The organism is Clostridium sp. AM34-9AC, from assembly GCF_003480225.1.
GTDB classification, from domain to species: domain Bacteria; phylum Bacillota; class Clostridia; order Lachnospirales; family Lachnospiraceae; genus Acetatifactor; species Acetatifactor acetigignens.
Genome location: NZ_QUIU01000003.1, coordinates 57,672 through 145,770, shown reverse-complemented (window position 1 = coordinate 145,770; position 88,099 = coordinate 57,672). Strand labels below are relative to the sequence as shown.

The 88,099-nt window shown below is 47.1% G+C and carries 74 protein-coding genes and 1 pseudogene (1 of these 75 running past the window's edge); 21 read left to right on the top strand and 54 right to left on the bottom strand.

Going from position 1 to position 88,099, the window contains the following annotated elements; translation table 11 throughout:
- Positions 1–274: 274 nt before the first annotated feature.
- Complete coding sequence (locus DW835_RS02875; protein ID WP_118730653.1) at positions 275–1,210, top strand: hypothetical protein; 936 nt, start codon at positions 275–277, stop codon at positions 1,208–1,210.
- A gap of 48 nt (positions 1,211–1,258) precedes the next feature.
- Here DW835_RS02875 and DW835_RS02870 read toward each other — a convergent pair.
- Positions 1,259–1,375 (bottom strand): annotated as a pseudogene (locus DW835_RS02870) (Na+-dependent transporter of the SNF family protein); the annotation flags it as partial.
- 293 nt (positions 1,376–1,668) lie between these two features.
- Here DW835_RS02870 and DW835_RS02865 point away from each other — a divergent pair.
- Complete coding sequence (locus DW835_RS02865; protein WP_117466400.1) at positions 1,669–2,538, top strand: LysR family transcriptional regulator; 870 nt, start codon at positions 1,669–1,671, stop codon at positions 2,536–2,538.
- A gap of 23 nt (positions 2,539–2,561) precedes the next feature.
- Here the strand turns inward: DW835_RS02865 and DW835_RS02860 are convergent, their stop codons facing one another.
- From DW835_RS02860 to DW835_RS02850, 3 genes are all read right to left on the bottom strand, one after another.
- Positions 2,562–3,176: a hypothetical protein gene (locus tag DW835_RS02860; RefSeq protein ID WP_243037017.1), complete on the bottom strand. Its 615-nt coding sequence runs from the start codon at positions 3,174–3,176 to the stop codon at positions 2,562–2,564.
- Positions 3,177–3,253: 77 nt separating this feature from the next.
- Positions 3,254–4,642 (bottom strand): MATE family efflux transporter, encoded by a 1,389-nt coding sequence (locus DW835_RS02855; protein ID WP_117466401.1) that lies wholly within the window; start codon positions 4,640–4,642, stop codon positions 3,254–3,256.
- 76 nt (positions 4,643–4,718) lie between these two features.
- The gene (locus DW835_RS02850; protein ID WP_118730652.1) at positions 4,719–6,098 is read right to left on the bottom strand and encodes an MATE family efflux transporter; all 1,380 of its coding nucleotides are present in this window, start codon (positions 6,096–6,098) and stop codon (positions 4,719–4,721) included.
- Positions 6,099–6,331: 233 nt separating this feature from the next.
- Here DW835_RS02850 and DW835_RS02845 point away from each other — a divergent pair, with 233 nt between their 5' ends.
- The 3 genes from DW835_RS02845 to DW835_RS02835 all read left to right on the top strand — a co-directional run bounded on the left by DW835_RS02845 (position 6,332) and on the right by DW835_RS02835 (position 9,435).
- Positions 6,332–7,702 carry an FAD-dependent protein gene (locus DW835_RS02845; protein ID WP_118730651.1) on the top strand — a complete coding sequence of 457 codons (1,371 nt, stop codon included), beginning with the start codon at positions 6,332–6,334 and terminating at the stop codon, positions 7,700–7,702.
- A gap of 27 nt (positions 7,703–7,729) precedes the next feature.
- Positions 7,730–8,587: a DegV family protein gene (locus tag DW835_RS02840; RefSeq protein WP_118730650.1), complete on the top strand. Its 858-nt coding sequence runs from the start codon at positions 7,730–7,732 to the stop codon at positions 8,585–8,587.
- 113 nt (positions 8,588–8,700) lie between these two features.
- The gene (locus DW835_RS02835) at positions 8,701–9,435 is read left to right on the top strand and encodes a lysophospholipid acyltransferase family protein (RefSeq protein ID WP_117466447.1); all 735 of its coding nucleotides are present in this window, start codon (positions 8,701–8,703) and stop codon (positions 9,433–9,435) included.
- A gap of 5 nt (positions 9,436–9,440) precedes the next feature.
- Here DW835_RS02835 and DW835_RS17790 read toward each other — a convergent pair whose 3' ends face one another.
- The 6 genes from DW835_RS17790 to DW835_RS02800 form a co-directional block, all read right to left on the bottom strand.
- Positions 9,441–10,712, bottom strand: coding sequence for a cellulase N-terminal Ig-like domain-containing protein (locus tag DW835_RS17790; protein WP_172594693.1), 1,272 nt, complete (start codon positions 10,710–10,712; stop codon positions 9,441–9,443).
- A gap of 13 nt (positions 10,713–10,725) precedes the next feature.
- Positions 10,726–11,904 carry an amidohydrolase gene (locus DW835_RS02820; RefSeq protein ID WP_347559349.1) on the bottom strand — a complete coding sequence of 393 codons (1,179 nt, stop codon included), beginning with the start codon at positions 11,902–11,904 and terminating at the stop codon, positions 10,726–10,728.
- Positions 11,901–12,800: a M23 family metallopeptidase gene (locus tag DW835_RS02815; protein ID WP_118730649.1), complete on the bottom strand. Its 900-nt coding sequence runs from the start codon at positions 12,798–12,800 to the stop codon at positions 11,901–11,903. Before DW835_RS02815 ends, DW835_RS02820 begins: the two co-directional genes overlap by 4 nt.
- 241 nt (positions 12,801–13,041) lie before the next feature.
- Positions 13,042–14,256: a hypothetical protein gene (locus tag DW835_RS02810; protein ID WP_118538548.1), complete on the bottom strand. Its 1,215-nt coding sequence runs from the start codon at positions 14,254–14,256 to the stop codon at positions 13,042–13,044.
- A gap of 404 nt (positions 14,257–14,660) precedes the next feature.
- On the bottom strand, positions 14,661–15,185 hold the full coding sequence (locus tag DW835_RS02805; protein WP_118668467.1) for an SseB family protein: 525 nt from the start codon (positions 15,183–15,185) through the stop codon (positions 14,661–14,663).
- An 86-nt stretch (positions 15,186–15,271) separates the two neighbouring features.
- On the bottom strand, positions 15,272–17,563 hold the full coding sequence (locus DW835_RS02800) for a hydratase (RefSeq protein ID WP_118730648.1): 2,292 nt from the start codon (positions 17,561–17,563) through the stop codon (positions 15,272–15,274).
- Positions 17,564–17,829: 266 nt separating this feature from the next.
- Here DW835_RS02800 and DW835_RS02795 point away from each other — a divergent pair, with 266 nt between their 5' ends.
- Entirely contained in the window at positions 17,830–18,981 is a 1,152-nt protein-coding gene (locus DW835_RS02795) for a glycerate kinase (protein WP_118501913.1), read from the top strand.
- A gap of 709 nt (positions 18,982–19,690) precedes the next feature.
- Here the strand turns inward: DW835_RS02795 and galE are convergent.
- Positions 19,691–20,707: a UDP-glucose 4-epimerase GalE gene (gene galE / locus DW835_RS02790; protein WP_022153306.1), complete on the bottom strand. Its 1,017-nt coding sequence runs from the start codon at positions 20,705–20,707 to the stop codon at positions 19,691–19,693.
- Between the two features lie 175 nt (positions 20,708–20,882).
- The gene (locus DW835_RS02785; protein WP_347559347.1) at positions 20,883–22,115 is read right to left on the bottom strand and encodes a UDPGP type 1 family protein; all 1,233 of its coding nucleotides are present in this window, start codon (positions 22,113–22,115) and stop codon (positions 20,883–20,885) included.
- Positions 22,116–22,418: 303 nt separating this feature from the next.
- On the opposite strand from DW835_RS02785, the gene DW835_RS17890 reads away from it, so the two are divergent.
- Positions 22,419–22,562, top strand: coding sequence for a hypothetical protein (locus tag DW835_RS17890; protein WP_182430213.1), 144 nt, complete (start codon positions 22,419–22,421; stop codon positions 22,560–22,562).
- 84 nt (positions 22,563–22,646) lie between these two features.
- On the opposite strand, the gene DW835_RS02780 is transcribed toward DW835_RS17890, so the two are convergent.
- Both DW835_RS02780 and spoIIID read right to left on the bottom strand, forming a co-directional pair.
- Entirely contained in the window at positions 22,647–24,416 is a 1,770-nt protein-coding gene (locus DW835_RS02780) for a prepilin peptidase (RefSeq protein ID WP_118730647.1), read from the bottom strand.
- A 167-nt stretch (positions 24,417–24,583) separates the two neighbouring features.
- A complete protein-coding gene (gene spoIIID / locus DW835_RS02775; RefSeq protein WP_118501909.1) occupies positions 24,584–24,835 on the bottom strand; it encodes a sporulation transcriptional regulator SpoIIID in 252 nt (83 codons plus the stop codon).
- 155 nt (positions 24,836–24,990) lie between these two features.
- Here spoIIID and DW835_RS02770 point away from each other — a divergent pair, with 155 nt between their 5' ends.
- The gene (locus tag DW835_RS02770) at positions 24,991–26,634 is read left to right on the top strand and encodes a sulfatase-like hydrolase/transferase (protein ID WP_118730646.1); all 1,644 of its coding nucleotides are present in this window, start codon (positions 24,991–24,993) and stop codon (positions 26,632–26,634) included.
- Positions 26,635–26,744: 110 nt separating this feature from the next.
- Positions 26,745–26,987 carry a hypothetical protein gene (locus DW835_RS02765; RefSeq protein ID WP_022312681.1) on the top strand — a complete coding sequence of 81 codons (243 nt, stop codon included), beginning with the start codon at positions 26,745–26,747 and terminating at the stop codon, positions 26,985–26,987.
- 82 nt (positions 26,988–27,069) lie between these two features.
- On the opposite strand, the gene DW835_RS02760 is transcribed toward DW835_RS02765, so the two are convergent.
- The 14 genes from DW835_RS02760 to DW835_RS02695 form a co-directional block, all read right to left on the bottom strand.
- Positions 27,070–28,068: a DUF5688 family protein gene (locus tag DW835_RS02760; protein WP_118538564.1), complete on the bottom strand. Its 999-nt coding sequence runs from the start codon at positions 28,066–28,068 to the stop codon at positions 27,070–27,072.
- A 317-nt stretch (positions 28,069–28,385) separates the two neighbouring features.
- A complete protein-coding gene (locus tag DW835_RS02755) occupies positions 28,386–29,639 on the bottom strand; it encodes a C40 family peptidase (RefSeq protein WP_118538566.1) in 1,254 nt (417 codons plus the stop codon).
- 21 nt (positions 29,640–29,660) lie between these two features.
- Positions 29,661–31,052, bottom strand: a complete 1,392-nt coding sequence (asnS, locus tag DW835_RS02750; RefSeq protein WP_117466426.1) for an asparagine--tRNA ligase — start codon at positions 31,050–31,052, stop codon at positions 29,661–29,663.
- An 83-nt stretch (positions 31,053–31,135) separates the two neighbouring features.
- Positions 31,136–32,239, bottom strand: a complete 1,104-nt coding sequence (gene tig / locus DW835_RS02745) for a trigger factor (protein WP_181968714.1) — start codon at positions 32,237–32,239, stop codon at positions 31,136–31,138.
- 82 nt (positions 32,240–32,321) lie between these two features.
- Positions 32,322–33,794: a cardiolipin synthase gene (cls, locus tag DW835_RS02740; RefSeq protein WP_022312686.1), complete on the bottom strand. Its 1,473-nt coding sequence runs from the start codon at positions 33,792–33,794 to the stop codon at positions 32,322–32,324.
- 158 nt (positions 33,795–33,952) lie between these two features.
- A complete protein-coding gene (locus DW835_RS02735; RefSeq protein WP_117466428.1) occupies positions 33,953–35,665 on the bottom strand; it encodes a glycosidase in 1,713 nt (570 codons plus the stop codon).
- A 14-nt stretch (positions 35,666–35,679) separates the two neighbouring features.
- Positions 35,680–36,567, bottom strand: a complete 888-nt coding sequence (locus DW835_RS02730; protein WP_119623388.1) for an ATP-binding protein — start codon at positions 36,565–36,567, stop codon at positions 35,680–35,682.
- Between the two features lie 45 nt (positions 36,568–36,612).
- On the bottom strand, positions 36,613–37,593 hold the full coding sequence (locus DW835_RS02725) for a LacI family DNA-binding transcriptional regulator (protein WP_118505356.1): 981 nt from the start codon (positions 37,591–37,593) through the stop codon (positions 36,613–36,615).
- Positions 37,594–37,623: 30 nt separating this feature from the next.
- Positions 37,624–38,457 (bottom strand): MBL fold metallo-hydrolase, encoded by an 834-nt coding sequence (locus tag DW835_RS02720; RefSeq protein WP_022312690.1) that lies wholly within the window; start codon positions 38,455–38,457, stop codon positions 37,624–37,626.
- Positions 38,458–38,461: 4 nt separating this feature from the next.
- A complete protein-coding gene (locus tag DW835_RS02715; protein WP_117466431.1) occupies positions 38,462–39,316 on the bottom strand; it encodes a carbohydrate ABC transporter permease in 855 nt (284 codons plus the stop codon).
- Between the two features lie 3 nt (positions 39,317–39,319).
- The gene (locus DW835_RS02710) at positions 39,320–40,222 is read right to left on the bottom strand and encodes a sugar ABC transporter permease (RefSeq protein ID WP_022312692.1); all 903 of its coding nucleotides are present in this window, start codon (positions 40,220–40,222) and stop codon (positions 39,320–39,322) included.
- Positions 40,223–40,291: 69 nt separating this feature from the next.
- Positions 40,292–41,650, bottom strand: coding sequence for an extracellular solute-binding protein (locus DW835_RS02705; RefSeq protein ID WP_117466432.1), 1,359 nt, complete (start codon positions 41,648–41,650; stop codon positions 40,292–40,294).
- Positions 41,651–41,762: 112 nt separating this feature from the next.
- Positions 41,763–42,428 (bottom strand): tyrosine-protein phosphatase, encoded by a 666-nt coding sequence (locus DW835_RS02700; protein WP_237963422.1) that lies wholly within the window; start codon positions 42,426–42,428, stop codon positions 41,763–41,765.
- A gap of 73 nt (positions 42,429–42,501) precedes the next feature.
- Complete coding sequence (locus tag DW835_RS02695; protein WP_117466434.1) at positions 42,502–43,251, bottom strand: metallophosphoesterase family protein; 750 nt, start codon at positions 43,249–43,251, stop codon at positions 42,502–42,504.
- 237 nt (positions 43,252–43,488) lie between these two features.
- Here DW835_RS02695 and DW835_RS02690 point away from each other — a divergent pair, with 237 nt between their 5' ends.
- On the top strand, positions 43,489–43,965 hold the full coding sequence (locus tag DW835_RS02690; RefSeq protein WP_117466435.1) for a hypothetical protein: 477 nt from the start codon (positions 43,489–43,491) through the stop codon (positions 43,963–43,965).
- A gap of 111 nt (positions 43,966–44,076) precedes the next feature.
- Here DW835_RS02690 and DW835_RS02685 read toward each other — a convergent pair whose 3' ends face one another.
- From DW835_RS02685 to ispE, 5 genes are all read right to left on the bottom strand, one after another.
- Positions 44,077–44,502 (bottom strand): DUF1934 domain-containing protein, encoded by a 426-nt coding sequence (locus DW835_RS02685; RefSeq protein WP_118505358.1) that lies wholly within the window; start codon positions 44,500–44,502, stop codon positions 44,077–44,079.
- Between the two features lie 14 nt (positions 44,503–44,516).
- Positions 44,517–45,359: a glutamate racemase gene (gene murI, locus DW835_RS02680; RefSeq protein ID WP_022312698.1), complete on the bottom strand. Its 843-nt coding sequence runs from the start codon at positions 45,357–45,359 to the stop codon at positions 44,517–44,519.
- Positions 45,360–45,372: 13 nt separating this feature from the next.
- Positions 45,373–45,702 (bottom strand): hypothetical protein, encoded by a 330-nt coding sequence (locus tag DW835_RS02675; protein ID WP_145985582.1) that lies wholly within the window; start codon positions 45,700–45,702, stop codon positions 45,373–45,375.
- Between the two features lie 81 nt (positions 45,703–45,783).
- Positions 45,784–46,470, bottom strand: a complete 687-nt coding sequence (locus DW835_RS02670) for a GntR family transcriptional regulator (protein ID WP_022312700.1) — start codon at positions 46,468–46,470, stop codon at positions 45,784–45,786.
- Positions 46,471–46,485: 15 nt separating this feature from the next.
- Complete coding sequence (ispE, locus tag DW835_RS02665) at positions 46,486–47,346, bottom strand: 4-(cytidine 5'-diphospho)-2-C-methyl-D-erythritol kinase (RefSeq protein WP_117466438.1); 861 nt, start codon at positions 47,344–47,346, stop codon at positions 46,486–46,488.
- 293 nt (positions 47,347–47,639) lie between these two features.
- On the opposite strand from ispE, the gene DW835_RS02660 reads away from it, so the two are divergent.
- Positions 47,640–48,257 (top strand): hypothetical protein, encoded by a 618-nt coding sequence (locus tag DW835_RS02660; RefSeq protein WP_118540012.1) that lies wholly within the window; start codon positions 47,640–47,642, stop codon positions 48,255–48,257.
- 98 nt (positions 48,258–48,355) lie between these two features.
- Here DW835_RS02660 and DW835_RS02655 read toward each other — a convergent pair whose 3' ends face one another.
- The 4 genes from DW835_RS02655 to DW835_RS02640 all read right to left on the bottom strand — a co-directional run bounded on the left by DW835_RS02655 (position 48,356) and on the right by DW835_RS02640 (position 53,033).
- On the bottom strand, positions 48,356–49,936 hold the full coding sequence (locus DW835_RS02655; protein ID WP_118540013.1) for an SPOCS domain-containing protein: 1,581 nt from the start codon (positions 49,934–49,936) through the stop codon (positions 48,356–48,358).
- Between the two features lie 82 nt (positions 49,937–50,018).
- Entirely contained in the window at positions 50,019–50,924 is a 906-nt protein-coding gene (locus DW835_RS02650) for a dihydroorotate dehydrogenase (RefSeq protein WP_022312704.1), read from the bottom strand.
- Positions 50,924–51,700, bottom strand: coding sequence for a dihydroorotate dehydrogenase electron transfer subunit (locus tag DW835_RS02645; RefSeq protein ID WP_118668457.1), 777 nt, complete (start codon positions 51,698–51,700; stop codon positions 50,924–50,926). The genes DW835_RS02650 and DW835_RS02645 overlap by 1 nt, the downstream gene beginning before the upstream one ends.
- Before the next feature lie 67 nt (positions 51,701–51,767).
- On the bottom strand, positions 51,768–53,033 hold the full coding sequence (locus tag DW835_RS02640) for a dihydroorotase (protein ID WP_182430212.1): 1,266 nt from the start codon (positions 53,031–53,033) through the stop codon (positions 51,768–51,770).
- 118 nt (positions 53,034–53,151) lie between these two features.
- Here DW835_RS02640 and DW835_RS02635 point away from each other — a divergent pair, with 118 nt between their 5' ends.
- Entirely contained in the window at positions 53,152–53,778 is a 627-nt protein-coding gene (locus DW835_RS02635) for a methylated-DNA--[protein]-cysteine S-methyltransferase (protein WP_118730645.1), read from the top strand.
- A gap of 286 nt (positions 53,779–54,064) precedes the next feature.
- Here DW835_RS02635 and DW835_RS02630 read toward each other — a convergent pair whose 3' ends face one another.
- From DW835_RS02630 to pyrB, 3 genes are read right to left on the bottom strand one after another with little or no spacing between them, the layout of a single operon-like run.
- Positions 54,065–54,856: a YoaK family protein gene (locus DW835_RS02630; RefSeq protein WP_118505366.1), complete on the bottom strand. Its 792-nt coding sequence runs from the start codon at positions 54,854–54,856 to the stop codon at positions 54,065–54,067.
- A 53-nt stretch (positions 54,857–54,909) separates the two neighbouring features.
- Positions 54,910–55,335, bottom strand: coding sequence for an aspartate carbamoyltransferase regulatory subunit (locus DW835_RS02625; RefSeq protein ID WP_118730644.1), 426 nt, complete (start codon positions 55,333–55,335; stop codon positions 54,910–54,912).
- Positions 55,329–56,276, bottom strand: a complete 948-nt coding sequence (gene pyrB, locus DW835_RS02620) for an aspartate carbamoyltransferase (RefSeq protein ID WP_118668456.1) — start codon at positions 56,274–56,276, stop codon at positions 55,329–55,331. Before pyrB ends, DW835_RS02625 begins: the two co-directional genes overlap by 7 nt.
- 101 nt (positions 56,277–56,377) lie before the next feature.
- Here pyrB and DW835_RS02615 point away from each other — a divergent pair, with 101 nt between their 5' ends.
- A complete protein-coding gene (locus DW835_RS02615) occupies positions 56,378–57,319 on the top strand; it encodes a LysR family transcriptional regulator (RefSeq protein WP_118730643.1) in 942 nt (313 codons plus the stop codon).
- Positions 57,320–57,343: 24 nt separating this feature from the next.
- Entirely contained in the window at positions 57,344–57,514 is a 171-nt protein-coding gene (locus tag DW835_RS02610; RefSeq protein WP_022312711.1) for a hypothetical protein, read from the top strand.
- Between the two features lie 11 nt (positions 57,515–57,525).
- On the opposite strand, the gene DW835_RS02605 is transcribed toward DW835_RS02610, so the two are convergent.
- A complete protein-coding gene (locus DW835_RS02605) occupies positions 57,526–57,951 on the bottom strand; it encodes a protease complex subunit PrcB family protein (RefSeq protein WP_118540018.1) in 426 nt (141 codons plus the stop codon).
- 174 nt (positions 57,952–58,125) lie between these two features.
- Here DW835_RS02605 and DW835_RS02600 point away from each other — a divergent pair, with 174 nt between their 5' ends.
- The 3 genes from DW835_RS02600 to DW835_RS02590 all read left to right on the top strand — a co-directional run bounded on the left by DW835_RS02600 (position 58,126) and on the right by DW835_RS02590 (position 61,641).
- Entirely contained in the window at positions 58,126–58,899 is a 774-nt protein-coding gene (locus DW835_RS02600; RefSeq protein WP_118730642.1) for an AzlC family ABC transporter permease, read from the top strand.
- On the top strand, positions 58,892–59,191 hold the full coding sequence (locus tag DW835_RS02595; protein WP_022153690.1) for an AzlD domain-containing protein: 300 nt from the start codon (positions 58,892–58,894) through the stop codon (positions 59,189–59,191). The genes DW835_RS02600 and DW835_RS02595 overlap by 8 nt, the downstream gene beginning before the upstream one ends.
- Positions 59,192–59,592: 401 nt before the next feature.
- On the top strand, positions 59,593–61,641 hold the full coding sequence (locus tag DW835_RS02590; RefSeq protein ID WP_118730641.1) for a glycosyl hydrolase 53 family protein: 2,049 nt from the start codon (positions 59,593–59,595) through the stop codon (positions 61,639–61,641).
- A gap of 465 nt (positions 61,642–62,106) precedes the next feature.
- Here the strand turns inward: DW835_RS02590 and DW835_RS02585 are convergent, their stop codons facing one another.
- Together DW835_RS02585 and ileS are read right to left on the bottom strand one after the other, a co-directional pair.
- Positions 62,107–64,611, bottom strand: a complete 2,505-nt coding sequence (locus tag DW835_RS02585) for a glycogen/starch/alpha-glucan phosphorylase (RefSeq protein WP_118730640.1) — start codon at positions 64,609–64,611, stop codon at positions 62,107–62,109.
- A gap of 255 nt (positions 64,612–64,866) precedes the next feature.
- The gene (ileS, locus tag DW835_RS02580; protein ID WP_118730639.1) at positions 64,867–68,019 is read right to left on the bottom strand and encodes an isoleucine--tRNA ligase; all 3,153 of its coding nucleotides are present in this window, start codon (positions 68,017–68,019) and stop codon (positions 64,867–64,869) included.
- A 502-nt stretch (positions 68,020–68,521) separates the two neighbouring features.
- Between ileS and DW835_RS02575 the strand changes: the two genes are divergently transcribed.
- The gene (locus tag DW835_RS02575; protein WP_118730638.1) at positions 68,522–69,817 is read left to right on the top strand and encodes a diguanylate cyclase; all 1,296 of its coding nucleotides are present in this window, start codon (positions 68,522–68,524) and stop codon (positions 69,815–69,817) included.
- 43 nt (positions 69,818–69,860) lie between these two features.
- Here DW835_RS02575 and DW835_RS02570 read toward each other — a convergent pair whose 3' ends face one another.
- Positions 69,861–71,156: an ATP-binding protein gene (locus DW835_RS02570; RefSeq protein WP_118730637.1), complete on the bottom strand. Its 1,296-nt coding sequence runs from the start codon at positions 71,154–71,156 to the stop codon at positions 69,861–69,863.
- 106 nt (positions 71,157–71,262) lie between these two features.
- On the bottom strand, positions 71,263–71,808 hold the full coding sequence (spoVT, locus tag DW835_RS02565) for a stage V sporulation protein T (RefSeq protein WP_118503700.1): 546 nt from the start codon (positions 71,806–71,808) through the stop codon (positions 71,263–71,265).
- A 339-nt stretch (positions 71,809–72,147) separates the two neighbouring features.
- Between spoVT and DW835_RS02560 the strand changes: the two genes are divergently transcribed.
- Positions 72,148–73,521 carry a sodium-dependent transporter gene (locus DW835_RS02560; RefSeq protein ID WP_118538410.1) on the top strand — a complete coding sequence of 458 codons (1,374 nt, stop codon included), beginning with the start codon at positions 72,148–72,150 and terminating at the stop codon, positions 73,519–73,521.
- 60 nt (positions 73,522–73,581) lie between these two features.
- On the opposite strand, the gene DW835_RS02555 is transcribed toward DW835_RS02560, so the two are convergent.
- From DW835_RS02555 to DW835_RS02515, 9 genes are all read right to left on the bottom strand, one after another.
- Positions 73,582–75,264 (bottom strand): ABC transporter ATP-binding protein, encoded by a 1,683-nt coding sequence (locus DW835_RS02555; protein ID WP_243037015.1) that lies wholly within the window; start codon positions 75,262–75,264, stop codon positions 73,582–73,584.
- Complete coding sequence (locus tag DW835_RS02550; RefSeq protein ID WP_118730636.1) at positions 75,251–77,026, bottom strand: ABC transporter ATP-binding protein; 1,776 nt, start codon at positions 77,024–77,026, stop codon at positions 75,251–75,253. The genes DW835_RS02555 and DW835_RS02550 overlap by 14 nt, the downstream gene beginning before the upstream one ends.
- Positions 77,010–77,495, bottom strand: coding sequence for a MarR family transcriptional regulator (locus tag DW835_RS02545; RefSeq protein WP_118730635.1), 486 nt, complete (start codon positions 77,493–77,495; stop codon positions 77,010–77,012). Before DW835_RS02545 ends, DW835_RS02550 begins: the two co-directional genes overlap by 17 nt.
- Before the next feature lie 698 nt (positions 77,496–78,193).
- The gene (cas12a, locus tag DW835_RS02540; RefSeq protein WP_118730634.1) at positions 78,194–81,973 is read right to left on the bottom strand and encodes a type V CRISPR-associated protein Cas12a/Cpf1; all 3,780 of its coding nucleotides are present in this window, start codon (positions 81,971–81,973) and stop codon (positions 78,194–78,196) included.
- 204 nt (positions 81,974–82,177) lie between these two features.
- A complete protein-coding gene (metF, locus tag DW835_RS02535) occupies positions 82,178–83,047 on the bottom strand; it encodes a methylenetetrahydrofolate reductase [NAD(P)H] (protein ID WP_118730633.1) in 870 nt (289 codons plus the stop codon).
- A 48-nt stretch (positions 83,048–83,095) separates the two neighbouring features.
- Positions 83,096–83,833, bottom strand: a complete 738-nt coding sequence (locus tag DW835_RS02530; protein WP_118538422.1) for a GTP pyrophosphokinase family protein — start codon at positions 83,831–83,833, stop codon at positions 83,096–83,098.
- Positions 83,834–84,372: 539 nt separating this feature from the next.
- Positions 84,373–84,504 carry a hypothetical protein gene (locus tag DW835_RS18175; RefSeq protein WP_337631275.1) on the bottom strand — a complete coding sequence of 44 codons (132 nt, stop codon included), beginning with the start codon at positions 84,502–84,504 and terminating at the stop codon, positions 84,373–84,375.
- A 28-nt stretch (positions 84,505–84,532) separates the two neighbouring features.
- On the bottom strand, positions 84,533–85,852 hold the full coding sequence (locus DW835_RS02520; RefSeq protein WP_118730632.1) for a GHKL domain-containing protein: 1,320 nt from the start codon (positions 85,850–85,852) through the stop codon (positions 84,533–84,535).
- A gap of 1 nt (position 85,853) precedes the next feature.
- Positions 85,854–86,570 (bottom strand): LytTR family DNA-binding domain-containing protein, encoded by a 717-nt coding sequence (locus DW835_RS02515; protein WP_118730631.1) that lies wholly within the window; start codon positions 86,568–86,570, stop codon positions 85,854–85,856.
- A gap of 201 nt (positions 86,571–86,771) precedes the next feature.
- On the opposite strand from DW835_RS02515, the gene DW835_RS02510 reads away from it, so the two are divergent.
- Both DW835_RS02510 and DW835_RS02505 read left to right on the top strand, forming a co-directional pair.
- A complete protein-coding gene (locus DW835_RS02510) occupies positions 86,772–87,179 on the top strand; it encodes a response regulator (protein ID WP_243037013.1) in 408 nt (135 codons plus the stop codon).
- Positions 87,179–88,099: the 5' portion of a hypothetical protein gene (locus DW835_RS02505; RefSeq protein ID WP_118730629.1), read on the top strand. The gene runs 1,143 nt beyond the window's last position; only the first 921 of its 2,064 coding nucleotides appear in the window; its start codon is at positions 87,179–87,181; its stop codon lies beyond the right edge, outside the window. Before DW835_RS02510 ends, DW835_RS02505 begins: the two co-directional genes overlap by 1 nt.

Sequence of the window (88,099 nt, the reverse complement as noted above, 5' to 3'; positions counted from 1 at the left end):
TGAGGGCGTTCTGTTTGTATTCAAAACGCCAATTTCTAAGAAAAAAATACAAAAACATAAGATTTTGCTATGTAAAAAGTCTCTATTTTCGCTACACAAGCAAAATAAAGAAATTCCGTACAAAAAATCCTGATTTCGGAACTTTTTTGTACGGAATTCGTTGTTTTGGGGCTTTTTACACCAAACTTTCTATTTACCGAAACTTCCCCGCCCAATATTCGTCTTATTATAATGTGATCACCATAACACTTCACGATTTTGGGAGGGTATCTTTATGAAGAAGACTATTTTACTATCAACACTGACAACGATTCTTACGCTTTCCTTGGCAGGATGTGGTTCTACCGGGGGCCTGGAGGATTCTGTAGGGGTGCAAAATTCCACGGCCCCCACCGGGCCAATCGCCCCGGTCATCGCGGAAAGCCTCGTTCCTACAGAATGCCCGGAAAACGGGCCTGCCGACGATCTGGCGATATCCATGGGGAATGAAGCTATCTGTGATCTGGGACCGGTGCAGTTCTCCCTGTCCCTTCCGGAGACCTGGGACTATGAGATCCGCAATTTAACTTTCGCAGGTACCACCACGACCGATGCTATCATCTTCTGGAACATCGCGTACCCGGAGGATACCTTTACGCTTATCTATGCTCCCGTCCCGGGAATCTGCGGCACCGGCGTCACCAGCGAGGAGATCACTCTGCCCAACAGCAACTTAAACGGCTGGAAAAATACCGAGATCTACCAGACAGAACAAAAATACTGGATTTACATTACATTATCCAATCCCGATGTCCCTTTACAGGGAAATACCCTACAGCTGGAAGCCACTATTCCGTTAACAGACTGGTACACTCTGGAAACAGATTTCAACCGCATCCTCGAAACCATCCAGCTTCAATATACAAGTTTCGAAGCTCCTGTGACGCAGGATATTCTGATCTTGCCGGAAGAAACGCAGTCAACGACTCCAGACATTCTGCCCTTGCCAGAAGAAACGCAGTTCGCTCCCCAAGACAAGTTGCCCTTGTTGGAAGAAAGACAGTCCAACTGTATCGAGCTGGATACGGATTTCGGTGCACCTGTGACTCAGGATATTCTGATCCTGCCAGAACAAACTCAACCTGCAACTCAGGAGAAACTGCCCCTGTTGGAACAAAGGCAGTCCAACTGTATTGAGCTGGATGCAGATTTCAGAGCCCCCGCATCGTAGGATACTCTAATCTTACCGAAAGAATCACATCCTTGTCTCACGACAGCCGCCATCCTTGGCCGCCAGATAAGGGAATCTCCACAGATTGCCCACACCCACCGCGTTTCCGGCCGCCGCCAGCACGAAACCGATCTGCCCGGAGAAATTACTTGCTTTCTTTTCCATATGATTCACGCTCCTTAAAACACTTGTGACATGAGGATAGCATATGCTATACTATCAGTAAAACGAATGTTTTTATTGGTATACATAAGTTTTTGTAATGTGATAAGTCTCAAGAGAAAATAAGTGGCTGCAAAGCAGACATTTGTTTTTTGGACTCATCAGCTCACGAATATCCTGCGAAGCAGGATGTAAAAATTCGTGAGCTTATACTATAATGAGTACAAGAAAGCCAATCTGCTCGCATAATTGGTGAACGATGAATTTGAAATTCATAAATTTACAGGGTGAAGATCATGAAAGAACAAAAAGACCGTTACGAGATATTTTTAAAAGTATGTGAAACGGGAAGCTTCTCCAAGGCGGCGGAAGCACTGAATTATACCCAGTCCGGCATCAGCCAGATGATGGCGGGACTGGAGGAAGAACTGGGTGTGCAGCTTTTTGCCCGGGTTAAACGGGGTGTCAGCCTCACCGACAACGGTGCCCGCCTCATCCCTTACATTCAGGAAATGGTCAACCAGAAAGACAAGCTGCGCCAGGCCGCCTTCAATATCAACAATAAGATTGAGGGAAAACTACGGGTCGGTAGTTTTTCCAGCATCACCGCTCTGTGGATGCCGGATGTGGTTCATTTTTTCCGGGAAAATTATCCGAAAGTGGATGTAGAAATTTTTGACGGCAATTATGATGAGATCCGGGACTGGATCATTCACGGGCAGGTGGATTGTGGATTTTTATCCTCCATCGTGGCGGATGATCTGACCTTTTATCCACTGTTGAATGATCCGCTGTGCGCTGTTTTCCCCGAGGGACATCCGCTGGCTGCCAAAAACAGCGTCACCCTGCCGGAACTGTTCGAATATCCTCTGATCATCGAGACCCCCGGCTGTGACAACGACATCCAGCATCTGCTGACCAAATGCCCTGTCCGCCCAAAGATCTCTTACAGCTTCCGGGACGATACCCTGATCATGTCCTTCGTCCGGAACGGTCTCGGTGTCACCATCTCTCAGGAACTGGTATTAAAAGCTTTCGCACGGGGTGTGGTCTCCAGACCCTTATCTCCCAGTTGTCACCGTACGCTGGGACTGGCTTTCTCCAAGACCGCCAACTCCGTGGTGTCACAGACGATGCTGCGGTATTTGCAGGAAACGATCCACTGATCCACCCCAGCTCAACTATTCTGCTATTCTACATTATGATAGCTTCCGCAATACGGGCAGCGTCCGGTATATCCTGCTGCCGCCTGATAGGAAGCACCGCAGTTCGGACACTGCACGGCGGTCATGCGAAGCTTGGAAGGATCCACGGGCTTATCGTCCATCAGTTCCTGCTCTCCCGGCAGAATCTCATCCCGGACGGAATCCGGATCCCAGCCGTATTTTCCCTGATATTCGTAGATATCCATGGTCATACCGATGGGATAGGTCGAAGCGCCCTTTTCAAACGCGGTGGGAATCACTGCCTCCCGCTCGATCTGATTCTTGTCAAAATAATGCACGATCACATTCACCGGGAATCTGCCGTTTACCATATACGCCGTATTCTCCACGTAACCGTAGATCTTGGCGGCATATCTGATTCCGTTTTTTACGATGAGTGACTTTTTATGCTGCCCGAATAATACTGCTGCGATAAAACAAATGCCCAGTATCAGGAAAAACAGCGGCAATGCCAGAAATGCCCTCATGGGCCGGAACACCATGCCGATGCCTCCGAATATCATTGTCAGCACTGCGCCGATCCCCGCAAATGCGCCTCCTATGATCAGTAAAACTTTCTGAGCCATGTTCATTTTCATGTCAGTTTCCCGCCCTTCTCCTATTTTTCATGCCAATCTCCATTCAGCAGCCTTCGGCTGGCGGCACAAATAGTAATTTATACCATCTGGACCACCCAGACATTACTCTTCACCATGAGGTAACCAATGATCACCTTGATCAGTTCCGTGCCCTGCACCAGAAAATAGATGCTCACGATCCCCAGGCCGGTGAAATGCGCCAGCAGATATGCCGCCGGCACCACGATCACCCAGGTAAATACGGAATCAAACAGGAAAGTCACCACCGTCTTACCACCGGAACGCAGGGTAAAATACGACGCATGGCTGAAGGCGCAGAAGGGCATGATGATGGCCGATACCGCAATAAAACTGGTAGCCAGTTCCCTGATCTCCTCCGTGGTATTGTAAATACCCGGGAAAAATCCTCCTACCACGAACATCAATGCCGCCATGATCACACAGCAGAAGACGCTGAATACGATCATCTTGTTGTCTGCATCCTTGGCATCCTCCAATTTACCTGCACCCAGATACTGTCCCACCACAATACTGATACAGGAACCCAGCTGAAGATAGACAATATTGAACAGATTCGTGATGGTGGAGGCAATGTTCAGTCCCGCCACCACGTCCAGACCTCTGACAGAATAGCACTGGGTCACCGTTGTCATGCCCGCTGCCCACAGCACCTCGTTCATCATCAGCGGAAATCCCTTGATCAGGATCGCCTTCAATTCCGCAAGCGGAATACCAAAGCCGGTGTAAGCTCCCTCCAGATAGCGGTTTTTTCCCCGATGGATGTGTGCCCAGATCACCACGATCAGTGCCTCAATGTAACGGGCAATAACGGTAGCCAGCGCCGCCCCCTGCACTCCCAGCTCCGGGAAAGGACCGATGCCGAAGATCATCAGATAGTCCAGAATCGCATTAGTACCCACCGCCACAAAGCTGGCCAGCATCGGGATAAAGGTCTGCCCGGTCTCTTTTATATTTGTCGCGTAGGACTGGTTCACCGCAAAAGGGATCAGTCCCACCATCATGATGGCCAGATATTCCAGTCCGTACTGCAGTGCCAAGTCCGTGGCCCCGTTCCCCACCGTATCCGTCAGATACAGGGAGATCAGTGCGGAACCTTTCGTCAGGAACAGAAGGATCGCTCCGCCTGTCACCAACAGCGTGGCATACAGCTTAAACCGAAAGGAATACATATGTCCCTTATGATTGCCCTTTCCGAAATACTGGGCACCGAAGATGCTGGCAGCTGACACAGCTCCGAAAATTGCCAGATTGTATACAAAGATCAGCTGATTCACAATGGCAACGCCGGACATCTGCTCCGTTCCCAGCTGTCCCACCATGATGTTATCCAGAAAGCTTACCAGATTGGTAATGGCATTCTGCAGGATCATGGGAATAGCCAGTAAAAGATACTTCTGGTAAAAATCCCAGTCTCCAATATATTTTTTCTTAAATTTTGCTAACATAATTTCCCTCAATTTTCTAAATAATCCCTACCTACGCTCGATCATCCCGGGACTTTCACTCCCGAAAACCGACCGCTTATAACGGTTCTTCCTGCGGCATGGTGCTGTGTACTTTCTTTCTGACAAAATAGAAACATACCGCCTGCAGCAGGATCGTTGCCAGCCAGGAGGCCGGATAAGATAAAAACAGTACCATCAACGACCGGTGCATTGGGAATACTCCGTAGATCCAGAAGATTCTCGTTCCCACCGTACCGATAATGGACAATATCATAGGTACCGCCGAATGTCCCATGCCCCGCAAGGCTCCCGGAATCAGATCCATGATGCCGCATAAAAAGTAAGTCAACGTCGTATACAGCAGAATCTCCGTTCCACAGGCAATAACGTCCGCATCCGTTGTGTAAATGTGAAGCAGCTGCGGACCGAAGAGATTGGCGCTTCCGCCCAGCGTTACCGCTACGATCACCGACAGGATCATACAATCGATCAGTACCCTGTCCATACGTTTTTTCTTCCCGGCACCGTAGTTCTGACTGGTGAAGCTCATACACGCCTGGGTAATGGAATTCACCGACACGAACAGGAATCCAAAGATATTATTGGCCGCCGTATAGCCTGCCATGGCGATGGAGCCAAAGGAATTCACCGAGGACTGCAGCAGAACATTGGAGAAATTGATGACTACGCTCTGGATCCCCGCCGGAACCCCCACCTGAAAGATCTGCAGCAGGTACTCCCCTTTTATTCCCAGCTTTGAAATCTGCAGCCGGTAACAGCTGTCCGTAGTAAACAGGCACCATAATACCAGCACACAGGAGATCACCTGAGAGATCACTGTAGCAATGGCTCCCCCCGCCACACCCATGGAAAAAGCAATGACCAGAAACAGGTTCAATACCGCATTGATGGCTCCGGATATGATCAGGAACAACAGCGGACGCTTCGTGTCTCCCACTGCCCGCAGAACTGCAGCTCCGTAATTGTACAGCATGAAAAAGGGCATGCTGCAGAAATAAATTTTCATATATAATGCCGCCTGATCAATAACATCCGCCGGGGTATCCATCAATTCCAACGCCCCCCGGGTGCAGAACAGCCCTACGAATACCATGACAATACCGCTGATCAATGCAAAGGTCATAGCTGTATGTACTGTCTCGCTCATCTCCCGCTCTTTCCCGGCAGCATAGAATCTGGCGGACAATACATTGGCTCCCAGAGAAACGCCGATAAACAGATTGACGAACATATTGATCAATGCCGTGGTGGAACCTACAGCCGCCAGCGCCTGACTTCCGGTGAACCGTCCCACCACAATGATATCCACTGCATTGAACAGCAGCTGCAAAATGCTGGACACCATCAGGGGCAGTGCAAAGGAGATCAGCTTGTCCATAATCGTGCCGTTGCACATATCTATTTCATATTTGTTTTTCTTCTGTGTTGCTTCCATAATTTCATTTCCTGCAATTCTCTTCCAAATCCCGTTATTTTCCCGCACCGCTCATCCGCATCTGCAGAAGAACCGCTATAACTTATGATTTTATCACATATTTTGCTATATTTCTATTCCCCATTTTAGCTGAAAATATGATATACTATATTTTGAATGTTTTTGGGGGTTCAAAATGAGTATACATCCCACAAATCCTTACAAGAGAACAAAGAGAAAGGAAACTTATCCCTATGAAATATGACGTAATCATTATCGGTGCCGGTCCCGGCGGTATCTTCTCCGCTTATGAACTGGTGCAACAGAATCCCGACCTGAAAATTGCCGTTTTCGAATCCGGTCACCCTCTGGAGAAGCGCCACTGTCCTATCGACGGTGACAAGATCAAGAGTTGCATCAACTGTAAGAGCTGTTCCATCATGAGCGGTTTCGGTGGTGCCGGTGCTTTTTCCGATGGAAAATACAATATCACCAACGCTTTCGGTGGCACTCTCTACGAGTATATCGGCAAGAGTCAGGCCATCGACCTGATGAAATATGTGGATGACATCAACATGAAGTTCGGCGGTGAAGGCACGAAGCTGTATTCCACTGCTGGCACCTCTTTCAAAAAAATCTGCATGCAGAACAAGCTGAACCTGTTAGACGCTTCCGTACGTCACCTGGGTACAGATATCAACTTCATCGTGCTGGAAAATCTGTACGCAGAACTGAAGGATAAAGTGACTTTCTATTTCGATACCCCGGTGAAAACGGTGGAGACCGTTGGTGACGGTTACCGTATCTGCTGCGAAAACGCTTCTTACGACTGCGACAAGTGCATTATTTCCGTAGGCCGCAGCGGCAGCAAATGGATGGAGCAGATCTGTAAAGATCTGGACATCAACACCAAGTCCAACCGCGTGGATATCGGCGTCCGGGTGGAACTGCCCGCAGTCATCTTCTCTCATCTGACCGATGAACTCTATGAGAGCAAGATCGTATACCGCACTGAAAAATTCGAGGATTCCGTGCGTACCTTCTGTATGAATCCCCACGGTATCGTCGTAAATGAGAACACCAACGGCATCGTCACCGTAAACGGCCACAGCTACGAAGGAGCCGACAAGCAGACAGAGAACACCAACTTTGCCCTGCTGGTAGCGAAGCATTTCTCCGAGCCCTTCAAGGACAGCAACGGCTACGGTGAAAGTATCGCCCGTCTCTCCAACATGCTGGGCGGCGGTGTTATCGTACAGCGTTTCGGCGATCTGGTGAGAGGACGCCGCAGTAATGCGAAGCGTATTGCCGAGGGCATGGTAGAGCCTACCCTGTCCGCAACTCCCGGTGATTTAAGCCTGGTACTGCCCAAGCGTATCTTAGACGGTATCATCGAAATGATCTACGCACTGGACAAGATCGCACCCGGTACCGCCAATGACGATACCCTGCTCTACGGTGTGGAAGTCAAATTCTATAATATGGAAGTGGAACTGGACGAACATCTGGAAAGCTGTCACAAGGGCCTGTACATCATCGGTGACGGCAGCGGTGTGACTCATTCCCTGTCCCATGCATCCGCCAGCGGTGTCTATGTTGCAAGGCAGATCGCCAAAGGGGAATAATTACTGATAAAAAGGAAGGTAGATTCTATGGCACAGACAGTTAAGATCATCTCTGACAGTACCTGTGATCTGTCAAAGGAATTAGTGGAAAAGTATGACATTACCATCCTGCCTCTGCACATTCTGCTGGGCGAGGATGAATACCGCGATGGCGTGGATATTACGCCGGAAGAAATTTTCCGGTGGTCCGATGAAAACAAGACCACGCCCAAGACCTCTGCTCCTTCTCTGACCGAGGCCATGGAAGTCATGCAGCCTTTTGTGGAAGAAGGCCGGGAGATCATCTGTTTCTCCATCTCCGACAGTATGTCCACCTCCGGCAACGTTATGCGGCTGGCTGCAGAAGAACTGGAAGCTTCCGACAAAGTCACCGTCATCAACTCCGCAAACCTGTCCACCGGCATCGGTCTGCAGGTAATACAGGCTGCCATTCTGGCTTCTGAAGGGAAAACTGCCGCAGAGATCACTACTGCCATCGAAGCCATCCGTCCCAAAGTCCGGGCCAGCTTCGTCGTAGATACCCTGACCTACCTTCACCGCGGTGGCAGATGCAGCGCGGTAGCGGCTCTGGCCGGTGGTATGTTAAAGCTTCATCCCCGGATCGTCGTGGTGGATGGTGCCATGGATGCCTCCAAAAAATACCGTGGAAAACTGGGTTCCGTCATCCTCTCATACACAAAGGATATGGAAGAGGATCTGAAAAATGCAGTTCCCGACAGAGTCTTCATCACCCACTCCGGCTGCGACCGGGAGATTGTGGAAGCGGTTCGTTCCTATCTGGAAAGCCTGGGAATCTTTGACGAGATTCTGGAAACCAGAGCAGGCGGTGTAGTCTCCAGCCATTGTGGTCCCGGCACGTTAGGCGTACTTTTCATTGCTAAATAAAAAATCCGAAGGAGTTTAGTGTGAAAATTAATTTTTCACACGCAAATTTGTGCCTGCACAAGGTGCCAAGGCACCTGAAAGTTTGCAGGTTACTGAAAGGCATTGGTATTATTATGATCCGTTTTATATTCGTCGTATTATTTGTAGTATTATTCCTGATCCTGTCCACGCCGTTAATGCTGGTGGAATGGATCATCGGCAAATTTAACCCCGGTCTTAAGGACCGCAGTTCCCTGGCCATTGTAAACTGGGCCTTCCGCTGGGTCATCCGTCTTTCCGGCACGAAAGTCATTGCCATTGGGGAAGAGAACATTCCCACCGACACTGCTGTGCTGTACGTCGGCAATCATCGCAGCTTTTTCGATGTGGTGCTGACCTATGTCCGTGTTCCCAGACCTACCGGTTATATTGCGAAAAAAGAAATGTTAAAATGGCCCCTGCTTAACATCTGGATGAAAGATCTTCACTGTCTCTTTCTGGATCGCCAGGACATCAAGGCAGGACTGAAAACCATTCTGCAGGCCATTGAGAAAGCCAAAAACGGGATTTCCATCTGCATCTTCCCGGAGGGCACCCGCAACAAGACCCCGGATACCTTCCTTCCCTTCCACGAGGGCAGTTTCAAGATCGCAGAGAAAGCAAATGTTCCCATTATCCCCATGACTATTGTGAATTCCGCTGCGGTATTTGAAGATCATTTTCCGAAAATAAAAAAGGCCACCGTAGTCATTGAATACGGTAAGCCTATTTATCCGAAGGAACTGGACAAGGAGACTCGCAAGAGCATGGGCACCTATGTACAGAATATTATCTCCGAAACTTATTTCAAAAACAAAGAACTGATCTGATCTTTCTAATGTCTATCCGCGAGGGAGACCTGCTGGGCTATCAGTAACAGATAATCCGCAGCGTCTCCCTCTTCGGGATAATAACTCACCGAATCCCGGTTCCGTCCCATCAGGTAATGCAGAAAATCCTCTAAAATCTCCGTGTACTGATAACTGTATAACACATAATTAGCACAGGACAATTCTTCTGCCCGCTTCAGAAGATCCTCGGTTCCATTGTTGACATTCATTACGGCATCGATCATGTTATGGGAACGTTTGGCCAGCTCCTCGCCCCGATTCCGGATGCTTTCCATGAATACAGTGCACAGGTCCACATCCACCGGCTGTCTGGTGGCCAGATACGTCATGGAGCCATACAGATAGGCCGTTTCTTCCAGATAACTGGTATTGTCCTCGAAAAAGTCCTTATACTCCAGGATCTGATTGCGGTAAGTGTATAGTCCCGCCGCCCGGTAAAGCTCCGTCAGCGCCATGAATTTCTCCGCATCTCTGCCGGATGTCGACATCAGCTTGGTGTACACCGACGACGCATGCTGCAGACATTGTGTGGCATATTGCACATCATATTTCTGGTACAGATAACTGAATTTTGCCATCACCGCCACGTAACACATGTTCTCCGGTTCCGGCTTTTCTGTGTCGTTGGCCGTTTTTTCCAGCCAGTCGGCAATAGATTCCAGCAGATCCGGGATATCATTGCCATTATCATCCGCAAGCACCTGCGGATACCACTCACAGGCCTCCAGCAAAGTGATGATCTCATCCTCGGTAATACTGCGATCCTGACATCTGTCATGAACATTCGTGCACAACGCTTCCAACAGTTCCTGATAGTGGTCTTCTTTCAGAGAAAACGTCAGGGATCTTCCCACATTGTCACACTCCAGATAGAACTCACCTTCCCCGGTATAGTCCGTGAAATCCGCTGTTCCGATGTACAGAGACAGCTCCCCGTTGTAATCAGTCTGCTTTACCGTGCCTTCATAGACCGTCTCTCCGGTCTCCCGGTCCACCAGCCGGAAAGTCTCTACCGACTGTCTGCCCTTCACCACTGCCTGTTTTTCACCGACCGCGGCATACCCCTGCTGATCCACCAGCACATTGGGTGTCAGTGTAGGCACTGTATAGTTGATGACCGGTGTGTTTTCCATGCCGGTCATACTTATGCTTACATGCCCTGTCTCTGCCGTTGCCTGCCCGCAGGCGGTCATACCTATACTGTTAAATAGTAATAGCAGGGACAGGATCCCTGCACTTTTCCTGCTGTATCTCAAGATATTCCTCCGGTCATTCCCTGGGGACATTACAGTACACGATCTCCCCGTTGATAATAGTATAAAGGGTTCGTGTGAAAATTTCCATAGGATTTCCGTCGAAAATGGCAATGTCTGCATCTTTCCCCACTTCCAGGCTGCCAATGCGGTCTGCCACGCCACAGATTTTCGCAGGATAAATGGTGATGGCCCGGAAACCTTCCTCCATTGGAAGTCCCGCTTTTACCGCAAGTCCGGCACACAACGGCAGTGTCTGGATCTGTGACACCGGATGATCCGTGGTGATGGCGACCATCACACCGGCCCGGTTCAGCACTCCGGCGGTCTTAAAAGACATGTTCTGCACCTCGATCTTGTTCCGGCTGGTAAGATCCGGTCCCACAATGGCCGGAAATCCTTCCTTCGCCAGTTCTTCCGCCACCAGATGACCTTCCGAGCAATGATCCATCGTCATTTTTATACCGAATTCTTTTGCAATGCGGATTGCTGTGAAAATATCGTCCACCCGGTGGACATGGGCTTTTAACGGGATGTCTCCCCGCAGTACCGGAAGATAGCACTCTTTTTCAAAATCCGGTGCAAAATACTCTCCCTTCTCCGCCGCTTCCTGCTTTTGCCGCAGATATTCTCTGCTCTCCCAGAGTTCCCTGCGCAGCATGGCGGCGATGGCCATACGGGTGACAGGACTTTTGTTCTGCCCGGAATAATTGACCTTGGGGTTCTCTCCAAAAGCCACCTTCATGGCCGCCGGTGATTTCAGGATCAGGTCGTCGATCCGGCGTCCCTTAGTCTTTACCATGGCAAACTGGCCGCCCACCACATTAGAGCTTCCGGGTCCGATCATGGCTGCAGTAATTCCGGCCCGCACCGCATCGTCAAAGGCTGCATCCATAGGATTAATACCATCGATAGCCCGCAGAGCCGGTGTCAGGGGATCCACTGTCTCATTACAGTCATCCCCTTCCGTGCTCTTTTTTTCTTCCATGATACCCATATGGCAGTGTGCCTCAATGATGCCCGGCATGATCAGCGCATTTTTTGCGATCACTACCTGCTCTCCTTCTTCCGGCTGTAACTTCACCTCACCTCTGGCACCTACCTGTGCAATTTTCCCGTTTCTTATCTGCAGGATTCCTTCGGGGATCTCTCTGCCCGCCATGGTCAGGATCCTGCCTCCTACAATATACATCAGCGGAACAATGCCTCCCCGTTCACCGGTTCCCCGTTGTGGGTCAGAGCAAAGTATACGTTGCTTCCTTCGGTGCTGTAGTATTTCGTGGGCGCTGCCACACTGCCGATGGCGTCGCCGGGATTCACATAGGAATTCTCTTTCACTGTGATCTCCGTCAGCTGTCCATAAGTGGCCTCATAGCCGTCACCCAGATCCAGGGTCACCGCCTTGCCGATCTCCTCATTTTCGAAGATAGAAGTCACTTTTCCCTGTGCACAGGCGGTCACTGCCGTACCTTCTTCCGCGGAAAAAATGGTGGCGGGATTGTATTTATACTGATCCAGTGTAGCAAAATAAGTGCTCTTGTCCATAGAGTAATGCATCAGAATATCACTCTGCACCGGTTGCTGTAATCCGTCGCTTTCTGCAAAGTGCAGTGTCTTCTCAACGACCACATCCCCGCCTGCTGTCTGCTTTCCCCCGGTCTCTTCCTTTTGTCGGTCGGCATCGGAATTCTGCTGCTCTTTCTGTGCGGCCTCCAGCAGCGTCTCCTGATCCGTCAGCCCCGGAATCTCTACGTTGCCGGAGCCTACCTCCTGGGGCATATAATCCAGATCATCCTCGGTGACAGGAGCTCCCGCGATCTCATTTCCCGCTGTATTATTTGCCGTCAGTCCGGGGATGTTCTCGTCCTCCTTCAGAAGATGTTCGTCGTTATTCTCCGTGATCTCCTGTAATTTGTCATCCGCATTGTTGGGAAGCGCAGTGAAGTCCAAGGTATAACCATCATCCCTGGACTCCACATTCTGCCCCTTCATATAGACCCCTGTCATGGTCAATGCTGCCAGAACAAAGGCTGAAGAGGCTAACATTATAATACGCTCTTTGTTAATACCGCTCTTTTTATTTCTTCTCATATCTTATCCGCATCCTTCCTGTTCCCTGAGTCAACTGCCTGCTATACAATCGTTTCAACCACTTTCCCTGGTTTATCCTATAGTCTTGCCCGATTCATGGGTTTTATTCAGAATGTCTTCGATATGAAATTTGCATTTATTTGAAACTATTCAGAGCCATGTAAATAGCGTCGAATGTTTGCATTCGTAAGAACATTTGATGCTATTTATAGGGCGAAGTAACTGAATAGTTATATTTATTCTATGCCTGTGCGGCATAGGCAGCCATATCCACGTGCTGTACCGTACCCACATTTCCGTTTTCGTATAAGAAAATACCGGTCTTGCGGACCACAGCATTGGTCGCATTGGCATTGGTAGTGCCGTCCTGAGCCTTACGGTCTCCCTGCAGGGTAAAATCCGTAGAAGCGTTTTGCAGACAGATAGCACCGACACCCTTGTCAGAAAGTTTGTACAGTACGTCGTTGCCGTTTTCATCCTTGCACCAGATTTTTAATTTTGACCAGATGGAATCGTTCTCATCGATCCAGCCATTGCCATCCTCATCATACTGCGCCAGATCTGCAAAGCCATCCCCATTCCGGGTGCCGAACAGCTCACTGCCGTCGTTGATAGTGCCGTCACCGTTCTTGTCCAGTGCCAGATAGCCGCTGCCATTCAGCACGGAGATCTCTTCTTCCTTGCCATCGGCATCCAGATCAAAATAAAAGGTCTGATCCGACACTTCTGCCACATCAGTATCCAGGTTGATCACCAGCGGATCATGGAGCGTGAATTCTGCTACATTGAGTTGCTCTTTGTAGTATTCCTCGCATCTGCGGCTCATATTTACATTTACATTAAAATTGATCTCTCTGCCATCCTTGGTCCGTACGCTTCCCACGGTGGAAAAACTGGTATCCTCCTGTTCTATGTTCCAGGTCTCGCTCACATAGTTCAATATTTTCACACGGGACGTGACCAGATTGAACACGTCTGATGCAGGTGTTGCGGTTCCCTGTGTGCTGCCGGAATTCGTCTGGGTATTATTTACGCTATTCCCTGTATTCCAGCTGTTTCCGGTCTGATTACCGCTGCTCCATCCGTTTTCCTGCATCCAGTCCCGCAAAGTGCTGTTCCTGGACGGGAATAATAAATCAAAAATATAACGCACCGTATATTCCCGGATGGTAGACAATGTCTGTTCACTGGCACTGCTTCGCATATCCCATCTGGCAGAAGATACCAGCAAACGACTCTGCCAGTCTTTGGCTGTCATCGTGGTGTTCTCTGCAGTGTTCTCCTGTTCCTCCGTGTTCTGTGTGGTATCCTCACCATTCGGTGTCTTCTGTCCCTTAGTGGATACATCTGTCAGACCTGCCTGATAATCCGTTATCTCAAATCGTCTGACGCTTGTCTTAGAAGCGTGATAGCTTCTGGCGGAATCCATTCCTATGCTTGCGGAATCAATTCTCAAATCTGTAATTTTCTCCTTTCCCCGACCTCACCACGAACCAACAGGGCGCGCTTCCTGTAACGCTTAACAGTTCACCGCCGCATGTATTCATAAAAGCGCCTGCTCCGCAGTCGACGCCGCTAAGCGGCTCATCTTTTATTTCATACATGCGGCGCTCCGCTCATGCAATATCATATGTTCTGCTTTGTGTGCCAGCACCCACGCAGAACATATGATATTGCATGGCTGAACTGTTAAACTAAAAAAAGATGGTAAAGAAACAGAATACATATAATATGCCTCTGTCTGATTACCATCCGTGGTGTCATTATCAAACTGTAAAAAATAAGTAGCAGGAAGTGACTGGCCATGTCACCTCTCTGCTACTTATATCGTCCGCTATGGACATTTTATTTAGTGTTAATTTACTGCTGTTGGGGCTGAGTGGGAGCGCCAGGGGTTCCGGGTGCGGGAGGCACCGGTCTGCCGGCTGCTTTCAGCTTTGCTGCGATCATGCTGGCTACCATTTCTCTGGTCACTACGATGTTGCCACCGAAGGGATTGATCACGAATCCCAGCGCCGGACTGATATTGCCCTGTGCATCTTTGCGCAGCAGCATTCCCGCATAATCGTCAAAGTTCATGGCGAAAGTCTGCTGATTCTCCTCATCTCTCCACCTTTTTAGCTCTGTCCAGTCAGTGAACGCCATGAAGAACTTCCGACCGTCCTCGGTGGACAGCATCGGGAACTGTACTTTGGCATCTCTTGCGATGGTCACCCGGCCGTTTTCATCGGGCACAGGCACCGGATCGATCACGACCGGAGACAGGAACTTTGCTTTCTGCAGTTCATCCAGGAACATCTGTCTGTGTTCCGGGGTGTCCTCTGCTTTTAATAATTCAATGGATCCCACCATCATGGGGTTGGATACCGGTTTGTTAAATTCCATATTTTTTCTCCTTACTTCTCATTGTAACTATTCAGCCTCTCTTCGCGAAACGCATCTGCGATGGTTAGTCACATGTCTCTGAATAGTTACACTCGGTTATAGTTGATCAGGCATCCCTTCAGGATGATCTGACGTTCTTCGTCGGTCAGCTCTCCCAGCTTCAGGGTGAATTCCTTCATGCCTTCTCCGGTTGTTACCACATATGCCTTAATTTCCTCGGCCTTGTCTTCCACGGCTTTCTTAATACCAGGAATGAACAGGTAATCCAGATTCTTGAAAGGCAGGTCTCCGGGCTGGATCAGGAAAGGAAGCATGCCCCAGTTGATCAGGTTGGAACGATAACGCTTGGTGGCATACTCGTTGGCAATATTTGCCCAGCCGCCTAATACCTTCTGGCAGGAAGCAGCCTGCTCACGGGCAGAACCGTCTCCGGGCTTCACTGCGAAAATAGTGGAACCGAATCCGGTGTTCTCACGACTTGCATCGGGATACTGTTTCTTTACTTCACCCATAACATCCTTCAGTACTGGAACTGCCTGACAGGGATGTCCGCCGTTCATACGCTCTTTCTCTGCCTTCTGGATCTCCTTGGCACGTCCTACATACTGCGGATCCTTACGGCTTAAAGTGAACTCTGCCAGTCCCAGAGGATTGGAGCGGTAGGAAGAGGTCTCACCGGAGGGAATCAGCTCATCGGTAGTGGTTACGGGATCGTGGATCTCGGATACTACCTGCAGTACCAGATTCTCAGGCAGAGCCCCCATAGCGGGCCAGTCCTTGATATTGGGGCCGAACTGGATCTCTACGCTCTCGTCTGCCACACCGTGGGAATCAAAGACACGGTTCTTGTAAATATTGCTATCGAAATGATATTTGTATTTTCCGAAATCTCCATCGAAGTCCGTTGCGGGAGTCAGCACACCCTTGTTGGCTGCAGTGGCTGCGATGGAACGGGCATCCATCAGAGCTACGGAAGCGATCTGGCCGTTCTGCAGCTTGGAGCCTTCACGGTTCGGGAAATTTCTGGTAGAGTGACGGATACTGAATGCGTTATTGGCAGGCGTATCACCGGCACCGAAGCAGGGACCACAGAACGCAGTCTTCATGACTGCACCGGTCTCTAAGATGGTAGCCGCACAGCCGTTGCGGATCAGCTCCATGTATACGGGCATGGATGCGGGATATACGCTTAAAGTAAACTCATCCGCACCGATGTATCTGCCCTTCAGGATGTCGGCAGCCGCACAGATATTCTCGAATCCGCCGCCGGCACAGCCTGCGATAATACCCTGATCTACAATGAACTTGCCGTTCTTTACTTTATTTTTCAGAGTGAAGTCTACCGCACCGTCCAGACTTACTTTCGCACGCTTTTCCGTCTCATCCAGAATATCCATCAGGTTCGCATTCAGCTCTTCGATGGTGTAAGTATTGCTGGGATGGAACGGCATGGCAATCATAGGACGGATCTTGTCCAGATCCACCTCGATCAATCCATCATAGTATGCCACCTGGCCGGGATTCAGTTCCTTATAGTCTTCGGTACGTCCGTGGATCTCATAGAACTCACGGATCTGGTCATCGGTCTTCCAGATGGAGGACAGACAGGTGGTCTCTGTGGTCATTACGTCAATGCCGATACGGAAATCAGCACTCAGGGAAGCCACGCCGGGACCTACGAATTCCATTACTTTATTTTTTACATAGCCGTTCTTGAATACTGCGCCAATGATAGCCAGTGCCACGTCCTGAGGACCTACACCCTTCACGGGAGCACCCTTTAAGTATACGGCTACCACGCCGGGCATGTTGATATCATAGGTCTGGTTCAACAGCTGTTTTACCAGCTCGGGACCACCCTCGCCCATAGCCATGGTACCCAGTGCACCGTAACGGGTATGGGAATCGGAACCCAGGATCATCTTGCCACCGCCGGCTAACATCTCTCTGGCAAACTGATGGATAACTGCCTGATGAGGGGGTACATAGACTCCGCCGTATTTTTTCGCACAGGTCAGACCAAACATGTGGTCATCCTCGTTGATGGTGCCGCCTACGGCACACAGAGAGTTATGACAGTTAGTCAGTACATAGGGCATGGGGAACTTCTGCAGTCCGGATGCTCTCGCGGTCTGGATAATACCTACAAAGGTAATGTCATGGCTGGTAAGCTTGTCAAAACGGATCTTCAGCTTGTCCATATTGCCGGAGGTATTATGCTCCTGCAGAATACCATATGCCATGGTGTTTTTCGCTGCTTCTTCTTTGGAGATCGTAATGCCGGTCTTCGCCTGTATCTGACTGGCTGCTTCCGGGGTATCCGCTACGATGTCCGTACCGTTTACCAGGTAAGCGCCGCCCTGTGTTAACTGAATCATGCTCGTCCTCCTGTTATTCCACTTCTTATGCGTAATGTGCATCTAAATGTGCACTTCTTTCATTATACTGGATTGTTTTCTCAGATGCAATGATCTTATAGGATGTTTTTGCCACTGTACCACGCTAAATTTTATTTTTCTCCGGGAACCATTCCTCTTTTGTTCCGGTGTTGCTATAATATCCTCAGAAATTATGCCATTTTCCGAAAATCTATACGAAAACGACAGTTGTCGGCCGAATTCCGGCGGCAGCGGAAAGGAACCTTATGAATGTAGTAATAGCTATCGATTCCTTCAAGGGAAGTATGACCTCCATGCAGGCGGGTTTGAGCGCCGCCACGGGGATCAAACGTGTTTATAAAGATGCACATATTACCGTCCGTCCTCTGGCGGACGGCGGGGAGGGCACCGTCGATGCTCTGGTAAACGGCTGTGACGGCCGTATGACACAGGTGCAGGTCACAGGTCCTTCCGGTCACCCCGTTGTCTGTCCTTACGGCATCGTCGACGAGACCCATACCGCAATCATTGAAATGTCCGGTGCCGCCGGGATTACCCAGGTCAGCGGAGAGGAAAAGAATCCTCTGAACACCACCACTTACGGTGTAGGCGAAGTCATCAAAGATGCGATCCAGAATGGCTGCCGGCATTTTATTGTCGGTATCGGTGGCAGTGCCACCAATGACGGCGGTGTCGGAATGCTGCAGGCACTTGGCTTTGGCTTTCTGGATAAAAACGGAAATCAGATCCGCTTCGGAGCCAAAGGACTGGAGGATCTGGAATCCATCACTACGGATCATGTGCTTCCCGAACTCAAGGAATGTACTTTCCGCATAGCCTGCGATGTCTCCAACCCGCTCTGCGGAGAGCAGGGATGTTCCGCCATCTACGGACCGCAAAAGGGCGCTACTTCCACTATGATCCTGCAGATGGACAAATGGCTGGCTTATTATGCCGCTCTGGCCAGAGAACAGTTTCCTCATGCCGATGCCAAATATCCCGGTGCCGGTGCTGCCGGCGGTATGGGATTTGCTTTTCTTACCTTCTGCAATGCCACACTGGAATCCGGTATTAAGATCATTCTGGAAGAAACCCATCTGGAAAAATATATCCGGGATGCAGATGTCGTGATCACCGGGGAAGGCCGCCTTGACGGTCAGACGGTTATGGGAAAAGCTCCCATCGGTGTTGCCAGGATTGCCAAAAAATATGAAAAACCGGTACTTGCTTTTTCAGGCTGCGTGGTCAAAGAGGCCGTTGCCTGCAACGCAGAGGGCATTGATGCCTTTTTCCCGATTCTGCGGAACGTGGTGTCCCTGGATGAGGCTATGCATACCGACAATGCCATGACCAATATGACGGATACAGTAGAGCAGGTGTTCCGTACCATACAGACATTTTCCTCCGTCTGCAAATAATGCACTTTACAGTTTTTCTCTTAATGATAAGCTTATCAACGTAAAAAGTTTCTAAATGTAAAGCGAAGATTTTTCACACTCAAATTTGCTCCTGCACTGTATACTCAAGCATCCCATACCACAGCTTAAAATCTCCGGCTGACATCGTGTCCGCATTGCCCCTGCCTTCTAACACTTTTTAAGAAAATGTCAACAACCAGCTGTAGTATGGGCTGCCACCACTCCGGAAGTTCTGTTTGTATTGAAAATGCCGTTTTTTGCTAAAAAAATACAAAAGCAGGAGATTTTGGCCTTTTATAAGAGCTTATTTTCGCTAAAATGGGAAAAATAATAAAATCAGTACAAAAAATGTTGGATTTAGAAGTTTTTTGTACTGATTTTGATATTTTGATGCGATTTGCACCAAAGCAATAGAAATGCCTATAGTGTACAGATATTATGAGAAAGCACAAAACGCCCACGTCAGATGGAATGTCCTTCCAAGAATGATTGTCGGAAGGTGGTGATTTTTTCTCGAAAAGCATTGAAAGACAGGATGGAATGAACAGGATGTTTGCGGCAGGCTCCCTTGCATGACAGCCCTACGCTACGAACCATGCAGAAATAGAGCGAAACAGCGTCGCTTGTGCGCAAGCTCCCATCGACGCTGTTCCACTCTATTTCTGCATGGCTCGTAGCTATGCTAACTTTCCATTTACTAAACTATAGATTATTCTTCATATCCATTCGGATTGTTCTTCTGCCATCTCCAGGAGTCTTCGCACATCTCTTTGATGCCGTTCTCAGCCTTCCAGCCAAGTTCCTTCTCTGCCAGAGAAGCATCGGAATAGCAGGTGGCGATATCGCCTGCACGGCGGGGTTTGATCACGTAAGGAATCTTCACGCCGGTAGCTGCTTCGAAGTTCTTCACGATGTCCAGAACACTGTAGCCCACACCAGTTCCCAGATTGTAGATCTTCAGTCCTGCATTCTCCTCAATCTTCTTCAGAGCCTTTACGTGGCCCTTTGCCAGATCAACGACATGGATGTAGTCACGTACACCGGTTCCGTCGGGGGTATCGTAATCATCACCGAAGACACCCAGCTCTTTCAGCTTGCCGACTGCTACCTGTGTGATATAAGGCATCAGGTTGTTGGGGATACCGTTGGGATTCTCGCCAATGGTACCGCTCTTGTGAGCTCCGATCGGGTTGAAGTAACGAAGCAGAATCACATTCCATTCGGGATCTGCCTTCTGGATATCCGTCAGGATCTGCTCCAGCATAGATTTCGTCCAGCCGTAAGGGTTGGTGCACTGTCCCTTGGGGCATTCCTCCGTAATGGGAACAAATGCGGGATTACCGTATACGGTAGCGCTGGAAGAGAAGATGATGCTCTTCACACCATGTTTTCTCATGACATCTACCAGAGTCAGGGTACCGGCAATATTGTTCTCATAATATTCCCAGGGCTTCTGTACGGACTCACCGACTGCCTTCAGTCCTGCAAAATGAATGACTGCGTCAATCTGTTCCTTGCTGAAGATCTCTTCCAGAGCTTCACGGTCCAGAATGTCTGCCTTATAGAAAGGAACCTTCTTGCCTGTGATGGCTTCTACTCTGGGGATCACTTTCTCACTTGCATTGCAGAGATTATCCAATACGACTACATCATAGCCTGCCTGCTGTAATTCCACTACGGTATGACTGCCGATGAATCCGGCACCACCTGTTACCAAAATTCTCATACACTCTCTCCTATCCGCCGTGCATAGGACAATACTATTTGTTCACTATGGCGGCTGCACAATCTCTCATCTGTCAGAGCCGGATGAAATTTTTTCTTCGTTTCTTACAGTATCAGATTACTGTAATTCTATCGATTCCTCAATAACCTTATGTTGTGAAAATCTGTCGAAATGTTTACAGCACCACACCATTCTCGGTGAGCAGTTCTCTGGCACTTTCCACAGAGTCCACACCGGTCTTGTTCTTGATCGGCGCAAATTCTTTTCTTCTGACTACCTCGAAGGGCAGGCAGCTGTCCATCTGATGGATCATATCCAGCACCAGACTCTCGAATTTATAACCATTGGGAGTATCCGGCTTTACCAACTCTCCTGCAGCATCCAGATAAGGGATCTTCTTCTCTACGATATGCAGCGGCATCTTCTCTGCCATGATCTTTTCCAGATCCTGTACCTTGAACAGATAATTCAGGATCACACCATAATTATACGCGGGTTCTCCCTTCTCATCCTTAGCATTCATCAGTTCATCAGTCAGCTCGTAGTACTCCACGATGGAAGGTCTGCCGTCCTCCAAGCACATAACTCCTACTTTTTCATCCGGTGCATTCTTACGGACCACCTTGGAGCCTACGACACAGCCTCTCTGGATCGTAGCACCAATAAAGCAGGGATCAGCGATCCGCTGCAGTACATTGTCTACCGCAAACACATTCAGCCACTCAATGCCTTCGTTATGTACGATATCCAGCATGCCGTTATTTTTCATGGAAATGAACCAGCCGCCGTTACCGTTGGGAGAGGTGGACAGCTTGCCCTTCTCCTCCAGATAAATCTTGCCTTCATAATCGGTTGCCGCAGCCATCTCCTGTTTGAAGAAGTGGACATAATCCGCGTTGTATCCGAAGAAATCATGCTCTTTTAAAAATGCGATCGTTGCGTCATTGTTCTTATCGCTGGTCATCACAAACAGGTGGATCCAGCTGTCTGCCTGATGCACGACTTCCATCAGGTTATTGATCAGGCATTCAAAGATGTACAGTTCACGGGTCAGACCCACATTGTACATGCCCTTGGGATTATCGGAACCCAGTCTGGTACCCATGCCTCCGGCAAGAAGAACAGCTGCTACCTTGCCCTGTTTAATTGCGTCAATACCCGTCCTTGTAAAGCTGTCACGATTTGCCTCGATCTCGTCTAACTGCATTGCAGCCAACGGTGTGATCACTCCTTTTTTTGCCAGATCTTCTTTATGCTTGCAAGCTTCCAGAATGCTCATATCCGTAGTTTCGATCTGATTCAGAATCCCCTGCTTCTCTTCCTCGTTGAGCTCCCCGTAATACTTCAGAACATGTTCCTGACCATACTTTGCAAGCTTCTCCTTAGCCTGTTCCAGTGTCATACTCATATTCCTACCTCCGTTTTATTTTCTCCGACTATTCCACCCCGGGTAACAGTCAATTTTCTCTATTATACTTGATATTTCCTGTGATTGCAAACCTTACTCCCGGGATCGTTCCCGCCCGTAAGTCCTGCCGTTAAGATTCTGTAAACGTGTTGCAAAGATTTTGTAAATATCCCGACAAAATGGTGTTAAGGGTCGCTCAAAACTATTCACCCGGGGGTATCTGTTTACTATAATACGGTATGTGAAGTTTTTAAGGACTTCATCGAATGTTGTACAGAATGACAGAAAGTTGAGGAATTCATTATGAATATTGGAATTTTAATCATTGCAATCGTAGGCGGTGTTACCGGACTTTTATCCACAGCATATCTGGCAGTCAGTTTCCCTGCTGTGCTCCTGTGGAAGCTCTATCGCAGAGTAGTTCACAGAATTCCTGTCACCCAATAGTAATCAGTCAGCTACAAACACTTTCCCTCTAAAAAGGACCCGGAAGCTTTTGCCCGGGTCCCTTGTCGTATTCACTATTCTGTTTTACTCCTGCACCGGTTCCCAATTTTCATCCACCAAGGTCGCAGTTACTGTAATTCCCTCCGGTGCATTTTCTGCGCAGATCACAAGATAGAACATTCCTTCTTCCGAATCCACGGCATATTCTGACGGATCCTCCGGCAAAAAGACAGAAAATCCCTCCGGGTACTGCTGCATCTCCAGAAATCCCTTTTCCAGCAGTGCAGTTTTGTAGGCTTCTTTTACTGCATCCCGGTCCCCACAGGAGTACACCTTTATTGAAGTAAAAGTTCCATCTTCGCTGTCTGTCTCCGTACAATCTGAAATCACAGCATCGGGATAGATAATATCCTGCTGCACCGCTTTCAGATATTCCGTTGACATCCGGACACTCTGTAAGATCTCAAAAGTATCTTTTCCATCCTCGGAATGCGCCATGAGTACCAGACTCAAAAGCAAAATGAGCAGATAACTTCCCAGTGCTCCCGCCAGTATTTTCGCAAAAGGATTCTCTGGCTGCCCCAGATTTGTATAAGAAGTGATGATCCAGCCAAAATTTCGGTAGTCCACTGCGGTATTACAGTATTCGCAGACTCCGCCGCCCAAAATGTCCACACTGCCTCCGCAGTTGGGGCATTTGTATTCCCGGAGTGCCCTGCTGTGCTGCGTTACCACATCCTGTCTGCCTTCCAGTTCCAGCCGGATCTCCTCATAACGGTTCCAGATCTTCTTTCCTGTATCCAGTGTCAATCGGGTCCTCACTTCCACGCTGATTCTGTAAGACTCTCCCCGTGTCTCCGCCTCCAGAAAACGCACACCGCAAATGCAACAGTCCACCACATTCTGATACCGTACCACCACCGTATCCAGATCACAGGATGCGAAAAAGCGTACCTGCTCTGCCGTATCCGCCAGATGGATCATTCGCAGCTGGTATTCCAGATTCTGAAGAAAATTACCCGTGGAGAATTCCGGGATTGCGGCCTTTACTTTCGATTCGTCTTGAATTCTCGGCTTTCTGCGAGTCTCCATCACGATCAACATTACAATAAATATAATGAGCATGTAAAACAACGACCGGAAAAATACCGGAGCCAGACCAATTCCCAGCATCATGGCTGCGGCTGCCTTTACCGCATTGTATCCGTTCCTGCCCAACGCCAACAGCAAAAACATAATGCCGCCCGCACAGATGGCCAGTACCGCAAGAGAAATCGCTGTAATTCCCACCACAGCACCGGCTTTCATAAAGTTGGAAATACTTTTCTGTCTTGCGTCCTCCTCCAGAGAAAATCCGGATACCTTTGTTTCAAAATCACTGACGAGAAACTTTGCCCCGCAGGCATCGCAGCCATCGATATAGCTGGTCAGTTTTCCCTCATGTCCACAGTTAGGGCAGATAACCATATCTCCCTGCACATCCGCTTTCAAAAAGCTCGCCACTGCAATCTCCGGTGTCTTTAGGAACGCAATCTTTTTTCCATTGCGGTAATAAGTCCGTCTCATTTTTACCGGCTGGGTACGGCGGCAGCTATAATCATAACCATCCTTCCAGGGACCATCATAGTCCGCCAGTCGTGCCGGCTCCTGCATCTCCATATCCACCGTCAGTTCCCGCTGCTGCAGTCTTTTTCTGCTCAGGCGCAGACTTTGCCAGAAAGGCTGGGTTGTCTGCTCCATCAGGTTCTGTTCCGCTTCCCCGTTGCCCTGATAGAATGCTTTTAATTCCCCGTAGAAGTCTTCTGTCCGTCTCTCGATCTCTTTCCGTGCATCATTCAGAAACTCTGTTGCCATTTCGTTTTTCTCTCCTCATAAGTGATTCTGCCGCGCAAAGGTCCTGATATCTTTTGTATCTTATGTCCCAACTGCTTTGTCCCATATAGCTATGTATCCATTATATAAGTTGGTACTCGGTATTTCAAGACACTTTCCCGTATAGAATGATTTGCCTCATCGAATATCTAGTGCTGGTGCAGATACTTCTCTCTGGTAGCCAGTCCGCCGCGGATATGACGCTCGGATTTATTCACATCCAATACCTTCCGCGCCTGCTTTGCCAACGCCGGATTCACCTGGGCCAGCCGCTCCGTCACATCCTTATGTACCGTGCTTTTGCTGATGCCGAAGGCCTTGGCAGTCTGCCGCACCGTGGCGTTGTGGTCGATGATATAGCCCGCTATCCCTATAGCTCGTTCTTCAATATAGTCTTTCAAAGGAAAACCCCTCAGGATACTTTTTTACAGTGTATGAAAGTATCTGAGGGGTTATGCATCCTGACAATTAAGCCGCTATTTGACAATTATTTTGTTTCAAAATATAATAGTTGTACTTTGCAAGTATCCATTTTGAACATACGGGAGGTTTTTTTGTGAAAGAGTCAAAGCTCCGGCTGCGTTCCGCCGGTTTACTTTCTGTTGCGGCAGGATTTATGTTGTTTCTTTATGCTCCATTGGAAATTTATTTTAATAACAAATATGAATTCTGGTTTGATTTTTATGATCTGATCCCGCTCTGTCTGTTGATGTTTGCGGTATTTACGGGTGTCAGCTTCCTGTTGGCTTTCATCGTTTCGAAGATAAATACCAGGCTATATCATGGATTTCTCACAGTTTATCTGATTGCGTTCCTCTGCACTTATATTCAGGGCAATTTCATGATAGGCAATCTGCCTCATCTGGATGGAAGTACGGTGGATTGGGCACAGTATTCCGGATTGCGTATCGGCTCCGTTGCTCTCTGGGTGGCAGTCACGGTTCTGGTGATACTGACGGTGAAAAAGCTGTCGCTTACAAAGGTGGCAGATGCAGCAGGTGCTGTCAGCGGGCTGATCAGTCTGGTTCTGTTGGTGACTCTTGTAACGCTAGGGTTTACAAAACAGGGCCTGGAACACAAATTTTCTATGCTCAACACCACCTATGGGGAACTGGAAATGTCTACCGATCAAAACCTTGTACTTCTGGTTCTGGACACAGTAGACGGAGACATCATGTCACAGGTGATCGAACACCATCCCGAATATAAGGAAACTCTTTCTGATTTTACTTATTATAATAATACGATGTCGGCCTATCCATTCACCGCATATTCAGTTCCTTACCTCTTCTCCGGCGAATGGTATGAGGATCAGGAAGAATTTATCGAATATGCAAAGAGAGTCTATCGGGAAGCTCCTTTCTTTGATGATCTGGAAGCCAGAGGATACCGCATGGGAATGTATGAGGAGGAAGCTTACCGTCTGGAAGAAAGCATGCTCCGGTTTGAAAATATGATCGACACGACCCCCACGATCTCTTCCATTGCACAATTTATGAAACTGGAAATCAAGCTGGTCGGATTCAAATACATGCCTTTTGATCTCAAGCGCTTCTGCCTCACCATCCCGGCGGAATTCAATTCACTGGAGAAGACCGATGATATCAGTGATTACGAACTCTTTTCTTCCGACAATCAGGCCTTCTATACCTACCTGAAAAAGACACCGGTAACACTGACCGATGACAAATGCTTCAGATTCATCCATCTGGTAGGCGCCCACAGTCCCTGGCATCAGGATGCACAGATGAACGAGATTGAAAACGGCACCTACGAACAAAGCATTGAAGCCAGCATGACAATCGTGGCTACGTATCTGCAAAAACTGAAAGACAGCGGTGTCTATGATAATACGGCCATTATGATCCTGTCGGACCACGGATACAACATTGAGGATGATGACAGTTCCGAGAAACGGCAGCATCCTATTCTGTTCGTAAAGGGTGTCGGTGAGCATTATGATGAACTACAGATTTCCTCTGCTCCCATTTCCCAATCTGATTATCTGGAAGCCTACACACGACTTCTGGATGGCAAACAGGGGGATGCCATCTTTGATTACAAGGAAGGTGATGCCAGAGAACGACGTTTCCTGTTCTATGATTACGATGAGCCCACTCATTTTTATGAGTATATGCAGACCGGATATGCCGGAGATGTAGACACGATGTACTTCACCGGTGTGGAAATCACACCATAATGGTCTCACTCCGAAATAATCACTTGCATTATCTTCTCTAAAAGGTATAATGTTTATAACAGCCTTGTTTTTAACAAATATTGCACGTACATACGAGAAGGAGGGTTCTTATGAAATTATCAAAAATCGAACAGGTAAACGAGTTTCTTGCTATTGTTGACAGTTGTAAAGGGGAGGTTACTTTAAGATCCGTAGACGGTGATATTTTTAATCTGAAGAGCAAACTTTCCCAATATATTGCCATTGCTGCTTTGCTTGGTCAGCATGGTGATGAACTTGAGTTATTCTGCTCAGACAGCTCTGATGAAGGAAAATTCATGCATTTCCTGATGGAAAATCCCAGTGTACAATAGATTCACTTATAAATAATATACTATAATAACAAAGCACTCCCATTAACCGGGAGTGCTTTTGTTATTACTTTAAGATGTAGTTTCACAGCAGCTGCAGCAATCTCCGGTTCTTGTGGTAGCAGAAGATCCGGTCAGACAGCATCTCTCCTTCTCCGTAGACGGCATTGATATGCTGTACGGAGGAACGGATCTCCTGTACACCGGTGCAGTCTACGGGATGCAGGATTGCTTCATGTACGCTTGGAAAGACTACATAGTAGTCCCCGCCCAGTTTCTCCGCCAGGATTGCTTTTACCCCGGGATAGAAAAAGGCCACAGCCCCATGGATTCTGGCAGTAGTGGTGAGAAGATATCCTCTCTGTCCCTCCCTGTGGTTCCAGGGGCTGATCCAGGTCTGACGCCCTTCCTCTTCCGGCAACAGAATGCCTTCCTCATAGGGAAAAAACTTTCTCCTGTCATCTCCCAGAAACAATCTGGGCGGCATCTTGCGGCAGGTGTTCATCATGGCTTCCGTGATCAACTGGTCTTCCGTAAGCTTCCATGGCAGTACCATACCTCGGGACACCTGTATGGTCAGACTGCTTCCGGTCTTCTCACTGGTCAACAGATGCAGCACCAGCGCCACATCTCCAATCTTACGATAGATGGCATTGCCAAGCTCCTGCCTGCACCGTTCATAATTCACCGGACGCACGATCATATGCCTTCTGCAGACAGCATAGCTCAGATTCTCCCCGGAGAGTACGATGTCCTCTTCTTCATCGTCCTCCGTCAGGCCCGCCGAGATCTCCGGTAAAATACTCTGCCATCCTTCCTGTCCGTATCGCTCATACAAAGGCCGTATCAGCCAGTGCTGTATATATTCTCTTTTTCCACGCATCCATAATGCGCAGAGCATATCTTCACGTATCATGATCTGTTCTCTTCCATACATACATCGGTTCATAATATTCATGATATGAACCGCCATCGGATCACCGCATACCATGTGCCGTTCCAGCAGGCGTATGGTCTTGCCCCGTGCCGTTTCCATGTTCTGCACATTCCAACGCAATTCCTTCTTAAATTCTTCGTATGTCATTGATCCCCCATTATTTTCTCCCTGCAAAAGCAGAGAACTGATCCGTAAATTTGCGTACAAAAATAAAAGGTACTATTAAAAAAATCGTTGGAAATCCCGGCCGAACGGCCTATTTAGAATTCTTATTTCAGAGATTTACAGTTTCCGAAACCATCCAGATTTCGGATAACTCCACCCTATCATAGATAGATTGCTTTGTCTATATGCGATTTCACCAAGGATATCTTTTGTCAAATTTCACGAAAAAATAATTTCAAAAAGAAAAAAAGTCCCCGTTTTCCGCAAAAACAGGGACTTTACAAATGTCAAATATGAAATTACACAACGCGTCGTACTGCCAGGATCGGACGGTAATTGGCATTGCTGATCTTGATACCCGTACGCTGTGTGCTGGCATGCACGATCAGCCCGCCGCCAATATACATAGCCACATGACCGTCATAACAGATCAGATCTCCCGGCTGTGCATTGCTGTAGTCCACACCGGTGCCACAACTTCTCTGCTCATAGGACGTACGGGGAATGCTGTAACCGAAATCACTGTAGACGCGGAAGGTAAATCCGGAACAATCCGCACCATTCGTCAGGCTGGTACCGCCCGCCACATACGGATTGCCTATGTACTGACAGGCATATTTTGCAAGACGCTTTCCCATATCACTGCCGGAGGCACTTTCGATGACTGAGGTATAATTGGTCGTTGCATAAGTGCCGGTGGCTGCGGCAGTATTTCCCTGCTGTGCCTTCGCCTGCAGCTGTTTTAACTGTTTTTGTTCCTGCTGCAACAGTGCCTTCGCTACGGAAGCCTCCTGCTTTGCCTTCTTAATCTCCGCATCATAGTTGGCGGATTCCTGCTTTTTCTTGGCCAGCATCACATCCAGTTCCGATTTCTGGTTCTCCAGATCCGCCTTATCGGCTTCCAGCTGATCCTTATCGACCTGCAGCTGGGTCTTCTCTTCTTCCAGCTGGTTCCACAGCGCCAGCACCTGTTCCTTGGTCTCTTCGTATTCCTGCAGTTTCTGGCGGTCATACTCGTAGACGCTCTCCACGAAGTCCATCCGGTTCAGCATACCACTCAGGCCACCGCCCTGTAACAGAAGGTTCACATAATTCTCCGAAGAATCGTTCTCATACATCATCCGCATCCGGGTAATCATATCATTGTGCTGCTTTTCTTCCTTTGCCTTGGCAAGATTGTATTCTTCCTGCGTCTGATCGATCTGCACCTGCTTGTCGGCAAGTTCCGTCTCCTTCGATGCGATCTCATCCTCCTTCATGCCGATACTGGTCATGGTGTTGATGATCTCTGCATTCAGGTCATCGATCTTCTCCTGCACCAGATCCTGCTCATCCTGTAGGGAATTGATCTGGCTGTTGATGTTGTTCAGCTGGTTCTGATGATTGTTGATGCTGTTCTGCAGTTCACTCATGGAAGGTGCCGCCTGCACCGTCTCCGCGGGAGATTCCCAGACAGAGCCGGTGGCTGTCAGTGTCACCGCTGCCAGAAGAAAATAACATAAAAACTTTCTTTTTGCTCTATTTACTTTTCTGCCGGCAGTTTTTTTCTTCATAGGTAAAATGACTCCATATAATTACAGGTCGCAGTTATTTACAGTACGAGGGAAGGGGATAACGTCACGGATATTGCCCATTCCGGTGATATACATTACACAGCGCTCGAAGCCCAGTCCGAAGCCTGCATGACGTGCGGAGCCGTAGCGGCGCAGATCCAGATAGAACTGATAATCTTCCTTATTCAGTCCCAGCTCTTCCATACGCTTCTCCAGAATCTCCAGATTGTCTTCACGCTGGCTGCCGCCAATGATCTCGCCGATACCGGGTACCAGGCAGTCCATAGCAGCCACAGTCTTGCCATCCTCGTTCAACTTCATGTAGAATGCCTTGATCTCCTTCGGATAATCGGTTACGAATACAGGTCTCTTAAATTCCTTCTCGGTCAGGTATCTCTCATGCTCGGTCTGCAGATCGCATCCCCAGAATACCTTGTAATCGAACTCATCGTTGTGCTTCTCCAGGATCTTGATCGCCTCAGTGTAGGTCACATGACCGAAATCCGAGTTGACCACATGCTGCAATCTTTCGATCAGTCCCTTATCCACAAACTGATTGAAGAATGCCATCTCTTCGGGCGCATTTTCCAGCACATAGCGGATCACATATTTTAACATGCTCTCTGCCAGGATCATATCATCCTTCAGATCTGCAAAACAGATCTCCGGCTCGATCATCCAGAACTCTGCCGCATGACGGGTGGTGTTGGAATTCTCGGCACGGAAAGTCGGTCCGAAAGTATATACGTTCTTGAATGCAAAAGCATAAGTCTCTACATCCAGCTGTCCGCTTACGGTCAGGTTTACAGGCTTACCGAAGAAGTCCTGGGTGTAATCCACTTTGCCGTCTTCTGTCTTAGGTACATTGTTCATATCCAGAGTGGTCACCTGGAACATTTCACCGGCACCTTCACAGTCACTGCTGGTGATCAGAGGAGTATGCACATAGACAAATCCTCTCTCCATGAAGAAGGTGTGGATTGCATAAGCGATCAGGGATCTGACACGGAACACTGCCTGGAAAGTATTGGTACGTGCTCTCAGATGAGAGATGGTACGCAGATACTCAAAGGAGTGACGCTTTTTCTGTAAGGGATAATCCGCAGTAGAAGGTCCTTCCACGATCACTTCCGCTGCCTGCATTTCAAATGCCTGCTTTGCCTCGGGGGTAGCCACGATGGTGCCGCGGATCACAACTGCTGCACCTACATTGATCTTGCAGATCTCCTGGAAGTTCGCAAGTCCGTCACCATATACTACCTGTAAAGGCTCAAAAAAGGTTCCGTCGTTGATCACCAGGAAACCGAAGTTCTTGGAGTCACGATTGTTCCTCACCCAGCCGCCTACGGTGATCTCCTTGCCGATATAGACGTCCTTTTCCCGGTGAAGTTCTCTGATGTCTGTTAATTCCATAATTTTTCCTATCCGCACGCTGCGACGTGCTCTATCTGAACCGGCCCGCATCCTATTCGCCGGTCACATACTATTTTTAAAATTTAATTGTTGGTGATCTTTGCGTTCTCTACCAGATAATCTGTCACTTTATCATAGAGGAAATACTCTCTGTAGTCTTCCTTGGAGGTCTCGCCGATATACTCCTCGATGGTGTCATAACCTGCTGCTGTAGCACGATCCAGCAGGATCTGATCCAGTTCTTCATCACTGATGTTCAGGTTTTCTCTGTTGGCCACTGCCTGCAAGGCAATATCCTGCTTTGCTGCCTCCTCAGAATAGGCAGCCAGGAAAGATGCCAGATCCTGTCCGTAATAATACTGCGTGAACGTATCTCCGTCCACACCGTAAGCAGATGCCATGGAGGTAATGCTGCTCTCCGCTGCATCAGAATATTTCTGTACCAGAGCCTCCGGCACGGAAGTAAAGGTGTTATTTGCCATAAACGCATCCATCACTGCCTGCTGTACATTGGTTTCATAATTCTGCTGTGCATTCTCATTCAGATAATCATAAGCGTACTGACGGAGTTCTTCCTCGTTCGTCACACCATCGATACCGAAGTTACTGATGACTTCATCACTGAATTCCCCATCCTGTGCGGGCTGAATATAATTTACCGTTACCGTAAATACCACAGCCTGTCCTGCCAGATCGGATTTTCCGTAATTCTCCGGGAATGTAAGATTCAGATCCACTGTCTCTCCGGGCATCACGCCGATCAGTCCATCCTCGAATCCGGCAATAAAGCTTCCGGAACCGATGGTCAGATCGTATCCCTGTGCGGTACCGCCGTCAAATGCCACGTCATCCTTTTTGCCTTCGTAATCGATGTTTACGGTGTCTCCGGTCTCCACGGCACGATCCATAATCCCGCCGTTCTCTGCGGTAATATTTTCATAATATACATTATTGACCAGACTGTCCCACTCATCCTCATCTACTTCCACGGTGTCTACGGATACTTCCAGCCCCTTGTACTCGCCCAGTGTCACATACTTGTCCACATCCATATCCTTCAATGCAGTACTTTCTGCTCCGGCGCCGGTCGCTGCATCCGTGCCGTCTCCTGTATCCTTTGCTCCGCAGCCCGCCAGCATACACATGCTTAAAACCGCTGCCAGAAATCCTAATGTCTTTTTCTTCATTCTAATACTTCCTATACCTTTCATTTTGTGCCTACCATGCGAAATGCATCATAGCACCGCCCATTATAACACATCCACCGGGCTATAACAAGGGTGACAATAACCGGCAGACCTGCTCTTTTATGCGGATCTTCAGGTTCCTTCCCGTGTAATAATCCCGGGTGATCTGACGGCAGACTTCCAGATCCCTGTGAAATATTTCCACCATTTCCCACGCCTTTTTTTCATCATATATCACAGCATTTACCTCAAAATTCAACGCAAAGCTGCGGATGTCCATGTTCGCTGTTCCGTAACACAGTACTCTGTCATCCACGATCATGCCCTTGCTGTGTAGAAAACCGTTGTTATAGGTATAACAGTTGGCCCCGGCCATGACCATATCGCCAAGATAAGAATAGGTGGCCCAATAGACAAACGGGTGATCCGGCATACATGGGATCATAATGTTCACTTCGATCCCGGACTTCACCGCGATCATCAGGGCATTCAGGATCGCCTCATCCGGGATAAAATACGGAGTCTGGATATAAATGCTTTTCTGTGCCTTGTTGATCAGACGCAGGTAATTATCATGGATCTGCTGAGTCGTCTTATCCGGACCACTGCTGATAATCTGCAGATCACAGAAATCCCTCGTACCGGCTTCGATTCCCCGGAACAGTTCTGGGCGCAAAAACAGGTTCTCTCCTGCCGCATAATTCCAGTCTAAAATAAATCGCACCTGGAGCCCCAGTACCGCACTGCCGCAAATCCGCAGATGGGTATCTCTCCAGTGTCCGAACTTTTCATCCAGATCAATATATTCCTTCCCGACATTAAATCCGCCCACGTAAGCCACTTTATTGTCAACGACCACAATTTTCCTGTGGTTGCGGTAATTGATACGAAGCTGAAGCCTCCGCAGGATCGCCGGGAAAAATTCCGCGGTCTGCACACCCTTTTCATTCAGCCATTTCCAGTAGCTGTGCCGCACGGAACGACAGCCCATGGCATCGAACAGAACCCGGACCTCCACACCCTGTGCCGCCTTCTCGATCAGAATATCCTTGATCTGATTGAATAATACGTCGTTTTTAATAATGTAGTATTGGATATGGATAAAATGCTCCGCATTCCGCAGATCTTCCATCAGCGCCCGGAATTTCTCATTGCCGTCGATGAAGATATCCACATCATTGTCCTTCGTCAGCATGGCTTCTCCGGCCTCCAGATTATACATGACCAGATCCTCATACCCCCGGATATTCTCATCCAGCTCCTGGACATCCCGGGATCTCAGCCGGTACTCCTGCTGCCTGATATCTTTGCTGATGTGATCCTCCACCTCTTTGATCCGGAACATTTTCCGCTTGTGCATATCCTGCCCCAGCAGCAGATAGAACACGAACCCCAGTACCGGTATAAAATACAACAAAAGCAGCCATGCCCACACACTCTTTGGATCCCGTCTCTGGAAAAACACGATCACGATGGCAAACAGCATATTAAAAAATACCAGGTGGTTGCAGAAAAAATCTATTCCTGTCTTTACGATCTCAAATGCTTCACTCATAATACTGCCCCTTCAGATGAAAAACATCCCTTTTCCTCAATATATCATAATGCAAACCTTCTTTCCAGCAAAAGAGACTGACAAATGCCGAAAAAATCAACATTCTCAGTCTCTTCTTATCTTTTGTATTCAAGCCGGCGGTCTCCGGCCGTGATATTTTATCCCTCTGTGATGAGTGTTCTCTTTCTATCCTGATCGCAGAATTCAATCACATAGGAACAATCCTGCAGATCTGCCCTCAGCTGTGCAGTACAGCCCTGATGTTCCCATACAAAGCAGATTCTGGATCCTTCACTGCTTACTTTGATCCGGCTTTCTTCCGAGAACGCCGGGCAGGAATTCCGGAATCGCAGCAACTCCAGTTGCTGCTTTACAATCGGCTTACTCAAACCACTGCATACCTGTGCTGTCGTCAGATTTGTCCGATTGATCTCCTTATGTCCTCCTGGACCTGCCTTTTTCACCGCTTCGTAGTCGTTCTTTCCGGCGAACAGATCCAGATACCAGATCTGCGGTTTGCCCGGCATAAATATCTGCAAGGCTCTCGCAAGGAGCATCTTTCTCTCATCTTCGCCCAATGCACTGAAGTAGGTTGCATTCACCTGATAGTAAATGTTTTTCTGACCGTGAAGATCCTTCACATATCCCCCACGGGAGACAATAGTGTCGATCAGTTTCTGAACCCGGTCCTCCGCCAGAATTCCTTTGAGATCCAACAGTGGAATCCCATCGTGACAGCCAAGCATATTCACGGTTCTGATATTTTTATCGATCAGCTCCTGTGCCCATCCGGCCAGATGTTCTCCGTTTCCCGATTCCAGGGCATCTATAATGAGTCCCGGCAGAAAGAAGTCATAGGTGACATATCCCTGCTCTGCTATCTTCTCATATATTTTTTCACTATAGCTTTCATGAATCTCCGGCAGAAGTTCCATACCGTACGGTTCCGCAATCTGTTTTATTTTGTCCAGCAGCTCCCAGGTGTCCGGCTGGTTCAAAAAATTCCGTTCCCCCGGAGTCTTCGGTGCATAAGCAAATGCATCCAGTCTTACAATTTTAGCACCATATCCCGCCAGTGTCTTTAACACTTCACGATAGTACTCCCATACTTTTGGCGACTGAATATTCAGATCCATCTGTCCGAGATAATACCGATGCTGCTCCATGTAATTCCAGACCGTTATAACCTGTTCTTTTGTCAACCTTCCTGCTTTTCGCTCCAGAACGATTTTCTGTAAAATGTCTGCCGGCTTTTTTCCTTCCGGGCAGCCCATGGATAGTTCCTGTGCAATAATTTCCGCCTGCATATATTGCAGATCGGCAGCTTTCATCAGTTCAGGAGCATTAACCTCAGGGTAGTTCACTTCCTGATAAAAAGTATTCCAGTAAGGGATCTCTCTCCCATCCGGAAAACGTACCATAAGAATGGGGAGCCCAGGCTTCCGGAAAAACATCTTTTTCAGATACTTTTCTTCCGGAAGGATATATCCCTGCTCCGTCATTTCTCCGCAGTCCTTCCAGAATTCATTCCAATTAATGAAGAAGTCCTTGTACTCCGATTCTTCCCCTTTTGCAATGATATCCTGGAATTGCTTTGACAACACCGAAGCATGATTCAGAATAAAATCCAGCTTCAATTCAATCCCGAGCTTTTTTATTGCTTCCAATGTTTCGCCGGAAGCATACATCTTGTTCAGAGAATAATCAATCACAGAAAAGCCTCTGTCCAGATCCGTATGGTACAGACTGGGCAGAATATAGCAGGAAGAAAATGCTCCCTCTGCCTCTTCCGTTTTCAAAAAATCTACAACATCATCCAGGGTTCCGCCCAGACTATCCGGGTAGAGATTCAACATCGGTCCTATGTTCATAACATCTTTCCTTTTTATTTCTGAAGCTTCGGAACAAATTGCGCATATTCCTTCCGGTCTAACACCGTTCCGTCCCGGGTAACAATAAGTTTTGCTTTCTCAGCCTGCTTTTTCAGCATTTTCTGCTCAATATCCAGTACCATCATCGTAAATGGGGTGTCTATCCATTGATCACGGTTTCTTTCCAGACGGCTCTGCAATGTCTCCTGGGGGGTACTGTCAAGGTAGATGGAAATATCCACACCGCTGTAGTATTGACTGTTGCTGTGTGTCCACTCCACCAACAGCACTTTTATTCCGGTGAAATCCTTCTCTTCATACCACAGTTCTGTCTCTTCGCGTCCCATATGTCTGACCCATAGCTTCTCTCCGCCGGCTTTAAACGCATGAACCAGTCTGTTTACTTCTTCAAAATTAATTTCCTTTTCCGTGCCAAGATAATTTTCCAGAGCTTTTCTGCCGTTTCTAAGATAGGACTCATACCATGGATATTTTTCGACATGTTTTTCATCCGCATCATTTCCGGCTTTTTGAAATTCCTGAATGATTGTACATCGTTCTTCTGTATAAGTCTGCTCTTTCAGCATTCCCACAATTGCATTTTCTCTGAAAATCTGTAGCCGCTCCGCATCATTGTACTTGGGAATTCTATGCGGATAAGCATCTCCGGACAAAATGTAATTTTCTATCCCTTTTTCCTTCAGGAAGCAGGAAAGTAACAAGGCCGTCACTGTTTTTCCGGATCCGGAGCCTCCGCTTACTGCAACGACTACTTTTTCGGAACGTGTCTGCTTCGCACAGTTTTCAATCATGGGGAGCAGCTTTTGCATCAGTTTTTCTGCCAACGTAGTATCATATATTTTCAGTAGCTCCTTTGATGACGGTTCTGCTTCACTTTCCATTATGGTTCCTTTTTCTATCATATCTGTTCCTTTATCGTCATTATTTTACTTTGTGGACTCCCGGTCGATCAGTTCTACCGGAAATACAACCTGGGATGGAACCTTTTCACTCTTTACTTTTTTCACAATCGCTTCTATGGCATATTCACACATTTCCTGCACCGGCTGATGAATGGTCGTAATGGAAGGATACGTCAGTGTGGAAATCCAGGTATCATCGAATCCCACAATAGAGATATCCTCCGGAACACGTTTTCCCATTTTTTTGCATGCACGGATAATATTTGCAGCCATTACATCACTTGTTGCAAAAATTCCATCCAGATCCGAATTTTTTTTCAATAATTCCAAAATATTGTTGCCGAATTCTTCTGATAAGGGAGCCAACCTGTCTGTATAAACCACACGTCCACTGATTTTTTTATCCTCGCAGCACTTCATAAATGCCTTTTCTCTGCTATATGCAGGGATATTTTCCTTGGTAGGCGGGTTAAAAATTGCGATATTTCTGCATCCGGCATCAAATAACCGGTTAGCCGCCAAAATACCACCCTGATAGTTATCGCAAAGAACTGCCGGAATGTTTTCCGCAATTTCTCTCTCAAAAGAAATCAGCGGACAATTGGAATCCAGATGTTCCATCGTCTCTCCGATATGGCTGCACACAACAATTCCAAGAACTCTGTGTGAATAGAGCAGATCAATATACTGTAATTCTTTTTCCCTGCTGTTCTCGGAAATACAGACCATTATCTTGTAGTTGTGTTTTGTCACATAATGCTCCAGCCAGTGAAGGACCTTGCTAAAGTAAGGATGCTCTACAGATGGGAGAATCACCCCGATATAATCACTCTTCTGCCGGGATAAATTTCTCGCCATTTCGTTTGGCATATAGTTCAGCTTTTCCATGGCAGAATATACTTTTTCTCTCGTCTCTTCACTGATGTATCCACGATTATTCAATACTCTGGATACTGTTGTGGAAGTCACTCCTGCTTCTGCAGCTACATCTTTGATTGTTGGCATATTCCCTTCCCCTTATCTTACTTTTTTGCATCAGACAGTAACGGAAAGTCCGTCGTAAGTCAACAGGAACCCCTCCTGACCTACCAGTCTTTCATATTCCTGCGGAATCATACCGCACATATGAGAATAATGATTCAGATAATATTCCGTATCCGGTGTCACTGCATGCATTCTGCGGAGTTTCTCCCGCAGCTCTACATTTTCCCGAATTCCCATATGCGTGTCACCATCCAGTATACCTCTGCTGGTATCCATACTGACGACGTCAAATTTTATGTTCTGTTGTTCTATAAAATCCAGTGTTTCCTCCGGCAAAGCCCCCGTATCATTTGCATACAATAAGGTCGATCTTCCATCCTCGATCACAAAGATCAGAGCTTCCTCATCCAGCTTGTGATATGCCTTTAAAGGTGTAAACTTTAAATGACCTATACGGAATGGTTCAAACTTTTGAATCCGGTGAAATCTCATCCTTGTCAGATCTACATGTGGATCCTTAGCTATTATCTCCATAATACCATCCCGAACCGCATCATTGCCATAAATTTCCATTACTTTTTTATCTTTTTTTTGAATCACGGATGCCATTTCCCGCAGTCGGAAGCATATTTCCGTGGTATTCAGGTGATCGGAATGAGAATGGGTAAATACTAGGTGATTTACCTCCGATAAATCCACATGGCTGTTAATACATTGGGAAAAAATATCCGGCGACAGGTCGATCATCACCTGATCTATCAGAGTACAGCTACGTGTCTTTACATTTTTTCCCAACAACGTTCTTACCTTACGACATGCTTCACACTGGCAGAAAATACTGGGGAATCCTTCTGCTCCGCCTGTTCCGAGATATCTGATTTCCACTTTATCACCCCTTAATTCCGCTGGATGTCACAGATGCCACAAACTGCTTCTGGAATACCAGGAATAATATCATCGTAGGAATAACCATTAATGTAGAGAACGCAAAGACCTGTCCCCAATCAGTGTAGGTATCGGAAAACAGTGACTTTAAAGCCAGCGGCAGTGTTCGGTAAGTACCGTCTCTGGTAACCAGGGTGGGCCACAGCAGATCGCTCCAGGAACGGATGAATGCCATGATCGCAACAGTGGTAATGATCGGCTTAGACAAAGGCATCATGATTTTGGTAAATATTTTCCAGTAGGAGGCTCCATCAATAATTGCAGCCTCCTGCAATTCCTTCGGCATTCCCTTAAAATGATTATAGTATAGATACATGTACATGGGATATGCGACACTTGGAATGGCCAGTCCTATATATGTATTTAACATTCCCAGTGAATTCACTGTCATAAAACGGTTAATGATAATGGACTCTGTAGGAATAATGCTCAATGCCACAATGGTGGATATAATGATTGCCTTTCCACGGAAATTAAGCATTCCCAGTGCATATCCGATCATTGCATTGATTGTGGTTGCCAGCAAGACAAAGATGATCGTTACTACAACGGAATTCTTGAAGAACTTGAAGAAATCCGCTTTCACAATAACATTGATATAGTTATCCAGTGACAGGTCTCCGTAAGGAATGAATGCTCTGATATTTGACATATCCGATTCAATCTGCGCATATGGTTTCAGGGAAGATACGAACAAAAATACGATCGGTCCGATGAAAATAGCTGCTATGAGCAAATATCCAAGATACATGCACAATTTCATAATGATTTTTTTCCTTTTTGACATTGCAGTTCTCATTCCCTAGTCCTCCTTTGCAAACTTATTCTGCAGAATTGAAATAACCATTACCAGCATAAAGAATGTAACTGCGATTGCGGAAGAGTATCCTACCTGTCCATTTACGAATCCGGCTTTGTACAACTGGAATACTACGGTCGTTGTTGCATTGGACGGTCCGCCGTTTGTCAGTACATACACCTGGGTGAATACTTTCAGGGAATTGATAATCACAGATACCAAAACGTATACCAGTGTATTCTTCAATCCGGGTACCGTAATATAAATAAATTTCTCAAAGGTGGTACATCCATCAATTTCGGCAGCCTCATATAGTTCTTCGGAAATGTACTGCAGACCACTTAAAATGATCAACATCTGCATACCAAGATTCTGCCAGATATACATAATTGCCAGACACGGAAGTGCCAGATGCTGATCCTGAAGCCATTTCTGAGGTGCAATGTGCAGCAGACCCAGAAACGAATTTAATAATCCGCTGGATTTGGAGGAAAAAATGAATGCCCAGATAACTGCCACTACAGTCATCGTTACAACCTGCGGACTGAAATAGATCAGTCGGAACACCTGTACGCCTTTGATCTTCTGGTTTACAAAAACCGCAAGCACGGTTCCGATCACCAATACCGAAGGCACTACGATCAGTGCATACAAAAATGTATTTTTAAAAGAAAGTACTGTCACTTTGCTTGTGAAAATCTCAATATAATTCTTCAACCCTACAAAGGCTGTTTCCATTCCCACTTTGGGAATCAGTTGTTTATTGGTAAATGAATACACAACAGACATTGCAAACGGTAAAATGATAAATACCAGTGCCAGCACCACTGCCGGTGTGCAGAACAGGAATGCGGCTTTTGACTCGCCACGTTGCAATCCGCTTTTTTTCTTAGAACTGTTTGCCATAGGTACTCCTTTTTCTTATGAATAAGGCTGCCCTCACAGACAGCCTTATCCGATCCTTCTTATTTCAGATTATTGAAAGTTCCATCCGTTCTCTGTAATAATTTCATCGATATTTGCAGCGGCATCGTGCAACTCTGTTGCAGGATCTGCGCCGGCATAGATATTACCGATAACGCTGGCCATTGCATCATAAATGGTCATATGTGCAGGAGTGTACGGACGCAGGAAGGAAATACCGCTCTCCAGCTGCTGTCTGTACAGATACAGGGTACCTCCCTCACAATAGTCGGGGATTGCATCCATAACACTGGATCTTGCGGGAACCGCACCGTTGACATCTACTACCATCTTGATGTAATCGGGGTTGGTTGCTTCCTGCAGCATTGCCCATACAGCATCATCATTTCCGGATTCCTGTGCTCCTGTGGTCATGATCATAACAGTAGAACCGGAGCAGGTGTAAACCCCGTGTCCCATATCAGGCAGGGGAACCAGGATCAGATCATCGCCAAGTGCAGCCTTATAATCCTGATACTTGGAATGTCCATACAGAGCCAGGGCATTCTCACCCTTCTGGAAAGAATCTTCATAATCACAGGTTGCATCTGCATATCCATCTGTGAACAGCTTTGCCAGGAAATCGAAAGAAGCAATTGTATTATCGCCGTCCAGAGTTCCTGTGCAAAGTCCGGTCTCACGATTCATGTAGTCTCCGCCAAAGCTTGCTACAAACGGCATCCAGGTGTAATACTCGGTGGAAGGTTTGTTCTGTCTTACATAGATGGGCCATTCTACACCGCTGTCTTTTAATTTCTTCAGCGCATCTTCAAACTCTGCTTTATCCCATGCATCCTTGTAATCGGCAGGAATTCTGACACCGGCATTCTCCAGCATGGATTTGTTAGCCCAGAAAGCCAGGCCACTATCGAACTGTGCAACGGAAATGATGTGATCATTATAAGTGCACTCAGATACTACGCTGGGAAGATAATCATCCATCAGTTCATCGGTTACATAATCGTCCAGATTTGCTACCAAACCCGCTTCATAATATTTGGGGATCAGCAGATAGTCGGCAACTACGGCATCCGGCATATCTCCGGCGATAGAAGATGTCTGCATCTTGTTATCCAGCTCGTCCTTGGAATAATACTCATCTGTAATGGTAATATTCAGATCTCCTTCGATCTTGTCAAACATTTCACGGTATATATCATCTTCTGCGCCGGAGCTGATCCAGACTTTCACTTCTTTCCCTTCATAACCGCCCTGTGCATCTGTTGCAGCGGCTGCTGTTCCATCCGCAGTATTTGCCGTTGTTTCATTCTTGGAGTCTGTAGTTGTGGCACCTGTCTCTGAGCTTCCACAAGCTGCTAATGATACGACCATCATTGCACTCAACAATCCTGCTAAAATTTTCTTTTTCATGTATTGTTCTCCTCTCTGAATCTATACATTTTGTAGATATGTAATTGTATGTCAACCGGTTACATATTTTGTAATTAAGAATATATACTAATTTTTATCGTGTGTCAACCGGTTACATATATAAATTTTCAACAAACTTGGATTTGATTTTTTGTATAGTTTCACTTTGTACTCCAATTTGACGCAGATATTCCGGAACTCCACCCCATTCCTGGTCAATCCAGTTCAGAATCCATTTCATGTTGTAGATATTGGAACCGGAAATATCGGTCGTAAATTTTGTAATATAGGTACTGCTACATTGGTAATCCACCAGAATATCTTCCCGATCCACTCCCACGGATGATAAAATCAACATTGCCAGAATACCGGTACGGTCTTTGCCGGCTGCGCAATGGAACAATACCGCTCCCTCGGAATCAGCGACTACCTCCAGAGCTTTCCTGATCTCTTTTCCTCCGTTGCGGAGCATCAGGCGATACATGCGATGCAGCGTTTTGGTCTCCACCACACTACTGTTTACAATATCCAACTGTTCCAGCTTTGTGGTACCCATAAGCGAACAGTTGATATAATCCATACCCTTTCCCAATCTGTCCGGAAGATCTTTTGTCTCACTGGGAAATCTTAAGTCAATGACCGTATTGACTCCCAGGTGCTCTATCTTTTCAATATCCTCTTCCGTCGCCTTATTCAAAGCTGTGCTCCGGAAAATCACACCATATCTGGTTACGCCTCCGTCACACGCATAGCCTCCCAAATCTCTGAAATTTGCCACCTGATCCAAGCGATATCTCCTACAATTCATCTCTTTCCATCCCTTTTTATCTCTGTTATTGTTATTTCACTCCTTATCCCAACGGTTCTCTTGAGGTCTTTGCATCCCCAAAAAAGAACATAAAATCCTGAATTTCTGTTCTCATCATTTTATCGGTACTTATAAATTCCTTTGCCTTTTCAAACTGTGGTTTTCTGTCGTAGGGAATTTGTTTCAATCGGATCTCGCCGTCTGTAATCGTCGCATAATGTGCCGTCTTATCCGGGTCATCGGGTCTTCGATACGAGGCACTTCCCGGGTTCAGCCATTCCATTCCATCACCTAAAATATGAATACATTGTCTGTGTGTATGCCCGAAAATCAGTCTTCTGTTCCCTGTATTATCTGTTCCGTAATGCTCCGCCCAATATTTATCAAACGCGTACCTGCTTTCTATCGTCCCATAACCACTATCATACTGATGGGCAATTCCGTATTTCCATCCGTCTGCCTCAAAATATGCGGTTTCCGGTAACTGCTTCAGCCACCTAATACCCTGGTTGTTTAGCTGTTCACAATTATAGTGAACCCACTTGTATTTTCCATCTTCTACATTTTTCCATTCCTTACTTTCATAAGTATTTATAACGTGAAGATCATGGTTGCCATACACAAGATGCGTGTTTTTCAGATTGCGGAACCGTTCTATCACTTCCGCCGGATAGATTCCATAGTCTGTATAATCCCCGGCGCAGCACAGAATATCGTAATCAGCCTCTTTTTCCAAAATGGTGTTCAATGCGGCTATGTTCGCATGTACATCTGATACTACCAGTACTTTCATTTTCCGCACCTCCTTCTTTTTTCACATTATATAATTTTACCGCACGTATGTCAACCGGTTGACATACGTGTTTCATAATTTTTTATATTACAAAAAGACTGCCACATGGTGACAGTCTTCCTTACAAGAACCGGAAACAAGATAGAAATCATAAATGTATGGTTGCGTATTTCATCACATCTATGTTACAATGTTTTTTAGGAATTTGTTCCGATTAACTGAAGGAGGGACTGTAAAATGAGTCCGGTGGCAATCACATTATTAGTTATTGTAATAGTACTTGCGATTATCATTGCAGTATTATATTTCTTAGGTAAGAAAGCACAGAAGAAACAGGCAGAACAGCAGGAACTGCTGGATGCCAACAAACAGACCGTATCCATGCTGATCATCGATAAGAAACGCATGAAGCTAAAAGATGCCGGTCTTCCACAGATGGTCATTGACCAGACCCCGAAGATGATGCGCGGTTCCAAACTCCCCATCATCAAGGCAAAGGTTGGTCCTCAGATCGTATCCCTGATCTGTGACGAGAAGATCTTCGACAGTGTTCCTGTGAAAAAGGAAGTAAAAGCCGTTGTCAGCGGTATCTATGTACTGGATGTCAAGGGACTGCACGGCAAGACCGAAGCTGCTCCCGAGAAGAAAAAAGGCTTCTTCAAGCGTCTTGTAGCTACGGCACAGGAAAAGGCCGGAGCAAAGCCTGTAAAGTAAATAACTATTCAGACCCCATTGTGTGTCGTCTGACGCACATAAAAATAGCAGATGTTCGTTGAATGCTTGCATTCATAAGAGCATCTGCTATTTTTTATGTTTATCTTTCTTCTATTTTTCCCGAATATGGATCTTCAGGCAGCTTTCACTCAGGGGTTCTCCCTCATGATCCAGCGTGTATTCCACCGTCACGTGAATCTGATCCTCCTGTTCCTCTACCAGTACCCTGCCGGTTTCGATCCCCAGCATCAATTGCCCGTAGGGTGTGTTATACGGGATCATATGTCTCTTATTTTCCTCGAAGATCATATGCATCTCAGCTGTCCCCTGTCTGGTCAATTCCAACAGATGATCCCGGAATTTGATCCGGCTCCTGCAGGGAGCTTGGTCTTTATCCATTTTCTCCTCATAGAGCAGATAATGACTGTCGTTTCTCTTAAAATATTGTGCCGGCTGCACGGTCTCCACCGCTTCGCTTTCCTGCTCCTGTCCGGAAGCATGCAGACCGGACAGTACAAGTTCTACCTCTCGATTCATTTTCTCTTCATCCTCTAATACTCATCGATCTTAATGGTCTTGGCCGACAGGATTCCGTATTTAATAATGGAATTGGCAAAGTGCTTGAACTTCTCCGCCCCATCGCTGACATAGAACTGGTACTTGTTCTCTCCCAGATGCGGCTCCTCATCATTGAGAATATGATAATGCTGTAACAGTCCCTTCAGTTCTCTGGCTGTCTCGTATGCCGGATTCACCAGCGTCACCTGATCTCCCATGACACGTCCCACTGTGGAACGGATCAGCGGATAATGGGTACACCCCAGAATCAGGGTATCGATGTCAATATCAATCAACTCTGACAGATAACGCTTTGCGATCTCATCGGTCACGGGATCTTCCCACAGGCCTTCTTCCACTAAAGGTACGAACAGCGGGCAGGCCTTGCCGTAGATCGTAACATCTTTATTCAGTTCCTGTATGTATTTGTTGTACATCTGGCTGCCGATGGTAGCTTCGGTGGCAATCACGCCGATGCGGCCGTTACGTGTCACCTCCGCCGCGGTTCTGGCTCCCGGCTTGATTACACCGATGATCGGAACATCGATCTCTTTTTCCAGTTCATCCAGTGCATAGGCACTCGCCGTATTACAGGCCACCACAATAGTCTTCACCTGAAAAGTCTCCAGAAACCGCACGATCTGCTTTGAAAAGCGAGTCACCGTCTCCTTGGACTTACTGCCGTAGGGCATTCTTGCCGTATCTCCGAAATATATGATCTTCTCATTGGGAATCTGCCGCATGATCTCCCGGGCAACGGTCAGTCCGCCGATACCGGAATCGAATACCCCGATGGGGGCATCCTTTTTCAGCGCAGTAACATTCTCCTGATACATGGGATTTCTCCTTTTATTTTTTTAACATCGTAAGCAGTCTGCTCTTGAACCGGATCTGCTCCGGATCCGCCTCCAGAATCTTCCAATAGATCTGGCTGTCGGAATTCCATTCTACCACTTCCGGACCGGTCTGTACAGTCTCTGCCTCCGTGGCTTCCGTCTCCTCGTATACGATCTCATAGGTGGACGGCAGCATCGTAAGCTCCGGGTAGATCACGCCCCACCAGCCGTAACAGGCCAGTGCCACAGTCAGTATCCGGACTCCCTGCACCAGCCGGTGTAATATTTTCTTTTCTGCAATCATCCTGCGATATTTTTCATAACAAACATATAATCTATCCATCAGCATTCCTCTTTCCATAAATTACCGTTTCGGTTCTATGGAAATCATTACCGCTTTCCGGACAGATTATACTTTTGAAATCTATTTATTTTTCTCCCGTTCCAGACGGATCTGGCGGATGATCGCCTTTTTCTGATTATCTATATGCACCTTGGCCATATTGGATGCCGTTTCCTTATCCTTTTTCACGATGCTCTCATAGATGACCTTGTGTTCCTCCACCAGGCGCTCATGCTGGCTGAAATCCTTGATATACTCAAAACGATAACGGTACATCTGCTCGGACAGGTTGTTGACCAGCTGGATCAGGCGCTGGTTCCCCGTGGCCTGTACAATGATGTCATGCAATGCCACATCCGCCTGTGCGATCTGTTTAATGTCATCGGTCTTCACCGCCGCTTCAAAGGTATCGCAGGCCTTTTTCAGATCCTGTAATTCCTCCGGAGTGATCCGGTCACACGCCAGCTCCACGCAGAGCGCATCCATGGCCCTGCGGACCTCCAGCACATCGTTCATGCTCTTCTCCGTGATCTGAGCCACTTCTGCTCCTCTTCTGGGGATCATGGTCACCAGTCCCTCCAGTTCCAGCTTACGGATGGCTTCCCGGATCGGCGTACGACTGACTCCCAGCTTGTTGGCAAGATGGATTTCCATCAGTCGTTCTCCCGGCTTCAGTTCCCCCGTCAGAATGGCCTGACGCAAAGTATTGAACACCACATCTCTGAGTGGCAGAAATTCATCCATTGTCACCTGTAAATTATCCTGCATACCTCTACTCTGGCATTACTCACAAAATTCCGTCAGGAAAATCTGCTTTGCCAGCTGTTCCTCCTCTAATTTATCATATGCCCTGCGGGCCATGTCCTTCTCTACAAAAATACCGAATACCGTGGGACCGCTTCCGCTCATCAGACTGTTGATGGCTCCCAGTTCCTTCATACGGTCCTTGATCGTCTGGATTATAGGATATGCACTGACGGTTACCGTCTCCAGCACATTTTCCATCCGGTCCAGGATTCCCTGTAAGCTTTCCTCAGCGATGGCTTCCACCATACCGTCAATATCAGGATGTTTCACGATCTCCTGAGCATCCAGATGTTCGTACACGTATTTGGTGGAAACATTGATATCGGGCTTTGCCACCAGTACATAGCAGTCCGGTGCCGGAGCAAGCGGTGTCAGTTTCTCGCCGATTCCCTCAGCCAGCGCCGTTCCGCCCATGACGCAATAGGGAACATCCGCACCGATCTTCACCCCCAGTTCCATCAGATCCTTCAGTGTGCACCCAAGATCAAACAGACGGTTCATTCCTTTTAAGGTAGCTGCTGCATCCGTACTGCCGCCGGCCATGCCCGCTGCTATGGGAATATGCTTCTCCAGATGGATCTTCACGCCTCCACTGATAGGATAAGTCTCCATCATCAGTTTTGCCGCTTTGTAGATCAGATTATTCTCATCCGTAGGCAGTTCACCGGAATCTGTGGTTATCACGATCCCACCGTCTGTTCTCTCAAAGTCCAGCACATCATAGATTCCTACAGTCTGCATGACCATCTTCACTTCATGGTAACCATTCTCCAGTCTTCTGACCACATCCAGCCCCAGATTGATCTTGGCATACGCTTTTATCCGATATTCGTTCATTTTTGTCTCCAATACGTTAGGGCGCTATTCCAAAACTACATGCCTCTGAATAGCGTGTATACAATAATTGTACTCAATTTTATACAATCCTGCGTATTTTGTCAATGGAGTGCGGTTCTTTCCATAGATTTTTCCATAGATTTTTCCCCTGTTTTTCTCTAAATCCTCTAAAGTATCCACTGTCCGGGGACGATATAACAGGTGAAACCAAAAACCCTCAGAAGGTTAAAACATGTATAGTCAAGGATGACAACAGGTACGGACAGCAGAACCGTACCGGAAAAGAGGAAACTATGAGCGTAAACGGAGTTACATCAACCCAGGCCGCTGCAGCCTACAGCTATAACAGCACAAGTGCAGCAAAAGAGAAAACTTCCGCAGAGGAAGCAAAAACTACAACTACCGCGGAAGATACCGGTGTCATCTATGAGCACAGCACCGCTGCCAAGACTTCTTCCACGAAGAAAACCTATACACCGGATACCAATCTGGTCAACAGATTAAAGGCAGATGCGGAAAACCGTGCCAGTCAGCTTCGTTCTCTGGTAGAACAGATGATGGGCAAGCAGGCTAACACCTACGGCAATGCCAATGACATCTGGTCCTTTTTACGTTCCGGTAATTTCACCGTAGATCCTGCTACCAAGGCACAGGCGCAGGCAGATATCGCCGAGGACGGTTACTGGGGTGTGAACCAGACTTCCGACCGTATCATTCAGTTTGCCAATGCTCTGACCGGCGGTGACCCGGACAAGATCGAGTCCATGCGCGAGGCATTCAAGAAGGGCTACGCACAGGCTGAGAAGACCTGGGGCGGTTCTCTTCCCGAGATCTCCCAGAAGACTTATGATGCTGTTATGGAGAAATTCGACAAGCTGGCAGCAGATGCCGGACTGACCACAGAAGAATAATGTCGTATTCTCGACAGACTTTCCTATAGAAAAACCATGTTGTACCGATGCCACAGAACGCATCCATGTACAACATGGTTTTTCTTTTCCGAACTGTATCAGGCCAGACCTTTTACCAGCAGCACCTTCTGCCCCGGGCGTAATTCATCGCTTTCCAGCGCGTTTAATTCTCTTACAGTCTTCACCGGCATATGATATTTCCTGCCGATGCTCCACAGGTCATCCCCCGGTGCCGCAATATAGATCACCGCACTGGGCAGTCCGGCCAGCACATTACTGTCGATTTCCTGCTCTTCCACCCCTTCGATGGCTTCCAGCGGAATATTCTTCATCACGGTCGTGGAAAAGGAAAGAACAGCCTTTACATCCAGTTCCTCTCCCTCCAGCAGATTCACCTGCAGCTGCTCCAGTTCACTGTGTACCTCTGCCTGATCCGTTCCCGTCACTCCCTGCACATTCAGGGTATATTCATACGGAATCTGCTCTCTGGTACTCACATAAGGAGTCTCATCATTTTCCGTAATGCACAACACTGTAAGATCAATGCTGCCCTGCAGGCGGATTCCTTCCTCTGTGGTCTCCTGATGATCGATCGTTACGATTCCCTCACTGTGCAACACCTGCAGTATTGCTGAGCCGATATCGGTCTTTCTGTGATCCGTCACTTTTGTCTTGCCTGTGATTCTGGCCAGCAACTGACGCAGGCTGGCATCTCTGGTGTCCGGGATCACTTCTTTTGTCACGCCGTAAATATCTCTTAAAATATCGATCTGCTCTTCCTCATAGAGACGGATATTCAGTTCCAGAGCACATTCCAGCCCCAGGATTCTCTCTTCCCCGTCCAGATCCGGCTGGATCGTCAGCTCTGGCTGTCCGTGTTCCTGTCTTACCAGTGAATACCGGATGTCCGGCAGCAATTCCTCCCGACATCCCTGACATTCCAGAGTGCCATTCAGCGGAATTGTCGTCTCATAGGAACGAATAGACCGCTCCTCCCCCTCTGCCTCATAGAGAACGAAGACCTGAATATCTCCCTGCACTGCCAGTTTCTCTTCCTGTGGCTTGAATTCCACATCCCGCAGTGACACATTACTCCAGAGGATCTGGTAAATATTCGGATAGCTGGAGGGCAGCGGAATCTCCTCTTTTTTGCGAAAAATATCGTTCTTGCAGATGGAAAGCTCCGTCACCTCCATGGGCGAGATCCGGTATTCCACACCTTCTCCGGCACTGCCTCCCTGGATTCCCACGGGCAGTTCTTCATCGTAAATCTCTTCGATCCGGGCCGTGAGAAGCAGCAATGCCTGCAGATTCAGCTTCCGGGAATTGATCATATTTACCGTGAAATCTTCTACGGTTCCATTCACCGCTACAGTATCTGACGGCAACGTTCCCTCCATATGAATTTTTTCTTCAAAGGGCAGTGCACCGCTTAAAAGCACCAGATTGCTCCCTGTCTCCTGCGTATGATACAGAATGGCATAGCCCAGTTTTCCCCGTACTGTCACCTCATCCGTACCGGGCCGGATCTCCTCGATGACAACTTCTCCCTTTTCCAGGTTCAGGGTACTGATGTCCGGTTTATCCTCTGGAAGATTCAGATCCTCCTCCATGGTAAACTGTATGACAGTGGATCGTTTTACCCGGTCCATATGTATATTTTTCTTGATCAGCTCCACAACAAAAGACCTCCATATATACAGATATATCTATATATATGAAGGTCTCTGTGTACTTATACCGTATTCTGTTCTCTGTATCTTACTGCACTGCACCGATCAGATCGGTCAGATTCTCCACATGGTAGGTACGCATGTAATCCTCGATGCCCTCCACTACTTTCACGGTAGTATAGGGATCCACAAAATTCATGGCTCCGACGCTGACAGCGCTGGCACCTGCCAGGATAAATTCGATGGCATCCTCCGCCGTGGCAATACCTCCCATACCGATAATGGGGATCTGTACCGCCTGTGCCACCTGATAGACCATACGGACAGCGATGGGTTTGATGGCAGGGCCGCTCATGCCGCCGGTCTTGTTGGCAATGGCGAATTTTCTGCGGTGAATGTCGATCTTCATACCGGTGATGGTATTGATCAGGGACAGGGCATCTGCGCCTGCTGCCTCCGCTGCCTTTGCCATCTCCGTAATGTCCGTTACGTTAGGGCTCAGCTTCATGATAATGGGCTGTTTTGCATGATTTTTCAGTTCGGAAGTAATATTGTACAGAGCATCTGCTTTCTGTCCGAACGCAATGGCTCCTTCCTTGACATTGGGACAGGATACATTGATCTCCAGCATGCTGACTGCCGGTTCGTCTCCCAGTCGCTCTACCACATCCACGTAATCCTCCACGGTCTTACCGCAGACGTTCACAATGATCTTCGTATCATATTTTTTCAGGAAAGGAATATCTCTCTCCATGAATACGTCAATGCCGGGGTTCTGCAAACCGATGGCATTGAGCATGCCGCCATATACTTCTGCCACACGAGGGGTCGGGTTGCCGGGCCAGGGCACATTGGCTACACCCTTGGTCACCACCGCACCCAGGCGGTTCAGATCTACGAATTCTTCATATTCCATGCCGGAGCCAAAGGTTCCGGATGCTGTCATTACGGGGTTTTTGAAAGTTACTCCTGCAATCGTTGTCTGTGTATTCATCAGATCTCTACCTCCTCAGCATCAAATACGGGGCCATCGGTGCAGATTCTCGCATTATGCACATGAGAATGATGATCCACTTCTTTGGTCTTTACCACGCAGCCCAGGCAGGCACCCACGCCACAGGCCATATGCTCTTCCAGAGAGATATAGGCCTTGATTTCTTTTTCTTCCGCATATTTTTTGACCGCACGGAGCATGGGCATCGGTCCGCACGCAAAGATCACATCTGCCTGCAATGCATTTTCTTCGATGGCATTCATGACATTGCCCTTCGTGCCGACACTGCCATCCTCGGTGGCAATATATACGGTTCCGTTCTCTTCCAGATCCTCTTTTAAGAACAGCTGGTTATCACGGTAGCCCACGATGATCTGCTTTTCTGCGGAAGCCGGAAGCTCTCTTGCCAGCTCCAGCATGGGAGGGATACCGATACCTCCGCCCATAAGGAATACTTTTTTGCCTTCCGCTGCCTCTGTGGGGAAGCCGTTGCCTAAGATTCCCAGAATCTCCACACTGTCTCCTTCTGTATAAGAAGAAAATTCCGCGGTGCCCTGTCCGGCAATCCGGTACACAATGCGCAGGGCATCCTTTTTGTCGCTTACCTGACAGATGCTGATAGGACGGGGCAGCAAGGTGCTCCGGTCCTTGGGGTATACGCCGATGAACTGACCGGCTTTTGCCTGTTCAGCCAGATCTGTAGCGATCCACATGTCAAAAATTCTGGGTGCGATCTCCTTCTGGGAAAGCACAGTTGCTGTGATTTTCTTTTTCATGTTATTGTCCTTTTCTCTTCTATTTATAACGCTATAGCGCTCTTATAAGTGCTCTCTACCATGGGCTCTACGCTTCGTATACGATTCTGCCTCCGCAGATGGTCTTCCTCACTTCACCCTTCAGATTCCATCCGGTAAACGGTGTATTCGTGGCCTTGGACGCATATTTCTCCGGAGTGAACTCCGCTGCGGTATCGATCAGAATCACATCCGCCGGGCCGTCCTCGGCCAGATATCCGGCATCCAGATGGTACATAGCCGCCGGATTGGTACTCATCAGACGCAACAGCTGCTTCATGGTCAGATATCCTCTGTCCACCAGTTCCGTAATGCCCAGCGCCAGAGACGTCTCCAACCCGGTAATGCCGCTGGGTGCCTCTGTGATCGGCTTTGCTTTTTCCTCCGCAGTATGGGGTGCATGATCCGTAGCGATCATATCGATGGTGCCGTCCACCAGTCCCCGGATCACCGCCTGACGGTCCGCTTCCTCCCGCAGGGGCGGATTCATCTTCGCCAGTGTACCGTACTTGATCACGGCATCCTCAGTCAGGGTAAAATGATGAGGAGTGGCTTCCGCGTGGATATTGGAGCAGCGCTTTTTGGCCTGACGCACCAGTTCCACCGCTTCCTTGCTGCTGATATGCTGAATGTCGATGCAGGCTCCGGTCTCTTCTGCCAGCTTCAGGTCCCGCTCCACCAGCGCGATCTCCGCCTCTCTGGCAGAACCGCCGATACCGTAATACTCGCTGGCCTTTCCCCGGTTCACACCGTTGTTCTCGATATATTTCGGATCTTCTTCATGGAAGCTGATGGGCATGTCCAGCTCTGCGGAGATCTCCATGGCACGGCGCACCAGTTCCGCATCCAGCAGGGGCACTCCGTCATCCGTGAATCCCACGGCACCTGCCACTGCCAGCTTCTTCATATCCGTCAGCTGTTTTCCCTGCATCCCCATGGTCACATTGGCGCAGGTGGTCACATGAATGCCTGTCTTCGCTCCCTTATCCAGGATATAATGCAGCGTCTCCTCACTGTCCACCGCAGGCTTCGTGTTCGCCATCAGTACCACTGTGGTCACGCCGCCTTTTGCTGCTGCCGCAGCACCGGTGTTGATATCTTCCTTTGCCGTAAAGCCGGGATCCCGGAAATGCACATGCACATCCACCAGCCCGGGAGCCACCAATAACCCTTCCGCATTGATCCGGGTCACTTTGCCCCTCGGTTCTATCTTTTCCGCAATCTTTACAATCTTGTCACCGTCGATCAGGATATCATAATTGCCCTCTCTGCCCGACTTGGGATCGATCATGTAGCCATCATGTATCAGTATCATATTGTCTCCATTCCCGGGCTTTTACCACCCGCCTTCGTGACCTGTTTCTCGGAAAAGTTTATCATGTTTTCATAGAAAAGAAAAGAGTGTTATAATAGAAAAAAGGAGGTCTGACGACATGAAAACAAGAGAGGAAGCGCTGAACTACGGATTGTCTTTTCCAAATACTTATATGGAAATGCCCTTCCACGATCCCAACTGGCAGCTGGTACGTGTGAAGGGCAGTAAAAAAGCTTTTCTATGGACTTATGAAAAGGATGGCTGTCTGCATCTGAATGTGAAGACCGATCCTGCCTGGCGGGATTTCTGGCGAAGCACCTTTCCCTCCGTCATCCCGGGCTATCATCTGAACAAAGAGCACTGGAACACCATTATTTTAGATGGTTCGATCCCCGATGAGGACATCCGGCGCATGATCGCAGAAAGCTATGATCTCGTCACCGACAGTCCTACGAAGCGGATCTATGAAGCCGTCAAAAAGATTCCGAAAGGCTGCGTCGCCACCTACGGTCAGGTTGCCGCCATGGCCGGAGAACCGAAGATGGCCCGGGCCGTGGGCAATGCCCTGCACAAGAACCCGGATCCCGACCATATCCCCTGCTACCGCGTGGTCAATTCCAAAGGGGAACTCTCCGGTGCCTTTGCCTTCGGCGGTTCCGACGAACAGGCCAACCGCCTCCGGGCCGACGGCATTGAAGTCATCGGTAATAAAGTAGACCTGCAGAAATTCGGTATATCGCTGTGAAACTTTTTTCATCGCAGCCTTTCGTCCATGATACCGGAAACCGGCAAATTTCACCGGTTCTGGCCGATTTTTTACCATGTCAGCAAGGCCATACTGCGGTGTGAAAAACCAATCTTCTGTCCCTGAATGCTTCCATCGAGGCGACCCGTGCCTGAGAACATAGCCGCGGATTCGCCGTCGTAGCGGAAGAGATCTCCTCCCAGACCACTTTTGTCCAGGAGATGACCGGTGCTTTACGGGACGATGTAAAAGCACTGTAATATTTTTCGTTGCAGTTTTTTTACTTTTACTTCTCAATCTGGGAACGGATATCATCCTCCAGAATATGTTCCACATCTTTTGCTTCTTTGCGGATGTTTTGCAGATTTTCACGAATCTCCCGTTCCTCCTGTACGATCTCGGGATGTTCCTTCTTTTCTTCTTTAATGAACATACACAGGAAGCTGATCAGTAATATGATGCAGGAGATCCAGATGGTCCTCGCCCCTATGTAGCCGATCATATGTCCGCCCAGCGCCGCACCAACGGCAAACAGGAAAATGATTCCAAAATAATTGCCGGATTTCCGTAAGATTTTTTTGTCCTTCGTCTTCCCATAGGCACACAGGGATTCCATGCCGCTGCGCAGATTACCGATACACATGGTACTGGCAAAAGCATAACCGTTCACCTTGCGGAAAGCCTGTACCTGCATGGCGCAGGCGAAAGATACCATGGCATTGGCCAGCAGATCCATCTCATTCGGGAAAAATCCCACGGCAAACAGCAACAGAATCTCTATAGCAAGCACCAGCTGCCGCCAGTGGATCCTCTGAGCCTTCTGATATCGCATATGGATGCACTCCGCTGCCGCTACTCCCAACGCGAAGAACAAAAGCGGGGAAAAATACCGAAGCGCCACGGACCAGTTCCGGTCTACCAGATTCTGGGCCAGCAACACGATATTACCGGTCTGGGCATTGGCGAATACCTTGCCACGGTACATATAAGTATAAGCATCCTGTAATCCGCCGGAAATTGACAGAATTCCAGCAATCAGAAACGACTCTGACATTTGTCCGTGTAATTTACGTTGCATAGTAATTCTCATTCCTTTCAGTAACCTGCAGATTCTGTCTCCGATACATACAATTACCTTCCTACAGGCATCTCCTGATTACAGTACAGGCAACGATATCTTCCGGAAGGTGACAGTTCAAATATGTGGTCACAACTCGTCTCTATACTGGTAATACAACGGGGATTTTTACATTTTATCACATTAACCAGTCTTTGTGGAGGAACCGGATGATACTTTTTTGAAACTTTTCCGTCCCGGATCACGATCAGTGTGATCTGACTGTCCAGATATCCCAGAATATCCAACCGCTCCGGCAACGTCTCGCCCTCAATCTTGATCAGATCCTTGCAGCCGTATTTCTGGCTTTTCACCGATTGCAGCAATGCTACGGACTGCGTCTTGGATTCCAATTCCAGCAATCTGTAGATGTCCATTCCCTTTCCCGCGGGAATATGATCGATCACAACACCATTCTGAATGGATTCTACGTTTAACATAAAAACACCTTCTTTCCCGTCACAGGATCCGTAAGGTCTAACAGACTTAAGATCAATGCCATACGGATAAATTTACCATTCAATACCTGCTGAAAATACGCTGCTCTCGGATCTGCATCCACTTCCGGTGCGATCTCGTCCACTCTTGGGAGCGGATGAAGAACCGGCATGTCCGCTTTCGCCAGATTCAGTTTCTCCTGATCCAAAATGTAGATATCTTTTAACCGGATATAATCTTCCTCATTGAAAAAACGTTCCTTCTGAACTCTGGTCATGTAAAGCACATCCAGCTCTGGCAGCGTCTCCTCCAGGCTGGATATCTCATGGTAGGGGGCTTTGGCCGGTTTCAGAGTATCCTCAATCAGATATTCCGGAACCTTCAGTTCCTCCGGAGAAATGAAATAAAATTCATTGCCCGGATAGCGCACCAGACTGTTCACCAGGGAGTGTACGGTTCTGCCGAATTTCAAGTCACCGCAAAAGCCAATCTTCAGATGATCCAAGTGTCCTTTGCGCTGTCTTATGGTCAGCAGATCGATCATGGTCTGGGTCGGGTGGTTATGCCCTCCGTCCCCGGCATTGATCACCGGAATCCGGGAATACATGGAAGCTCGGAGCGGTGCTCCCTCTTTCGGATGCCGCATGGCAATGATATCTGCATAGCAGCTGACCACCCGTGCGGTATCTGCCACCGTTTCACCTTTCGTGGCACTGCACTGTTCCGCACCGGCAAATCCCAATGTTCTGCCGCCAAGGTTCAGCATAGCCGTCTCAAAAGATAATCTGGTACGTGTGCTGGGCTCGTAAAATAAGGTTGCCAGTATTTTTCCATCTGCACAATGAGCATATGCAGCGGAATCGGCAGCAATCCGGTCTGCCAGGTCTAAGATTTCCTGCGTCTCCGCTACCGACAGGTCCAGTGAATCAATCAAATGTCGCATATCCTTTTCTCCTCTGTTTACTTTTTTTCAACCGCGTATTATACTATATCCACACGGATACTAAAAATATATAGTTTATATGCGAGGTATATCATTTTTATATGGATATTAGTTTTGAATATTACAAGATTTTCTATTATGTCGCAAAATACGAAAATATCACCAAGGCTGCCATGGTCTTAAAAAGCAGCCAGCCTAATGTGACCCGGATTATTCATATTCTGGAGGATCAGCTGGACTGCCGTTTATTTCTCCGGGAACCCCGGGGACTGAAGCTGACCGAAGAGGGAAAACGGCTCTATGCCCATGTTGCCATCGCCTGTCAACATCTGTTGGATGCGGAAGCCGAACTGTGCCGGAACAAAAACGTGTGCAGCGGCACCATTGAACTGGGTGTCACCGAGACCGCCCTGCATTTATTTCTGTTACAGAATCTCCATGATTTCCAGACTGGCTATCCGGAGATCAAAATACGTATCCAGAACAATACCACTCCGGAGATTCTGAAATCTCTGCAGAACGGCCGGCTGGATCTGGCTGTTGTGACAACCCCTTTTGAACTTCATGATGCTCTGGCCTGCGAAGATCTGCTGACTTTCCGGGAGGTTCCCGCCGGCGGCCCCGACTATGCCGCCTTGTCTGATCGTCCCATGACGCTGAAAGAATTCCGGCTCCATTCCATCATTGGTCTGGGATACGGCACCGCCAGCTATGAATATTACCGGAAGGTATTTATTGAACAGCATCTGGACTACGAACCCGCCATGGAAGTAGCTACCGCCGATCTGGTCATCCCTCTGCTCCAGAACAATCTGGGAGTAGGCTTCGTGCCGGAGCCTCTGGCAGCTCCCTTTTTTGAAAACGACAGTCTCGTTCCGCTGACCTTAAATGTGCCTCTACCGTCCCGCGAAGTAAAAATGCTGTGGGACAAAAGCCGCAGTCAGAGCCGGGCTACCGCTACTTTCTGCAGTTATCTGCGGGAACGCTGTCAGCGTAATCTGCCAATCCTGGATCCTGAAAATGAGTCTGTTGCTGGCAACTAAATCATATTTCAGGAGGATAAAAAATTGAAAAATCCATTTAAAAATTTTACAAAAAAGGAATGGATCCTGTGGACGCTGGCTTCCCTGGAAAACCCGGCATACATCCCCGTTGTAGTGAATTTCACCATCTTCTTTTTCAATGATATGTATGGTTTTATCAGCTGGCGGCGCCGGGAGATTTTGATGGATCTGTAAGAACCATTCGTTTAATCATAAAGCACGGTTTTATCCAGAAGTTCTGTTTTTAACACAATGTAAGGCGTGGAGGGTTTCCCTGCGCCTTCCTTTTGTCCGGTGATATCCGGGCCTAAGAGGCTGGTGCTGACATGAATGGCATCGTCCGTCAGATACAGGGCATCCACAGCAATGCTGTACCCACCGGTCTTCTGCTCACCGTAACCAATACTGATATAGAGGTTCTGATTATCACTGTAGGTCAGCTGAAATGGCTCCGTTCCTTTTTCAGCGATTACAGTCTTTAATTCCTCGGGAATTTTTTCTTCACTGAGTACCGTAAAATCCAGATCTCTGAGTTTCACATTCTCTTTCGAAAGCAGACCGCAGCCTGTGAGCAGCAATGCCCCCAGTACTGCGGTCATTATGATTTTCCACTGTCTCCATTTGATTTTCATCCGTCATCCACCGTTAAAACTTCCTTATTGCATATTTATGTGAAAAAAGCAGAAATATACTCCTGTTCTGTACCTATCTCATTAATTTTCATCCTTTTCTCCTTTGAAAATGTGCGTTATAATAGGTGATGTGCGTCAAAAGACGCCTTACAGAAAGATGAGGGAATCATAATTATGAATGATAAATTCAGCAGGAAAGTCTTCTGCGACGGTATCCGCGACGGCTTTCCCATTGCTCTGGGATATTTCGCAGTATCATTTTCTTTGGGAATTGCCGCAAGACATGCAGGCTTTACCCCCATGCAGGGTTTTCTGGCAAGCCTGTTAAATAACGCTTCCGCCGGAGAATATGCAGCCTTTACCCTGATTGCGGCACAGGCCACATATCTGGAAGTGGCGATCATCACGTTGATTGCCAATGCCAGATATCTACTCATGAGTTGTGCGCTGGCCCAGAAATTTTCTCCCAGCACGCCCTTTTTCCACCGTCTGATCATTGCTTACGATGTCACCGATGAGTTGTTCGGCATTACCATTGCCCGGCCGGGTATCCTGAATCCGTACTATACCTACGGTGCGATCCTGTTGGCAGCGCCCGCCTGGGCCGGAGGAACCGCCTGCGGTATCATCGCCGGAAATGCGCTGCCTCTTCGTGCTGTCAGCGCCCTGAGTGTTGCGTTATACGGAATGTTTCTGGCCATTATCATTCCGCCTGCCAGAAAAAGTAAGATCGTGGCAGCTCTGGTAGCAATCAGCTTCGCACTGAGCTTTGCCTGCAACTATCTGCCTGGGATTTCTTCCCTGTCAGAAGGTACGAGAACCATCCTGTTGACCGTGATCATCTCCGGTGCTGCAGCAATCCTGTTCCCGGTGAAGCAGGGTGCAGAGGAAGCCGTTCCTGCGGAAAACGGAGAATCTGTACAGAAAGGAGACCACGTAAATGAATAATTATATTTATATTGCTGTTATGGCGGCTGTCTCCTATACGATCCGTGTCTTACCCCTGACACTGATCCGTAAACCCATCAAGAATCAGTTTATTCAGTCCTTTTTGTACTATGTACCTTACGTGACGCTGGCCGTCATGACCTTCCCGGCCATCATCCATGCTACCCAGACCCCCATTTCCGGACTGGTGGCACTCATTGCCGGTATCATCGCCGCATGGCTCGGTGCCGGACTGTTTCCGGTATCCGTGATCTGCTGTGTGCTGGTGTTTGTGATCGAATTGTTTGTATAATGCCTTGTAATAAAACACGCCATTGAGAAGGATTCCTTCCCCATGGCGTATTTTTATGGTCCGGCTTCTTCACAGAAGCTTTTACAAATCATATTTTTTTAACATTTCCTGTACGAATTCCGGGGTTCTTTGTCATGGTTTCCAACATCTTCAGATCATCCACCGTTTCTACATTGAACAATTGTATCCACTCATCCATCCGCTGCCCAGTCAATGCTTTGTTCAATTCCAATAATACATCTACGATTCCCTGCTTCTGGTATTTAAAACAAATGTTTTGCGCAATAGCCCTCGAAATTATTGTGCACTTTTTGTTACATTTTTATCTTTGATGGATGATAATATGCTATAATATATATGCGCAAGCGGTTGTTCGATTATGTTTTGTGGGAGGATTACTTATGCAACATTTTAGCAAGCAATTACGTACACGGCTGTTGACTCTGTATCTCAGTGCGGGACTGGTCATGGGCTGGCTGCCCGGATGCGGCAGTCAGGATCTGGAAATCGCAGATACAGTGGCAGAATCCGCAGTTACCGCTACTGCAGATGCCACGGATGTCATCACTTTTTCCCAGCCGGAAGGGCCGGAGGAGTCTACCGTTTATGTGGAGCCGGTGGACGGCATTTCCGATGATTTTTACCGTGGTATGGACGTATCCGCAGTATTGGCTCTGGAAAACAGTGGCGTGAAATATTATAACTTTGACGGAGAAGAGCAGGATGTATTTATGACGCTGGCGCAGGCTGGTGTGAACTATATCCGTCTCCGGGTCTGGAACGATCCCTATGATGAGAACGGCAACGGTTACGGTGGCGGCAACAATGACGTGGCGACTGCCATCACTCTGGGACAACGTGCCACGCAGTATGGCATGAAGGTCTGCATTGATTTCCATTATTCCGATTTCTGGGCAGATCCCAAGAAGCAGTTCGTTCCAAAGGCCTGGGAAGGTATGGATATCGAAGAAAAATCCGACGCTCTCTATAACTTCACTCTGGAAAACCTGACGCAGATTCTGGATGCCGGTGTGGACGTCGGTATGGTACAGGTGGGCAACGAGATCAACAACGGCATGTGTGGAGAGACAGATGCATCAAACGTTCGAAAACTGTTGGCCTCCGGCAGTAAGGCTGTCAGGGATGCTGCCACTGCTTCCGGAAAAGATATTCTGGTGGCTGTACATTACACCAACATCGATGATATGAAAAAGCTGGATACACTGCTGACCGGTCTGCAGGTAAAAGAAATCGATTATGATATTGTAGGTCTTTCCTTCTATCCCTACTGGCACGGCACGATGGACGATCTGAAAAATGCCATTATCCATATCCGTGATACTTATGGCAAAAAGGTATATGTAGCGGAAAACGCTTACTGTTATACTTCGGAAGACGGCGATGGCTCTGCCAACAGTATCAAGGGAACCGATGATCTGGCAGAAGGATATTCAGCCAGCGTACAGGGGCAGGCCAACGAAGTGCGGGATGTCTGTGCGGCTGCCAGCGAGGCCGGTGCCGAAGGCATCTTCTACTGGGAAGGTACCTGGATCCCGGTCGGTCCCGCCGATGCTGATAATTCTGCCATCTGGGAAAAATACGGCAGCGGTTGGGCCAGCAGTTATGCAGGCGGTTATGATCCAAAGGATGCCGGACAGTATTACGGCGGAAGCTCCTGGGACAATCAGGCCATGTTCGACTTCACCGGACATCCTCTGGCCTCCCTAAATATATTTAAATATCTGAAGTACGGAGCCACTGCTCCTCTGGCGATAGACACCATCCCCGAAATAGTGGTGTCCTGCAATATCGGTGCGGAAGTCAAGCTTCCGGATACCGTAAGTATCATCTATAACGATCGTTCCGAAGAACAGGTTCCTGTCACCTGGGATGCTGAAGATATTGCCGCCATCGACACGGAAAACGGCGGAGAGTTCACAGTTGCCGGATCTCTGGATGAAGGTACGGAAGTTACTGCCATTGTCACGGTAGAACGGGTCAATTATGTACAGAATCCCGGCTTTGAGGATGCTGATACTTCTATGTGGACTGTAACATACTCCGGTGAAACGAATCCCACCGACTATCAGGTCAAAGCTGCCGATGCCCACAGCGGTGAGGTGGCTTTCCACTTCTGGTCCGGTACCTCCGATATGGACTTTTCCATTGAGCAGAGCTTCACAGATCTGGAACCCGGTACTTATGAATTGTCCGCTTTCTCACAGGGCGGTGACCTGGCAGCGGATGCTTCCATGGAGCTGTATGCTGTCGTAGACGGCAAGGAACTGACAGTGCCTTTTATGCTCACCACCTATGCCGACTGGCAGAATCCCACCGTCTCCGGTATCAAAGTCACCGACGGCACCCTGACCATTGGCGTGAGATATCAATGTAATAAGAACAGCTGGGGAACTCTGGATGATGTGACATTGCATCGGGTCGGGAATTAAATAGAAATTTAGCGAAATATCCCCGTAGCCCTTGGCAGGGTATAAGAAACGCGGCACGCTCGCGCTCTGTCGCAGAGCGTAGCGGTACATAAGCGGTCACAGTACGACCGCTAAGTACCGACGTCTGCTTACGGCACTGCTTATTCTTATACCCAGCCGGGGCTACTGTTTTTTTAAACTTTCCAAAACGCAGAACTCCCGGCGTATGCGGTGCCATGTCGAAGATGTTTGTCGGAGGATGTTGATATTTTCTAGAAAAGTGCTGAAAGGCAGGGGGAAAGCGGACACGATGTCCGCGTCAGCCGATTGTCGACATGGATGTCGACTGTAGGCGGCCCCGTCATGACGAGAACTACTCATCACTTTTCGTAGAAAATTCACATCCGGAGACCTTACATCGAGACATGTGTATCGCATGCTCCGGGAGTTCGTTGATTTTGCCAATGTATTTAACTAACTTTCCATTTACTTCAGTACCACTTTATCCAGATGCCAGATCTCATCCACATACTGCTGGATGGTTCTGTCGGAGGTAAACTTGCCAGAGCAAGCCACGTTCAGGATCGCGCTCTTAGCCCAGTTGTCTTCGTCGCGGTAAGCGGCTTCTACTCTCTTCTGTGCCTCTGCGTAGGACTTGAAGTCCTTGAGGATGAAGTAAGTATCCGCCTTGGCGGTGCACTGGGTGTTCAGTAGGGAGTTGTACAGCGGACGGAACAGTTCGGGATCTCCCGGTGCGAAGGTTCCGTTGATCAGCTGCATCAGTACCTTGCGGACATCCTGATCATTGTTGAAGATTTCCATGGGATCATAGCCACCATGGTTCTCGAAGTTAATAACTTCCTGTGCGGACAGACCGAAGATAAAGGCATTCTCTTCGCCCACTTCTTCTACGATCTCCACGTTGGCACCGTCCATGGTTCCCAGAGTCAGGGCACCGTTCAGCATGAACTTCATGTTACCGGTACCGGATGCTTCCTTACTTGCCGTAGAGATCTGCTCGGAGACATCTGCTGCCGCAAAGATGATCTCTGCGTTGGATACGTTGTAGTTCTCGATAAATACAACCTTGATCTTGCCGTTAATGGCAGGATCGCTATTTACCACATCCGCTACGGAATTGATCAGCTTGATGGTCAGCTTCGCATTATGGTAACCGGCTGCAGCCTTGGCGCCGAAGATAAAGGTTCTGGGGTAGAAATCCAGTTCCGGATGCTCCTTCAGTTCGTTATACAGGTGCATTACATGCAGAATATTGAGCAGCTGTCTCTTGTACTCATGCAGACGCTTTACCTGTACATCGAAGATGGATCTGGGATCTACTTCGATACCATTGTGCTCTAAAATGTATTTTGCCAGACGTACTTTATTCTGGTACTTAATGTTCATGAATTCCTGCTGTGCCTTTTTGTCATCCGCATATACCTTCAGGCGGGAGATCTGCGGCAGATCGGTGATCCAGTCGTCACCTACGTGAGCCGTTACCCAGTCAGCTAACAGCGGGTTCGCATGCAGCAGGAAACGTCTCTGGGTGATACCGTTGGTCTTATTGTTGAAGCGCTCCGGGAACATCTCGTAGAAGTCCTTCAGTTCCTGCTTCTCCAGGATCTCGGTATGCAGTCTTGCCACGCCGTTGACTGAGTAACCGGAAACGATAGCCATATTTGCCATCTTCACCTGTCCATCATAGATGATGGCCATCTTGCGGATCTTCTCCTGTACATCCACGCCGGGTACATTGCTGTACTTCTGCTGGATATCCAGAACGAATCTGCGGTTGATCTCCTCTACGATCTGGTAGATTCTGGGAAGCAGTCTGGAGAACAGTTCGATGGGCCATTTCTCCAATGCTTCCGCCATAATGGTATGGTTGGTGTAAGCGCAGGTCTTGGTGGTGATCTCCCATGCTTCTTCCCAGGTCAGATAATAATCATCCATCAGCACACGCATCAGCTCTGCGATTGCTACAGTAGGATGGGTATCGTTCAGCTGGAACGTAACCTTCTCATAGAATTTATGGATATCGTCATGCTTTCTCATGTACTTCTCTACAGCTTCCTGTACGGATGCAGAGATGAAGAAATACTGCTGCTTCAGACGCAGCTCCTTACCTGCATAGTGATTGTCGTTGGGATACAGAACCTCTACGATATTACGTGCCAGGTTCTCCTGCTCTACCGCCTTCTGGTAATCGCCCTTATCAAAGGAATCCAGCTGGAAGCACTCTACAGGCTCCGCATCCCAGATACGCAGGGTGTTTACAATGCCATTGCCATAACCCACGATGGGGAAATCAAACGGAATTGCCTTAACAGACTGATAACCTTCCTGGGTAAATACATTTCTGCCATTCTCATCGGTGTGTACGCTGACATAACCGCCGAACTTTACGATCTTGGCGTATTCGGGTCTGCGCAATTCAAAAGGATTGCCGTTCATCAGCCAGTTATCGGGAACCTCTACCTGATAACCGTCGCGGATTTCCTGCTTGAACATGCCATAACGATAACGGATACCGCAGCCGTATGCGGGATATCCCAGCGTTGCCAGGGAATCCAGGAAACATGCTGCCAGACGTCCCAGACCACCGTTACCCAGTGCTGCATCCGGCTCCTGGTCTTCGATCAGGTTCAGATCCAGTCCCAGTTCTTCCAAAGCTTCTGCTACGGGCTTATATGCCTTTAAGTTGATGAGGTTATTACCCAGTGCTCTTCCCATCAGGAACTCCATGGACATGTAGTAGACCATCTTGGGATCTTCCTTCTCATATGCCTTCTGAGTCTCCATCCAGTTCTCTACGATACGATCCTTGATCGCATAAGATACTGCCTGGAAGATCTGCTGTGCATCTGCTTCTTCCAGATTCTTACGATACAGGGTGCGCACATTATATTCCACACTTCTCTTGAAGAGCTCCTTGTCGAACTCTTTTGCCTTTACCGGCTTCTCGCTGGCTGCTACTGATTTTTTCACCTGTGTTCTCCTCTCTATTGCCTCTCCGGTACTGTACTCTTCTCAAGATATTCCGCACCGGATAGCGTTATGATTTCATCCATATTCTTAACCAAATACAGGTAATATTATAACAAACTTCCATGCGCATTCCAACTGTTTTCGCCGGTTTTCGTAAGTTTCGTAAATGTTTTTCCGAAACAGAAAAGATTCCGCGGTCCTCCCCGTTGGGAAAACCACAGAATCTCTTTATTCCGGCATTTTATTGCAAAACTTTTATACTCTCTCCACAGCGATCACTGCGTTCTCGCCATTGATGTTCCATTCCTTGGATACGGCATATTCCGCACCGCTTGTCAGTTCGTCTGCCAGAACCTTTCCGCTGATGGCGTCTTTGTTCTTCCGGGCGATCTCGGACAGCCTGTCGTTGCCGTTGATGGATACGCGGATGTGATCAGTCACTTCGAAGCCGCTCTCCTTACGCATGGTCTGGATCTTGCTGATGATCTCGTATACGAAGCCTTCCTCTACCAGTTCCGGTGTCAGGTTGGTATCCAGCACAACGGTCATCTTATTGTCCTCCTGAGATACATAGCCTTCCTTCTGTGCCATGTCGATCAGCAGATCGTCCTTGGTCAGTTCCACAGCCACACCGTCTACATCGAACTTTAATGCGCCGTCTGCATTCAGTTCATCCATGGCTGCGTTGCCGTCCAGTGCAGCCAGGTGCTTCTGGATGCCGCCTAACTGTTTGCCATATTTAGGTCCTACGGTACGCAGCTGAGGCTTGAAGGTATAGGAAGTAAAGTCACGTACGTCATCGGTGAATACCACTTCCTTGACGTTTAACTCATCCTCAATGATCTCCTGGTAGAACTCACTTAAGGTGAAATCTGCCTTGATATACATTCTGCTGATGGGCTGACGGTTCTTGATGGCAGCCTCGTTACGGCACGCACGTCCCATAACGACAGCATCCAGTACATCCTCCATATCCTCTTCCAGCTTCTTGTCGATGTGATCCTTGTTCACTACCGGGAAGTCACACAGATGGATACTCTCGGGAGCGGATGCATCATTGCTTCTTACCAGGTTCTGGTAAATATCCTCTGTCATGAAGGGGATCATGGGTGCGGCTGCCTTACAGATGGTCACCAGTGCGGTGTACAGCGTCATGTAGGCATTGATCTTATCCTGCTCCATACCCTTTGCCCAGAAACGCTCACGGCTGCGTCTTACATACCAGTTACTCATCTCATCGACGAAGTCCTGCAGAGCCTTGGCAGCCTCGGGGATACGGTACTGGTCCAGATTGCTGTCTACTTCTGCAACGGTAGAGTTCAGCTTGGACAGCAGCCACTTATCCATTACGGGCAGTTTGTCGTATTCCAGTGTATATTTGGAAGCATCAAAATTGTCAATATTCGCATACAGTACGAAGAATGCGTAGGTGTTCCACAGAGTACCCATGAACTTACGCTGTCCTTCCTGTACGGCCTTGCCGGAGAATCTCTTCGGCAGCCAGGGTGCGGAACTGGTGTAGAAATACCAACGGATGGCATCTGCACCGTAGGTCTCCAGTGCGTTGAAGGGATCTACCGCATTGCCCTTACTCTTACTCATCTTCTGACCGTTCTCGTCCTGTACATGGCCCATAACGATAACGTTCTTGTAAGGAGCCTTGTTGAAGAGCAGGGTGGACTCTGCCAACAGTGAATAGAACCATCCACGGGTCTGATCCACTGCCTCGGAGATAAAGTTGGCAGGGAACTGCTGCTCGAACAGATCCTTATTTTCAAACGGATAATGATGCTGTGCAAAAGGCATTGCTCCGGAGTCGAACCAGCAGTCGATCACCTCGGGAACACGCTTCATCTGCTTGCCGCACTCGGGGCAGGTGATAGTGATCTCGTCAATATAAGGACGATGGAATTCTACAGTCTTCGCCTTCTCATTGCCGCTCATCTTGTACAGCTCTTCACGGCTGCCGATGGAATGCTGGTGTCCGCATTCGCACTCCCAGATATTTAACGGAGTACCCCAGTAACGGTTACGGGATACACCCCAGTCCTGAATATTCTCCAGCCAGTTGCCGAAACGTCCCTCACCGATGGAAGCGGGGATCCAGTTGATGGTCTTATTATTACGTACCAGATCATCCTTCACAGCGGTCATCTTGATGAACCAGGACTCTCTTGCATAATAGATCAGCGGAGTATCACATCTCCAGCAGAAGGGATAATCATGCTCGAACTTCGGTGCATCGAACAGCTTGCCCTCTGCATCCAGATCCTTTAATACCAGAGGATCTGCATCCTTTACAAATTTACCGGCATAAGGAGTCTCTGCGGTCAGGTCACCCTTGCCGTCTACGAACTGTACGAAAGGCAACTCATAGTTGCGTCCGATACGGCTGTCGTCTTCACCGAAAGCAGGAGCGATATGAACGATACCGGTACCATCGGTCATGGTTACATAATCATCGCAGGTCACGAAATGTGCCTTTTTCTTCTGCTTCTCAGCGGCATCTCCCGCACACTTGTACAGAGGCTCATACTCCTTGTACTCCAGATCCTTACCAACATAAGTCTCCAGTACTTCGTAAGCTGCTTTACCTTCTTCTGCCAGGCTGCCCAGTACCTTGTCTGCCAATGCCTTTGCAATATAATAGGTATAACCGTCAGCAGCCTTCACCTTCAGGTAGGTCTCCTCCGGATTCACGCACAGTGCCACGTTGGAAGGAAGGGTCCAGGGAGTTGTGGTCCATGCCAGGAAATATGCATCCTCGCCCTTTACCTTGAAACGTACGATAGCGGAGCGCTCTTTGACTGCCTTATAGCCCTGTGCCACTTCGTGACTGGACAGCGGGGTTCCGCAGCGAGGGCAGTAGGGAACAATCTTGAAGCCCTTGTACAACAGACCCTTGTCCCAGATGGTCTTCAGTGCCCACCACTCGGACTCGATGAAATTGTCATCATAGGTAACATAAGGGTTATCCATGTCCGCCCAGAAACCAACGGTACGGGAGAAATCTTCCCACATTCCCTTATATTTCCAGACGCTCTCTTTACATTTGTCAATGAAAGGTGCCAGACCGTATTCCTCGATCTGCTCCTTGCCGTCCAGACCCAGCATCTTCTCGACTTCCAGTTCTACGGGAAGTCCGTGAGTATCCCAGCCGGCCTTACGGGGAACCATATATCCCTTCATGGTACGGTATCTGGGGATCATATCCTTGATGGTACGGGTCTCTACATGACCGATGTGAGGCTTACCGTTAGCGGTAGGCGGTCCGTCGTAGAAGGTATAGGTTTCGCCTTCCTTACGATGCTCCATACTTTTTTTGAAAATGTCGTTGTCTTCCCAGAATTTCTCGACTGCTTTCTCGCGGTCTACAAAATTCAGGCTTGTGGGTACCTGCTTGTACATACTGTGCTTCCTTTCTTTTCTTATTACAGCATCATACTATTCAGCTCCTCATTCACAAAATCGCATCTTCGATGCTTTCCTGAATAGTATCAAAAAAGCCCCGTCCTGTAACAGGACGAAGCTCATGCATTCGTTAACCACCTCTTACAACATACTTCCTATTATATAGGAGTGATATGCTTCCCGGTAACGGCGGGATTCCGTTCAGAACTACTGACCTGGGCTTTTGTTCTGACAGCTCAGAAGTGATTTTCACGATTCCCTTACTCGCACCGGTCTCTCACCATCACCGGCTCGCTTTGCCTTTCTGCGGAAAAGTTACTCTCTTCGTCAATGCATTTTTGATATACCGCTATTATATATCTCATTTTTTTGCGTTGTCAAGCCGGATGTTGAGATTTGCTTATAAAGCTTTTATTTCTTGCTTTTCCGACATTTATTTCATATAATTATATTAATACTGATATGTGTACCGATCTTACCGGAAGGGGCAGGGAATTCTATGGAAAATACGCAAAATACGCCCAAAAAAAGCGGCGGTAAAATATCATATACTCTGCAGATCATCGGACTGCTTCCTTTACTGGCGCTGGGAATTGCGATGTTGTTTTTCACTTCCCAATGGTTCACAAAAACTATGTATCAGGAAGTGGAACGTGAATTGTATGATGCCACGAAAAGTGCCACTACACTTCTGAACGCTGCCTATCCCGGCGATTATCACCTGGAGGGAGATGTTGCTTATCTTCTGTATAAAGGAGAGACGGATATCACCAGGGACTATTCTCTTCTGGATCAGTTCAAAGAGGATACCGGACTGGACATCACCCTGTTCTATCAGGATACCCGCATTCTGACGACCCTGTATAATGCCCAGGGTGAACGCATCGTCGGTTCCGGTGCTCCCGATATTGTGATCCGGGATGTTTTGAACACCGGCGAAAACCATTTCTACACTCATACCCTCATTAACGGCAAAGCTTATTTTTCCTACTATATACCTCTGCGCAATCAGGACGGCAGCGTCGTCGGAATGCTTTTTGTGGGCAGACCCAGTGAAACAGTCTCCCTATCCATTCAGAATTACGTCTATCCGCTGACGTGGCTGATCATCGGTTTTGTGGCTCTTGTGACTGTCTGCATTTATTTTTACACCAGAAGATTCGTGGCTGTATTACTCCATATCCACAGCTTCCTGTCGGAAGTAGCCTCCGGGAATCTGAACGCCACACTGGATCATTCCGTAACAAAGCGCAGTGATGAGTTAGGTGATATCGGCCGCTGTGCCCTGTCCATGCAGCGTTCTCTTCGTACCATGATCGAGCAGGATGCCCTGACCGAGCTGTACAACCGCCGCAGCGGAGACAAAAAGCTGCGGCAGATCTTCGAGGAAGCCAGATCCTCCCGCCATTCTTTTGCGCTCGCCATCGGAGATATTGACTTTTTCAAAAAGGTTAACGATACCTACGGTCATGAATGCGGGGATACCGTACTGAAAAATGTTTCTGCCCTGCTGAAACAGCATATGTGGCGCCGTGGCTTTGCCGCGCGTTGGGGTGGTGAGGAATTTCTACTGGTATTTGAAAATGTAGATCTTACAGAAGCCCGGAAGCAGCTGGAGCTTCTCATGGACAAAATCCACGAACTGGATACACTCTACGAAGGGCAGCACGTAAAAGTAAATATGACCTTCGGTCTGATCTGTGACCCCGACAAAGATATTCATGCATTATTAAAAGAAGCTGATGAGAAATTATATATCGGTAAAACAAACGGTCGTAACCAGGTGGTATCTTAACCCGGTTACGACCGTTTGTTATTTGTTTCTGATCTTGTTATCTTTAACCTTGCAGGCATTCCGGATTCAACAGGAAATCATAAATATTGATTGTCAGAATACCATATTCATCATAATATGGCTGCACAATATCTTTTGTAATGACAATTTTCTTAAAAGAGTCATCAATCTTCCGGAACGGTCGGATTTCCTGCGTCCGCTTTGCTTCATCCGGAAGAGAATATGCCGATTGAATGTAATATCTGGCAGAACCAAGATTGCAGACAAAATCCACTTCCAGCTGCCTGCGGTTTACCTTTCCTTCCAAATCATTTTCTGCGATAGGGACAACACCTACATCCACACTATATCCCCGCATCCGGAGTTCGTTATAGATTACATTTTCCATGGAATGTGTCTGCTCCAACTGCCGGAAATGAATTCTGGCATTCCGAAGCCCCAAATCAGAAAAATAATATTTCTTAGGAGTCTCTATATATGACTTTCCCTTAATATCATAACGCTGTGCTGACTCTATCAAAAAAGAATCTTCAAAGTAATCCAAATATTTCTTTATGGTTGCAGAAGTAATTTTAGATTTCTTCACGGTTTTAAAAGTGTTCTTTAGTTTTTCCGGATTGGTCAACGAACCGATCGCAGCGGAAAGAATATTTAGCAGATCTTCCAATTCCCCAATATTCTTTATACGATTCCGTTTCGTAATATCACGGATATAAATTTCGTTAAATAAATTCTGCAGCGCTGTTGCTTTATCCCCGGCACCATCCCGCAGAACCACTAATGGAATTCCACCGTAAAGCATATATTCAGATAACCCGGTACATTTATCTCCGTTATAAACAGACATAAATTCAGCAAAGCTGAGAGGGTACATATGGATTTCATCACCCCTGCCTGCAAATTCCGTAGCAATATCCTTTGACAACAGTTTTGCGTTACTTCCCGTCACAAACACATCAATATTCTCTTTGCGAAGGTATCCATTCAAAACAGCCTCAAAACAATCCAGCATCTGAATTTCATCCAACAGCAGATAATATATTCCCTCTCCTGTAGTTTTCGACCGAATATATGCCATAAATTTCTCCGGATCCACACCCCGCTTTTCCTTTTCGATCTGAATAAGACTTTCACCGATCAGGTAAAGATCATCCGCAGAATCAAAGGCAAACCGTATGATATGGTCTGCTTCCACACCGGAATCTAACAAATGATGATAGAAAATGTTATTCAGCAGATAAGACTTACCACATCTTCGAATACCGGTAATCACCTTGATTAATCCATTGCTCTTTCTTTTTATTAACTTTTCCAAATAGAAATCTCTGCGAATATCCATATATTTTCTCCCTGGAATAGATTTTTGCAACTAGTTGCACTTTTCTATTCTATTATATGGATAATTTAACTGAAAATCAATATACTTGCTTCATTTTTGGAAAAGATTATTGTTCCATCTGTCTGCCCAGGAAGCCCGCCGCAGACAGAGCCAGTTTCTGCTCCACTTCTCCCATTTTGCTCTTCCCGTCATTTTCCAACAGGATCACACTTCCGATGATGTCCCCTTCGCAGATGATCGGCGTGATCAGCTGCCAGGCATAGTCCACGGCAATGTCTTCCGCAATGTTGACATAGTTGCGGTCTCCTTTTGCGGCAATCACAGTCTCTCTGTTATTGACCTTCTCTTCCAGTTGACGGCTCACGGATTTATTTAACAGCTGCTTACAGCCTCCTGAGACGGCGATGAACTGGTCTCTGTCCGCGATCAGTGTGGCATGTCCCGACACCTGTGCCAGGCTTTCCGCATACTGTTTGGCAAATGTGGTCATCTCTCCGATGGGGGAATATTTTTTCAGGATGACCTGCCCCTCTCTGTCGGTGAATATCTCCAGCGGATCACTCTCTCTGATGTGTAACGTGCGGCGGATCTCCTTCGGGATCACGATGCGTCCCAGGTCATCTATTCTTCTTACAATTCCGGTTGCTTTCATCATTTTTTCCTCCATGATATATTGCGTAAGATAAATCATCATCTCGCATTACTAATCATTAACGTTGCAGTTAGTATGCGAAATGCAGGAAAAAATATACTTTAAATTGCCAGATACACCGTCATTCAGCAGCGCCATTGCTGGCTTATATTTATAGCAGTTCTGTATTTTCCCTCAGAATGATTGTTTTATATTAAAATTAAAATGCATCCATTCAATTTTTACTCTTGCATGATCGAATTTTTCCATTCTCAATCAGACTGTTTCGTACTGTATTTTCCTTATTTCTATGTTACACTTATTCTGTTTACGACAATTTTTTATGGGAGAGTTTAAACTATGAATCACAAAAAGAATAACAGAAGCTCATTTTCCGGCAAGATCGGTTTCGTCCTGTCGGCAGCCGGTGCCTCGGTAGGTCTGGGCAATATCTGGCGTTTCCCGTATCTGGCAGCCAAATACGGCGGTGGTATCTTTCTGCTGATCTATATTATCCTGGCGCTGACTTTCGGTTATACCATGATCGTGGCAGAGACATCACTGGGACGCATGACAGGCAAAAGCCCCGTAGGTGCCTTTCATACCTTCGGGAAATCCAAATGGTTGTCCTTCGGTGGATGGATCAACGCTATTATTCCTATTCTGATCGTTCCTTATTATTCCGTCATCGGCGGATGGGTGATCAAATATCTGGTGGAATATGCCAAGGGTCACGGACATGATCTGGCAGCAGACGGTTATTTTTCCACGTTTATTTCCAATGGTGTCTCTACTGAGCTGTGCTTTATCGTATTCACTCTGTGTACTCTGGGAATCATCTACGCCGGTGTCCGCAACGGTATCGAGCGCGTATCCCGCATTATGATGCCGATCCTGGTAGTGCTCTCCGTGGTCATCACAGTCTATTCTGTTACCAGACCGGGAGCACTGAGCGGCGTGAAGTATTTCCTGATCCCGAATCCTGCGAATTTCTCCTGGATGACCGTCGTAGCTGCCATGGGACAGATGTTCTACTCTCTGTCCATTGCCATGGGTATTCTCATCACCTTCGGCTCTTATATGAAAAAAGATGTCTCCATTGAAGGTTCCACGAAAAATGTGGAGATCTTTGATACTGCCATCGCGATCATGGCAGGTCTCATGATCATTCCCGCCGTGTTCGCATTTTCCGGCGGAGATCCCGATACCTTACAGGCTGGTCCTTCCCTGATGTTCATCACACTTCCCAAGGTCTTCGATAGCATGGGAATGGGCACCTTCGTAGGTATTATGTTCTTCGTACTGGTACTGTTCGCAGCCATGACCAGCTCCATTGCACTTACCGAAAGTGCTGTGTCTACTTTCGAGGACGAGCTTGGCTGGGGTCGTAAAAAATCTACCCTGATCATGGGTGTGATCATGCTGGCACTGGGAACGTTATCCTCACTGGGTTACGGACCGCTTGGTGCTGTGAAGATCATCGGCATGCAGTTCCTTGATTTCTTCGATTTCCTGACCAACTCCGTGATGATGCCTATTGCTGCCATCACCATCTGTCTACTGGTGTCCCGCGTCATCGGAGTAAAGGCTGTGGAAGAAGAAGTCATGCACGGAGAAGCCGCTTTCCGCCGCAAAAAGATATTCAATTTCATGATCAAGTATCTCTGCCCGGTATTTGCTGCGATTATTTTATTAAGCTCTGTGGCAAATGCATTTGGACTTATTTCTATGTAAGATGCCAGGGATTGTGAGAGTGCGCAGCACGGAGCAATCCGTCAGGCATCTTACATCTTACTATATGTTAATGATCCGTCCTGTCTCCGCATTTACTCTATGTGAAATTGAGATTACCGTTCTTCCTTCCGAGGCACGCTTCAGTGCCTGCAGCACCTCTTCCTCGGTCTGGGCATCCAGATTTGCCGTAATCTCATCCAACAGAAGGAGCTTCGGCTTCGCCACCGCAGCTCTGGCAATAGATAACAGCTGCCACTGTCCCTGGGAGAAGATCTCCTGGGTACAGGGAGTGTCATAGCCTTTTTCCAATTGTTCTATCGTCGCATCCAGTCCCGCAATTCTTGCAGCCCCCCGTACCTCTTCCATGGTAAAAGAATCGTCAAACAGCGTGATCTGATCCTTCACGGTACCGGGTACTCTGTGAAAAGTCTGCTCCACATAACCGTAGAGACTGCGTTTCTCATTTTCCGGAATCTGAAAAGCATCTCTTCCCTGAATCAGCACTTTACCCTCTCCCGGCTGATAGAGTCCCAACAACAGTTTGAAGACCGTACTCTTCCCTGCACCGGTTCTGCCCGACAGTGTCACCTGTTCTCCGGGATATACTTGAAAATTTAAAGCCTGCAAAATCTTACGGTCATCATCCTCATAGCTAAAGGTCACATTTTGCAGTTCCACAAAAGGTTTTTCCGGTCTATTCCGTGGTTCTGCCGGTTTTTCCCCGGAATTTCTCTCCGGCAATTCCTCCAGCGCATAGAATTCATTGATCCGGTGCACGCCCGCAATGGCGGACTGTATGGTCTGGATCTCCATTCCCAGACTCTCCACAGGGGTAAAGATCTGTGAGATATAGTTAATTACCGCTACCGCTGTACCTGCAGACATACCGAACAATGTCAGCACCTTTGCATTACCGGAGGCAGAAAACAGCATCACAACCGCCACCACGATAGCATTCAGGATCAGGATCACCGGGGAATAAATGGCATCATAAAAATTCGTTCGCTCTACCGCACGGTAGCTCTCCGCAATATATTCATCATAGCGCTGCTCCATGTAGCGCTCTTTTCCCAGCGTATGAATGGTACGGATATTGTGCAGCGTCTCCGGCACATGTCCGGATGCTCTGCCCACGGCGCAACGATTCTCGATCTGGGCTTTCAGCATGTTTTTCTGCACCGTCCGGGTGAACCAATACAGAAATGGCAGCAGGATCAAAAGTACGATTGCCAGTCCTCTGTTTTTTAACCAGATCACCACCAGGATACTTATAATCTTACAGGCATCGGCGAACATGCTGATGATTCCGGAGGTAAACAGGTTCTCCACCGTATCCACATCTCCTACGAACCGGGATACAATAGTACCGGGTTCCTGCTTCGTCAGTTCCCCTGCCGTCAGGTTCGTGTATTTCTCCATCATGCTGCTCCGCAGTGCGTGGGTGATCTTCTGACCGAAGACCGTCAGCAGACCTTCCCGAAGGCTTTCGGTCAGCCCCGTGAGCACCGTAAAAGCAAAATACAGTATCACCAATGCAACCGGAACTGCGTTTCCTGCGGTGATCGTATCCACGATACTTCCCAGGATCCAGGGCGGCAAAAGCGCGGTTACAATGGCACCTGCGACTGCCAACAGGATTCCCAGTGACAGCCCTGCATAGCCTGTCACAGTCTGCCGGATCACGCTGCGGACATTTTTCACATTCCGTCTCTTATTTTTCTGCATCTGTTTATTTTCCTGCATGATCCGGACCTCCCTCCCGCGTACTGTGTGCATCAGCGCCATCCGCCTGTGCTTCATACAGTCTCGCATACTCCGGGAACTTTTCAAGGATCTGTTCGTGGGTTCCTGCGGTCACTTTTCCATCCTCCATCCACAGCACCTGATCCATTTCGGGGAACAGATACAGCCTATGGGACAGTAGGATCACGATACTGTCTGCTGCCAGTTTCCGTAGATTGGCAAAAACCTCTTCCTCCGTCTTGCGATCCAGTGCGGAAAAAGGATCGTCCAGGATCAGGACCGGACGCTTATGGCACAGGGTTCTCGCCAATGCCAGCCGTTGTGCCTGTCCACCGGAGAGTCGGACGCCACCATTTCCCACAATGGTGTCCATACCCTCTTCCATCTCTGCCACCTCACCGTCGAAACAGACTGCCTTCAGATACTTCTCCGGATCGTCATCATCGCCCAGCAGTATATTGTTACGGACACTGTCATTGAACAGCTCCGGATCGTGTCCTAAATATCCCACCATGCCGTTTTGCTCTGCCTTGGTCATCCCGGATAATTCTTTGCCGTGGAAACAGATCCTTCCTTCGTAAGGGTATTCACAGAGGAAGGTCTTACCCAATGTGGACTTACCACACGCCACTGCTCCGGTGACACCAATGATCTGTCCCGGTAAAGCGGACAGATTGAAGTCCTCATAGATCTTCTCTCCGCCGGGATAAGCAAAGCTTACATGGGATACTTCCAGCATTCCCGGCTTCTGTACCAAGCTGTCGTCCTCATAAGTGTCTTCCTTCATCAGTGGTTTGATACGCTTCCAGGAGACCTGGGCTTTATGTACCGCATTGAATAGCTTCGCTGCATGAGAAGATTTCACGGCTAACTTCAAAAAGCAGGATAAAAACGTGGTAAACGCTGCCACATCCCATGATTTCCAGCCGGTGCCCAGCACATTTCTGCTGCCGAAATACAGGATAAACAGTACGCCGATCATGGAGATGATCCGGTACAGCGGCGGAAATGCGGTACTCCAGATATTGGCCTTCACAGCAGATTTTTCATAAGCGGCAAGATTCTCTTCATAGGCCTGCTCCCGCTCTTTCTCTCTGCCATAGACACGGTAAGTAACAGCGTTAGTTGCTCTGTCCAGTGTTGCGTCGCTTAAATCTCCGGACTGCTCCTTATAAGCTGCTCCGGTGCGTTGCACGTTACGCTTCATCTTCTCCGCCAGCACATATGACGCCGGTAAAAACAACATACCTAAGATTGCCAGCCGCCAGTCATAGAATAACAACATTCCCACATATGCCGCCAGTGCCACACCGGTATCGAAGATCTCTGTGGTAAATTTCCTCATCCCCTCCGCGCAGTCATCCACATCCAGGATTGCCTTGGTCATGACATTTCCAGCACCCTCTTCTTCCAGTTCGGCACGGCTTCTGTGCACCAGGCTGTGGTAAAGGGTCTCTTTCATGTCACGATTCACATTATTAGCAAATCGTCTGACATAAAAACGTTTAATATAACGGGAGATCTGCACGATGGCAATAGATATCACATATGCGGTCACCAGCACCAGCATATCCCGGTATCCGGCCTTCCCACCCAGAATGTCCACCAGGCAACCGGTCATCTGTCCCTCGCACCAGGGGCCGACCAGAAGACCTACGTTATAGATCAGTCCGGAAAACGTCACCGCCAGGAGCACCCGCCACTGGGCTTTGAAATATGTAAGGATATGATCCTTTTTCGGTGCATCAGCTTTCTGTTTCATTCTCTTGGGTTCCTTCTTCCATGCGCTTTGCCACATTGACAAATCCTGCCCGTTGTTCCTGCTTGGAACGTCGGTATAATGTATCTAACGTCTTGCAGAATGCTTCCTTTTCCTCCTCCGGGAGTTCCGCCAACAGCCATTCGTAAAATTTGCTCTCAATGGCAGCCTTGGAGTTTTTCAACTGCTCCGCCTTCTCCGTGGCATACAACAGCTGGCTCCTGCCATCCGCCGGGTTGGGCTTCCGGTAAAGGTATCCCTTGCTCTCCAGACTCGCCGCACGCCTTGCGGCAGCTCCCTTGTCGATCTTCAGCTGTTCCCGCACCGCCGCCTGGGTAATGCCCGGATTGTGCCGTACCAGATGGATAAAATCAAATTCCGCAGTTCCAATCCCATCTTCCTTCATGGTCTGCACCGTGAATTTGCTCACTTCTCTTGCTATTTTCGTCATTTTTCGTTCTGTTGCATCCATGGTTCTACCTCTCTGTGTTGTATTCAGATAACAGAAAAAGATGTACCTGCATCCAAAATGGATGATAGTACATCTTTTTTGCGCTGTCAATGATTTATTTGACGAGTTAATGTTGTGTTTCTGGTTATTTTAATCTATATATGTTAAAAAAACCGATCTACATTTAGTAGAAATTTTTTCTTATTATTTAACAGACCTGGATAAGTGGGAGCAGTACTGGAATCTACACTTGTAGAAATTTTTTCTTATTATTTAATCGTTACAAGCCGTCATGCTATGTGGATATCTACACTAGTAGAAATTTTTTCTTATTATTTAACGGTTTTTTACAGCCAGTTTAAGTTTTCATCTACACTAGTAGAAATTTTTTCTTATTATTTAACTCTTATTTTGTGGTATTGCACAATTTGGGGCTTAATATGCTTATGTTTTATGCACTTTTTTGTTATTATTTCACTAATTTTTTTTACAATAAACCTATCTACAGATATTTGAAGCTAGGTTTGTATTTTCTGTAATTATATTATCCTTTATTCGATCACTATTGTCAATTTCAAACACAGAATATTGTATCCTATGTCCGAATCACTTTATGGGCATTTGTTCCGTTCATCTGCGCTTCGGTCTGATAGGTCAGGTTGTCCTGACCTCCATATAATTTATGAAAATATGTGGAGGCCGGGCAAAAAAACTTCCATCTACAAATACCTTTTTTTCTGCATAAAATCAAACCATGTTTTATTATCCTGCACAAGTTTGTTCCTTGGGAACTGTTCGTTTTCCTTCCAGTTTTCTTTAATCTGCTTTACTTCATAAAGACCTTTCAGAGCAATACAATATGCACCATTTGCATCTGCATCCTGAGGCAAAGTTTTGTCTGCTGTTGCGGTATCAAAGAACTCGCCTTTATCATTTAATACTGGAGAAATCAACCTGTCATATTCTCTGTCTTCCGACTCACTTCGGCTGTTCCGCATCTGAACTGTGAGTCGAAAAATATCAATAATTTCGGCTTCAATACCTTTTTCAACAATTTGACCTTTTAAATCTTTTCCGTCGTGGTACTCAATCCCTGCCCTCTGCAACATTTTTTCCATAGCATCGGTAAGTTCTACCTCCATCGATTGACTTGTATATTTTCCATTGACAACTATCCTCTTTAATCTCGTACCGTTAGTATACACTTTCCATTTTGTTGAAGCCAAAATTGTTCCCTTTTTTATGTAATTATTATAGTCAAATGAGAACTCAAACATATTCTTATCCCTGTCATACCTTATTTCATCAAACTTCCCTACAAAATCCTGTCTGCTCTCTCGATTTGTCAGATTCTTAAATGAAAAAAGATTTACAAATCCTGTTGTTGGATCAATTTTGGAAGTATATCCAGCAGGAACATAAAAAATAAATCCGCACTGTTTCCCGACTTTTTTAAGGCTTTCCGGAATATAAGTTAACTGATAACCTCTTAACACTCCTCCTTCTTCACATACTTCTCTGTCTTTAAATACCAGATAATGCAATTTTTCAATTAACATCGTTTCAAACTTCTGATAAACCTGCCTCTCAACCTTAAATCTTCCTGTTTTAAATCCATAATTCAAGTCTTCCATGGCTACAACCGCATTATATTTCACAACTAATTGCGCAATATAATGAATTACCATGGATAAGTAGCCTTCTTTTAACTCTTTGATTTTTTCTATTTCTTCCCAATTTTTTCTTGCTGCATCCCTGCTCTTCTCCCTATCCTTTAACTTCTGTTGATAATCATACCCATTAACAATGTTAAAGGAACGCTGCTCCCGTATATTCCCATGCACATCTACTACAGAAATATACAGTAGATTTCTTTCCCCTCTGTCAATTCCAATAATATGAATATCTTCTTTTTTAGCAATATATGCCAAAGTCCTTTCATTTACTGCAATATCACTTTTTGCCTTGAAATTAATGGTTATGGGAAGATGCAGAAAATAGTGGTCACAACAATAGCGATAATTTTTTACAATATCTTTTGTCGCAGTGAAGCTTTTAATCTTGCCTTCATCGAGATATCTTTGGGCTTCCGAAGACAATTTTCCCTTTCCTATATGGTTCAAATAATTGTATATTTCTGTATAGTATTCCTCCGGTATGGAAACTCTGATTTCTTTATCACCTACCGTCTGTGTATAACTTCTATTTACCAAAACAGATCCCTTCTTATGTACAACCGGAGTTTTTATACTTGCTTTTCGGAAAAATAATTCTGCCTCTCCATTTAATTTCAAAACAATATCTTTGAGATTCTCTTCACTAAATAAATTTTTGAGATACATCGTATGCAGATTATCTTTTCCTGTGCTATGAGCGGAAAAGTCTTTATTATATATCTGAAATAAAAATATTTGCCCCTTCTCATCCAGCTTTTGAATCTCATCAGTACTAATATACGTCCACTTAATTTGATACCCCTGCATTTCTACTTCTCTGTAAAATCCGCTGATATCTTCATAGTCTTTGGTATCTGAAAAGTGAAAATCGTAATTCTTCCAATCAGGGTGTTTATGAATACATTCTTTATAGTAGTTAATCAAATCCCAGCAATATCCCAAATCAAATTGGGGCGATGACTTAATATGTCTCTTTTCGTTATATCCATCTAAAATGTGTTTTGACGGTTTATATGTCTCCTGACCTGACCGTGAAGTAATAAAAACCTTAGGCAACATTTTTGAAGGCCCCGGAAGAAGATTATAAATCATTTTTTTATAATCTCCTTTTTCTTCTTTTTCATGGCCTTTTATAATTTGTTTATCCGGTTTATTCCTTACATTAAAAATTCCCAAATAAAATTTTTGATCCCGCATCAGCAAAATTGCATTATTATCGTACTCTTTGCTTTGACTCCATCCGTTTGCCAATGTAGGAGAACCGAAATGAAGCTTAAATTTTACTGTACTATATGGCTTCTGCGTAACATAGCTTCGAACATGATTATAAAGCGTTGTAATCCCCTCGAAGTCTTCCAAAACATCTTCTAACTCAGAATAAAAATAACTATCTTTTTCTATTATATCGCTTACGATAAAAGTCTGTCCCCACTGATATACATGCAAAAAGGAATCCAATATTGTCTTGATTTCCGTTGTCTTCTCCTTATTTTGCAGCAATTTTATGTCACTATTGCATACCAGCGGATCTATAGAAATTTGTCCTGCCATATCACAAATCTCAGTAATACATTTTTTTGCTGATATTGTTTGATCCATTTCCGATCCATATAAGGAAATTATTTTATCTATATCAGCAATACTTCTATACTCTTCTTTTTTTGCAGCTGCTTCTGCTTTCTCTTCTTTCTTTTCCCCCTTACCGGGCAGCGCATCCATATATTCTTCTTTTATACATTTTCTTATAGTATCCCAGCTTCCATATAGCGCATTTGATATCTGCTCATATTTATTACTACTAATATATATCTTCCCCAGGTCATAATCATCACATTCTTGCCCTAAATGTACACATCTGCGAATAATTTCTTTCTTTTTCATTGTTTTTATAAATTCGTTTAAGGCATCATATACTTCCTGGTCTGATTCAAATCTAAACGGGATCTCATAATAGGAAGATTTTTTACATAGTATTTGTTTATGTAGCTTTTTCATTCGAAAATCATTTTTGTTAATTCTATTTTTCTGGCAGAATTGATTCATATGTTCATTTATTTTCCCGCAAATGCCATTGTAATATTCTATTCCTGGCTGTGTTAATTCTCTGTCATAGAAGTCTACCGAATATATATGTTTCATCTGCCATTCCTGCAACATATCTTTATATTCTTCTTCCATTCCACAGACTTCCTCCGGGTATTGTTGCTCTATTCGCTGAAACGCCCGCATATTCTGTAAATGAATTTCCGAATTTTCATTTACAATCCGAAAGCTTATGGCCGTAGAAATATTATCTTCAGAAAAATTGTTTCTCCGCTGATTAAAATAATTAGTAAATGCAGTAGCAAAACGCTGAAATAACACCCGTGTCTGCTCTTTCTCTGCCTTCTCCTCCTCAGTATACTCTTTATTATCTTTTATAAAGTTTGGAAGGATATCCGTAATTAATTTAGCATTAAACAGATCCTTAAATCTTTTATCACTGGTAAAATAGCAACAGATTTCTTTTCTTTTTTCGTTTTGTATTTTATCAAGATCTTTTCGTACTGATATGTCCTCCATCGTTTCTTCCATTTTTTGGAATAAGGAATTCCATTGTATTCCTTGAATTTGACCAAGTTTTTCCTCAATAAATGTTCTATAATAGTCATCCATGATTTCCTTTAATTCCTGTTGTTTTTCTGCTCGCAATTCATCATCACGGATGACCCCCATCTCTTCCATATGGATCTTTGTACTCTCTGTAGGAATCAATGCATTTCTTAATGTCTTTGATAAGGATTCTTTTCCAATAAAATCTTCAAGGCCTGTTTTATAATTCATATATTTTCCTCCCCTTGTTGTAAAATCTTATATCTAATTATATCCTCTACTATATTTTTTGTAAAGCTGTGTTATGTTATTTTTTCAAATAAAAACGCTCAGAGAACATTCCCTAAGCGTTTAATCATCATTTTATTTAATTGTGTTTATAGCATATATTTTCTTTTTAACCTGACAGCTTTAATCTACCAAAGTAGAAATTCTTTACGCTTTCAAAATCTCCGACAAATTCCGCTGGATCCCGGCCGCTACATCCGGTTTATTCATGGAATAGACATGGATATGTTTCACACCGTTCGCCAGCAGGTCGATGATCTGATCGGTGGCATAGGCAATGCCCGCCTGCTTCATGGCTTCCGGATTATCCCCGAAGCGGTCCACAATATTCTTAAAGCGCTCCGGCACATTACAGCCGGAGAGTTTTACGGCATTTTTCACCTGTACGCCACGGGTGATAGGCATGATTCCGGGAATGATGGGCACTGTAATCCCTGCCTCCCGCACACGGTACATAAAGTTGAAGAAGATATTGTTGTCGAAGAACATCTGGGTCGTCAGATACTCACATCCGGCATCCACCTTTTCCTTCAGTCCCTGAATTTCCGCATTCTTATTCGCAGAATCGGGATGCATCTCCGGATAGCAGGCACCACCCACGCAGAAATCTCCGTTCTCTTTGATAAAGCGTACCAGATCTGATGCATGGGTAAAATCTGTAAATACCTCCCCATCAAAATCCTTCGGAATATCTCCTCTCAGAGCTAAAATATTCTCGATCCCTGCTGCCTGCATTTCTGTAAGAGCTGCGCCGATACTGCTCCTGTCAGCACAGACACAGGTCAGATGCGCTACGGTAGGCACATTGTACTGCTTCTGAATATCTCCGGCCAAGGCAATGGTATGTCCCTTGGTACTACCGCCGGCACCATAAGTCACGCTCATATAAGCAGGCTGCAATGCCGCGATCCCCAGTGCTGCTGCCTCCACATTTCCGAAATCCGTACTCTTCTTCGGAGGAAATACCTCAAAAGAGAGCGTTGCTGTATCTTTATTCAAAATATCTCTGATCTTCATACAATTCTTCTCGCCTTTCCATCATCTACATACCTTCAGGCTACGTAATTACCCTTTGTTTTCCCGCAAAAAGATTGGCAGGAAATCCTGTTTCTCCTCTTCTGCGGTCTCACTCGCCGCAATGACATTCCGGATATTCTGCATCCGCTTATCCAGCGCTGCGCTCTGCTGCGCACAGTCATACAGCTCATCCTTTAAAAACTTCGACTGACTTTCCGGAATGTTTTTCTTATACTGCAGCTTGTGCTCCAGGCTTGCCCAGAAATCCATGGCTATGGTGCGGAACTGCACCTCCACATAGACCAGTTTCTTCGTATTCTGTAAAAAGATCGGCACCTGCACGATCAGATGCAGGCTCCGGTAGCCGCTCTCCTTGGGATTCTTTATATAATCCTTGCGCTCGATCAGAGTAATGTCATCCTGCCGTAAGAAACTCTCCGCCAGTTCGTAAATATCATCCGGGAAGGAACAGATGACCCGGACTCCGGCGATATCCCGGATATTCTCTTCGATGCCTTCCAGCGTCATGGGAATATTTTTCCGACGGATCTTACGCAGAATACTGTCATACGATTTGACTCTGGTCTTGATCCCTTCGATGGGATTGCGGTCGTATTCCAGGGAATACTCCTGATTCAAAACCTTGAATTTCGTCTCCACCTCCATGATGGCGCACTGATAATACGACATCAGTTCGTCCATGGGGCGCTTGTTTTTCTCAATCAGATCGAGGAATTGATCTGATAATAAATGTTGTTTGAAAAATTTACCTCTGATTGTATCCATGATATAACTCACTCTTTTATTGTCTCTATTTTTTGATCAATATTTTTTATGATAATCTATGATGAATCATAGATTATCATAAAAAATGTCTCCTTGCATACGGTATATCCATAGTATATACCATAGACAAGGCGGTATCAATCACTTCATAGTGAATCGATAGACTGCACCGAAAGACACCATATCTCGAGTTGAACATTTGTTCGATTTGTGTTATAATGTTATTGTGTAATCGAAACGAAAGCGGATGCGATTTTCCGATTGTTAGATGCCCTCTAGTAATACAAAGGAGGGGATGCCCATGAATACAATGGAAGTACTTACTCTGTTGTTAGTTGTCTTTGCAGCTCTATCATACATCGACAGACATGGTGACGATAATAACAAAAAGAAATAGCATCCCCCGACCAAAGTGAATGCTATTTCTTTTTAAGCTGAACTGAGGGCGAATCGGAATTTTCACTTCCGACCACCTTTCTAAGTAGATTATACACTATGAGGGGTTGAGAAATCAATCCCTCTTTTCATTGAAGAAATTTCTAGATGGTAGATGCAATGATCTGCATCTTCCCCTGTAATTCCACCTTACCGTATCCATCGGGCAGAATCAGATGGTCTCCCTTTTTCAGTCTGGTGCCGTTCAGGGTACCTTCTCCCTCTGCCACACTCATCAGCACAAAGGGCTTATCCTGCGTGCATTTATCCGCAGAGCATAACTTTAGCGGAGAAAACACCATTCTGACAGGCAAACGTACTTGCACCACCGCTTTTTTCTGCAATATGTTGGATTGACTGGATGCCGACGCCGTTTCCCTTTCGTTTGGAGGATTGAAAAACACCGTCCTTCTCCCTGATTTCGCCGTCATAGGCATTCTCAACTTCGATCAGAAGCAGCCGCCCGGCATGCAGGTATGCAGTGATTTTAATCTGCCGTCTGTCTGGTGCAGTGCGGATACTGGCTTCGAGCGCATTTTCCAACAAGTTGGACAAGACCAGACACATGTTGATCTCATCGATTGGAAGGGTCTGCGGCAGATCGAGCTTTGCACAAAAGGGAATGTCTTCGCGCTTTGCCAGGGCACAATAATAGCCGATGACGCTATCTGCTGCATGGTTTTCGCAGAAGTGTATACCGAGATCCGGGATACGGGAAATGTTTTTTTCAAGATAGCTTTTCAATCTTTCCAGATCGCCGGTCTCAGCCAGTGCGGAAATTTGATTCAGTTGATGGCGCATATCATGCCGCGCCTGCCGCACTTCTTCGATGGCGGTTTTGAGATTCTCATAGCGTTGCTGCTGCAGGAAAAGAAGCTGGTTTTCCTGCTGTAATCTCGCGTTGCGGTTAAGACTGGTGGCCATTAGCAGGAAAATTGCGTTGAACAAGAGCAAAAGCAAAAGAAGTGCAATACTTATCACAATATATCCCTGCAATACACGACCGGTCCTAAGTGTCGTCTGATAGCGCGGAATCATAAAAAGGTTCAAAAAAATGAACACCAGCGGCAAAACCCAGAACACATACCATGTTTGCGCAAAATTATCATCCTCGACCATCACACGAACTGCATGGGTTGACGGATAGAACGCTGTCAGCACCAAAATCCAGCAAACAACATTATAAAATACACAGGCTGCAAGGCAGAACCACGGTTCGTCCTGTGGCAGCTGCATATGCAGAGCAATCATAACACTGATAGCTCGAGACAAGCTGTTGATGCATGCAAATACTGCGCAAACAGTCAGTGCAATTGTTCCGGATTTCCAGAGGGAGATTTGGAGTGTTCCGGTATATAGCCCAATTGCAAGCAATGTGATCCCTGCCAGGGCAGACGCAGTGGACGCATGAAGCTGATAGCAGACGATCCCACCACCGATACATAATCCTGCCATCAGGGGGAGAATCTGGGCGGCAAGCTTTCCGGGGGACTGCTTCAGATAGGATTTTACAGGGAAATATGCAAGCAAAAGACCGGGGAGTACGACGGACAGCTCCAGAATCGGACGCAGAATATCTTTCATCTCATACACCCCCTTGCAACAGAAATTCCATAAATGCCTGCCTGGCAGGCTTCAAAAGTTCCTGGTTGACATATACGCGGCTGCCGTCGGTCATGCAGAAAGCGGCGGCCTGAAAATCAGCGGCATGTTCTAAATTGACAATCGTACCGCGGCCGCAGACAAAAAAGCGGGGATCTTTTTTCAGCGGCTCGGTAAATGCCTTAAAGCTTTGCCGCGTGGCAAGCGTTTTTCCGGCAGTCGTGCGAATGTTGATCATATGAGCAAAATGCTCGGCAAAGATAATGTCCCTATAGCGAAGGCGAACGTCGCTGCCACTGACTTTCACCGTCAGAATCGGCTCAGGACGCGGAAGTTTAGCGAGCATTTCAGTAAGCAGACCGGCAAGTTCTCCCTCGGAAAAGGGCTTCACGAGATAGTGAAATGCCCGCACCTGAAAGCCCTCCAGCGCATGATCGGTAGATGTTGTGGTGAAGATCAGAAAGCAGTCTGCGTCCGTCTTCCGAAGTTCCTTTGCCGCATCCATGCCGCTTAATCCTTTCATGTAAATATCCAGAAATGCCACAGTAAAGTGCCGTTCTTTTTCTGCTGCGAGAAAGCTCTCGCTGCTGTCAAATTCTAAAATCTCCGTCTCTACACCGTACAGGTTCAGCTGTCGCTCAAGCCGCATTTTCAACAGCGCACGTTCGGTCTCAATATCATCCACGATTGCTATTCTCATACTGGACTGACTCCTTTGTAAAAGATTCCAACTAAATTATATCATACCTGTCCAACACCGGCACCGTGAAAAAATCAGATTTCGTGACAGAATTGAGGCTTTCGTGCCAAACGACTTGAAAAGCGTTTGCATATCCGTATACTGACAAGCAGAAAGGATCAATGACGGCAGAAAGGAGGGAGTGCTGTGTACCGCATTGCCGTGCTGACAAGTAGTGAAACACAGGAAGCCTTTTATATAGAGCAGCTTTCACGGTTCTGCTTTGAACGCGGTCTGTTTCCCAAAATGGACTGTTACCGTGGGCAGGAGTTGTTCTTTGATGTGGCGCGTATAAATGCGCCAACCTGCACTGTGATCGCACTTCCGGGAGTAGAAGGGTTGAATGCGGTGGAGCATCTGCGGACGCTTTTTCCCGAAATGCGCATCATCTGGTGCAGCGATCTGGATTTTTCCCTGCATGCGTTTCGGCTGCGTGTAGACTATTTTCTGTTAGAGCCAATAACAGAAGAAGCGTTTCGGCAAGGACTTTCTACATGGTTAGATGGGAAAAAAACGTCTGCCTTATTCCGGGTGGATCACAATAAACATAACATTGAGGAGGATTATTGATGAAAAAGAGAAAAAAGATTTATTCTGTATTTAGTTTCCTTCTGGCGGGAACACTGTGCCTATCTATGGCGGCCTGCGGTGGAACGCCCACACCGGCAGAGGACGAAACAACATCTTCTGCACCGTTATCCGGTGCACTGCCCGTGAAGGCTTTACAGCCAAAACACGTGGATGAAAACCCTTATATGGCAAAAAGTGATGCAAACATCCATCACGACGGCTACAACACCGACTCAACGGATGAAATTCTGCCGCTCGGCATCTATCCGGAAATCAATGTTTCCTTTGAGACAACGAACCCGAACGCCTCACCCGCGATTTACTTTGACAACTACGGTCACGCAGTCGTGCCATTGCTCGGCGGCATCGCCATCCGTGATCTGAATGCAACAGAGACGAAGACGCTCGGCTATTTTTCACCGATGCAGCATGATGGCGGTGGTTACGTCATCCAGAGTTCCTACACATTCCTTGACTCTAAAAACCGTATCGTCTGCCCGACGAGCAACAACCATGTACTGATACTGCGTACGACGGAGGAAGACGGCAGCGTCATTCCGGAATTCGAAAAGGTTCTGGATATCGATATCAAAGCGGCTGCTGAGACCGCGCTCGGCAAAGAGCTGACACAGAATCTTCTGTCCGTGGTCTTTGACTACGACGGAAACCTTTGGTTCGCCACCGGCGGCTTCCGGATCTATCCTGAGCGACAGCAGCAGGGTGTTCTCGGCTACATTGCCCACACAGCGATAGAATCGATTCTGAACGGCGAACAACCCGATCTTTCAAAAGCTGTCTTTGTTTACGGGCTGCCCCTTGGCGAGGGCGCAGAAAACGGCATTGCTGCCTCCAAAGACGGTGCGGTCATTCTGACGAACCAGAACTGCTACCTGTTGCGCGCGGAAGAAGGTGTGAACGTT

Bases quoted from the DNA above. Each gene is read 5' to 3' on its own strand.
- DW835_RS02875 (WP_118730653.1), top strand. From the start codon at position 275: ATGAAGAAGACTATTTTACTATCAACACTGACAACGATTCTTACGCTT.
- DW835_RS02865 (WP_117466400.1), top strand. From the start codon at position 1,669: ATGAAAGAACAAAAAGACCGTTACGAGATATTTTTAAAAGTATGTGAA.
- DW835_RS02860 (WP_243037017.1), bottom strand. From the start codon at position 3,176: ATGAAAATGAACATGGCTCAGAAAGTTTTACTGATCATAGGAGGCGCA.
- DW835_RS02855 (WP_117466401.1), bottom strand. From the start codon at position 4,642: ATGTTAGCAAAATTTAAGAAAAAATATATTGGAGACTGGGATTTTTAC.
- DW835_RS02850 (WP_118730652.1), bottom strand. From the start codon at position 6,098: ATGGAAGCAACACAGAAGAAAAACAAATATGAAATAGATATGTGCAAC.
- DW835_RS02845 (WP_118730651.1), top strand. From the start codon at position 6,332: ATGAAATATGACGTAATCATTATCGGTGCCGGTCCCGGCGGTATCTTC.
- DW835_RS02840 (WP_118730650.1), top strand. From the start codon at position 7,730: ATGGCACAGACAGTTAAGATCATCTCTGACAGTACCTGTGATCTGTCA.
- DW835_RS02835 (WP_117466447.1), top strand. From the start codon at position 8,701: ATGATCCGTTTTATATTCGTCGTATTATTTGTAGTATTATTCCTGATC.
- DW835_RS02815 (WP_118730649.1), bottom strand. From the start codon at position 12,800: ATGAGAAGAAATAAAAAGAGCGGTATTAACAAAGAGCGTATTATAATG.
- DW835_RS02805 (WP_118668467.1), bottom strand. From the start codon at position 15,185: ATGGAATTTAACAAACCGGTATCCAACCCCATGATGGTGGGATCCATT.
- DW835_RS02800 (WP_118730648.1), bottom strand. From the start codon at position 17,563: ATGATTCAGTTAACACAGGGCGGCGCTTACCTGGTAAACGGTACGGAC.
- DW835_RS02795 (WP_118501913.1), top strand. From the start codon at position 17,830: ATGAATGTAGTAATAGCTATCGATTCCTTCAAGGGAAGTATGACCTCC.
- galE (WP_022153306.1), bottom strand. From the start codon at position 20,707: ATGAGAATTTTGGTAACAGGTGGTGCCGGATTCATCGGCAGTCATACC.
- DW835_RS02785 (WP_347559347.1), bottom strand. From the start codon at position 22,115: ATGAGTATGACACTGGAACAGGCTAAGGAGAAGCTTGCAAAGTATGGT.
- DW835_RS17890 (WP_182430213.1), top strand. From the start codon at position 22,419: ATGAATATTGGAATTTTAATCATTGCAATCGTAGGCGGTGTTACCGGA.
- DW835_RS02780 (WP_118730647.1), bottom strand. From the start codon at position 24,416: ATGGCAACAGAGTTTCTGAATGATGCACGGAAAGAGATCGAGAGACGG.
- DW835_RS02765 (WP_022312681.1), top strand. From the start codon at position 26,745: ATGAAATTATCAAAAATCGAACAGGTAAACGAGTTTCTTGCTATTGTT.
- DW835_RS02760 (WP_118538564.1), bottom strand. From the start codon at position 28,068: ATGACATACGAAGAATTTAAGAAGGAATTGCGTTGGAATGTGCAGAAC.
- DW835_RS02755 (WP_118538566.1), bottom strand. From the start codon at position 29,639: ATGAAGAAAAAAACTGCCGGCAGAAAAGTAAATAGAGCAAAAAGAAAG.
- asnS (WP_117466426.1), bottom strand. From the start codon at position 31,052: ATGGAATTAACAGACATCAGAGAACTTCACCGGGAAAAGGACGTCTAT.
- tig (WP_181968714.1), bottom strand. From the start codon at position 32,239: ATGAAGAAAAAGACATTAGGATTTCTGGCAGCGGTTTTAAGCATGTGT.
- cls (WP_022312686.1), bottom strand. From the start codon at position 33,794: ATGAGTGAAGCATTTGAGATCGTAAAGACAGGAATAGATTTTTTCTGC.
- DW835_RS02735 (WP_117466428.1), bottom strand. From the start codon at position 35,665: ATGAACATAGGACCGATGTTGAATCTCTACCCGGATAGTCTGGGCGGA.
- DW835_RS02730 (WP_119623388.1), bottom strand. From the start codon at position 36,567: ATGGAAAGTGAAGCAGAACCGTCATCAAAGGAGCTACTGAAAATATAT.
- DW835_RS02725 (WP_118505356.1), bottom strand. From the start codon at position 37,593: ATGCCAACAATCAAAGATGTAGCTGCAGAAGCAGGAGTGACTTCCACA.
- DW835_RS02715 (WP_117466431.1), bottom strand. From the start codon at position 39,316: ATGAGAACTGCAATGTCAAAAAGGAAAAAAATCATTATGAAATTGTGC.
- DW835_RS02710 (WP_022312692.1), bottom strand. From the start codon at position 40,222: ATGGCAAACAGTTCTAAGAAAAAAAGCGGATTGCAACGTGGCGAGTCA.
- DW835_RS02705 (WP_117466432.1), bottom strand. From the start codon at position 41,650: ATGAAAAAGAAAATTTTAGCAGGATTGTTGAGTGCAATGATGGTCGTA.
- DW835_RS02695 (WP_117466434.1), bottom strand. From the start codon at position 43,251: ATGAAAGTACTGGTAGTATCAGATGTACATGCGAACATAGCCGCATTG.
- DW835_RS02690 (WP_117466435.1), top strand. From the start codon at position 43,489: ATGAGTCCGGTGGCAATCACATTATTAGTTATTGTAATAGTACTTGCG.
- DW835_RS02685 (WP_118505358.1), bottom strand. From the start codon at position 44,502: ATGAATCGAGAGGTAGAACTTGTACTGTCCGGTCTGCATGCTTCCGGA.
- murI (WP_022312698.1), bottom strand. From the start codon at position 45,359: ATGTATCAGGAGAATGTTACTGCGCTGAAAAAGGATGCCCCCATCGGG.
- DW835_RS02675 (WP_145985582.1), bottom strand. From the start codon at position 45,702: ATGGATAGATTATATGTTTGTTATGAAAAATATCGCAGGATGATTGCA.
- DW835_RS02670 (WP_022312700.1), bottom strand. From the start codon at position 46,470: ATGCAGGATAATTTACAGGTGACAATGGATGAATTTCTGCCACTCAGA.
- ispE (WP_117466438.1), bottom strand. From the start codon at position 47,346: ATGAACGAATATCGGATAAAAGCGTATGCCAAGATCAATCTGGGGCTG.
- DW835_RS02660 (WP_118540012.1), top strand. From the start codon at position 47,640: ATGAGCGTAAACGGAGTTACATCAACCCAGGCCGCTGCAGCCTACAGC.
- DW835_RS02650 (WP_022312704.1), bottom strand. From the start codon at position 50,924: ATGAATACACAGACAACGATTGCAGGAGTAACTTTCAAAAACCCCGTA.
- DW835_RS02645 (WP_118668457.1), bottom strand. From the start codon at position 51,700: ATGAAAAAGAAAATCACAGCAACTGTGCTTTCCCAGAAGGAGATCGCA.
- DW835_RS02640 (WP_182430212.1), bottom strand. From the start codon at position 53,033: ATGATACTGATACATGATGGCTACATGATCGATCCCAAGTCGGGCAGA.
- DW835_RS02635 (WP_118730645.1), top strand. From the start codon at position 53,152: ATGAAAACAAGAGAGGAAGCGCTGAACTACGGATTGTCTTTTCCAAAT.
- DW835_RS02630 (WP_118505366.1), bottom strand. From the start codon at position 54,856: ATGCAACGTAAATTACACGGACAAATGTCAGAGTCGTTTCTGATTGCT.
- DW835_RS02625 (WP_118730644.1), bottom strand. From the start codon at position 55,335: ATGTTAAACGTAGAATCCATTCAGAATGGTGTTGTGATCGATCATATT.
- pyrB (WP_118668456.1), bottom strand. From the start codon at position 56,276: ATGCGACATTTGATTGATTCACTGGACCTGTCGGTAGCGGAGACGCAG.
- DW835_RS02615 (WP_118730643.1), top strand. From the start codon at position 56,378: ATGGATATTAGTTTTGAATATTACAAGATTTTCTATTATGTCGCAAAA.
- DW835_RS02605 (WP_118540018.1), bottom strand. From the start codon at position 57,951: ATGAAAATCAAATGGAGACAGTGGAAAATCATAATGACCGCAGTACTG.
- DW835_RS02600 (WP_118730642.1), top strand. From the start codon at position 58,126: ATGAATGATAAATTCAGCAGGAAAGTCTTCTGCGACGGTATCCGCGAC.
- DW835_RS02595 (WP_022153690.1), top strand. From the start codon at position 58,892: ATGAATAATTATATTTATATTGCTGTTATGGCGGCTGTCTCCTATACG.
- DW835_RS02590 (WP_118730641.1), top strand. From the start codon at position 59,593: ATGCAACATTTTAGCAAGCAATTACGTACACGGCTGTTGACTCTGTAT.
- ileS (WP_118730639.1), bottom strand. From the start codon at position 68,019: ATGTACAAGCAGGTACCCACAAGCCTGAATTTTGTAGACCGCGAGAAA.
- DW835_RS02575 (WP_118730638.1), top strand. From the start codon at position 68,522: ATGGAAAATACGCAAAATACGCCCAAAAAAAGCGGCGGTAAAATATCA.
- DW835_RS02570 (WP_118730637.1), bottom strand. From the start codon at position 71,156: ATGGATATTCGCAGAGATTTCTATTTGGAAAAGTTAATAAAAAGAAAG.
- spoVT (WP_118503700.1), bottom strand. From the start codon at position 71,808: ATGAAAGCAACCGGAATTGTAAGAAGAATAGATGACCTGGGACGCATC.
- DW835_RS02560 (WP_118538410.1), top strand. From the start codon at position 72,148: ATGAATCACAAAAAGAATAACAGAAGCTCATTTTCCGGCAAGATCGGT.
- DW835_RS02555 (WP_243037015.1), bottom strand. From the start codon at position 75,264: ATGCAGGAAAATAAACAGATGCAGAAAAATAAGAGACGGAATGTGAAA.
- DW835_RS02550 (WP_118730636.1), bottom strand. From the start codon at position 77,026: ATGAAACAGAAAGCTGATGCACCGAAAAAGGATCATATCCTTACATAT.
- DW835_RS02545 (WP_118730635.1), bottom strand. From the start codon at position 77,495: ATGGATGCAACAGAACGAAAAATGACGAAAATAGCAAGAGAAGTGAGC.
- cas12a (WP_118730634.1), bottom strand. From the start codon at position 81,973: ATGAATTATAAAACAGGCCTTGAAGATTTTATTGGAAAAGAATCCTTA.
- metF (WP_118730633.1), bottom strand. From the start codon at position 83,047: ATGAAGATCAGAGATATTTTGAATAAAGATACAGCAACGCTCTCTTTT.
- DW835_RS02530 (WP_118538422.1), bottom strand. From the start codon at position 83,833: ATGGATACAATCAGAGGTAAATTTTTCAAACAACATTTATTATCAGAT.
- DW835_RS18175 (WP_337631275.1), bottom strand. From the start codon at position 84,504: ATGAGTGTGGCAGAGGGAGAAGGTACCCTGAACGGCACCAGACTGAAA.
- DW835_RS02520 (WP_118730632.1), bottom strand. From the start codon at position 85,852: ATGAAAGATATTCTGCGTCCGATTCTGGAGCTGTCCGTCGTACTCCCC.
- DW835_RS02515 (WP_118730631.1), bottom strand. From the start codon at position 86,570: ATGAGAATAGCAATCGTGGATGATATTGAGACCGAACGTGCGCTGTTG.